This window comes from Geodermatophilus obscurus, from assembly GCF_900143215.1.
In the GTDB taxonomy this organism is placed as follows: domain Bacteria; phylum Actinomycetota; class Actinomycetes; order Mycobacteriales; family Geodermatophilaceae; genus Geodermatophilus; species Geodermatophilus obscurus_A.
Map to the genome: position 1 here is coordinate 1 of NZ_FRDM01000012.1, position 113,633 is coordinate 113,633.

110 protein-coding genes and 3 pseudogenes (1 of these 113 running past the window's edge) are annotated in these 113,633 nt (G+C 74.2%); 55 read left to right on the forward strand and 58 right to left on the reverse strand.

What is annotated here, in order from left to right; all coding sequences use genetic code 11:
• The 3 genes from BUB17_RS26120 to BUB17_RS12910 form a co-directional block, all read left to right on the forward strand.
• Nucleotides 1-376, forward strand: a 376-nt coding sequence (locus BUB17_RS26120) for a lysylphosphatidylglycerol synthase domain-containing protein (RefSeq protein WP_175561357.1), incomplete at its 5' end; no start/stop codon positions are given.
• Nucleotides 377-450: 74 nt separating this feature from the next.
• A complete protein-coding gene (locus BUB17_RS12905; protein WP_175561358.1) occupies nt 451-1,455 on the forward strand; it encodes a lysylphosphatidylglycerol synthase transmembrane domain-containing protein in 1,005 nt (334 codons plus the stop codon).
• On the forward strand, nt 1,452-2,153 hold the full coding sequence (locus tag BUB17_RS12910) for a phosphatase PAP2 family protein (protein ID WP_072918549.1): 702 nt from the start codon (nt 1,452-1,454) through the stop codon (nt 2,151-2,153). The genes BUB17_RS12905 and BUB17_RS12910 overlap by 4 nt, the downstream gene beginning before the upstream one ends.
• 139 nt (nt 2,154-2,292) lie before the next feature.
• Here the strand turns inward: BUB17_RS12910 and BUB17_RS12915 are convergent, their stop codons facing one another.
• Entirely contained in the window at nt 2,293-2,796 is a 504-nt protein-coding gene (locus BUB17_RS12915) for a hypothetical protein (protein WP_072918551.1), read from the reverse strand.
• 253 nt (nt 2,797-3,049) lie between these two features.
• Nucleotides 3,050-3,343: a hypothetical protein gene (locus BUB17_RS12920; RefSeq protein ID WP_141243012.1), complete on the reverse strand. Its 294-nt coding sequence runs from the start codon at nt 3,341-3,343 to the stop codon at nt 3,050-3,052.
• A gap of 85 nt (nt 3,344-3,428) precedes the next feature.
• Here BUB17_RS12920 and BUB17_RS26865 point away from each other — a divergent pair, with 85 nt between their 5' ends.
• The 3 genes from BUB17_RS26865 to BUB17_RS12935 all read left to right on the forward strand — a co-directional run bounded on the left by BUB17_RS26865 (nt 3,429) and on the right by BUB17_RS12935 (nt 5,569).
• Complete coding sequence (locus BUB17_RS26865) at nt 3,429-3,566, forward strand: hypothetical protein (RefSeq protein ID WP_175561359.1); 138 nt, start codon at nt 3,429-3,431, stop codon at nt 3,564-3,566.
• Nucleotides 3,567-3,681: 115 nt separating this feature from the next.
• Complete coding sequence (locus BUB17_RS12925) at nt 3,682-4,818, forward strand: Acg family FMN-binding oxidoreductase (RefSeq protein ID WP_072918554.1); 1,137 nt, start codon at nt 3,682-3,684, stop codon at nt 4,816-4,818.
• Nucleotides 4,819-5,026: 208 nt separating this feature from the next.
• Nucleotides 5,027-5,569 (forward strand): flavodoxin domain-containing protein, encoded by a 543-nt coding sequence (locus BUB17_RS12935; protein ID WP_072918557.1) that lies wholly within the window; start codon nt 5,027-5,029, stop codon nt 5,567-5,569.
• Between the two features lie 214 nt (nt 5,570-5,783).
• Here BUB17_RS12935 and BUB17_RS12940 read toward each other — a convergent pair whose 3' ends face one another.
• The 3 genes from BUB17_RS12940 to BUB17_RS12950 form a co-directional block, all read right to left on the reverse strand.
• Nucleotides 5,784-6,536, reverse strand: a complete 753-nt coding sequence (locus BUB17_RS12940; protein WP_141243013.1) for a DUF6544 family protein — start codon at nt 6,534-6,536, stop codon at nt 5,784-5,786.
• Between the two features lie 49 nt (nt 6,537-6,585).
• Nucleotides 6,586-7,491 (reverse strand): hypothetical protein, encoded by a 906-nt coding sequence (locus tag BUB17_RS12945; protein ID WP_072918560.1) that lies wholly within the window; start codon nt 7,489-7,491, stop codon nt 6,586-6,588.
• Between the two features lie 163 nt (nt 7,492-7,654).
• Complete coding sequence (locus tag BUB17_RS12950) at nt 7,655-7,888, reverse strand: hypothetical protein (protein WP_072918562.1); 234 nt, start codon at nt 7,886-7,888, stop codon at nt 7,655-7,657.
• Nucleotides 7,889-8,148: 260 nt separating this feature from the next.
• Here BUB17_RS12950 and BUB17_RS12955 point away from each other — a divergent pair, with 260 nt between their 5' ends.
• From BUB17_RS12955 to BUB17_RS12965, 3 genes are all read left to right on the forward strand, one after another.
• Entirely contained in the window at nt 8,149-10,584 is a 2,436-nt protein-coding gene (locus BUB17_RS12955; protein WP_072918563.1) for a heavy metal translocating P-type ATPase, read from the forward strand.
• Between the two features lie 67 nt (nt 10,585-10,651).
• The gene (locus BUB17_RS12960; protein WP_072918565.1) at nt 10,652-11,113 is read left to right on the forward strand and encodes a hypothetical protein; all 462 of its coding nucleotides are present in this window, start codon (nt 10,652-10,654) and stop codon (nt 11,111-11,113) included.
• An 82-nt stretch (nt 11,114-11,195) separates the two neighbouring features.
• Nucleotides 11,196-11,825 (forward strand): DUF305 domain-containing protein, encoded by a 630-nt coding sequence (locus BUB17_RS12965; RefSeq protein WP_072918567.1) that lies wholly within the window; start codon nt 11,196-11,198, stop codon nt 11,823-11,825.
• Nucleotides 11,826-12,014: 189 nt separating this feature from the next.
• Here BUB17_RS12965 and BUB17_RS12970 read toward each other — a convergent pair whose 3' ends face one another.
• A complete protein-coding gene (locus BUB17_RS12970) occupies nt 12,015-12,320 on the reverse strand; it encodes an SHOCT domain-containing protein (RefSeq protein ID WP_208983393.1) in 306 nt (101 codons plus the stop codon).
• Between the two features lie 192 nt (nt 12,321-12,512).
• Here BUB17_RS12970 and BUB17_RS28560 point away from each other — a divergent pair.
• Nucleotides 12,513-12,689 (forward strand): annotated as a pseudogene (locus tag BUB17_RS28560) (nitroreductase/quinone reductase family protein); the annotation flags it as partial.
• A gap of 715 nt (nt 12,690-13,404) precedes the next feature.
• Here the strand turns inward: BUB17_RS28560 and BUB17_RS12980 are convergent.
• On the reverse strand, nt 13,405-14,166 hold the full coding sequence (locus tag BUB17_RS12980; protein WP_141243014.1) for a hypothetical protein: 762 nt from the start codon (nt 14,164-14,166) through the stop codon (nt 13,405-13,407).
• An 810-nt stretch (nt 14,167-14,976) separates the two neighbouring features.
• On the opposite strand from BUB17_RS12980, the gene BUB17_RS12985 reads away from it, so the two are divergent.
• A complete protein-coding gene (locus tag BUB17_RS12985; RefSeq protein ID WP_072918572.1) occupies nt 14,977-16,380 on the forward strand; it encodes a threonine/serine exporter family protein in 1,404 nt (467 codons plus the stop codon).
• A 57-nt stretch (nt 16,381-16,437) separates the two neighbouring features.
• Here BUB17_RS12985 and BUB17_RS12990 read toward each other — a convergent pair whose 3' ends face one another.
• From BUB17_RS12990 to BUB17_RS13025, 8 genes are all read right to left on the reverse strand, one after another.
• Nucleotides 16,438-17,961: an amino acid permease gene (locus BUB17_RS12990; protein ID WP_083606314.1), complete on the reverse strand. Its 1,524-nt coding sequence runs from the start codon at nt 17,959-17,961 to the stop codon at nt 16,438-16,440.
• A gap of 190 nt (nt 17,962-18,151) precedes the next feature.
• Entirely contained in the window at nt 18,152-18,424 is a 273-nt protein-coding gene (locus BUB17_RS12995) for a hypothetical protein (protein WP_072918574.1), read from the reverse strand.
• 147 nt (nt 18,425-18,571) lie between these two features.
• On the reverse strand, nt 18,572-20,101 hold the full coding sequence (locus BUB17_RS13000) for an aldehyde dehydrogenase family protein (RefSeq protein WP_072918576.1): 1,530 nt from the start codon (nt 20,099-20,101) through the stop codon (nt 18,572-18,574).
• Nucleotides 20,102-20,472: 371 nt separating this feature from the next.
• Nucleotides 20,473-21,879: an NAD(P)/FAD-dependent oxidoreductase gene (locus BUB17_RS13005; protein ID WP_072918578.1), complete on the reverse strand. Its 1,407-nt coding sequence runs from the start codon at nt 21,877-21,879 to the stop codon at nt 20,473-20,475.
• A gap of 464 nt (nt 21,880-22,343) precedes the next feature.
• Nucleotides 22,344-23,474: an alanine dehydrogenase gene (ald, locus tag BUB17_RS13010; RefSeq protein ID WP_072918579.1), complete on the reverse strand. Its 1,131-nt coding sequence runs from the start codon at nt 23,472-23,474 to the stop codon at nt 22,344-22,346.
• Nucleotides 23,475-23,587: 113 nt separating this feature from the next.
• Nucleotides 23,588-24,982 (reverse strand): aspartate aminotransferase family protein, encoded by a 1,395-nt coding sequence (locus BUB17_RS13015; protein ID WP_072918581.1) that lies wholly within the window; start codon nt 24,980-24,982, stop codon nt 23,588-23,590.
• Nucleotides 24,983-25,440: 458 nt separating this feature from the next.
• Nucleotides 25,441-26,109 carry an anti-sigma factor family protein gene (locus BUB17_RS13020; RefSeq protein WP_072918582.1) on the reverse strand — a complete coding sequence of 223 codons (669 nt, stop codon included), beginning with the start codon at nt 26,107-26,109 and terminating at the stop codon, nt 25,441-25,443.
• 61 nt (nt 26,110-26,170) lie between these two features.
• Nucleotides 26,171-26,731 (reverse strand): sigma-70 family RNA polymerase sigma factor, encoded by a 561-nt coding sequence (locus tag BUB17_RS13025; protein WP_083606315.1) that lies wholly within the window; start codon nt 26,729-26,731, stop codon nt 26,171-26,173.
• 271 nt (nt 26,732-27,002) lie between these two features.
• Here BUB17_RS13025 and BUB17_RS26870 point away from each other — a divergent pair, with 271 nt between their 5' ends.
• The 8 genes from BUB17_RS26870 (at nt 27,003) to BUB17_RS13065 (ending at nt 36,297) form a co-directional block, all read left to right on the forward strand.
• Entirely contained in the window at nt 27,003-27,683 is a 681-nt protein-coding gene (locus BUB17_RS26870) for a hypothetical protein (protein ID WP_072918584.1), read from the forward strand.
• Between the two features lie 474 nt (nt 27,684-28,157).
• Nucleotides 28,158-28,505, forward strand: coding sequence for a hypothetical protein (locus tag BUB17_RS13035; RefSeq protein WP_072918585.1), 348 nt, complete (start codon nt 28,158-28,160; stop codon nt 28,503-28,505).
• A gap of 961 nt (nt 28,506-29,466) precedes the next feature.
• Nucleotides 29,467-30,429 (forward strand): MBL fold metallo-hydrolase, encoded by a 963-nt coding sequence (locus BUB17_RS13040; RefSeq protein ID WP_072918587.1) that lies wholly within the window; start codon nt 29,467-29,469, stop codon nt 30,427-30,429.
• A 19-nt stretch (nt 30,430-30,448) separates the two neighbouring features.
• Entirely contained in the window at nt 30,449-32,233 is a 1,785-nt protein-coding gene (locus BUB17_RS13045; RefSeq protein ID WP_083606316.1) for an FAD-dependent monooxygenase, read from the forward strand.
• A 16-nt stretch (nt 32,234-32,249) separates the two neighbouring features.
• Entirely contained in the window at nt 32,250-33,455 is a 1,206-nt protein-coding gene (locus BUB17_RS13050; RefSeq protein WP_072918589.1) for a homogentisate 1,2-dioxygenase, read from the forward strand.
• Nucleotides 33,452-34,330, forward strand: a complete 879-nt coding sequence (locus BUB17_RS13055; RefSeq protein WP_072918590.1) for a hypothetical protein — start codon at nt 33,452-33,454, stop codon at nt 34,328-34,330. Before BUB17_RS13050 ends, BUB17_RS13055 begins: the two co-directional genes overlap by 4 nt.
• Complete coding sequence (fahA, locus tag BUB17_RS13060) at nt 34,327-35,529, forward strand: fumarylacetoacetase (protein WP_072918592.1); 1,203 nt, start codon at nt 34,327-34,329, stop codon at nt 35,527-35,529. The genes BUB17_RS13055 and fahA overlap by 4 nt, the downstream gene beginning before the upstream one ends.
• Before the next feature lie 75 nt (nt 35,530-35,604).
• Complete coding sequence (locus tag BUB17_RS13065; protein ID WP_072918739.1) at nt 35,605-36,297, forward strand: IclR family transcriptional regulator; 693 nt, start codon at nt 35,605-35,607, stop codon at nt 36,295-36,297.
• Between the two features lie 106 nt (nt 36,298-36,403).
• Here the strand turns inward: BUB17_RS13065 and BUB17_RS13070 are convergent, their stop codons facing one another.
• Entirely contained in the window at nt 36,404-38,116 is a 1,713-nt protein-coding gene (locus BUB17_RS13070) for a thiamine pyrophosphate-binding protein (RefSeq protein WP_072918594.1), read from the reverse strand.
• A 135-nt stretch (nt 38,117-38,251) separates the two neighbouring features.
• Nucleotides 38,252-38,542, reverse strand: a complete 291-nt coding sequence (locus BUB17_RS13075) for an LbetaH domain-containing protein (RefSeq protein ID WP_072918595.1) — start codon at nt 38,540-38,542, stop codon at nt 38,252-38,254.
• 461 nt (nt 38,543-39,003) lie between these two features.
• Between BUB17_RS13075 and BUB17_RS13080 the strand changes: the two genes are divergently transcribed.
• The gene (locus tag BUB17_RS13080; RefSeq protein WP_244277192.1) at nt 39,004-40,350 is read left to right on the forward strand and encodes an MFS transporter; all 1,347 of its coding nucleotides are present in this window, start codon (nt 39,004-39,006) and stop codon (nt 40,348-40,350) included.
• Nucleotides 40,351-40,553: 203 nt separating this feature from the next.
• Nucleotides 40,554-41,411, forward strand: a complete 858-nt coding sequence (locus BUB17_RS13085) for a 3-hydroxyacyl-CoA dehydrogenase family protein (protein ID WP_072918598.1) — start codon at nt 40,554-40,556, stop codon at nt 41,409-41,411.
• A gap of 307 nt (nt 41,412-41,718) precedes the next feature.
• Here BUB17_RS13085 and paaZ read toward each other — a convergent pair whose 3' ends face one another.
• The 3 genes from paaZ to paaK all read right to left on the reverse strand — a co-directional run bounded on the left by paaZ (nt 41,719) and on the right by paaK (nt 46,008).
• Nucleotides 41,719-43,770, reverse strand: coding sequence for a phenylacetic acid degradation bifunctional protein PaaZ (paaZ, locus tag BUB17_RS13095; protein WP_072918601.1), 2,052 nt, complete (start codon nt 43,768-43,770; stop codon nt 41,719-41,721).
• Nucleotides 43,771-43,813: 43 nt separating this feature from the next.
• Complete coding sequence (locus tag BUB17_RS13100) at nt 43,814-44,443, reverse strand: TetR/AcrR family transcriptional regulator (RefSeq protein WP_072918603.1); 630 nt, start codon at nt 44,441-44,443, stop codon at nt 43,814-43,816.
• Between the two features lie 218 nt (nt 44,444-44,661).
• Nucleotides 44,662-46,008 carry a phenylacetate--CoA ligase PaaK gene (gene paaK, locus BUB17_RS13105; protein WP_072918604.1) on the reverse strand — a complete coding sequence of 449 codons (1,347 nt, stop codon included), beginning with the start codon at nt 46,006-46,008 and terminating at the stop codon, nt 44,662-44,664.
• A gap of 222 nt (nt 46,009-46,230) precedes the next feature.
• Here paaK and paaA point away from each other — a divergent pair, with 222 nt between their 5' ends.
• The 7 genes from paaA (at nt 46,231) to BUB17_RS13140 (ending at nt 51,522) form a co-directional block, all read left to right on the forward strand.
• Entirely contained in the window at nt 46,231-47,205 is a 975-nt protein-coding gene (paaA, locus tag BUB17_RS13110) for a 1,2-phenylacetyl-CoA epoxidase subunit PaaA (RefSeq protein ID WP_072918606.1), read from the forward strand.
• Complete coding sequence (gene paaB / locus BUB17_RS28420) at nt 47,202-47,657, forward strand: 1,2-phenylacetyl-CoA epoxidase subunit PaaB (RefSeq protein WP_348537043.1); 456 nt, start codon at nt 47,202-47,204, stop codon at nt 47,655-47,657. The genes paaA and paaB overlap by 4 nt, the downstream gene beginning before the upstream one ends.
• 122 nt (nt 47,658-47,779) lie before the next feature.
• Nucleotides 47,780-48,691 carry a 1,2-phenylacetyl-CoA epoxidase subunit PaaC gene (gene paaC, locus BUB17_RS13120; protein WP_072918607.1) on the forward strand — a complete coding sequence of 304 codons (912 nt, stop codon included), beginning with the start codon at nt 47,780-47,782 and terminating at the stop codon, nt 48,689-48,691.
• A gap of 5 nt (nt 48,692-48,696) precedes the next feature.
• Nucleotides 48,697-49,212 (forward strand): 1,2-phenylacetyl-CoA epoxidase subunit PaaD, encoded by a 516-nt coding sequence (gene paaD, locus BUB17_RS13125; protein WP_244277193.1) that lies wholly within the window; start codon nt 48,697-48,699, stop codon nt 49,210-49,212.
• Nucleotides 49,212-50,306: a 1,2-phenylacetyl-CoA epoxidase subunit PaaE gene (gene paaE, locus BUB17_RS13130; RefSeq protein ID WP_072918609.1), complete on the forward strand. Its 1,095-nt coding sequence runs from the start codon at nt 49,212-49,214 to the stop codon at nt 50,304-50,306. Before paaD ends, paaE begins: the two co-directional genes overlap by 1 nt.
• A 5-nt stretch (nt 50,307-50,311) precedes the next feature.
• Nucleotides 50,312-51,082 carry an enoyl-CoA hydratase-related protein gene (locus tag BUB17_RS13135; protein WP_072918610.1) on the forward strand — a complete coding sequence of 257 codons (771 nt, stop codon included), beginning with the start codon at nt 50,312-50,314 and terminating at the stop codon, nt 51,080-51,082.
• The gene (locus BUB17_RS13140; RefSeq protein ID WP_072918612.1) at nt 51,079-51,522 is read left to right on the forward strand and encodes a thioesterase family protein; all 444 of its coding nucleotides are present in this window, start codon (nt 51,079-51,081) and stop codon (nt 51,520-51,522) included. Before BUB17_RS13135 ends, BUB17_RS13140 begins: the two co-directional genes overlap by 4 nt.
• A 241-nt stretch (nt 51,523-51,763) precedes the next feature.
• Here the strand turns inward: BUB17_RS13140 and BUB17_RS27810 are convergent, their stop codons facing one another.
• The 4 genes and pseudogenes from BUB17_RS27810 to BUB17_RS13160 form a co-directional block, all read right to left on the reverse strand.
• Nucleotides 51,764-51,949 (reverse strand): SDR family oxidoreductase, encoded by a 186-nt coding sequence (locus tag BUB17_RS27810; RefSeq protein WP_244277194.1) that lies wholly within the window; start codon nt 51,947-51,949, stop codon nt 51,764-51,766.
• A gap of 91 nt (nt 51,950-52,040) precedes the next feature.
• Nucleotides 52,041-52,553 (reverse strand): annotated as a pseudogene (locus BUB17_RS28565) (SDR family NAD(P)-dependent oxidoreductase); the annotation flags it as partial.
• Nucleotides 52,550-53,590: an NAD(P)-dependent alcohol dehydrogenase gene (locus BUB17_RS13150; RefSeq protein WP_072918614.1), complete on the reverse strand. Its 1,041-nt coding sequence runs from the start codon at nt 53,588-53,590 to the stop codon at nt 52,550-52,552. The gene BUB17_RS13150 and the pseudogene BUB17_RS28565, both read right to left, overlap by 4 nt.
• 254 nt (nt 53,591-53,844) lie before the next feature.
• On the reverse strand, nt 53,845-54,867 hold the full coding sequence (locus BUB17_RS13160) for a zinc-dependent alcohol dehydrogenase family protein (RefSeq protein ID WP_072918616.1): 1,023 nt from the start codon (nt 54,865-54,867) through the stop codon (nt 53,845-53,847).
• A 143-nt stretch (nt 54,868-55,010) separates the two neighbouring features.
• Here BUB17_RS13160 and BUB17_RS13165 point away from each other — a divergent pair, with 143 nt between their 5' ends.
• The gene (locus BUB17_RS13165) at nt 55,011-55,895 is read left to right on the forward strand and encodes a helix-turn-helix transcriptional regulator (RefSeq protein ID WP_083606326.1); all 885 of its coding nucleotides are present in this window, start codon (nt 55,011-55,013) and stop codon (nt 55,893-55,895) included.
• A 456-nt stretch (nt 55,896-56,351) separates the two neighbouring features.
• A complete protein-coding gene (locus tag BUB17_RS13170; RefSeq protein WP_072918619.1) occupies nt 56,352-57,074 on the forward strand; it encodes a hypothetical protein in 723 nt (240 codons plus the stop codon).
• A gap of 440 nt (nt 57,075-57,514) precedes the next feature.
• Here the strand turns inward: BUB17_RS13170 and BUB17_RS13175 are convergent, their stop codons facing one another.
• Nucleotides 57,515-57,694, reverse strand: coding sequence for a hypothetical protein (locus tag BUB17_RS13175; RefSeq protein ID WP_141243015.1), 180 nt, complete (start codon nt 57,692-57,694; stop codon nt 57,515-57,517).
• A gap of 529 nt (nt 57,695-58,223) precedes the next feature.
• Between BUB17_RS13175 and BUB17_RS13180 the strand changes: the two genes are divergently transcribed.
• From BUB17_RS13180 to BUB17_RS13220, 9 genes are all read left to right on the forward strand, one after another.
• Nucleotides 58,224-58,823, forward strand: coding sequence for a hypothetical protein (locus tag BUB17_RS13180; protein ID WP_083606317.1), 600 nt, complete (start codon nt 58,224-58,226; stop codon nt 58,821-58,823).
• A gap of 62 nt (nt 58,824-58,885) precedes the next feature.
• On the forward strand, nt 58,886-59,542 hold the full coding sequence (locus tag BUB17_RS13185; RefSeq protein WP_072918640.1) for a hypothetical protein: 657 nt from the start codon (nt 58,886-58,888) through the stop codon (nt 59,540-59,542).
• 201 nt (nt 59,543-59,743) lie between these two features.
• Nucleotides 59,744-62,599, forward strand: a complete 2,856-nt coding sequence (gene mbhE, locus BUB17_RS13190; RefSeq protein WP_072918647.1) for a hydrogen gas-evolving membrane-bound hydrogenase subunit E — start codon at nt 59,744-59,746, stop codon at nt 62,597-62,599.
• Nucleotides 62,596-62,937 carry a sodium:proton antiporter gene (locus BUB17_RS13195; protein ID WP_072918648.1) on the forward strand — a complete coding sequence of 114 codons (342 nt, stop codon included), beginning with the start codon at nt 62,596-62,598 and terminating at the stop codon, nt 62,935-62,937. The genes mbhE and BUB17_RS13195 overlap by 4 nt, the downstream gene beginning before the upstream one ends.
• Nucleotides 62,934-64,493 carry a monovalent cation/H+ antiporter subunit D family protein gene (locus BUB17_RS13200; RefSeq protein ID WP_072918649.1) on the forward strand — a complete coding sequence of 520 codons (1,560 nt, stop codon included), beginning with the start codon at nt 62,934-62,936 and terminating at the stop codon, nt 64,491-64,493. Before BUB17_RS13195 ends, BUB17_RS13200 begins: the two co-directional genes overlap by 4 nt.
• A 35-nt stretch (nt 64,494-64,528) precedes the next feature.
• On the forward strand, nt 64,529-64,909 hold the full coding sequence (locus tag BUB17_RS13205; protein WP_208983394.1) for a Na+/H+ antiporter subunit E: 381 nt from the start codon (nt 64,529-64,531) through the stop codon (nt 64,907-64,909).
• Nucleotides 64,906-65,166: an MrpF/PhaF family protein gene (locus BUB17_RS13210; RefSeq protein ID WP_072918651.1), complete on the forward strand. Its 261-nt coding sequence runs from the start codon at nt 64,906-64,908 to the stop codon at nt 65,164-65,166. The genes BUB17_RS13205 and BUB17_RS13210 overlap by 4 nt, the downstream gene beginning before the upstream one ends.
• Nucleotides 65,163-65,522: a monovalent cation/H(+) antiporter subunit G gene (gene mnhG, locus BUB17_RS13215; RefSeq protein ID WP_072918653.1), complete on the forward strand. Its 360-nt coding sequence runs from the start codon at nt 65,163-65,165 to the stop codon at nt 65,520-65,522. Before BUB17_RS13210 ends, mnhG begins: the two co-directional genes overlap by 4 nt.
• A gap of 219 nt (nt 65,523-65,741) precedes the next feature.
• Nucleotides 65,742-66,995: an AI-2E family transporter gene (locus BUB17_RS13220; RefSeq protein WP_072918654.1), complete on the forward strand. Its 1,254-nt coding sequence runs from the start codon at nt 65,742-65,744 to the stop codon at nt 66,993-66,995.
• Between the two features lie 31 nt (nt 66,996-67,026).
• On the opposite strand, the gene BUB17_RS13225 is transcribed toward BUB17_RS13220, so the two are convergent.
• The 9 genes from BUB17_RS13225 to BUB17_RS13265 all read right to left on the reverse strand — a co-directional run bounded on the left by BUB17_RS13225 (nt 67,027) and on the right by BUB17_RS13265 (nt 75,759).
• Complete coding sequence (locus tag BUB17_RS13225; RefSeq protein WP_072918655.1) at nt 67,027-68,382, reverse strand: glucose-6-phosphate dehydrogenase; 1,356 nt, start codon at nt 68,380-68,382, stop codon at nt 67,027-67,029.
• Nucleotides 68,379-70,235, reverse strand: coding sequence for a glycoside hydrolase family 15 protein (locus BUB17_RS13230; protein WP_208983395.1), 1,857 nt, complete (start codon nt 70,233-70,235; stop codon nt 68,379-68,381). Before BUB17_RS13230 ends, BUB17_RS13225 begins: the two co-directional genes overlap by 4 nt.
• A gap of 454 nt (nt 70,236-70,689) precedes the next feature.
• Nucleotides 70,690-70,962: a GlsB/YeaQ/YmgE family stress response membrane protein gene (locus tag BUB17_RS13235; protein ID WP_072918746.1), complete on the reverse strand. Its 273-nt coding sequence runs from the start codon at nt 70,960-70,962 to the stop codon at nt 70,690-70,692.
• 333 nt (nt 70,963-71,295) lie between these two features.
• A complete protein-coding gene (locus tag BUB17_RS13240) occupies nt 71,296-71,934 on the reverse strand; it encodes a universal stress protein (RefSeq protein WP_072918656.1) in 639 nt (212 codons plus the stop codon).
• Between the two features lie 63 nt (nt 71,935-71,997).
• Nucleotides 71,998-72,285 carry a GlsB/YeaQ/YmgE family stress response membrane protein gene (locus BUB17_RS13245; protein WP_072918657.1) on the reverse strand — a complete coding sequence of 96 codons (288 nt, stop codon included), beginning with the start codon at nt 72,283-72,285 and terminating at the stop codon, nt 71,998-72,000.
• Nucleotides 72,286-72,357: 72 nt separating this feature from the next.
• Nucleotides 72,358-72,795, reverse strand: coding sequence for an STAS domain-containing protein (locus tag BUB17_RS13250; protein ID WP_141243016.1), 438 nt, complete (start codon nt 72,793-72,795; stop codon nt 72,358-72,360).
• A gap of 98 nt (nt 72,796-72,893) precedes the next feature.
• On the reverse strand, nt 72,894-74,135 hold the full coding sequence (locus tag BUB17_RS13255; protein WP_141243017.1) for a PucR family transcriptional regulator: 1,242 nt from the start codon (nt 74,133-74,135) through the stop codon (nt 72,894-72,896).
• A complete protein-coding gene (locus BUB17_RS13260; protein WP_072918659.1) occupies nt 74,132-74,791 on the reverse strand; it encodes a response regulator in 660 nt (219 codons plus the stop codon). Before BUB17_RS13260 ends, BUB17_RS13255 begins: the two co-directional genes overlap by 4 nt.
• Nucleotides 74,788-75,759, reverse strand: coding sequence for a HAMP domain-containing sensor histidine kinase (locus BUB17_RS13265; RefSeq protein ID WP_244277196.1), 972 nt, complete (start codon nt 75,757-75,759; stop codon nt 74,788-74,790). Before BUB17_RS13265 ends, BUB17_RS13260 begins: the two co-directional genes overlap by 4 nt.
• 616 nt (nt 75,760-76,375) lie before the next feature.
• Between BUB17_RS13265 and BUB17_RS13270 the strand changes: the two genes are divergently transcribed.
• The 3 genes from BUB17_RS13270 (at nt 76,376) to BUB17_RS26135 (ending at nt 78,359) form a co-directional block, all read left to right on the forward strand.
• Nucleotides 76,376-77,431, forward strand: a complete 1,056-nt coding sequence (locus BUB17_RS13270) for a baeRF2 domain-containing protein (RefSeq protein ID WP_141243018.1) — start codon at nt 76,376-76,378, stop codon at nt 77,429-77,431.
• A gap of 160 nt (nt 77,432-77,591) precedes the next feature.
• Nucleotides 77,592-77,864, forward strand: a complete 273-nt coding sequence (locus tag BUB17_RS13275; RefSeq protein ID WP_072918663.1) for a YciI family protein — start codon at nt 77,592-77,594, stop codon at nt 77,862-77,864.
• Nucleotides 77,865-77,963: 99 nt separating this feature from the next.
• Entirely contained in the window at nt 77,964-78,359 is a 396-nt protein-coding gene (locus BUB17_RS26135; RefSeq protein ID WP_072918665.1) for a hypothetical protein, read from the forward strand.
• Nucleotides 78,360-78,426: 67 nt separating this feature from the next.
• Here the strand turns inward: BUB17_RS26135 and BUB17_RS13285 are convergent, their stop codons facing one another.
• Complete coding sequence (locus BUB17_RS13285; protein ID WP_072918667.1) at nt 78,427-78,720, reverse strand: hypothetical protein; 294 nt, start codon at nt 78,718-78,720, stop codon at nt 78,427-78,429.
• 218 nt (nt 78,721-78,938) lie between these two features.
• Here BUB17_RS13285 and BUB17_RS13290 point away from each other — a divergent pair, with 218 nt between their 5' ends.
• Entirely contained in the window at nt 78,939-79,142 is a 204-nt protein-coding gene (locus tag BUB17_RS13290; RefSeq protein WP_012948038.1) for a cold-shock protein, read from the forward strand.
• 81 nt (nt 79,143-79,223) lie between these two features.
• Here the strand turns inward: BUB17_RS13290 and BUB17_RS13295 are convergent, their stop codons facing one another.
• On the reverse strand, nt 79,224-79,676 hold the full coding sequence (locus BUB17_RS13295) for a hypothetical protein (protein WP_072918669.1): 453 nt from the start codon (nt 79,674-79,676) through the stop codon (nt 79,224-79,226).
• A gap of 112 nt (nt 79,677-79,788) precedes the next feature.
• Between BUB17_RS13295 and msrB the strand changes: the two genes are divergently transcribed.
• Nucleotides 79,789-80,211: a peptide-methionine (R)-S-oxide reductase MsrB gene (gene msrB / locus BUB17_RS13300; protein ID WP_072918671.1), complete on the forward strand. Its 423-nt coding sequence runs from the start codon at nt 79,789-79,791 to the stop codon at nt 80,209-80,211.
• 69 nt (nt 80,212-80,280) lie between these two features.
• Here msrB and BUB17_RS13305 read toward each other — a convergent pair whose 3' ends face one another.
• From BUB17_RS13305 to hemE, 4 genes are all read right to left on the reverse strand, one after another.
• Nucleotides 80,281-80,769 (reverse strand): SRPBCC family protein, encoded by a 489-nt coding sequence (locus BUB17_RS13305; RefSeq protein ID WP_083606320.1) that lies wholly within the window; start codon nt 80,767-80,769, stop codon nt 80,281-80,283.
• Nucleotides 80,766-81,482 carry a hydrogen peroxide-dependent heme synthase gene (gene hemQ / locus BUB17_RS13310; protein WP_072918672.1) on the reverse strand — a complete coding sequence of 239 codons (717 nt, stop codon included), beginning with the start codon at nt 81,480-81,482 and terminating at the stop codon, nt 80,766-80,768. The genes BUB17_RS13305 and hemQ overlap by 4 nt, the downstream gene beginning before the upstream one ends.
• Nucleotides 81,483-81,774: 292 nt before the next feature.
• Nucleotides 81,775-83,160: a protoporphyrinogen oxidase gene (gene hemG / locus BUB17_RS13315; protein ID WP_072918674.1), complete on the reverse strand. Its 1,386-nt coding sequence runs from the start codon at nt 83,158-83,160 to the stop codon at nt 81,775-81,777.
• Nucleotides 83,157-84,239 (reverse strand): uroporphyrinogen decarboxylase, encoded by a 1,083-nt coding sequence (gene hemE / locus BUB17_RS13320; protein WP_072918676.1) that lies wholly within the window; start codon nt 84,237-84,239, stop codon nt 83,157-83,159. The genes hemG and hemE overlap by 4 nt, the downstream gene beginning before the upstream one ends.
• 71 nt (nt 84,240-84,310) lie before the next feature.
• Between hemE and BUB17_RS13325 the strand changes: the two genes are divergently transcribed.
• The 4 genes from BUB17_RS13325 (at nt 84,311) to BUB17_RS13340 (ending at nt 89,822) form a co-directional block, all read left to right on the forward strand.
• Nucleotides 84,311-84,940, forward strand: a complete 630-nt coding sequence (locus tag BUB17_RS13325; RefSeq protein WP_083606321.1) for a DUF3000 domain-containing protein — start codon at nt 84,311-84,313, stop codon at nt 84,938-84,940.
• Between the two features lie 141 nt (nt 84,941-85,081).
• A complete protein-coding gene (locus BUB17_RS13330; protein WP_072918678.1) occupies nt 85,082-86,323 on the forward strand; it encodes an HRDC domain-containing protein in 1,242 nt (413 codons plus the stop codon).
• A 224-nt stretch (nt 86,324-86,547) separates the two neighbouring features.
• Nucleotides 86,548-87,741, forward strand: a complete 1,194-nt coding sequence (locus BUB17_RS13335; protein ID WP_072918754.1) for a thiolase family protein — start codon at nt 86,548-86,550, stop codon at nt 87,739-87,741.
• Nucleotides 87,738-89,822 (forward strand): 3-hydroxyacyl-CoA dehydrogenase NAD-binding domain-containing protein, encoded by a 2,085-nt coding sequence (locus tag BUB17_RS13340; protein WP_072918679.1) that lies wholly within the window; start codon nt 87,738-87,740, stop codon nt 89,820-89,822. Before BUB17_RS13335 ends, BUB17_RS13340 begins: the two co-directional genes overlap by 4 nt.
• A 147-nt stretch (nt 89,823-89,969) precedes the next feature.
• Here BUB17_RS13340 and BUB17_RS13345 read toward each other — a convergent pair whose 3' ends face one another.
• The 4 genes from BUB17_RS13345 to BUB17_RS13360 all read right to left on the reverse strand — a co-directional run bounded on the left by BUB17_RS13345 (nt 89,970) and on the right by BUB17_RS13360 (nt 92,972).
• On the reverse strand, nt 89,970-90,254 hold the full coding sequence (locus tag BUB17_RS13345; protein ID WP_072918684.1) for a thiamine-binding protein: 285 nt from the start codon (nt 90,252-90,254) through the stop codon (nt 89,970-89,972).
• Nucleotides 90,251-92,167, reverse strand: a complete 1,917-nt coding sequence (dxs, locus tag BUB17_RS13350; RefSeq protein WP_072918689.1) for a 1-deoxy-D-xylulose-5-phosphate synthase — start codon at nt 92,165-92,167, stop codon at nt 90,251-90,253. Before dxs ends, BUB17_RS13345 begins: the two co-directional genes overlap by 4 nt.
• 114 nt (nt 92,168-92,281) lie before the next feature.
• Entirely contained in the window at nt 92,282-92,650 is a 369-nt protein-coding gene (locus BUB17_RS13355) for a hypothetical protein (RefSeq protein WP_072918691.1), read from the reverse strand.
• Between the two features lie 94 nt (nt 92,651-92,744).
• Nucleotides 92,745-92,972: a DUF4177 domain-containing protein gene (locus BUB17_RS13360; protein WP_072918693.1), complete on the reverse strand. Its 228-nt coding sequence runs from the start codon at nt 92,970-92,972 to the stop codon at nt 92,745-92,747.
• 208 nt (nt 92,973-93,180) lie between these two features.
• Here BUB17_RS13360 and BUB17_RS26875 point away from each other — a divergent pair, with 208 nt between their 5' ends.
• Nucleotides 93,181-93,900 (forward strand): hypothetical protein, encoded by a 720-nt coding sequence (locus BUB17_RS26875; protein ID WP_072918694.1) that lies wholly within the window; start codon nt 93,181-93,183, stop codon nt 93,898-93,900.
• A gap of 9 nt (nt 93,901-93,909) precedes the next feature.
• On the opposite strand, the gene BUB17_RS13370 is transcribed toward BUB17_RS26875, so the two are convergent.
• Both BUB17_RS13370 and BUB17_RS13375 read right to left on the reverse strand, forming a co-directional pair.
• Nucleotides 93,910-95,232 carry a class I SAM-dependent RNA methyltransferase gene (locus BUB17_RS13370; protein ID WP_072918756.1) on the reverse strand — a complete coding sequence of 441 codons (1,323 nt, stop codon included), beginning with the start codon at nt 95,230-95,232 and terminating at the stop codon, nt 93,910-93,912.
• Nucleotides 95,233-95,302: 70 nt separating this feature from the next.
• Nucleotides 95,303-97,336: an APC family permease gene (locus tag BUB17_RS13375; RefSeq protein WP_072918696.1), complete on the reverse strand. Its 2,034-nt coding sequence runs from the start codon at nt 97,334-97,336 to the stop codon at nt 95,303-95,305.
• Nucleotides 97,337-97,500: 164 nt separating this feature from the next.
• On the opposite strand from BUB17_RS13375, the gene BUB17_RS13380 reads away from it, so the two are divergent.
• Together BUB17_RS13380 and BUB17_RS13385 are read left to right on the forward strand one after the other, a co-directional pair.
• Nucleotides 97,501-98,169, forward strand: a complete 669-nt coding sequence (locus tag BUB17_RS13380; protein ID WP_072918697.1) for a potassium channel family protein — start codon at nt 97,501-97,503, stop codon at nt 98,167-98,169.
• Nucleotides 98,169-98,831: a potassium channel family protein gene (locus BUB17_RS13385; RefSeq protein WP_072918699.1), complete on the forward strand. Its 663-nt coding sequence runs from the start codon at nt 98,169-98,171 to the stop codon at nt 98,829-98,831. The genes BUB17_RS13380 and BUB17_RS13385 overlap by 1 nt, the downstream gene beginning before the upstream one ends.
• Nucleotides 98,832-98,858: 27 nt before the next feature.
• On the opposite strand, the gene BUB17_RS13390 is transcribed toward BUB17_RS13385, so the two are convergent.
• The 7 genes from BUB17_RS13390 to BUB17_RS13420 all read right to left on the reverse strand — a co-directional run bounded on the left by BUB17_RS13390 (nt 98,859) and on the right by BUB17_RS13420 (nt 103,481).
• Nucleotides 98,859-99,683: a DUF3159 domain-containing protein gene (locus BUB17_RS13390; RefSeq protein ID WP_072918700.1), complete on the reverse strand. Its 825-nt coding sequence runs from the start codon at nt 99,681-99,683 to the stop codon at nt 98,859-98,861.
• Complete coding sequence (locus BUB17_RS13395) at nt 99,680-100,057, reverse strand: OB-fold nucleic acid binding domain-containing protein (RefSeq protein ID WP_072918702.1); 378 nt, start codon at nt 100,055-100,057, stop codon at nt 99,680-99,682. Before BUB17_RS13395 ends, BUB17_RS13390 begins: the two co-directional genes overlap by 4 nt.
• Nucleotides 100,054-100,848, reverse strand: a complete 795-nt coding sequence (locus tag BUB17_RS13400) for an alpha/beta hydrolase family protein (protein ID WP_072918704.1) — start codon at nt 100,846-100,848, stop codon at nt 100,054-100,056. The genes BUB17_RS13395 and BUB17_RS13400 overlap by 4 nt, the downstream gene beginning before the upstream one ends.
• Entirely contained in the window at nt 100,845-101,558 is a 714-nt protein-coding gene (locus BUB17_RS13405; protein ID WP_072918706.1) for a DUF3710 domain-containing protein, read from the reverse strand. Before BUB17_RS13405 ends, BUB17_RS13400 begins: the two co-directional genes overlap by 4 nt.
• 1 nt (nt 101,559) lies before the next feature.
• On the reverse strand, nt 101,560-102,054 hold the full coding sequence (dut, locus tag BUB17_RS13410; protein WP_244277200.1) for a dUTP diphosphatase: 495 nt from the start codon (nt 102,052-102,054) through the stop codon (nt 101,560-101,562).
• A gap of 82 nt (nt 102,055-102,136) precedes the next feature.
• Complete coding sequence (locus BUB17_RS13415; protein ID WP_072918708.1) at nt 102,137-103,036, reverse strand: hypothetical protein; 900 nt, start codon at nt 103,034-103,036, stop codon at nt 102,137-102,139.
• A 142-nt stretch (nt 103,037-103,178) separates the two neighbouring features.
• Complete coding sequence (locus tag BUB17_RS13420) at nt 103,179-103,481, reverse strand: DUF4193 domain-containing protein (protein WP_012948011.1); 303 nt, start codon at nt 103,479-103,481, stop codon at nt 103,179-103,181.
• Between the two features lie 320 nt (nt 103,482-103,801).
• Between BUB17_RS13420 and BUB17_RS13425 the strand changes: the two genes are divergently transcribed.
• Both BUB17_RS13425 and BUB17_RS13430 read left to right on the forward strand, forming a co-directional pair.
• On the forward strand, nt 103,802-104,848 hold the full coding sequence (locus tag BUB17_RS13425) for a phosphotransferase family protein (protein ID WP_072918709.1): 1,047 nt from the start codon (nt 103,802-103,804) through the stop codon (nt 104,846-104,848).
• Between the two features lie 59 nt (nt 104,849-104,907).
• Entirely contained in the window at nt 104,908-105,447 is a 540-nt protein-coding gene (locus BUB17_RS13430) for a LytR C-terminal domain-containing protein (RefSeq protein WP_072918711.1), read from the forward strand.
• Between the two features lie 109 nt (nt 105,448-105,556).
• On the opposite strand, the gene BUB17_RS13435 is transcribed toward BUB17_RS13430, so the two are convergent.
• Nucleotides 105,557-106,372 (reverse strand): inositol monophosphatase family protein, encoded by an 816-nt coding sequence (locus tag BUB17_RS13435; RefSeq protein WP_072918713.1) that lies wholly within the window; start codon nt 106,370-106,372, stop codon nt 105,557-105,559.
• Nucleotides 106,373-106,430: 58 nt separating this feature from the next.
• Between BUB17_RS13435 and ppgK the strand changes: the two genes are divergently transcribed.
• Together ppgK and BUB17_RS13445 are read left to right on the forward strand one after the other, a co-directional pair.
• Complete coding sequence (gene ppgK, locus BUB17_RS13440; protein WP_072918714.1) at nt 106,431-107,174, forward strand: polyphosphate--glucose phosphotransferase; 744 nt, start codon at nt 106,431-106,433, stop codon at nt 107,172-107,174.
• 299 nt (nt 107,175-107,473) lie between these two features.
• Complete coding sequence (locus BUB17_RS13445; RefSeq protein WP_072918715.1) at nt 107,474-108,763, forward strand: RNA polymerase sigma factor; 1,290 nt, start codon at nt 107,474-107,476, stop codon at nt 108,761-108,763.
• A gap of 317 nt (nt 108,764-109,080) precedes the next feature.
• Here the strand turns inward: BUB17_RS13445 and BUB17_RS13450 are convergent, their stop codons facing one another.
• The 4 genes and pseudogenes from BUB17_RS13450 to BUB17_RS13465 all read right to left on the reverse strand — a co-directional run.
• A complete protein-coding gene (locus BUB17_RS13450) occupies nt 109,081-110,451 on the reverse strand; it encodes an FAD-binding oxidoreductase (protein ID WP_072918717.1) in 1,371 nt (456 codons plus the stop codon).
• Nucleotides 110,452-111,028: 577 nt separating this feature from the next.
• The gene (locus tag BUB17_RS13455) at nt 111,029-112,309 is read right to left on the reverse strand and encodes a glycosyltransferase family 4 protein (protein WP_072918719.1); all 1,281 of its coding nucleotides are present in this window, start codon (nt 112,307-112,309) and stop codon (nt 111,029-111,031) included.
• Nucleotides 112,310-112,521: 212 nt separating this feature from the next.
• Entirely contained in the window at nt 112,522-112,860 is a 339-nt protein-coding gene (locus BUB17_RS13460) for a DUF6221 family protein (protein ID WP_072918720.1), read from the reverse strand.
• Between the two features lie 206 nt (nt 112,861-113,066).
• Nucleotides 113,067-113,633 (reverse strand): annotated as a pseudogene (locus BUB17_RS13465) (IS256 family transposase); its annotated part runs 413 nt beyond the window's last position; the annotation flags it as partial.

Here is a 113,633-nt window from a genome sequence, read left to right on the forward strand (position 1 = left end):
CCGGGTGCTGCGCAGCGGGCTCACCGCCCCGCGCCGGGCCCGGTGGCTGCCGGGCGCGCAGCTGGGCTGGACGGCGATGGGGGTGGCGCTGGAGGGGGCGGCCCTCGCCGCCGCGGTGCACGCCGTGGGCGGCTCGGTGCCGCTGCTGGCGACCGCGGCCGTGTACGGCGGGTTGCACCTGCTGTGGTCGGTGCTCCCGGCGACCGGCGCACCCGGCGCCGCTGAGGTCGCCCTCGTCCTGGCACTGACCACGCTGGGGGCGCCGCTGGCCGGCGCCTGCGCCGCCGCGCTCGTGTTCCGGTCGCTGGTGTTCTGGGTGCCGGCGCTGGTCGGCACGCTGCTGTCCGCCCGGTTCGAGCACCGCTTCGGCGCATGAACGCCGCCGCGCCCCCGGACGACCGGTGGCGCTCCTGCCGCCGGGCCCTCACCGGGCCCGCCGCGCGTACCACCGTGACGGTCGCTGTGGTGGCCGCGGTCTTCGCCGGGGTGTTGCCGCGGATCGCCGACTACTCCGCGGCCTGGGACCTGGTGCGCGGCCTCACCGCGTTGGAGGTCACCGGTGTCGCCGCGATCGCGCTGGTCAACCTGTTCTCCTACGCCCCGCTGTGGATGGCGGCGATGCCGGGGCTGACCCTCGGCCGCGCGGTGCTGTCCGACCAGGCGTCGACGGCAGTGTCCAACACCGTCCCGGCCGGATTCGCGTTCGGCGTCGGCACCAACGTGGCGATGTACCACTCCTTCGGTTTCTCCGCGGCCGAGATCACCCGTGCCGTGGCGCTCACCGGCGTCTGGAACACGCTGGTCAAGCTCGCCACCCCCGCCGTCGCGCTGGCCGGGGTGGCGCTGGTCGGGGACGTCGACCCCTGGCTGGGCACCGCCGCCCTCGTCGGCAGCGGCGTCCTCCTGCTCGGCGTCGGCACGCTGCTGACCGTCGTCACCCACGGCCGGGCGGCCGCGGTGCTGGCCGCGGCCGCGGAGCAGGCGGCGGACCGGGTCGCCCGGGTGGCGCGCCGGCGTCCGCCGTCCGGCTGGGGAGCGCGCACCGACCGGTTCCGCACCGACTCCCTGGACCTCCTGCGGCACCGGTGGGGGCACCTCACCGCCGCGGTGGTCGGCAGCCACGCGGCGCTGTTCCTCGTGCTGCTGACCTGCCTGCGCGCCGTCGGCGGGCAGGGCGCGGACGTCCCGTGGGTCGTGGTCCTGGCCGTCTTCCCCCTCACCCGCCTGGTGATCCTCGTACCGATCACCCCGGGCGCCCTGGGGGTCGCCGAGCTCAGCTACGTGGCCGGGCTGACCGCCGTCGGCGTGGACCCGTCCGCGGCCGCCGGGACGGTGCTGCTGTTCCGCTTCCTCACCTGGTTCCTCCCCATCCCGACCGGCGTCGTCACGTGGCTGCTCTGGCGGTCCGGCGTCGGGCAGGTCCGCAGCGCCGACCCTGCCGCGGTGCGGTCGTGACCCGCGCACGCCGACCCATCGCCCGGTACCGGCGGCGCCGGGCAGACGTCTGGACCCTGCTGGCCGCCACGGCCGTGACGGCGCTGTGCTCCCGGGCGGTGTCCTCCGGGGACGTCGGGCCGGTCGAGGAGGCGGTGTTCGACTGGGTGAACCGGTGGCCGGACCGGCTGGAGGAGCCGCTGTGGCTGCTCCAGCTGCTCGGGGTCCTGGGGGTGCCGCTGCTGGTCGCGATCCCGGCGCTGGCGCTGCGCCGCTGGCGGCTGGTCCTCGCGCTGGTCCTGCTGGTGCCGCTCAAGCTGCTGGTGCACGGCGAGGTGGTCAAGGGCCTGGTCCAGCGTCAGCGGCCCGGGAGCACCCTGTCCGAGGTGGTGCTGCGGGACGTGCCGTCGGCCGGCGTGGCCTACCCCTCGGGGCACGCGGTCATCACCGCGGGCATCGTCGTCCTGCTCGCCCCCTACGTGCGGCGGCGCTGGCTGGCCGTCCTGGTGGTCCTGGCGCTGCTGAACGCGGTGGCCCGGGTCTACCTGGGGGCACACGCGCCGCTGGACGTGGTCGGCGGCGCGGCGCTCGGCGTGGCCATCGGCGCCGCGCTGAACCTGCTGGTCGGCGTCCCGGCGTTCCGCCGGCGTGCCGGTCCCTCCTCCGGCGAGATCGGCGGTCCCGCACCCCCGCGACGGAGATCCGTGCGACACCGGTGACCTCGCCGGGGATGAGCGGTCAGGTCCGGCGGCGGGCCGCTGCAGCGGGATCAGCGGCTGGGCGCGGACGACCGGGGTGGCCAGATGGGTGCGCAGCCGCACGGAGCGGTCCGCGGTGAGGTGGTGCCGACCGGCTGGATCAGCCGAGCACCGACTCCAGCGTGGTGGCCGCGAGCAGCCGAGCCCACCAGGGCCGGCGCGGGAGGGATCCCGTGGCGGCCGGCCGGGTGCGACGCCAGGCACGCCGGGCGGGGCGGACCGCCATGGCACCGCCCTTCATGCTGACCCAGCCACCGGGACCCATGGTCACGGCAGCCTTGGCCGCGCTGGGGCGGGCGGCCAGCCGGCGGGCGATCATCACGCCGCCCACCACGAGTTCCGCCGTGGTGATGACCTTGGTGACGTCGACGACGGGGTGCCACCGCACCCGGCCGTTCCGGAGCACGAAGGCGCCCATCGGACGGCTGCCGGACATCTCCGCGTCGAAGCCGCTCTCCTCCCTGCCGGCCCCGGCGCCGCGGGTCGCGGTGTGGCTCCTGGCCGCCGTCGCGGTGATCACACTCGTCCCGTCCCGCTCGTACGGCGGGGCGAAGGCGAGGACCTGCCGCTCGTGGCGGTCGGGGGTGGGTCGGGGCACGGCCATCGGATCTCCAGGTGTCAGGCGGTCGGGGCCACGCTGGCACGGGAGCGGCAGGTCCGGTATGGGCCGGAGGTCCCGGCTGCGGACGTCCTTCGACCGGCGCGGCGGTCCGCGCCGGAGCCCACGATCGGCCGCGGGCCGGAACCGGCCGGCCGTCGGAGGGGGGACGCTCGGTATGCGGACCCGCACGGCCGCGCTGACGGTGGACGTGGTGAGAGCAGACGTCGTGGATGCCGGCCGGATGGAGGTCGTCGGGTCACTGACGGCCCGGCGGGACCTCCTCGTCGACGGCGGCGAGGCCGAGCTGGTCCGCACGCTCGCCCTCACCCGCCGGGAACGGAACTGGAACGGTGCCGGCTCCGCCGTCAGCCGGCCGACGGAATCCGTGCTCGGCCGGGTCGACCTCGACGCGGCGGGCGCCATGGCAGCCGGGCAGACCCTGCACCTGCACGCCGTCGTGCCCGCGCCGGGGAGCGGCGAGGCCTCGATCGCCGGCCGGTTGGTCCAGCAGGACTACGCCGTGCGACTGCGGTGCCGGACCGAGGGACACGTCGCCGAGGCGACGAGGCAGGTCCACGTGCCCCTGGCACCCGAGCCGTCCTCGCTCGGCGAGTCGCCCGCCGAGGTCCCTGCACGTGCCCGACCGCCTCCCGGCGCCGACCTCCCGGACCCCGGACTTCGCGGTGCGCTGGGTCCTGCGGGCCGTCCTCGACCGGGCTCTGCGGCGCGACCCGCACGTCACCCTCGAGCTCCTGGCGACGACCGCGGGCTGACCCGCCGCCCGGAGCGATCGACGGACCTCCGTCCCTCCCGATCGGGACCCACTGCCTCTGTGCCGGGCCGCACCGCAGGCCGAGGCTCCTCGCGTACCCACTCCCAGGAGCTCCCATGGACCACCCCGCCGACGCCCCGCGTCCGCATGCTCGCCGTGCGGACGCCCGGGCCGTCGCCCTCGAAGCAGCCGTCGACCAGGCGGTGCTCGCCCCCTCGGTGCACAACACCCAGCCGTGGACCTTCGTCCTGGGCCCGGAACGCGTGGAGGTGCGTGCCGACCGCCGTCGGCAGCTCACCGCCCTCGACCCGCTCGGCCGCGAGCTGACGCTGAGCGTGGGGGCGGCGCTGTTCAACCTGCGCGTCGCCCTGTCGGCACGCGGGTCGGCCGCGGCGGTGGAGCGCTGCCCGCGGCCCGACGACCCGGACCTGCTGGCGGTGGTGCACGCCGGCGGGACCGGACCCGACGTCTCCCTCGCCGAGTACGACGCGGTCATCCCCCTCCGGCGGACCAACCGGCGCCCGCTGACCGGCGAACCCGTCCCCGACGACCTGCTCGGCGAACTGGTGGCCCTCGCCGCCGCCGAGGACACCGTGCTGGTCCCCGTGCTGCGCGAGGACCACCGCCACCTGGTCGCCCGGGTGACCCGGCAGGCCGACGAGCTGCAGAACGCCGACCGCGCCTACCGGGCCGAGATCCGCCACTGGACCACCCGGCCGGCGGAGGAGGGCGACGGCGTGCCGGTGTCCGCGGTCCCACGCATGGACGGCCTGTCCCCTGTCGGGGTGCCTCAGCGGGACTTCGACACGAGGGGCGAGGGGAGGCTGCCCGCGGATCCCGGCGACAGCGCCGAGCGCACGCTGGTGCTGCTGGCCACCCGGGCCGACCACCCGCTCGCGTGGCTGCGCTGCGGCGAGGCGCTGCAGCGGGTGCTGCTCGAGCTGACCCGGCGCGGGTGGGTGGCGAGCCCCGTCACGCAGGCCATCGAGGTCCCGCTCACCCGCACCCAGCTGCGAGCCGCCCTGACCTGGGACGCGCACCCCCAGGTGCTGCTGAGGATCGGGCACGCCGACGACCTCGTGGCGGCTCCGCGCCGGCCCCGCGGCGACGTCGTCCGCAACAGCAGCCGACCGCCCGAGCTCCGGCGCACCCGGGCGGTCCCGACCCCGGGGGGCTGGCCGCCGGGACGGCGGGAACCCCGGCCCGCGCAGCGCCCGGTGTCCGACGGCCGCGGAGGGACGACGTGGGTGTGACGTCCCGCTCCCGGCCCGTGGTGGCGGGCGTCGACGGGTGCCCGGCGTCGACGGCCGTCCTGGACCGTCCGGTCCTCGTCGTCCCGAACGCCGGGAGCCGTGCCGCCGACCCGAGCGCCGCGCGCCGCTCCGCCGTGGCGCTGAGCTGGTCCACCGACCACGACGCCCCGGGACACCGCGCCGCCCCGCGCCGTCAGGGGCGCGGGCGATGACCCGGGCGCGGCCGCGGGTGCTCGTGACGGCGGCGAGCAGGCACGGGTCCACCCACGGGATCGCCGAGGCGCTGGCCCGCCGGCTGCGGGAGACCGCCGGGGACCGGGGGCTCACCGCGGCGGCCCTGCACGCGGAGAACCGTCCGGACCCGGCCGCGTTCGACGCCGTCGTCCTCGGCAGTGCCGTCTACCACGGCAGCTGGCTGGAGCCGGCCCGGGACCTCGCCCACCGGCACGCCGCCGTGCTGAGGGCCCGGCCGCTGTGGCTGTTCTCCAGCGGTCCCATCGGCGAGCCGCCCTATCCTCCGGACGAGCCGTACGACGCCGCCACCCTGACCAGGCTGCTCGTCCCGCGTGGGCACCAGGTGTTCCCGGGGCGGCTCGAGCCGACGCTGCTGACCGCCCCCGAACGGGCCGTGGTGACCGCGATGCGCGCACCGGTGGGGGACTTCCGCGACTGGGACGCCGTCCGGAGCTGGGCGGCGGAGATCGCGACGGCGCTGACCAGTGCGGTCCTCCCGACGGAGGGGACGACGTGATGACGCCACACCTCCCCCGCCGACGGAACCCCTCGGCCGGTGCGTGCACGGTCACGCCCGGGGTGGTGTCCTCCGCGGGTCCGGGCACCAGCTCGTCACCCGGCAGGGTGGCCGCCACCTCGTCGGCAGTGGCCCCAGTTCCGCCCAACCTGGTGGATCGCCCGCAGGCCCACCGCCCCGGCACCCGCAGCCAGCAGCGCGCGCAGCACCGGGCTCACCGGCCCGGAGGGACGTCGAGGACGAGGTCGACCAGGTCCATCTCCGCGTAGGTGTACTCGCCGTCGGGCAGGTGCCAGACAGCCGCCCCACCGGTCATCCGGGGGCGTCCGTCGACGACCGTCCAGCCCCGCACCGGGGTGCTCCAGGGTGCCCGCACCGGCCCACCCGGGAGATCGGCCCAGCGGTCGTCGGTGCGGAAGTCCCGGGGCCGGCCCTCGCCGTCGAGCAGGACCTCCGCGCTCACGGTGCGCCCGGCGTCGGTGACCGACACCCGGAAGCCGTCGCCGCCGGCCGGCTCCCACCGGGTCCGGGCGTCGAGCAGCATGGCCGGGGCCAGCAGCACCGCGTCGTTGAGCCAGGTCACCAGCTCGCCGGCGTCGAACTCCGGGCCGGAGCCGTCGGCGACGGTGACCAGACCCACGACCTTGCCGAGCATGCGTCCGGAGCCGGCGCGGTAGGTGTCCCAGCCCCACATCGGCACGACCCGGGCGACCAGCAGCCGCATCCGGAACAGGCGGGCGACCTCGACGGCGGAGTTGTACTGCCAGGCGTCGCAGGGCATCCACGGCTGGTCGGGGCGGCGGCGGAAGCGGCCGGTGACGTGCGCCCGCAGCGACCACGTCCGCGGCCGGCCGAGGACCCCCATCGCCCGCAGATAGCGCGCGACCACGGGCGGCAGACCGGCGAGGTCGGCCTCGGTCACCGGTGCCGTGGACACCGGCCGGGTGGGCAGCCCCGCCGCGGACACGCCCCGCAGGAACGCTCGGGGCGGTCGGGCACCACCGGCGGCGGTCTGTTCAGGCGTGGACGTGCGCATCGGGGACCTCCGGGGCGGTCGTGGGGACGGCGCGCAGCAGGCGGACGAGCAGCCGGGTGCCGATGGCTCCCAGGACGCCGAAGCCCGCGATCGGACCGATCACCTGGGCGGGCGTGAAGGTGATGCCGGCGGCCACCTGCAGCGCGGTACCCAGGCAGATCGTCGGCAGCATCAGCACGACGGTGACCAGCAGCGGGGCGGCCAGCAGGTAGCCGAGCGGCTCCCGACGGCGGACCAGCAGGCCGGCCAGCGCCGCGGCCGGGGTGATGACCCCGAGGTCCAGGGAGTAGGTGACCGTCGTCGTGTAGACGTCGAGCAGCTCCGGGGCCCGGCCCTGCAGCAGGGCGGTGACCAGGGGCTGCAGCCACACGACCGCGGTTCCGGCGGCCGAGGCGAGCAGGAACCGCGACAGGGCAGAATGGGGCAGCCGGGCGTCGGCGGCAGCCGCGGCCAGCGCCGCCCGGTCGGTGGCGGTGAACGCGGCGACGAACCCGAACAGGCAGGCCGACAGCAGGGTGACGTAGGCCAGGTAGAGCGGGTTGTACGCGACGCCCAGGGCGTAGTCGGCGTAGACGTACAGCAGGTAGCCCAGCGAGCCGGTCAGCAGCAGCGCCCCGCGCGGCGAACCCTGGCGGTGCTGCAGCCAGGCCCGCACCACCAGCGGGATGCCGAAAGCGAGCACGACCGCGTCGACGGCGGTGTTGTTGGCGGCGGTGAACACCGTGTCGAAGCGGTACAGCCCGTCCCCGGCGAGCTGCGCCACCTGTCCGCGAGGGGTGAGCACCGGAACCGGGTCACCCGACGCCCGCCACAGCAGGCCGACCGCCGCGACGCCCGCCCCGACCGCGGCCACCAGGCCGGGCAGGCGGCGCAGTGCTCTCCCCACGTCGTCCTCCTCGCTGTCGCGCCCGCGGTGGGCGGCACCGGATCGGTGCAGGCCACCGGCAACCCGTCGGCGCGCAGCGGCAGGCCGACGCTAGGTCGTCTGGACGACCGCGGGGACCGCCGGAGGACCAGGACTGTCGGGACGAAGGACCCCGCCGGCTCGCTCAGCGGGGCAGCACCGGAACGCCGGGTCGGGGCAGCACGACGACCTGGCGCAGCTTGCCGCTGCGCGCCTCGACGGCCGGTTCGTCGGGGGTCCGTTCGACCATGACGTCCCGTGCGCCGTGCAGGGCGAGGTGCTCGTGCAGGTCGCGCAGCACCTGCGCCCGCACCGCGTCGGGGTCCGCCGCCGGCGCGACGTCGAGGCGGACGCGCAGCGTGGCCGCGTCGGTCTGCACCAGCTGGCAGCGCCGGACCCCGGGGACCTCCTCGACGACCGTGACCAGCGCCAGGGCGGCACCCGCACCGTCGCGCCCCCCGGGGTCAGCGTCAGGACGTCGTCGGTGCGGCCCTCGACGCGCAGCGCGGGCAGCGGTGGACCGTGGGTCGGCTCGGCGCTCGTCCAGGACGAGCCTCCGACCGCAGCTGGTGAAGATACCCCCAGGGGGTATATGCTCCAGGTCGACCGTGATGACCGGACACCCGTGAGGAGCAGGTCATGCCGATGCAGCAGAGAACGGTCGTGCTCGAGGTCGCCGGCGTGCACTGGGCCACGGAGAAGGCGGTCGCCGAGAAGGTGCTGGGGCGGCTCCCGGGCGTACTGGACGTCGAGGCCAACCCCGTGAGCCAGACCGCCACGGTCATCTACGACCCGACACGGACCTCGGTGTCCGACCTGTCCACGTGGGTCCGCGAGTGCGGCTACCACTGCGCCGGGCAGTCGGTGCCCCAGCACGTGTGCGACCCCGCCACGGAGCCGCACGGCCACGGCGGCCACCGGCCGGCCATGGACGCGGGGGAGGCTCGCCACGGGCGAGCCGGACATGGCGGCCACGAGGCGGGACACGGCAGTCACACCGGGATGACCCCCCAGGACGCGATGGGCCACGGCGGTCACCACGCCGGCATGTCGATGGACGACATGGCCAGGGACATGCGCAACCGGTTCCTGGTCGCCGCGGTCCTGTCGGTGCCGATCCTGCTGTGGTCGCCGATCGGCCGGGAGGTGCTCGGCTTCACCACTCAGGCGCCGTTCGGCCTGCGGGACGACGTCTTCTCGCTGGTGCTGTCGCTGCCGGTGATCTTCTGGTCGGCCTGGATCTTCTTCGACGGCGCCTGGCGGGCGCTGCGCGCGAGGACGCTGGACATGATGGTGCTGGTCGCCGTCGCGGTCGGCGCGGGCTGGAGCTACAGCCTGGTGATCACGCTGAGCGGCGGTGGCGAGGTGTTCTACGAGGCCGCCACGGTGCTGACCGCGTTCGTGCTGCTCGGGCACTGGTTCGAGATGCGTGCCCGCGGTGGTGCCAACGACGCCATCCGCACGCTGCTGGAGCTGGCGCCGCCGCGCGCGGTGGTGCTGCGCGACGGCCGGCCGGTCGAGGTGCCCACCGCCGAGGTGGTCGTCGGGGACCTGCTGCTGGTCCGGCCGGGCGCGAAGGTCCCCGTCGACGGTGTCGTCGGGGACGGCGACTCCGAGGTCGACGAGTCGATGGTGACCGGGGAGAGCCTGCCGGTGCACAAGGCGCCCGGCGACGAGGTCATCGGCGCCTCGGTGAACACCACCGGCGCGCTGCGGGTGCGAGCGACGAAGGTCGGCTCCGACACCGCTCTGGCGCAGATCGTGCAGATGGTGCAGCAGGCGCAGAACTCGAAGGCGCCCGGCCAGCGGCTGGCCGACCGGGCCGCGTTCTGGCTCGTCCTCGTCGCGCTGATCGGCGGCGGTCTGACCCTGGCGGTGTGGTTGCTGGCCGGGGCGACGTTCGCGATGGCCATGCTGTTCGCGATCACCGTCGTGGTCATCACCTGCCCGGACGCGCTGGGCCTGGCCACCCCGACGGCGATCATGGTCGGCACCGGGCTGGGCGCGCGGCGCGGCGTGTTGTTCAAGAACGCCACCGCGCTGGAGACCGCCGCGCGGATCGACACCGTGGTGATGGACAAGACCGGAACCCTGACCAAGGGCGAGCCGGAGGTCACCGACGTCGTCGTCGACGGGATGGCCGCCGACGACGTCCTGGCGCTGGCCGCGGCCGTGGAGCGGGAGTCCGAGCACCCGCTGGCCGCCGCCGTCACCCGGCACGCCGACGACCTCGGTGTGCCGGCGCTGACCGCCACCGGTTTCCGCAACGTCCCCGGCCACGGGGCGGCCGCCCAGGTCGCCGGGCGCCGGGTGCTCGTCGGCAACGCCACGCTGATGGCCGACGAGAAAGTCGACCTCGACACGCTCGGCGCCCGCCGGGACGAGCTGGCCGGCAGCGGTCGCACCGCCGTCCTGGTCGCCGTCGACGGCCGCGCCGCCGGGGTGATCGCGCTGGCCGACGCCCCGCGGGAGACCTCGGCCGCCGCCGTGCGGGCGCTGCACGAGGCCGGTGTGGAGGTGGTCATGCTCAGCGGCGACAACGAGGCCACCGCCCGCCGGATCGCCGGTCAGCTCGGTATCGACACCGTGATCGCCGAGGTCCCGCCCGGCGACAAGGCCGCGAAGATCACCGAACTGCAGCGGGCGGGCAAGCGGGTGGCGATGGTCGGCGACGGGGTCAACGACGCCCCCGCGCTGGCCCGAGCCGACCTGGGCATCGCGATCGGCGCCGGCACCGACGTCGCGATCGAGACCGCCGACGTCGTCCTGATGCGCTCGGACCCGTTGGACGTGCCGACCGCGTTGGCCATCGGCCGCGGCACGCTGCGCAAGATGCGGCAGAACCTGGGCTGGGCGATCGGGTACAACGCCATCGCGCTGCCGATCGCGGCCGGCGTGTTCGAGCCGGCGTTCGGCCTGGTGCTGCGGCCGGAGATCGCCGCCCTGTCGATGTCGGGTTCGAGCTTCCTGGTCGCGGTCAACGCGCTGCTGCTCAAGCGGCTGCGGCTGCCCGCCCCGGAGGCGCCCGCGGCGACCACCGCCCCGACGACCGCGCCGGAGCCGGTGACCCGCTGAACCCGGCACCGAGCCTCCTCGGCAGCCCGCCGGAAAGGGCTCGTAGCCTCGCAGAAAGGGGTGTGGCATGGCAGGGCGAGGCTGGACGGCGGGGCTGCTCCTGTTCGCGGTCCTCTTCATGCACGGGCTGCAGTGCGGCTCGGCCGCCGATGGCGCCGCCCACTCGGGGGCCGCTCCCGTGGTGTCGGTCGCGGTAGCCGCTCCGGTCGTCGGCGACGCTCACCGCGCGGACGCCGCGGCCGACCACGCCGGTCCCGAGGCCGCCGTTCCGCATGCCGCCGACCACGCCACGGCCGGTGCCGTGCTGGGCGGTGACCACGGCGACGCGCCGCGCCATGGGGCCGGCCATCTGTGGGCGGTCTGCCTGGCGGTGCTCGCCGCCGGCCTCGCCCTCCTGCTCGGGCTCCTCGGTTCCCGGCTGGTGCCGAGGGCGTCGGCCGCGCTGAACCGCGCTCTCACCCACGCCGCCGGGTCGCTGCCGATGCCACGACCACCAGACCTGCACGCGCTCTGTCTCCTGCGGACGTAGGCCGAGCCGCCCGACCGCCCCGACTTCGGCCGGCGGTCGCCCGCACGCCCTCGTAACGACCTTCGATCAGGAGAGACCCACCATGAAGTGCACCACCGCACGCCTCGCCGGCGCCCTCGTCGTCAGCAGCCTGGTGCTCGCCGGCTGCGCCGACGACAGCTCCGACGCCGTCGGCCACGGCTCGATGATGAGCGGCAGCACGTCGGCCAGCCCCTCCGTCGGCCTCGAAGCCGACCACAACGCTGCCGACGTCGAGTTCGCCAGCGGCGTGATCCCCCACCACATGCAGGCCATCGCCATGTCCCGGCTGGCCACCGACCGGGCCGTCGACCTGCGGGTGGAGGACCTGGCCGCCCGCATCGAGGCCGCGCAGACGCCGGAGATCGAGACACTGTCCAGCTGGCTGGAGCAGTGGGGCGCCGAGCCCGACATGGGCGGCATGGACCACGGCGGCATGGGCGCCTCCGCCGGCATGGGCGGGATGATGTCCGAGCAGGACATGCACGACCTCATGGCCGCCTCCGGTGTCGCGTTCGACCGGCTGTTCCTGCAGCAGATGACCGTCCACCACCAGGGGGCGGTGACGATGGCCGAGACCGAGATCGCCGACGGGCAGAACGCCGATGCCATCGCGTTGGCCGAGTCGATCCGCGACAGCCAGACCGCCGAGATCGCGGAGATGCAGCAACTGCTGACCGAGCTCGGCGGCTGACCGGACGCTGCGGCGGGGCGGGTCTGCCGGCCGCGCCTCGCCGCAGCGCGGCGGGCAACCGGACGACGCGGGTCCGACATTCTGGGCTCGACCTCTGCACGGCCCGGGCCCGCGCCCCGGTCCCGCGGACCGCCCTCGGTGTCCGGTGCGCCGGTCGTGCGGGTCAGGCGTGAGCACCCAGCCCCGCGGTCACCAGCCGCCGGGACCCGTGCCGGCACTCCTCAGCGTGCCCAGCCGCCTGCGGTACTCGTCCTCGTCGATCTCGCCACGTGCGAACCGGTCGGCGAGCAGTTGCTCGGCCGAGTCCTGCCCGGCTGAGCGCGCGGGCCGCGGAGGGCCACCCCCGGGCCGCCGGACGGCGCGGACCACTGACCAGGCGATGAGCGCGATGAGCGCGAGGAAGAGCAGGGAGGTCAGCGTGGTGGCTGCCCAGCCCCAACCGCCCATGTGGTCCCAGTCGTACCAGCCCATCATGCGGACCCACTCCTCGGTCACCCGCGCTCCGGGCCGTTCCCGGAGTCCCGGCGCGACCTATGCTCGGCCATCGGTCTGCCACGGCACATCGACCAGAGGTCCTCACCAACGGCGACCTACGTCCTCGGCGTCCCACCCACGGAGGGGTTCTTCCCTGAGGTGCGCTACAGCGCTCCCAGGAGCTACCGGCGCCCTCCGGCGGTCTACCTGCACATGCAGTGGCTCGCCCACGCGCTCGCTCGGCTGGGCTGGAGTCCCCGTGACGTCGTCGTCCTGGAGGTACCCGGCCGCCGAGCCGGCTTCATCCGCCGGACGAGCCTGCTGACCACCCACCACGACGGTGAGCGCTACCTGGTCGCCCTGGCCGGGGAGTCGGAGTGGGTGCGCAACGCCCGGGCCGCGGGCGGGCACGTCGTCCTCGGCCGCCGCGACCGGCGCGCCGCCACGCTCGTCGAGCTCCCACCGCCTTGCGCCCGCCCGTCCTGCGCGCATAACTGCTGCACGCGCACGCCCGGCGCGTCCAGGTGGCGCGTCACTACTTCGGGGTCGGCGCCGAGCCGAGCGACGAGGAGCTGCTGGCGGTTGCCGACCGGTACCCGGTCCTCCGGATCGTCATGCAGGCACCTGCCGGCGACAGCGGACACGAAGGGCCGGAGGTCCTGCGGAGCTGCGACCCTCGGACCGGCATGCGTCGGCCGGGTTCCGACTCGAGTGACGGCTGACCGACAGGTGCAGGGGGGCTCCGTGACACCCGACCTGCCGTTCATGCTCCGCGAGGTGGCACGCCTACCCCGGGGAGCCGGCGGTGCTCTCCACTGTCGGGGTGCTGTCCTCGGCCGCGTCCGACCCGGTCGCCGTCGGCCTCCCGGCTGGACGTCGGTGCGGATCCGCGAGGACAGCGAGCGGGTGCCTGGAGTTCGAGCTGACGACCGCCGCACTCCCGGTCGACGCGGGCGCGAGCCGACCGCGCTGCTCTCGAGCACGCCGCGCCCTCACGAGGTCCTCGAGGAGGTCCGCCGGCACCTGCCCCGGCCCACGCCCGTGTCGCTTGGTCGACCTGCATGCTGCAGGGCCGGCCGCGCTGCCGTCCTGGACCGGCCCGTCGTCAGACCGCCGGGGCCGGGAACGCCTGAGGGCGCATCCCGGCCAGGAGCGCGGCCGCCGCCCCGACGATCGCGGCGGCGATCGGCGGCTCCTGCGGGTCGAAGGCGGTGGCCCCCGGGATCCCGGCCGCCGCCTGGGAGCGCAACGCGATCAGGTAGTTCGCCTGGATCACCGCGCTCGACGTCAGCAGCACGGTGCCCAGCACGTGTCCCCACGGGTGGCGGCGCCACAGCAGCACCGCCGCGGTGGCCCAGGCGGGTACGAGCGTCGTCAGGTCCATGGCGTAACCGAGATGGCCGACGGGGGGCGGCTGCAGCAGGAGCCCCTCCTCGGGCGGAGCGCCGGTGACCGCGTACCGCAGGGACTGGTACGTCCACATCGCCCCGAGCGACCCGGCGAGGAGCGCCAGGACCGCGGCGACCGCGCGGACCGGCGTCCGCTCCCGGAACCGTTGGGCCACCGACCGGGCGTCCAGGCCGGTCAGCAACACGCCCAGTGCCACCGCCGCCAGGACGAACACCGCCACGTGCGCGAGGAACAGTGCGTCCATCGCCGCGCCGAAGACGTGGTAGGCGTAGGTGTAGACGGCGTAGGCCAGCATCCCGGCCCAGACGAGCTCGGCACGGGGCGAACCGCGCCTCGCGCGGGCGAGGGCTCCGACGAACACCGGGGTGGCCAGCGTCAGCGTCCCCAGGTCGTAGGCACGGAACGTGGCTGCGTTGGCCGGCGCGTCCTGGTACAGCCCACGCCACACCAGGCCCACCGCCGAGGCTCCTGCGAGCAGGCCTGCGACGACGGTCGACAGCCGCCAGGCGACGCGCCGTGCACCGGTCAGGGGTGCTTCGCCCAGGATCTCTCCGGACCGTCCCGCCGCAGAGGCGGACAGCGGCTCCTCCGGACGGACCGCCGTCCGACCACGGAGCCGCCGGACGGCCCCCGTCACCCGCGCCGCCGCCACGTGCAGCGCTCGCCTCACCCGCGGCGGCCCGTCGCCGGCCGCCGCCCGAAGCCGCCGGACCAGACCTCGGCGCGGACACGCCGCCGCGGCGGTCACCCAGGCATCCCGGTTGTCATCGCCACGACGCCCTCCATCCGTCCGCTGGGACCCGCGGGACACCCGGTCGCGCTCCGGTCCGCTCGATCCCGGTACGTCCGCGTCGGCGTCGCGGACCGCGTCCAGCGAAGCGACCCGCTGACTCCTCGCAGTAGGGGCGGACGTCCTCCCAGCCCGGGACGTCGGCTCCCGACACGGTCCGCAGCCGGGAGAGCCGGGCGACGTCCGGGCCGCCGGGGTCGTGGACGCACCGGCGGCGGCGGAGACGGCCACCACGGTCGCGCCCGACTCGACGAACCGCCGCGCGGCAGCCTGACGTCCTCCGTTCTGGCCTCCTGGCCTCCGTTCCGCTCCCTCGTGACCGCGATCGGAGTCTGCGGCGGACGGGTGATCGGCGAGGAGCCCGGGCGGGCGGACGGTCGTCGCCCCGGCGCCGGGACTCCTTCCTGGTGCTCGCGTGCGAGGCCCCTGGGCGCAGGAGGCCGACGGGTCGAGCAGGTGCCGACCTAGCCTGAGGGCGTGTCCGCCCGTCTCAGGTCCCGTCGCTCGACGTACGCGCGCCTCCCGGAGCGGGCCTGGCGGGCCATCGCGGGGAACGCCCCGCCGACCGCGCCGATCGGCCTGCGCGCCCAGCCCAGCCGGATGGACGACCTCACCGCGCACGCCGCGCTGGGCCTGGCCCTGCGGATCGGGGCGTCGATGCTGGCCGTCGGCGCCTCCGCGGCCGACGTGACCGCGACGATGCTGCGGGTGGCCGCCGGCTACGGGCTGGCCAACTGCCAGGTCGACGTCACCTTCACGTCGATCACGGTCAGCTGGGACCGGGAGGACGCGGTGCCCCTCACCGCCATGCGCACCGTGCGCACGAGCAGGCTGGACTACACCCGTCTGCAGGGGATCACCGACCTGGCACACGCGGTCGGTACCGGGAGCCTCGGCGTCGAGGAGGCACACCACCGACTCGACCGCATCGTGTCGGCACCGCCCACCTACCGCCGGACCGTGCAGGCGCTGGGCTGGGCCGGCGTGGCCGGTTCCGTCGGGTTCCTCCTCGGCGGCGGGTGGCTGGAGGCCCTCATCGCGGCGCTGACCACCGCCCTGATCGAGCAGGTGATGCGCGTGCTCAACCGGCGCAGCCTGCCGCTGTTCTTCCAGCAGGCCGCCGGGGCCGCGCTCGCCACGGGGGTCGCCGTCCTGCTGCTCGCCTGGGACGTCGACGTCCGCAGCTCCCTGGTCGTCGCGGCCGGCATCGTCGTGCTCCTCGCCGGGCTGTCCCTGGTCGGCGCCGCCGAGGACGCGATCAGCGGCTTCCCGGTGACCGCCGCGGCCCGGGCCTTCGAGGTGGTGACGCTGACCGCCGGCATCGTCGTGGGCATCGCCGCCGTCCTGGACGTCGCGCAGCGGGCCGGGATCCCGCTGGACGTCGTCGACACCTCACCGAGCGCCGTGCCGTTCGCCGTCGGGCTGGTCTCGTCGGCCGGGATCGCCGGGTCCTGGTCCCTGGCCTGCCACGCCCGGCCGCGCGCCGTCGTCCTCGCCGCGGGGGCCGGGGGGCTGGCGTGGACGACGTCCTGGGCGGCCGGGGACCTGGGGACCGGTCCCGCGGTGGCCAGCGGGGTCGCGGCCGTCGTCCTCGGGTTCGGCGGGGAGGTGCTGACCGACCGGCTCCGGATCCCCCCGCTGCTCGTCGCCGTCTGCGGCATCGTCCCGCTGCTGCCCGGCCTGGCGATCTACCAGGGCCTGTTCGCGATCGTCGTGGACGCCGACATCCAGGGCGGGCTCGCCGCGCTCGTCGGGGCCGCGGCGGTCGGGCTCGGCCTCGCCGCCGGCGTCACGCTGGGCGAGTACCTCGGCCGACCGGTCGCTGCGCGGCGGGACCGCTACGACGAGCGCGTCCGCCGCCGCGCCATGACCGCCGAGTGAGCCGCCCGCGAGCGCGGTCGCCCCGGACGCCGCCACCGGCGGCCGGGGCGGCTCCGGTCACGGCGCCTCGTTGGGGTAGCCCTCCTCGTCCATCCGCCGGATGACGCGGGGGTCGAGCCGCCCCTCCCCCACAGCGGCGTCGACCTCGACGTCGACGACGGCGCCGTGCTCGTGCATCCACCGGTCGGCGCGGTTCTCCGCCGCGACCCCCTGCTCGGTCAGGTGGGCCTCCCCGATGGCCTTGCGCCGGACGGCGTAGACGACGAGCACCAGTGCCCAGGCCAGCAGGCTGAGCAGCAGCTGCGATCGGGTGCTGTCCCGGACGAACATCAGCACCAGGATCGCCACGATCGCGGCCGCCGTGAGCAGGGTCAGGACCGGGTAGAACCACATCTTCACCCGCAGCCGCTCGGGCGGGATGGTCGGCCGCATCCGCAGCTGGGAGAGGCTGATCAGCAGGTAGACGAACAGGATGATCGCGCCGGAGGAGTTGAGCAGGAACAGGAACACCGTCTCCGGCGAGATGTAGGCGGCGATCACGCAGAGGAACCCGACCACGCTGGACGACAGGATCGCCCACGCGGGCACGCCGCGCTTGCTGATCGTCAGCATCCGGCCGGGTGCCTCGTGCCGGGCGGCGAGCACGAACAGCATGCGGGAGGCCGTGTAGAGGCCGGAGTTCAGGCAGGACAGGACGGCGGTGAGCACGACCGCGTTCATGATCTCGGCCGCCGCCGGGATGCCCATCTCCTCCATCGCGGCCACGTAGGGCGAGTCACCGAGCTCCGTGGAGTTCCACGGCAGGATGGTGGCCAGCAGGAAGATGGAGCCGACGTAGAAGATCAGGATCCGGAAGACGACGGAGTTGGTCGCCCGTGCGATGCCGCGCTCCGGCTCGTCGGACTCCGCGGCGGCGATCGTGGCGATCTCCGCGCCGACCATCGAGAAGACCACGATGACGATGCCCGAGAAGAGCGTGCCGACGCCGTTGGGGAACAGGCCGCCGTGCTCGGTGAGGTTCGAGAAGTCGAGGTCACGGCCCGGCCACAGGCCCAGGACGAACAGCGCGCCGAGGGCGATGAACGCCATGATCGCGAGGACCTTGACGCCGGCGAACCAGTACTCGAACTCCCCGTAGGAGGCCACCGAGAACAGGTTGGTCGCCGTCATGAGCACCATCAGGACGAGCGCCATGAGCCACAGCGGGACGTCGGGCAGCCAGCGCTGCAGGATCGCCGCCCCGGCCACGGCCTCGAAGCCGACCACGATGACCCAGAAGTACCAGTACAGCCAGCCCACGCTGAAGCCGGCCCAGCCGCCGAGCGACTGCCGCGCGTAGTCCGCGAACGACCCGGTCGAGGGGTTGGCGACCGCCATCTCCCCGAGCATCCGCATGACCATGACGATCAGCACGCCGGTGATGGCGTAGGTCAGGAACGCCGCGGGGCCGACCTCACCGATGATCGCGCCGGAGCCGACGAACAGGCCCGCGCCGATCACCCCGCCGATCGCGATCATCGTGAGGTGGCGCTGCTTGAGTCCCTTGTGGAGGTCGCCGCTCTCGGCGGGGCCGTGGGCCATGTCCGCTCCCTCGTGGGAGTACGAGTGGGTGGGGATCAGGCGTGAGTGCGCAAGAAGCATGGGGGCCCCCTGGGGGCCGCGCCACTACAACGACTCCGCTCGGTGACGCCGCGTGCGCGGGAACCGCCCGGCGCGCGGGCGGCCGCCGGAGACCGCCGGCGCCCCTGCCCCGATCAGCCGTCGGCGGGCCTCAGGCCGTCCAGGACGTCGTCTCGTCGAGCGCCACGAGGGCAGCGGCCTGGGCCTCGGTGAGGTCGCCGGAGCGGGTCCACTCGGAGCGCAGGTGCCTCCGTGCGGCCTGCGGGGAGCCCAGGTGGGAGCTGTCCGGGGACCAGGAGTCCAGGAGCACCAGGCTGCGCACCAGGCGCCGGGTCCAGGTCCACGCCGATGCCGGCCCACCTCGGCCGTGCTGCGTGCCGAGGCTGCGGATGCCGGGCTCGAGGTGGTCGGGTTCGCGGGACATCGGTGCTCTTCTGCGTTCCTGTTCGGTGGGGCGGGGCGGCGGAGACGAACCAGCGTCTCGACACCTGACACCACCATACGACCGTGCCGGGGGTCCGGGTCGCCCGTCGCGGCGTGACCGTCCGCACGCCGCCGTCCTCGCGCCCGGTCAGGGTCCCGTGCGGGGCGCGGGGGTGGCTCCGGAGCCGAGGCGCACGTTGATCTGCTTGGTCTGGGTGAAGCCGGCGATCATGCCCTCGAGGGAGACCTCGCGGCCGATGCCGCTCTGCTTGTAGCCGCCGTAGGACTGACCGACGACCTGTCCCCCGCCCTGGTTGACCTGCACCCAGCCGGCTTCGAGCCGGTGCGCGGTGGTGATCGCCTGGTCGATGTCCTGGCTCCAGACGTACGCCGCCAGTCCGTAGGCGGTGTCGTTGGCCATGCGGACGACGTCGTCGACGTCGGTCCAGGCGATGGCGACGACCACGGGCCCGAAGATCTCCTCGCGGGCGAGGCGGAAGCTGTTGTCTCCGCCGGAGAACAGCGTGGGCACGTGGAAGTACCCCTCGGTGAGCGGCCCGCTGGTCGGTGGCAACCCGCCCACCTCCGCGTGCAGCGCGGGGTTGGCCAGCCCGTCCTGCAGGTACTCGGTGATGGAGTCGAACTGGGTCTCGTTGATGACCGAACCGATGTCGCTGCTCTCGTCCAGCGGATCACCGACCTTCATCGCGCCCAGACGCTCCGCCAACCGGGCGAGGACTTCGTCGTGGACGTCGCGGTGCAGGTACAGCCGCGAACCGGCGGTGCAGCTCTGGCCCTGCCGGCTGATCCGCGAGGACAGCACCAGCCCCTCGATGAGCTCGTCGGTCACCGCACCGGGGAACACGATGGAGGGGTTCTTGCCGCCCAGCTCCAGGGACAGGTGGGCCAGCCGCTCCCCCGCCTTGCCGGCGATGCCCCGGCCGACCTCGGTGGAGCCGGTGAAGGAGATCTTGTCGACTCCGGGGTGCTCGACCAGGGCGTTGCCCGCTGCCCGGCCGGTACCGGTGACCACGTTGAGGACGCCGGGCGGCAGGAACTCCTCGCAGATCTCGGCCAGCAGCAGGATGGTCAGCGGAGCGTCCTCCGCGGCCTTGAGCACGATGGTGTTCCCCGCGGCCAGCGCGGCCGGGACCTTGAAGCCGGCGATCATCAGCGGGGAGTTCCAGGGCAGGATCGCGCCGACGACCCCGAGCGGCTCCTGCCGGGTGTACTGCAGCTGCGAGGCCCCGGCCGGCAGCGTCGTCCCCTTCACCTCTCCCGCCACGCCGCCGAAGTAGCGGAACAGATCGGCCAGCAACGCCGCCTCGGGCCGTGCCTGGGTCCGCAGCGCGTTCCCGGTGTCGGCGGCGGTGAGCCGGGCGAGCTCCTCGGCGCGACCCTCGAGCGCGTCCGCGATCCGCAGCAGCACTCGCTGGCGTTCCTTGAAGTGCTGGTCGCGCCAGGCGGGGAACGCCTTCCGGGCGGCGCTCACGGCCCGGTCGACGTCCGGAGCGTTGCCGCGCGGGACGCGGGCCAGGACCTGGCCACGGCGGCCCGGGCTGGTGATCTCCCGCCACTCGCCGTCGGCGGCCTCGACCCAGTCCCCGCCGATGAGCATCAACCGGGTCGGCGGGGACGACTCGCCGGCGGGCGGGCTCAGGACGCTCTGCTCGGACATCGCCTTCTCCTGTGCCTAGGTGGGTGAGGGACCGGCCGAGCCGGGCCGCTCGATGTGCGGTGCGTCGAGTCGTCCGCACGTACCCCGGTCAACGACCGTAGGATGTCTCCGGCGTCGGTGTCCCTCATCCGCCGCGGTGCTCCGGGCCCGAGCAGCGAGACCTGCGAGCGAGTGCCGGAGGCGGCCCCGCACGGCTGGGCCACCGTCCGACCCCGCACGGCGAGCATGCTCTCCCCGACGGCCCAGTCGCCTCTTCGGAGTGGTCCTGGTCATGGCGTCGAGCGGCCCGGCGGCGGCCACACCGGACGACGCGAGTTCGTGGCCGCCCCGTGGCCCGTGGCCCGAGCGCCCTCGGCTGGGCAGCCCCTGGTTCACCTGGCGTCGCCGGCCTCCCGAGGGGCTCCAGGGATGGCCTCTTCAGCATCGGGGGCGGCCGTGGGCGCGATCCGCCGGGGCAGGATCGTCGGCGGGCGGGCCTCGGCCACCTCCTGGCGCGCCGTCTCGAACGCGATGATCCGGTTCCCTCGGTTCTTGGACAGCCACAGTGCGCGGGCCCAGGTGTAGAGGGTGCCGAGCCGGTTGCCCCAGTCCGCCAGGTACAGCACGTGGATGAAGATCCACATGACGTAGGCCAGGAAGCCGGTCACCTTCACCCCGAAGGCGTCGGCGACGGCGGACCGGTAGCCGATCGTCGCCATGGTGCCCTTGTCGAAGTACTTGAAGGGCGGCGTCTGCCGGCCGGCGAGCCGGTCCTTGATGACCTTGCCGACGTACTTCCCCTCCTGGATGGCCGGCTGGGCCACCCCGGGCAGCTTGTCGAGCGAGGCCATGTCGCCGAGGGCGAAGACCTCGGGATGGCCCGGCACCGTGCAGTCGGGACCCACCGGGATCCGGCCGGCGCGGTCGGCCTCGACGCCGGCTTTCTCGGCCAGCATCCGGGCCAGCGGGGATGCCTGGACGCCTGCGGCCCAGATGCGGGTGCCCGCCCGGATCGTCTCCAGCCCGTCCGGTCCCTTGACCGTGATCGACTGGTGGTCCATCTCGACGGCCAGGGTGTTCAGCCGTACCTCGATCCCCATTTGTTCCAGGCGCTTCTTGGTGTACGCCTGCAGCTTGGGCGCGAAGGGCGGCAGGACGGCGCCGGCTCCCTCGAGCAGGATGATCCGGGCCTGGCGCGTGTCCGCGGAGCGGTAGTCCCGGGGCAGCACCGTGTGCGCCAGTTCGGCGATCTGCCCGGCGAGCTCGACGCCCGTCGGGCCGGCCCCGACCACCACGAACGTCAGCCACTCCGCCCGCTCGGCGGGATCGGTGGCGATCTCCGCCATCTCGAACTTGGCCAGGATCCCGTCGCGCAGGTACCGGGCGTCCTCGACGGTCTTCATGCCGGGGGCGAACTCGGCCAGCTGGTCCTTGCCGAAGTAGGAGTGGGTCGCTCCGGCGGCGACCACGAGGGTGTCGTAGGGCAGCTCGAGCAGCCGCCCGTCTGGTGCGCGGGCACCGACCACCCGCCGGTCCAGGTCGAGGTCCTGCACGTCCGCGAGCAGCACGCGGGCGTTCCGCTGGCGCTTGGTGATGCTGCGCAGCGCCGGAGCGATCAGCCCGGGGGGCAGGATGCCGGTCGCCACCTGGTACAGCAACGGCTGGAAGAGGTGGTGGTTGGCTCGGTCCACCAGCGTCACGTCGACGTCGGCACGGTCGAGGGCCCGGGTGACGTTGAGCCCCCCGAACCCGCCCCCCACGACGATGACCCGGTGCCTCCCGGTCTCGCTCACACCCATGCTTCGCCCCCTCGTGCCAGGCCACGGGGCTGTCGGAATCCGCCTCGCCCAGCAGCTCTCGTGTGCACGGTGGTGTCTCTCGCGACGGATCGTCTCCCGCCAGCGGCAGGCCTACCGGAATTCCAGGGCCGCCGCCAGTGGACCGGTACGCACCCGGTGAGCGCAGTCGGGTGTCGTCCGTACGCCCTCCCCGCGCCTCACCCACCTCGGGACGGCACAGCCGCGCCCCGCGGCACCCCTGGGCAGTGGGACGGGACTGCGGTCGGACGAGGCCACCGTACGAGCGGGGTCCCGGCTCAGGAGGACGGCCGACCTGTGCCGCGCGGCCCGCGGCTGCGTGCCTTCGGGACGAGGGTGGTCCCGGTCGCCCGGACGACGACGGGCTCCTCCAGCACCAGCCAGATCTTCATGGGGTCCGCCTCTGCCCTCGTCCACGCCCGTGCTCACTCTGCCCGATCGACGTCTCACCGAGCCGCGAGGAGCTCGCCGGCGTCGGTGAAGGGGAGCTCGTGGGCCTCGGCCACCGGCTGGTTGACGAGGCTCCCGTCGAGAGTGCTCAGGCCGAGGCGCAGGGCCGGGTCGGCCCGCGCCGCGCCGGTCACCCCGTGCCGTGCGACCCGGACGAGGTACGGCAGCGTGGCCGACGTCAGGGCCAGGGTCGAGGTCCGAGCGACCGCCCCGGGGATGTTGGCCACGCAGTAGTGGACGACCCCCTCCTCGACGTAGGTCGGCTCGGAGTGGGTGGTCGGCCGGCTGGTCTCGAAGCAGCCGCCCTGGTCGATCGCGATGTCGACCACCACGCTGCCCGGCCGCATCGCAGCGACCATCTCCCGGCTGACCAGCTTGGGTGCCTGGGCGCCGGGCACGAGGACAGCGCCGATCACCACGTCGGCCTCGGCGACGTAGGTCGCCGTCCGGGCCCGGTTGGGCGTCACCAGGTCCAGCCGTCCGCCGAAGATGTCGGACAGGTAGGCCAGCCGGCTCGGGTTGGTGTCGAGGACCCGGACGATGGCCCGCATCCCCAGCGCGATCTTCGCCGACTCGGTGCCCGCCACCCCGCCGCCGATGACGAGGACCTTCGCCGCGGGGGTGCCGGGGACGCCGCCGAGCAGGATCCCGGCTCCACCGGCCGGGTTCTCCAGGTGGTGTGCGGCGGCCTGCACGGCCATCCGGCCGGCGACCTCGCTCATGGGGGTGAGCAGGGGGAGCTTGCCGTCGGCGGTCTGCACCGTCTCGTAGGCGATGGAGTCGATCCGCCGCTCCAGGAGGAACTCGGTCAGGCCGCGGTCGGCGGCCAGGTGCAGGAAGGTGAACAGCTGCTGGCCCTCGCGGAAGCGGTGGTACTCCGCGGGCACGGGCTCCTTGACCTTGACGATCAGGTCGGCTGCGTCGAACACCTCGTCGGCGGTCGGTACCACCTCGGCACCGGCGGCGGCGTACTCGTCGTCGGCGAACCGGGACCCGACGCCGGCGCCGGCCTGCACGACGACCTGGTGACCGCCGTGCACCAGCTCCACGACGCCGTCGGGGGTGAGCGCCACCCGCTTCTCGTTGTCCTTGATCTCGCTGGGTACTCCGACGACGAGCGTGCTCACGGCGGATCTCCTCCGGTCGGGACCCGGTGCGGTCGCACCGGCGCGGTTGTCGTGGGTCGTTCGGGGACGGGTGGCCCCGAGCCTGCGAGGCGTGGGGAGGACGGGGTCCTTGCTCAGACGAGGCTCTGGGCCTCGGTCAGCGTGTGCCGCAGGATCTGCTCGATCTCGTCGAACTCCGGCTGACCGCAGATCAACGGCGGAGCGACCTGGACGACGACGTCGCCACGGTCGTCCGGGCGGCAGTACAGGCCGTTGTCGAACAGCGCGCCGGGCAGGAAGCCGCGGACCAGCCGCTCCCGCTCGGCGGCGTCGAAGGTCTCCCGGGTGACCTTGTCCTTGACCAGCTCGACGGCCCAGAAGTAGCCGTCGCCACGGACGTCGCCGACGATGGGCAGGTCCAGCAGCTTGCGCAGGGTGGCACCCAGCGCGGCCTCGTTGTCCAGCACGCGCTGGTTGAGCCCCTCGCTCTCCATGAGGTCCAGGTTGGCCAGCGAGACGGCTGCCGCCACCGGGTGGCCGCCGAAGGTGTAGCCGTGCGGGAACGCGACCCCCGGGCGCAGGAACGGCTCGACGACCTTCTCCGACGCGATCATCGCGCCGATCGGGCCGTAGCCGGAGCTCATGCCCTTGGCGCAGGTGATCAGGTCGGGGGTGTAGCCGAACTTCTCGCAGGCGAAGGTCGCGCCGTGCCGGCCGAAGGCGCAGATGACCTCGTCGGACACGAGCAGCACGTCGTGCCGGTCGCAGATCTCGCGCACCCGGTCGAAGTAGCCCGGGGGCGGCACGAGGCAGCCGCCGGAGTTCTGCACCGGCTCGAGGAACACCGCGGCCACGGTGTCGGCGCCCTCGAAGAGGATCGCCTCCTCGATCCGGTCGGCGGCCCAGCGGCCGAAGGCCTTCGGGTCGTCCGTGAACTCCGGGTGGCGGTAGAGGTTCGTGTTGGGCACCCGGAAGCCGCCCGGGGCGAGCGGCTCGAAGTCCTTCTTCATGGCGGGCAGCCCGGTGATGGCCAGGGCGCCGTGCGGGGTGCCGTGGTAGGCCACCGCACGGCTGATCACCTTGTGCTTCTGCGGCTTGCCGATCAGCTTGAAGTACTGCTTCGCGGCCTTCCACGCCGACTCCACCGCCTCTCCCCCGCCGGTGGTGAAGAAGACGCGGTTCAGGTCGCCGGGCGCGAGGTCGGCCACCCGCTCGGCCAGCTCGGCCTGCACCGGGGTGGTGTAGCCCCACACCGGGAAGTAGGCCAGCTCGGCAGCCTGCTTCCCGGCCGCCTCGGCCAGCTCTCGGCGGCCGTGCCCGACCTGGACGACGAAGAGCCCCGACAGGCCGTCGAGGATCTTCCGGCCTCGGTTGTCCCAGATGTAGGCACCCTCCCCGCGGGTGACGACCGGGATCGGCGTCTCCGGATGGCGGCCCTGGCGGGCGAAGTGCATCCAGAGGTGGTCCGCGGCGCGGGCCGCCGTCGCGTCCGGCACGCCGGCCGGAGGCTGCTCGATCGAGGTGGTCATCCCAGGCTCCTCGTGACGTCGGGTGGGAGGCGTCGGACGGCTCTCGGAGAGCTCGCGCGGTCACGCCGGGTGTGACCGCGTCGTCCCTCTCCGCGAAGGACGGTCGTCCTGAGCCCACGTGATCGGTGCTCGCCCCGAGGTGGTGCAGGGTGCGCGCCGGACCTGCCCCCTGCGGTCGCTCCGATGGCCGTCGGCATGACTGGAGTCTGCGGGCAACGGGGCCCACAGTCACCGGACAATTCGCGTCGCCCTGCCCCGACGGCCGCACGACCAGTTGCGCGGGCGGGAGCGCGGCCCGCCCTGTGCTGGCCGGGATGGACCTCTCCAGGCCTGTCTGCCGCTGCGCGCGGGTACCGGCCGGCCGTCACTCCGTGCGGACCGCGACCCCGAACAACCACGCCGGCTGCTGTGCCAGGTGCTCACTGCCTGCGGCCGGCCACGGGGCGACAGCGGTCCGATCACGTCGGGAACTCCGCGCGCAGCACCTCCTCACCCTCCTGGTCGATGACGACGAAGGCAGCGGCGCGGTCGCGCAGGACCGCGGCATTGAGGTTGCACCGCACCTCGCCGTCGGTGCCCACGAAAGCTCCCGCATCGAAGGCCGTTCCGTCCTGACCCAGCACCGTGACGTCGTAGCGTTCCCCCGGCTGCAGGCCGCTGGCGGTGAGTTTCACCTCGACTCCCCAGGTGTGGGCGACGAGGCCGGCGCTGGCCCGTACCGCGCCGGCCTCCACGACGTCGACCGTCTCGAGCGGAACGGCGGGCTCGGGCTCCGAACGGGTCAGCTCGACGCCGGCGACGACGATGACCGCAGCCGCCGCCGCGGACAGCGCCGAGAGGGCCATCGTCCGCACGGTGCTCCGGGACCGCTGCCGGTGTTCCTCGGATCGGATGCGGGCCTCGATCCGGTCGGCGAGGTCGACGGGAGGTGTCGCGGGCGCCCGCAGCGGCCGGGGCGCACCGGACAGCGCGGCGGCGGCCGGGAGGATCTCGGCCAGCTCGGCCCGGCAGCCAGGACAGCCGGTGAGGTGGGCGCGGACCTCGTCGGCCTCCTGGTCGGAGAGGTGGCCCAGCACGTAGGACCCCAGCGACTCGCGCAGCACCCGGTGTGCGGACGGGTCGGTCACGACCGCTCCTCGATGCCGCTCGTCCGCGACGCTCGCGGTGGCGTCGCACCGACCTGTGCACTCACGACGTCACCTCCATCTCGTCCATGACCACCCGTAAGGCCTTGAGTCCGTAGAACACCCGGCTGCGCAGCGTGCTGACCGGGATGCCGACCTCGGCGTAGGGCCGGTCGACCAGATAGGTCTCGACCAGCGCCTGCCGGTGGTCCTCGCCCAGACGGCGCAGCGCTTCTTCCACGATCCATCCCCTGAGCAGTCGTTCACTGGCATCCGGAGTGACCTCGGCGAGGTGGTCGGAGTCGGTCACGTCCACGACCTGCCGGTGCCAGGGCCGCACCGCGGCGGCCCGGAAGTGGTCGATGACGACGTTGCGGGCGATGGAGAACAACCACGTCCGCAACGTCGACAAGGACGGGTCGTAGCGCTCGCTGCCTCGCCAGGCCCGCAGGAAGGTCTCCTGGACGACGTCCTCGGCCGCTCCCCGGTCGTCCAGGGAGCGCAACGCGAAACGGTAGAGCTCCGCGCCGTGCGCGGTGTAGGCCTCCCGCAGGCCCTCGCCCCGCGACAGCACGGGCCCCGCGGCCTCGCGGCGATGCGGCAGGAACCGCAGCGGACCGGCCATGGGAGGTCAGCCGCCGACCGGCAGATCGGCCGTGCCAGTGCGACGTGCGCACACGGTGGCCTCCTCTGCTCGATTCCCCTCCGGGGCGGCTGGGGGGTGGTGAGCCGCCGATCCGGTGTCGACGGTGGATACGGGTGCCTGTCGCCCGGCGTTGAACCGGCGCCGGAGAAAACCTCTCGCGGTCGTCAACGGACCGCACCTCGGCTCCGTACACACCGGTGACTCGCACAGCCGGGTCCGGCCGATCGGCCGACACCAGAAGGAGCGCGCCATGCGACTGGCCATTCGGACCGGAGCAATCGCCACCCTGAGCATCGCCGCCATGGGCCTGGGCACCCCGCTCGCCTTCGCCCACGGTGACGAGGGTGGCAGCGCCGGCGGCGGGGGCGGCTACGGCGCCTCCGACGACCGGAGCGACGGCCGCGGCGATGTCCGCGCCGCCTCCTACATCAACCCCGACACCGGGGCGGCCACCGAGAACCCCGACGTCAAGCGCAACTCCTCCTGCGCCGACCCCGATCAGCGCGACAAGCAGCGGCTCAGCGATGCCGGCACCGTCAACCGCAACGTGCACAACGACGCGTGCTTCCTCGACGACGAGGGCAAGAAGGTGAACGGGCCCGCCTCCTTCCAGAGCTCCGGCGTCGGCTCCATCAGCGCCTGCCCCGACCCCGACGGTGCAGGACCCGAGTACGCCAGGCTCAGCGACACCGACCGTGACGGCCGCAACGACCTGTGCTTCCAGTCCAGCTACCAGACGACCGGCGCGGCCGGCGACTTCGAGTTCCACGCCCGGCTGAACAACACCGCCACGCCCGGCACGCAGTACGTCGTCTGGTGCGCCGACGCCGACGCCGACGGCTGCCGGGACGAGCGGGTGAAGGACGACATCACGATCACGTGGACCGACGACCCGGGCGACAGCATGCGCGGGAACAGTCACGCCCGCTGACACACCTCGGGGCGGACGGTCCGACCGCCGCCCCGACAACGAGGGGAGCCCCGGGGCCACGGGGCCCGGGGCTCCCCTCGCGGGTCCGCGCACGGCTACCAGCCGTGAACCCAGGCGGCATCCCCTCGCCCGCCCGACCAGCTGAGCCCTCACTCCTCGGAGCAGGATCGCCCAGCGGCGAGCGCGACGCTCCGCTCACCAGGACGGTCCCGGCTGAGCACCGACCAGCGGTCCTGTCGTCTGCGTGCACGGGGGCACGGGCATCGATCCGGCGCCGGCGCTGCGGGCCCGGTCCGTGGAGGACGAGCCGTGAACGTGCAGGTCGACAGTTCTCCGTCGCCGGACGTCATCGGTCGTCGTCGGTCGTCGTCGGCTGTCGAGGGCGGCTCGTTGGTCGTAGGTTGGTCGCGTCGTCGCGGACGGGCCATCGCCAGGTCCGCGCCACGGGCTCGACACGAGTCGAGGAGGGAACGGATGGCGACCGACCGGCCTGACCCGGGCGAGTTCCTCGAGCTGGCGCAGCGGATGCTGCGCGAGCTGTTCGGCGATCCCCGGCGCGCGGACGAGCCGTGGGCGGAGGCGACACGTCGCCCGGGCGAGCACACCGAGGTCTTGCGGGGCACCCGCGAGCCCAGCGCCGAGGAACAGCGGGAGAACCTCACGTTCGCGCTCGCCACGCGTGCCGTCGAGGCGCTCGAGGATCTGGCGCTCAACGTCGCGGCGATCCGTCAGCGCCTGGAACGCACGGAGCCGCAGGCTCCAGGAGCGCGGCCCGAGGGAGAGGGACGAGGCCCGGACGGAGCTGACGCCGCCGGGCAGTGACCCGACCTCGATCCCGTCCCGCCTGCAGCAGGCGGCTGGTCAGCCGATACCCGGCCGCTCCACGCCGATCGTGCTGCCGCGCCGTCCGGTCCTCACCGCGGTGTCCTCCGGACCGCCCTGGACCGCAGCGTCGCCGGTGACGGCGGTGTCGGGGTCCGGTGCGTGGAGGGACGCGACACGTCGGGCCATCACGCCGGCACCCCAGCTCCGGGCGAGGAGCGCCGTCCACCTGCCGGTGGAGCGCGGCGCTCTCCCGGCGGAGCGGCTCGCGGGACCGCCGATGGCGCTCCTCCCTCAGACATCGGCCGATGGGCTCACGGTGGTTCGCACACGTCCGTCCGCCAGGCCGGATGCGATGCGGAACGGTGATGGACCCGCCGGAGGCCCCCGGTGCTCACGATGGGAGTCACCGGACGTCGTCGCGACCACGGGGCTCGACGCTCTCGCGGCTGTGACCGGACGGTGGGGCGCGACCCGAGGATGGCACCGGGCACCGGCAGACCAGTGACGCGAGCGAACACCTCACCGGCCGGTTGACAGGCCAACAGCAGGGTGAGGACCGGCAACACGGTGCGACCTCCCGAGGCCGCGCACGCGAGGGCTGCGCAGACCACGAGACGGAAACGGCGGCGCCCCGCTCGCTGGTGTGGATGCCGCGCCGTGCGTGGACCTCCCGTCGACGGTCCGTGGAGCTGTCGAGGCCGGCCGTGTGTGGACCGGAGGTGCCCCTCCGGGGCGCGGTCGCCCCAACGGCCACCGCAGCGGGTTGCCGGCGGCGTCGTCCTCCGCCGACCCGACGAGCTGCCCGGGCCGGCCGAGCAGGTCGAGGTCCGGCTGCGCCATGCGCGCCCGCGTCCGGTGCCGTCACCCCCTTGTGCCGCCCCCCACGGCGCCGTACCGTTTAACCGTTAAGCGAATAGTTCGTCCGTTTATCGGACGACAGTCGTCGGGAGACCCGTCCATGGCAGCCAAGCCCTTCGCCTCCTCCGCCGATCTCGGCGTCAAGGAGCAGACCCTCGAGGTGCTCGCCGACGGCGTGTACGCCCTGACCGCGGAGGGCGACCCGAACCTGGGCGCCGTCGAGGGCGAGGACTTCCTCGTCTGCTTCGAGGCGCTGGCCACCCCGGTCGCCGCCCGCCGCTGGCTGGCCAAGCTGCGCGAGCACACCGACAAGCCGGTCCGCTACCTCGTGCTCAGCCACTACCACGCCGTCCGGGTGCTGGGCGCCAGCGCCTTCGACGCCGAGATCATCGTCAGCTCCGAGCAGACCAGGCACCTGATCGCCGAGCGCGGCCAGCAGGACTGGGAGAGCGAGTACGGCCGGATGCCGCGGCTGTTCGAGGAACCCGAGTCCATCCCCGGCCTGACCTGGCCCACGATGACCTTCCGCGACAAGCTGACCATCGAGCTCGGCGGCGACCGCGGCGAACTGGTCCTGGAGTTCCTCGGCCGCGGCCACACCGAGGGCGACATCGTCGCCTGGCTCCCCAAGCACGAGATCCTCTTCGCCGGCGACCTGGTGGAGTCCCAGGCCGCGCTCTACACCGGCGACGCGTTCCACTTCGACTGGGCCGCCGGCACCCTCGACCGGGTCAAGGCCCTCGGCGCGCAGCAGCTCATCGGCGGCCGCGGGAGGATCGCCCGCGGCCGCGACGAGGTCGACGCCGCCATCGAGCAGACCCGCGACTTCCTGCTCACCATGCAGCGCACCGTCGGCGACGTGCACCGCGCCGGCGGCACGCTGAAGCAGGCCTTCGAGGCCACCCACGCCGCGCTGGCCCCGAAGTACGGGCGCTGGCCGATCTTCGAGCACTGCCTGCCCTTCGACGTCTCCCGGCTGTGGGACGAGTTCTCCGGCACCGAGCGCCCCACCATCTGGACCGCCGAGCGCGACCGCGCCGTGTGGGACCAGCTGCAGGGCTGACCCGACAGGAGCCCCTCCGATGACCACTCCCCTGCCCGGGCCGCCGGTGCTCGTCCTGGGCGCCGGCCCGGTCGGCCAGACCGCCGCCCTGCTGCTGGCCCGCTGGGGCTTGCCGGTCGTCGTCCTCGACGCGCGGCCCGCGCGCGACCCCATCGGCAGCAAGGCCATCTGCCAGCAGCGCGACGTCCTCGACGTCTGGGACTCCGTCGGCGTCGGTGCCGAGGTCGCCCGCCGCGGCGTCACCTGGACCACCGCGCGCACCTTCCACCGCGACGCCGAGCTGTTCAGCTTCACCTTCGCCGACCGCGGCCGCTCCCCCTTCCCGCCGTTCGTCAACGTCTCGCAGTGCGAGACCGAGGCGCTGCTCGACGCGCGGATCGCCGCCTCGCCGCTGGTCGACGTGCGCTGGGGGCACCGGGTCACCGGGATCGACCAGGACGACTCCGCGGCCGGGGACGGTGGCGTCACCGTCACCTGCGAGACCCCGGGCGGCGAGGTGCGGGTGCGCGGCTCGCACGCCGTGGCCTGCCCCGGCCCCCGCAGCGACGCGCTCCGGTCGATGCTCGGGCTCGCCTTCCCCGGCGAGTCGTTCGAGGACTCCTTCCTCATCTGCGACATCCGCACGGACCTGCCCGGCTGGGAGACCGAGCGGCGCTTCTACTTCGACCCGGAGTGGAACCCCGGCCGGCAGGTGCTCATCCACCCCTGCCCGGACTCGACCTTCCGCATCGACTGGCAGGTGCCGCCGGACTTCGACCTCGCCACCGAGGAGGCCGCAGGCTCGCTGGACCGGCGGATCCGCCAGGTGATCGGCGACCGCCCCTACGAGATCGTGTGGAAGTCGGTCTACCGCTTCCACTCCCGGCTGGTGGACCGGATGCGGGTCGGGAAGGTCCTGGTCGCCGGCGACGCGGCGCACCTGGTCAGCCCGTTCGGCGCCCGCGGCCTGAACTCCGGCGTCCTGGACGCCGAGAACGCCGCCTGGAAGATCGCCTTCGTCCGCCGTGGCTGGGCACCCGAGGAGCTGCTGGAGAGCTACCACGCCGAACGGCACGCCGCGGCGCAGGAGAACATCGACGTCACCACCGCGACCATGCGCTTCCTCGTGCCGCGCAGCGAGGAGGAGGCGCGCCACCGGCTCGACGTCCTCGAGCGGGCGGCCGGCGACCCCGCCGCCCGGGCCCAGGTCGACTCCGGCCGGCTGGCCGAGCCGTTCTGGTACGTCGACTCACCGCTGACCACTCCTGACCCGGCGCGCCCGTTCCCGGGCCGCCCGGCGCGCGGCGACGTCCCGGTGCCCGCCCCCGGCGTGCTGGTGCCGGACTGCCCGGTGACCGTGCCTGGTCGGCCCGACGTCGTCCGGCTGCGCCAGCTCGCCCGCGAGGGCGTCACCGTCCTCGTCGGCGACGATGCCGTCCTGCCGGCCCTCCCGGACCTCCCCGACGGCCTCCCTGCAGCGGCCCGCCACGAGCTCGCGAGTGGCGGGGGGCAGGGAGGTCCTTCTCGGCCGGTGAACGTGCACCGGATGGGCGACCTGGACCCCAGCGGCCTGCTCCACGAGGCCCTGGGCGCCCGTTCCGACGAGGTCTGGGTGCTGCGTCCCGACGCGCACATCGCCGCCGTGCTCACCGATCCCGCCGGGGTCGCCCCCGCGGTGGCCCGGCTGCTCGCCCTCGAAGGACCCCCGTGCCCCCCACCGCTCGTAGGAGGACCCCGTCCTCCTCACCGCTCGCAAGCTCGCGGCGAGCCTCTGGACGGGGCCGGAGCCCCTGCACGGGGGCCGGTCTCGGTGTCCACGATCTGAAGGAGAGGGATCCCTGATGGCGTTCTACCGACAGGTGGGCGAGGTCCCACCCAAGCGGCACACCCAGTTCCGCCGGCCCGACGGCGGCCTGTACTACGAGGAGCTGGTCGGCGAGGAGGGGTTCTCGTCGGACTCCGCGCTGCTGTACCACCGCGGCGTCCCGTCGGCGATCGTCGATGCCCGCCCGTGGGAGCTGCCCGACCAGACCCTCACGCCGAACGCACCGCTGGTCCCCCGGCACCTGAAGCTGCACGACCTCTTCCCCGGTGAGGAGCACAAGGCCACTGACGCGGTGACCGGCCGGCGCCTGGTGCTGGGCAACGGCGACGTGCGCATCTCCTACGCCGTCTCGTCACTGCCGAGCCCCTACTACCGCAACGCCACCGGCGACGAGTGCGTCTACGTCGAGCGGGGCTCGGCCGCGGTGGAGACCGTCTTCGGCGCGCTCGAGGTCGGGCAGGGCGACTACGTGATCATCCCGCGCACCACCACCCACCGGTGGGTGCCGACCGGCAGTGAGCCGCTGCGCACGTACGCGATCGAGGCCAACAGCCACATCGCCCCGCCCAAGCGCTACCTGTCGAGGTACGGGCAGTTCCTCGAGCACGCCCCGTACTGCGAGCGCGACCTGCGCGGGCCGGCCGAGCCGCTGCTCGCCGAGGGCACCGACGTCGAGGTCTACGTCAAGCACCGCGGCAGCGGCCCGGGCGGGCTGGCCGGCACCGTGCACGTGCTCCCCGAGCACCCGTTCGACGTCGTCGGCTGGGACGGGCACCTCTACCCGTACGCGTTCAACATCGCCGACTACGAGCCGATCACCGGACGGGTGCACCAGCCCCCGCCGGTGCACCAGGTGTTCGAGGGCGCCAACTTCGTGATCTGCAACTTCGTGCCGCGGAAGGTCGACTACCACCCGCTCGCGGTGCCGGTCCCCTACTACCACTCCAACGTCGACAGCGACGAGATCATGTTCTACGTCGACGGCGACTACGAGGCCCGCAAGGGCTCCGGCATCGGCAAGGGCTCGATCTCCGTGCACCCCGGCGGGCACAGCCACGGCCCGCAGCCCGGCGCGGTGGAGCGCTCGCTGGGCGCGGAGTACTTCGACGAGCTCGCCGTCATGGTCGACACGTTCCGCCCGCTGGACCTCGGCGAGGCCGGCACCGCCGTCGACGACGGGAAGTACGCCTGGACCTGGTCCGGCCGGGGTCCCTCGGCATGACGACCTCGTCCGCTCCCAGCACCGGCGCGCACGCCGCGCCGGTGCTGGTCACCGGCCTGTTCGACGACGCCGCCCTGTTCCCGCCCGGGAACGCGCCGATGGCCGCCGCCGTCCCCGCGCACCGCCGGCTGCGGGCACGGCTCGGCGATCTCGTCGGGCCGTTCGTCGTGCCGGCGGCCCGGCTCGGCGAGCTCGCCGAGCACCTGGGGGACGGCGAGCCGCTCGGTGTCTCGCTCATCGCGGCAGCCGGCGACCTGCCGGCCGCCGCGGCCCGGGTCACCGCCTGCCCGGGGCTGACCCTGGCCGCCGTCGAGGTCCCGGTCGCCACCGACGCCGCGGCGGCCCGCGAGGCGGTCCGGGTCCTCGACGACGTCCTGCCCGCCGACGTGCCGGCGGCGGTCGAGGTGCCGCGCACGGCCGCCCGGGACGGGGTCCTCGACGTCCTGGCCGGCACCCGGTACCGCGCCAAGCTGCGCACCGGCGGGGTGCGCGCCGCACTGTTCCCGAGCCCGGTCGAGCTGGCCGACACCCTGCACGCCTGCCTCACGCGCGGCATCGCGGTCAAGTGCACCGCCGGCCTGCACTCCGCGGTCCGGCACACCGATCCGGGAACCGGCTTCGAGCACCACGGTTTCCTCAACGTGCTGCTCGCGGCCTCGGCGCTGGTTTCCGGTGCCCCGCCGGCGGTCGCCGCGCAGTGGCTGGCCGGGACCGACCCGGGCACCGTGGCTTCCGCCGTGCGCGCCTGGCCGGTCGACCGCGCCGCCCGGGCCCGCGCCGCCTTCACCTCCTTCGGTACCTGCAGCGTGCTCGAGCCGGTCGACGACCTCGTCACCCTCGGCCTGCTGCCCTCCCCGGAACGGAGCCCCGCGTGACCTCCACCTGGCTGGACCTCCCCGCCGGCACCGGCTTCGGGCCGGACAACCTGCCCTACGGCGTCTTCTCGACCGAGCTCGACGGCCCCCGGCGGGTCGGCGTCGCCATCGGTGGGCACGTCCTCGACGTCTCGCGGCTGGACGTCCCGGCGGCCGACGCGCTGGCCACCGGCTCGCTCAACGCGCTGATGTCGCGTGGGCGGAGGACGTGGGACGCCCTGCGCGCCCGGCTGCAGGAGCTGCTCGCCGACCCGGCGCACCGCGGTGCCGTCGAGCCGCACCTGCTGCCGAGCGAGGCCGTGACGCTGCACCTGCCGGTCGAGGTCGCCGACTACGTCGACTTCTACAGCTCCCAGCACCACGCCGAGAACCTCGGCCGCATGTTCCGCCCCGACTCCGAGCCGCTGACCCCGAACTGGAAGCACCTGCCGATCGGCTACCACGGTCGTGCCGGCACGGTGGCCGTCTCCGGCACCCCGGTCGTGCGGCCGAACGGGCAGCGGAAGGCGCCGACGGACGACGCGCCCACGTTCGGTCCGTCGCAGCGGCTGGACATCGAGGCCGAGGTCGGCTTCGTCGTCGGCACGCCGTCCCGGCTCGGCACCCCGGTCCCCGTGACCGACTTCGCCGACCACGTCTTCGGCGTGTGCCTGGTCAACGACTGGTCCGCCCGGGACATCCAGTCCTGGGAGTACGTGCCGCTGGGCCCCTTCCTCGGCAAGTCCTTCCTCACCTCGATCTCGCCGTGGGTGGTCCCCCTGGCCGCGCTGGAGGCCGCCCGGGTCGCACCGGAGCGCGACGTGCCGCTGCTGCCCTACCTCGACGACACCGGCCAGCCGTGGGGACTCGACCTCGCCCTCGAGGTGCGACTCAACGGTGACCTGGTCAGCTGCCCGCCGTTCGGCCTCATGTACTGGACGCCGGCCCAGCAGCTGGCGCACATGACCGTCAACGGCGCCAGCCTGCGCACCGGCGACCTGTTCGCCTCCGGCACCGTCTCCGGCCCGGGCGAGGAGCAGCGCGGCTCGTTCATCGAGCTCTCCTGGGGCGGCAGGGAGCCGCTGACGCTGTCCGACGGGTCGACGCGCACGTTCCTCGAGGACGGCGACGAGGTCACCCTCACCGCGACCGCGCCCGGCCCGGACGGCGGCCGGATCGCCCTCGGCGAGGTGACCGGGCGGGTGCAGCCGGCGCCGTGAGGCGCCGGTGGCGGACGGGTCCGGGGACCGGCCGACCATAGTGTGGACGCGGACCGGCACGGGGAGGGGACGGCGATGGCGGCGGACGACGGCACGAGCGCACCGCAGTCCCAGACGCTGGATCGCGGCATCCGGATCCTCGAGCACCTGGCCGCCGTCGGCACGCCGCAGCCGATCGCCGAGATCGGCCAGGCCGTGGGCCTTCACCGCTCGATCACCTACCGTCTGCTGCGCACGCTCGAGGACCACCAGCTCGTCGAGCGGGACCCGGCCGGGCACTTCCGCCTGGGTCTGGGCATGGTCGGCCTGGCCCGCGGGGTCCGGACCGACCTGCAGTCAGCGGCACTGCCCCGGCTCAACGCGCTGGTCGCGCAGCTGGGGGTGACGGCCTTCCTGGTGGTCCGGGCCGGCGACGAGGCGGTGACGGTGAGCAGCGTCGAGCCGCACGACTCCCCGGCGCACGTCGTCTACCGGCCGGGCATCCGCCACCCGGTGGGCCAGGGAGCACCCGGCCTCGCGCTCCTCATGCCCGAGGCCGCCACGCCGGAGGACCGGGAGGCCCTCCGGGAGGCCCGTCGGCTGGGGTGGGTGACCTCGCACGGCGAGGTCATCCCCGGCATGCGATCGGTCGCCGCGCCGGTGCTGGGTCCCGACGGGGGTGCGCGCGCGGCGCTGGCCGTGGTCTTCGTCGACGACGCCGCGGACCTGACCCGGATCGGCCGCGCAGTGGCCACCGCCGCGCGAGAGGTCGCCACCGCCCTCCGGTGACGGAGGGCGTCGCGCACTCCACCGCAGCGTCGGCGATCCGCCGGACCGGGGCACCGACTCGGCTGCGGAGCTCGGAGCCGGCCGCACACGGCTCCCCGGCGTCCCGCTACGGCTTCCTGCCCGCCGCCAGGGAGGCGGTCATGAAGTCGGCGACGACCTTCTGGGAGATGGCCACGTCCAGGACGAACACGCCCGTCTCGTGGGTGGCGAGCCAGCCGGCGAGGACCTCGAGGTCGGCCAGGGTGCGGGCCTTGGCCCCGGCGGCGCCCATGGCGCGGCCCAGAGCAGCGAAGTCGACCTCGTCGATGAGCATCGCCGCGGGGTCGAGCCCCTGGGAGGCGTACTGGTGCAGCTCGGCGCCGTAGGCGGAGTCGTTCAGCACCACCACCACCCCGCGGGTCGTGACGCGCAGGAAGGTCTCGAGATCGGCCAGGCCCATGAGTCCCCCGCCGTCGCCGGTGACGAACACGGTGGTGCGCTCGGGCCGGGCGGCCGAGACGCCGGCGGCGGAGCCGAAGCCCAGCCCGATGGCCTGGAAGGCGGTGCCGACCAGCACCATGGCCTGTGGATCGGGCACCGACAGGTACATCGGGGCCCAGCCGATGAAGTGCCCCCCGTCCATGACCACCGACCGCTGCGCCGGGAGGATGTGCTCCAGGGCGGCGACCACCGCCCGGGGGTTGAGTCGCCCGTCGGCACCGAACTCGGCGGGGTCCTCCACCGGAGCCCCCGACCGGAACGCGTCGGTGGCGACCTCGGGCACGGCCGCCCGCCAGCCGTGCCGCTCGTCGGCTTCCGGGATGCGGCTGGCGAGGGCCTGCAGCGCCGGGGCGAGGTCGGCCCGCAGGTAGTCGGTGACCTGCGAGTGCTCGGCCTCCGGTTCGTTGTCCAGGCGGATGACCCGGGTGCCCGGCCCGAAGAGGGTGCCGTAGCGGGACTGGAACGCGTTCAGCGACGCCCCGGCCACCAGCACCAGATCGGCGGTGCGGGCCAGCTCGAGGCGCTGGGTGCGGGTGAAGCCCCCGGCGATGCCGAGATCCCACGGGGAGTCCACGGCGTTGACGGCCATCACCGAGGTCATGAACAGCGCTCCGAGCCGGTCGCCGAGCTCGCGCAGGGGGGCGGCGGCGTCGGCCAGGACCACTCCGCGGCCGGCCAGCAGCAGCGGCCGCTCCGCGGCGCGCAGCAGGCCGGCGATCCGGTCGAGCTCCTCGGCGGGGGCCGTCCACGTGGGCTTGGCCGGCAGGGGATCCAGCTCCACCGGATCGGTCAGGGGGGCGGTGGCGTGGTCGTACGGGATCGCCAGGACCACCGGCTGCACGGTCTGCACGGCCAGGTCGAAGGCCCGGTGGGCGATCGCCGCCGCGGTCGCCGGGGTCGCCACCAGGGTGGTGACCCCCACCGCCCGGGCGGCGGCGACCTGGTCGATGTCGAAGGCCCGCCGTCCCGTGCTGGGCGCATCCCCCGTGACCAGCACGAGCGGGATCCGGGCCAGGCGGGCCTCGGCCAGGGCCGTGCAGGTGTTGGTGAACCCGGCCCCATAGGTCGTGGTGGCCGCCGCGGTGCGCCCGGTCGCCCGGTGCCAGGCATCGGCCATCGCCACGGTGGCGGCCTCGTGCCGGGCGCTGGTGAACGGGAAGCCACGGGAGGTGAGGTGGCTGATCAGATGGGCGTTGCCGTTCCCCATCAAGCCGAACAGGTGCTCCGTGCGCATCGCGATCACCTCGGCCACCGCGGTGGAGACCGTGGCGGGTGCGGGTGCGGGAGCGCGACCCGGAGCCGAGGGCTCGGCGGTTCCGTTGCTGGCTCTCGTCGTCACGGACGGCGGTCCTCTCGGTGTGGGAAGGGTGGGAGGCGGGGACGGCCCAGCGACCTCGTCGTCCCGAGCGATCGTCCGGCACCGCTCCCGGGAGGACGTTCCCGGAGGCGCCCGCCGAACCGGATGACGACCGGCTCAGGCACTCCCCACCTGCTCCGAGGAGCCCTCCTGGCCGGGGCCGGAGCGGGGACCGACCACCGTGGCGTGTCGCCGGGCCAGCGCGACGTAGGTCTCGGCGTCGGTGCGGACGTGGTCGAGCTCGGCGGCGGCGAGCCCGCGCCGGACCTTCCCGGGCACCCCGGCGACCAGGCTCCCCGGGGGGATCACCGCGTTCTCCGGGACGACGTCGCCGATGACGAAGGCGCCCGGTGCGACCCAGGCGTCCGCGGCGGTCTTCGGGGTGAGGTCACCCAGGTCGATCTGCATCGCTCCTCCTCAGTGCCTCGACGGGGGTGCTGCACGGGCATCGCGGTGTGCGCACTGCGTCCGCGGTGCGCCTGGCGGCGATCCTCGTCGCGTCGGCCACGGCCCCTCTGGTCATCATGCGCGTCGGGGCGGCACACCTGGTCCACCTGGGCGTCGTCGTCCACGACCACCGCCGTCCGGGCTCACGCAGGACGGATGGGCTTCTCGGCCGCCCCCGGCCGCCCCCGGTCGCCCGCGGCGGCAGCGTGCCGGAGGCCCCGTGGCGTGCACCACTCGCCGGTCGACGACGAGGCGCCGAGCTCCCACAGCGCGATCGACGGACCGTTGTGTCCCCGGGCACACCCGAGTACGGTCTCACCACCGACTGACCCTTCGGTCAGTAATTAGACGCCCCCACACCCATCGACGGCGGAACTCCCATGTCTATCCCCACGCACGCCCCTTCCCGCGCGCGCCATCAGATGACCTCCGAGAAGCGCAAGGTCCTCGCGGGCACCCTGGCCGGCACCACCATCGAGTGGTACGACTTCTTCATCTACGCCCAGGCCGCGAGCCTGGTCCTGGCCCCGCTCTTCCTCGCCCCGATGAGCGAGGAGTCCCCCGGGCTGGCCACGGTGCTCTCGCTGGCCACCATCGGCATCAGCTTCCTGTTCCGCCCCCTGGGGGCCATCGTGGCCGGGCGCTTCGGCGACCGGCTCGGCCGCAAGCGGATGCTGGTCTTCACGCTGCTGCTGATGGGCACGGCCACCGCACTCATCGGCCTGCTGCCGACGTACGAGCAGATCGGCCTGGCCGCACCGGCCATGCTGATCCTGTTGCGGGTCGTGCAGGGCTTCTCCGCAGGCGGTGAGTGGGGCGGCGCGGCGCTGATGTCGGTGGAGCACGCCCCGGTGGAGCGGCGCGGCCTGTTCGGCGCCTACCCGCAGATCGGTGTGCCGATCGGCATGATCCTGGCGACGGGCGTGCTGTGGTTCCTGTCCACGGTGACCACACCCGAGCAGTTCCAGTCCTGGGGCTGGCGCATCCCCTTCCTGCTCTCCGTGGTGCTGATCGTCATCGGCTACCTGATCCGCCGCGCCGTGGAGGAGAGCCCGGTCTTCAAGGAGATGCGGCTGCGGAAGAAGGAGTCCTCCGCGCCGCTGCGCGACCTGTTCCGGCGCAACACCAAGCAGGTCGTGCTGAGCGCACTGATCTTCATCGCCAACAACGCGGCCGGGTACCTGCTGATCGCCTTCTTCATCGCCTACGCCAGCACCACCCTCGGTCTGCCGCGGCCCTCCGTCCTGCTGGCGACGACCCTGGCCTCCTTCGGCTGGCTCATCTTCACGATGTACGGCGGCGCCCTGTCGGACCGGATCGGCCGGGTGCGCACGTTCCAGATCGGCTACGCCCTGGTCTTCGTCTGGATGATCCCGATGTTCCTGCTCATCGACACGGGGAACATCTGGCTCTACGGGGTGGCACTGTTCCTGCTGACCGTGGGGCTCGGGCTCTCGTACGGCCCGATGTCGGCGATGTACGCGGAGATGTTCCCCGTGGCGGTCCGCTACTCCGGCGTCTCGATCGGCTACGCCCTGGGCGCGATCCTCGGTGGCGCCTTCGCACCGATGATCGCCGAGCTGCTCCTGCAGTCCACCGGGTGGTCGGGATCGGTCGGCGTCTACATCATGGTGCTCTGCGTCATCTCCTTCGCCGCGGTGACCGCCGCCGGGGAGACCCGTGGGAGGAACCTGCGGGTGGCCGAGGCCCACGAGGAGTACCTGCGCGAGCACCCCGACGCGGCCGGAGCGCTCGACGTCCGACCCTGACGCGTCACCCGCCACACCCGGGCCACGGGTCGCGGTCGCCTCGCGCCACGGCGGCGTGGCCCACGGCGGTCGGCCGCCACGGCGGTCGGATGCGATCGGCCAGGGTGTTGTGATGCTCGTGGAGGAGGAGTGAGCGACGCGAGCTCACCGGTGGACGAAGCAGCGCCGCCAGTGCGGCCGACGAGCGCCAGCGAGGAGAGCACATGAACACCGACGTACCGGCCCGGGTGGGCGTCATCGGAGGCGGCCGCATGGGCGCCGGCATCGCCCAGGCCTTCCTGGCGGCAGGAGCCCGGGTCGCGGTCGTGGAGGCCGGCGGAGAGGCCGCCGCGGCCGCCCGCGGGCGCGTCGCCGATGGCCTGGAGGAAGCCGCCCGGCGCGGGAAGCTCGACGGCGACGTCGCCACCGTCCTGGACCGGCTGACCGTGGTCGACTCCCCGGCCGCCCTGGACCGGGAGACCGGCCTGGTCATCGAAGCCGTCCCCGAGCGGGCCGACCTGAAGGCAGAGGTGCTGCGGGCCGCCGAGGCAGCCGTCGCTCCCGACGCCGTGCTGGCCACCAACACCAGCTCCCTGTCCGTCACCGAGCTGGCCGCGGCGCTGGCGCACCCGGCGAAGTTCCTCGGCCTGCACTTCTTCAACCCGGTGCCGGCGTCGAAGCTCGTGGAGGTGGTGGTCGCGCCGGAGACGGCCGCCGAGCTGGTCGGGATCGCCGGCGGCTGGGTGCGCGCCCTGGGCAAGACCGACGTCGTGGTGCAGGACTCCCCCGGCTTCGCCTCCTCACGGCTCGGCGTGCTGCTGGGGCTGGAGGCGATCCGCATGCTCGAGGAGGGGGTCGCGGACGCCGAGGCCATCGACACGGCCATGGAGCTGGGCTACCGCCACCCGATGGGCCCGCTGCGCTCCACCGACCTCGTCGGCCTCGACGTCCGGCTGGCGATCGCCGAGTACCTGCACCGGACCCTCGGCGAGCGGTTCGCCCCGCCCCAACTGCTCCGCGACAAGGTCGCCGCGGGTGAGCTGGGCCGCAAGACCGGTCGCGGGTTCCACACCTACCCCTGATCGCGCGCCGGCCGCGCTGCGCACCGACCCGTCCCTGCTGCCGAGAGCGGTCGACGGCATGCTGCGCGGGTGGACCCCGGTCATGGTCGTCCGCCGCACCACGACCCGCGAGTCGAGCTCGGGTCGCCGGCGCTGCCGCGGCCGACCGTCGAGCGGGGGGTCGAGCGGCCGCCGGTCCGCTGGACGGCGTCCTGAGCCGAGACCTGCAGGGCGGCCCCGATGGTGTCCTCGTCCGGCTCCTCCGGCGGTGAGTGCAGCTGCACGCACCGCCGGAGGATCGGCGACGGTGGCCCAGGCGGCCGGCGGGTCAGCCCGCCGCCGGCGGCCAGGTCTTGGCCACCATCGTCAGGACGTCGTAGGTCGCCACCGGCTTGCCCTCGCCGTTGACGACCACGGCGTCCCAGCGGACCTCGCCGTGGTCGGCGCCGCCGCGCGGGCTGATCTGCTTGGCGGTGAGCGTGACGGTCAACTCCTCCCCCGGCTTGACCGGGGTGAGGAAGCGCAGGTTGTCCACGCCGTAGTTGGCCAGCACCGGCCCCGGAGCCGGGTCGACGAACAGGCCGGCCGCCCAGGAGACGATCAGGTAGCCGTGCGCCACCCGGCCGCCGAAGAGCGGGTTCGCCGCGGCGGCCTCCTCGTCCATGTGGGCGTAGAAGGTGTCGCCGGTGAACGAGGCGAAGTGCTCGATGTCCTCCAGCGTGATCGCCCGCGGGCCGGCGGTGATCGAGTCGCCGATGCGCAGCTCGGCCAGCGACTTGCGGAACGGGTGCACGCCGTCGTCCGTGCGCTCCGCCCCGGCGATCCAGCGGCCGCCGATCGCGGTGAGCTGGTCGGGCGAGGCCTGGACGGCGGTGCGCTGCATGTGGTGCAGCACGCCGCGGATGCCGCCGAGCTCCTCGCCACCGCCCGCGCGACCCGGCCCGCCGTGCACGAGCACCGGCAGCGGCGAGCCGTGCCCGGTGTTCTCCTTCGCGTCGTCCCGGTCGAGCACCAGGATCCGGCCGTGCGCGTGCGCCGCGCCGAGCACGAACTCCCGGGCGAACTCCCGGTCGTGGGTCACCACCGAGCCGACCAGGCTGCCCTGACCGCGGGCGGCGAGTTCCACGGCCTGCGCCACGCCGTCGTAGGGCATGACCGTGCTGACCGGGCCGAACGCCTCGACGTCGTGCGGCTCGGCGGCGGCCAGGTCGTCGCAGCGCAGCAGCATCGGCGGGAGGAACGCGCCGCGGTCGCGGTCGGCACCCACCACCTCGAAGTGCTCGGGGTCCCCGGCCACCAGCTCGGCGACGCCGCGCAGCGCCTTGAGCGAGCGCAGCACCTCCTCGCGCTGGCCCCGGCTGGCCAGGGCACCCATCCGGACGCCCTCGGCACCCGGCGCCCCGACGACGACGTTCGCCAGCCGGTCCCGGGTCGCCTCGATGACGTCGTCCATCAGGCTGCGCGGGACGAACGCGCGGCGGATGGCGGTGCACTTCTGGCCGGCCTTGACCGTCATCTCGGTGACCAGCTGCTTGACGAAGAGGTCGAACTCGGGGGTGTCCGGGGTGGCGTCCGGGCCGAGCACCGAGCAGTTGAGCGAGTCCGCCTCGGCGTTGAACCGGACGGAGTTGGCGACCACCGCGGGGGAGCTGCGCAGCTTGCGCGCCGTGGTGGCCGAGCCGGTGAAGAACACCAGGTCCTGACCGGCCAGGCCGTCGAGGAGACCGGTGGCACTGCCGGCCAGCAGCTGGAGCGAGCCCTCGGGCAGCAGGCCGGACTCGATGACCTCCCGGACGACGGCCTCGGTGAGGTAGGCGGTCTGGCTGGCCGGCTTCACGATCGTCGGGACGCCGGCGAGGAAAGCCGGTGCGAGCTTCTCCAGGAAGCCCCACACGGGGAAGTTGAAGGCGTTGATCTGCACGGCCACCCCACGCAGGGGCGTGTAGAGGTGCTGGCCGACGAAGGTGCCGCCCCTGCCGAGCGGCTCGACGGCGCCGTCGAGGACGACGGTGTCGTCGGGCAGCTCGCGGCGGCCCTTGCTGGCGTAGGAGAGCAGCGTGCCGAAGCCGCCGTCGATGTCCACCGCGCTGTCGCGGTCGGTGGCGCCGGTGCGGCGGGAGAGCGCGTAGAACGCGTCCTTGCCGGCCATCAGCTTCAGGCCCAGCTGCTTGAGCAGGCCGGCGCGCTGGTGGAAGGTCAGCTCCCGCAGCGCCGGTCCGCCGACGGTGCGGGCGTGGTCGAGCATCGCGGGGACGTCGAGGCCGGTGCTGCTGATCCGGGTGACGGGCTCCCCGGTCACGGCGTCGGCGATCGGCGTGCCGTCGTCCGGCGCGGTGTACCAGCGGCCGGCGACGTAGCTCTGGAGCAGGGGTGCGGTCATCGGGGTACTCCTCGGGTGCTCCTCCACGGAGGAACGGATCGGGTCAGGGCGGTGAGGACGAGGCGGACCCGGCGTGCAGGCCCTGGAAGGTCGTGGCGACGAGCGCGTCGGCGAGGTCGTCGGCGGACAGGCCGCCGTCGGGGCGGTACCACTCGGTCAGCGAGTTGACGGTGCCGAACAGCAGGCGGCTGATGACGGCAGGGTCGACATCGGGGCGGACGTCTCCCTCCTCCTCCGCGGCGCGGACCAGATCGGTGACGACGCGGTCGAATCGACGACGTCGCTGGAGGGCCGCCTGCTCGACCGGGGAGTTGCCGCGCACCCGCAGCAGCAGGGTCACGAACGGCAGCTCGGCAGCGAGCACGCGCACCGAGCCGCGGACGACGTGCTCGAGGCGGTCGATGGCCGGCCCGCTGGTGGCGCCGGGCTCTTCGGTGACGGCGAACAGCGCGTCCAGCGCCCGGTCGAGGGCCAGCCGGAGGAGCTCGACCTTGCTGGGCACGTGGTGGTAGATCGCCGATTTGGTGACGCCGAGCCGCGCGGCCAGCTCCTCCATGCTCGTCGCGTCGTAACCGCGCTCGTTGAAGACCGCGACCGCGACGTCGAGCAGCGAGTCCAGCGAGTGACCCGGACGCCCCCGCCGGGTCCGGGCCGGGTCGGCCGTGGACGTCACGCGCGGTGCCCCGTCTCGCGGGGCGCTCTGCTGCTCGGCTCGTTCCTCACTGCGATGCTCACGCCCCTGTCCGCTCGCGGTCACACCGGCTCGTTCCCACGGGGCGCTCCGCTCCTCGTTCGTTCCTCACTGCGATGCTCACGCCCCTGTCCGCTCGCGATCACACCGGCTCGCTCCCGCCGGGCGCTCCGCTCCTCGTTCGTTCCTCACTGCGATGCTCACGCCCCTGTCCGCTCGCGGAGGTCGTAGAGCCGCTTGAGCTTGCCCATCGACCTGGCCAGGGTCTCCGGGTCCACGACGAGCACCTCGATGCTGGTGCCGACGGTGTCCTTCACCGCCTTGGTGACCTCGGCGGCGGCGATGGACCGGCGCTCGGCCGGGCAGTCGGGACGGGCCTCGATCCGTGCGGTGAGGTGGTCCATCCGGCCGCGGGTGGTCAGCTCCAGGGCGAAGTGCGGTGAGAGACCCGGGGTCCGGAGCACGATCTCCTCGATCTGGGTCGGGAACAGGTTGACCCCGCGCAGGATGATCATGTCGTCGGTGCGGCCGGTGATCTTCTCCATGCGCCGCATGCCGGGCCGGGCGGTCCCGGGCAGCAGACGGGTCAGATCCCGGGTGCGGTACCGGATGACCGGCATGGCCTCCTTGGTGAGCGAGGTGAACACCAGCTCGCCCTGCTCCCCGTCCGGCAGGACCTCGCCGGTCAGCGGGTCGATGACCTCCGGGTAGAAGTGGTCCTCCCAGACGTGCAGGCCGTCCTTGGTCTCGACGCACTCCTGCGCGACGCCGGGGCCCATGACCTCGGACAGGCCGTAGATGTCGACCGCGTGGATGCCCGCGCGTTCCTCCGTCTCCCGGCGCATCTGCTCGGTCCACGGCTCGGCGCCGAAGATGCCGATCTCCAGTGAGCTGTCCCTGGGGTCGAGCCCCTGCTTCTCGAACTCGTCGATGACGGTGAGCATGTAGGAGGGCGTCACCATGATCACCCTCGGCTCGAAGTCGGTGATCAGCTGGACCTGGCGAGGAGTCATGCCGCCGGAGACCGGGATGACGGTGCAGCCGAGCTTCTCGGCGCCGTAGTGGGCACCCAGGCCGCCGGTGAACAGGCCGTAGCCGTAGGCGTTGTGCAGCTTGTCGCCGGGCCGCCCGCCGGCCGCGCGGATGGAGCGGGCCATGACGGTGGCCCAGGTGTCGAGGTCGCGCTCGGTGTAGCCGACGACGGTGGGCCGGCCGGTGGTGCCGGAGGAGGCGTGCACCCGGCGCACCTGGTCCTGCGGGACGGCGAACATGCCGAACGGGTAGTTGTCCCGCAGATCGGCCTTGCTGGTGGTGGGGAACCTCGCCAGGTCGGCGAGCTCCCGGCAGTCCTCGGGGTGCACACCGGCCGCGTCGAAGGCCGCCCGGTAGTGCGGCACGTTCTCGTAGGCGTGCCGCAGCGTCCACCGCAGCCGCTCCAGCTGCAGCGCGCGCAACTCCTCCGCGGACAGCCGTTCCGCCGGGTCGAGGAGAGCCGGGTCGGGAGGAGCTCCCAAGCGCCGGGTGGGCTCGCTGGTCACAGCCGTCATGGCGGAGGCCTCCGTGGTCCTGAGCGTCGTCGCCGGACGGTCGGCGGATGCGCGCTCCAGTTACCGACCGGATGGTCAGGTAATCATCTCCCTCAGGACACGGCTGTCAAGCCCCCGCAGGAACTCCTTGCGGCGGGCTTGTGCGGTGGCACGGCGTCGTGCACACTGATTACCGACCGTCCGGTCAGTAAATGGCTCCAGTCGCACCCCGAGGGGAACGAGATGTCGGCACCCACCCTGGAACGGCCCGCTCCGGACGAGGCAGCGCTGCAGGAGCAGTTCGACGCCACGATCGCCGCCGACCACCGCATCGAGCCGCGGGACTGGATGCCGGAGGGCTACCGCAAGACGCTGATCCGGCAGGTCGCCCAGCACGCGCACTCGGAGATCATCGGGATGCAGCCGGAGGGCGACTGGCTGCTGGCCGCACCGAGCCTGCGCCGCAAGTCGGTCCTGCTGGCCAAGGTCCAGGACGAGGCCGGCCACGGCCTGTACCTCTACTCCGCGGCCGAGACGCTCGGCGCCGACCGGGCGGACCTGACCGACAAGCTCATCGAGGGCAAGCAGAAGTACAGCTCGATCTTCAACTACCCCACGCTCAGCTACGCCGACGTCGGCGTCATCGGCTGGCTGGTCGACGGTGCGGCGATCTGCAACCAGGTGCCGCTGTGCCGGTCCTCCTACGGGCCCTACGCGCGGGCGATGATCCGCGTCTGCAAGGAGGAGTCGTTCCACCAGCGGCAGGGCTACGAGTTGCTGATGACGATGATGCGCGGCACCCCCGAGCAGCGGGCGATGGTGCAGGACGCCGTCGAACGCTGGTGGTGGCCGACGCTGATGATGTTCGGCCCCCCCGACGAGCACAGCCCCAACACCGCGCAGTCGATGGCCTGGGGCATCAAACGGCACACCAACGACGAGCTGCGTCAGAAGTTCGTCGACATGTCCGTCCCGCAGGCCGAGGTCCTCGGCGTCACGCTCCCCGACCCGGAGCTCGAGTTCGACCCCGAGACCGGCCACTACCGGTTCGGTCAGCTCGACTGGGAGGAGTTCAAGCGGGTCGTCGGCGGCCAGGGCCCGATGAACGAGATCCGCCTCGCTCGCCGCCGCGCGGCCCGCGACGACAACGCCTGGGTCACCGAGGCCGCCACCGCCTACGCGGAGAAGCACGCCGAGCACGAGGGAGCCGTCGCGTGAGCACCTCCGACGCGAGGACGACGCCCGAGCGAGCATCGCAGGGAGCAGCAGCGACCGAGGAGCGGAACGAGGGCGGAGTCGAGCCGTTGGGCACCGTCACCGCCGAGGGCGGGCACGGCGCCATCCCGACCGGCCCCGAGGTGCCGGTGGAGCCCCGCCGCCCGGCCGTGAAGCGCGACTGGCCGCTGTACGAGGTGTTCGTCCGCGGCAAGCGCGGGCTCAACCACGTGCACGTCGGCTCGCTGCACGCCCCCGACGACGAGATGGCCATCGACGCCGCCCGGGATCTGTACACCCGGCGCAACGAGGGCGTGAGCATCTGGGTGGTCAGGGCCGCCGACATCACCGCCTCCAGCCCCGACGAGAAGGACCCGCTGTTCGCTCCCAGCGGCGACAAGGTCTACCGGCACCCCACGTTCTACGAGATCCCCGAGGACGTCCCCCACATGTAGCGGACCTGCCTCCTCCCCGCCGCTCGGTCCTCGCGGCGAGCCCCTGGAGGCAGGCCATCTCCAGTGGGGCCCTGAGAGGAGGGCCGCCGCTGGGCAAGCATCCAACGAGAGGTTCCGCTGGCATGGCACACGAGGAAACGGTCTACGAGGCGCTGTCCAACGCCCACGACGACGAGGGGCACTGGGCTTTCGGCACCGGCTTCGACGAACCCCTGGCCGGCGTCGACACCACCGTCCCCGACGGCATCGACCCCGCCGACCTCGGCGCCTACTGCCTGATGCTCGGCGACGACGCCCTCGTGCTCGCGCAGCGGCTGACGCAGTGGATCACCAACGCGCCGGAGCTCGAGGAGGAGGTCGCGATCGGCAACATCGGCCTCGACCTGCTCGGTCAGGCCCGGCTGCTGCTCGCCCGCGCCGGCTCCGTCGGCGTGCTCGGCCGCTCCCGCGAACTGGCCACCGACTCGATCCCCGACGAGGACGCGCTCGCCTACTTCCGCGACGCCGACGAGTTCCGCAACACCGCGCTCGTCGAGGCGCCGAACGGTGACTTCGCCCGGACGATGATCCGGCTGCTCGTGGCTGCCTCCGTCCGCCTCGCGGTCTTCGTCCGCCTGCGCGACTCCCGCGATCCGGTGCTCGCCGCCATCGCCGCCAAGGGCGTCAAGGAGCTCACGTACCACCGCGACCACGCCGCCCGCTGGGTGCTGCGCCTCGGCGACGGCACCGAGGAGTCGCACCGCCGCGCCCAGGACGGCGTCGACGCGGTCTGGCCGCTGCTGGGCGACCTCTTCACGGCGACCGACGTCGAGACCCGGCTGACCGCGGCCGGCGTGGCCGTCGACCCGGCCGACGTCCGCGCCGAGGTGCGCGAGGTGCTCAGCCAGGTGCTCGAGCGGGCGACCCTGCGGATGCCCGACTGGCCCGCCGACGCGCCGCCCCGGGGTCGTCTCGGGGAGCACGGGCCGGAGTTGGCCGAGCTGCTCGACACCCTGCAGGGGCTGGCCCGGCAGCACCCGGCGGCGACCTGGTGACCGCCGTGACGCTGCAGCCTGCCGCTGCGACCGATCCCCGGGCCGTCGCCGAGACGGTCACCGACCCCGAACTGCCGATGCTGACCCTCGCCGACCTCGGTGTCCTGCGCGACGTCCGCACGGAGGACGACGGCACCGTCGTCGTCGACATCACGCCCACCTACTCCGGCTGCCCGGCGATGGGCGTGATGCGCGCCGACCTGCTGCACGCGCTGCACACGGCCGGCTTCCACGACGTCGACGTGCGCACGGTGCTCTCCCCTGCCTGGACCAGCGACTGGATCAGCGAGGAGGGCCGCCGCAAGCTCGCCGCCGGCGGCATCGCCCCGCCGGGGACGGCACCGGTCCACTCCCCTGGCCCCGTTCCGCTGCAGCTCGGGCCCACCCGCCGCACCGCCGTCTGCCCGCAGTGCGGTTCGCCGGACACCGCGGAGCAGAGCGAGTTCAGTGCGACCGCCTGCAAGGCCCTGCGCCGCTGCCGCAGCTGTGGCGAGCCGTTCGAGCACTTCAAGGAGATCTGATGACCGCCCCTGCCGAGGCCCCCGCCCGCCCCCGGAGGCGGCCGCAGTTCCACCCGCTGACGGTGGCCCGGGTCGAGCGGCTGACCGACGACGCGGTCGCGGTCACCTTCGACGTCCCCGAGGAGCTGGCCGAGGACTACCGCTTCAAGCCCGGCCAGGCGCTCACGTTGCGCCGGGTCGACGGGGACCGGGACGAGCGCCGCTCGTACTCCATCTGCGCGCCGGTGGGAGCCGCGCCACGGGTCGGCGTCCGCGAGGTCCCGGGCGGCTTCTTCTCCTCCTACCTCGTGCACGAGGTGGAGCCCGGCGATTCGATCGAGGTGCTGCCGCCGTCGGGCACGTTCACCGCCGACCTGTCGACGCCGGCCGACCACGTCTTCGTCGTCGCGGGATCGGGCATCACCCCGGCGCTGTCGCTGGCCGCCAGCGTGCTCCGGGACGGGCAGTCGACCGTGACCGTCTTCTACGGCAACCGCCGCACCAACACGGTGATGTTCGCCGACGAGCTCGCCGACCTGAAGGACGCCTACGGCACCCGGCTACAGCTGGTGCACGTGCTCTCCCGCGAGCCGCGCGACGCCGAGCTGACCAGCGGCCGGCTCGACGGCGCCCGCCTGCGCGCCCTGGTGGAGAACCTGGTCGAGGCCGAGCGCGTCGACCACTGGTGGCTGTGCGGTCCGCACGGCATGGTCGGCGACGCGCGGGACCTCCTGACCGAGCTGGGTGTGCCGTCCGAGAAGGTGCACCAGGAGCTGTTCTACGTCGACGACGTCCCGCCGCAGCCGGTCCGCGGCGACGACCAGACCGTCACCGGCCCCAGCAGCCAGGTCACCGTGGTCCTCGACGGCCGCTCGACCACGCTGGCCCTCCCCAAGGACGAGACCGTGCTGGACTCCGCCCAGCGGGTGCGCTCGGATCTGCCGTTCGCCTGCAAGGGCGGGGTGTGCGGCACCTGCCGCGCGCGGGTCACCGACGGGGAGGTGGAGATGCGGCGCAACTACGCCCTCGAGGCCAAGGAGGTCGAGGCCGGCTACGTGCTCACCTGCCAGACGGTGCCCCTCTCCGACGCCGTCACCGTCGACTTCGACGCCTGACCCCGATGAGCGCCCGGGTCCTGCAGGTCGAGCGTCGGCGCGGCGTCGCCACGCTGACGCTCGACTCCCCCGCCAACCGCAACGCGCTCTCGCGGGCGATGCGCGGCCAGCTGCGCTCGGCCCTGACCGAGGCGATCGCCGACGACGACGTGCGGGTCGTCGTCCTCGACCACACCGGCCGGGTGTTCTGCTCGGGGATGGACCTGGCCGAGGCCGCCGGCGGTGCGGCCGAGGACCAGGGCGTCAACGAGTTCCCGGCACTGCTGGAGATGGTCTGGGACTCGCCCAAACCGGTGGTGGGCGTCGTCCGCGGCCCCGCGCGTGCCGGCGGCGTCGGGCTGCTGGCCGCCTGCGACGTGGTGGTCGCCGCCGAGGCGGCCACCTTCGCCTTCACCGAGGTCCGGATCGGGATCGCCCCGGCGGTCATCTCCGCCGTCGTCCTCCCGCGCATGGTGCCGAACGTGGCCCACCGGCTGATGCTCACCGGTGAGGTGTTCGAGGCCCCGCTGGCCCTGGCCGGCGGGCTGGTGGACCTCGTCGTCCCCGCCGAGGACGTCGACGCCGGCGTCGCCGCGCAGGTCGAGGCCCTCGGCAGGGGTGCACCGCTGGCCCTGGCCGAGACCAAGCGGCTGCTCCGCGCAGCGCGGACCGGGTCGCTGGCCGAGCAGTTCCCGGCCCTCCTGGCCCTGTCCGCGCGCTTGTTCGCCAGTGAGGAGGGCCAGGAGGGCATCGCCGCCTTCCGCGAGAAGCGGCCCGCCCGCTGGGTGCCCGCATGAGGCCCGTCCCCGTCGGCGAGTCGGCCGACCTCGACGTGGTGGTGACGCCGGAGATGACCGTCCGCTTCGACGAGCTCGGCCCCGTCCACCCGGTGTACGCGACCTACTCGATGGCCAAGCACTTCGAGGAGGCCGGGCGGAAGCTGCTGCTCCGGTACCTCGAACCGGGCGAGGCCGGCATCGGGCGCTCGGTCTCGGTCGAGCACCTGGCGCCGGCCTGGGTCGGGGACGGCATCCGGGTGACGGCCCGGTGCGCTGAGATGGGCGGCAACCGGCTGGCCTGCGAGTGCGCCGCCGTCGACGCCGAGGGTCGGGTGCTCGGCCGGGGGACGACGGTCCAGGTGGTCATGAGCGAGGAGGCTCTCCAGGCGCGCCTAGACGAGCAGACGCAGAACCGGCAGCGGACCGGTTCCGGGCACGTGCTGCCGGACGCGTGCTGACGCCAGGCGCCCGCCCTGGCGCAGGGGCGAGCGCTTCGCGATCCGGTCAGTCGGCTCCTTCCGGGCCGTCGGCTGGTGGGCTCGGCTGAGCACGTGGTGACCCGACCGGTCCTTGATCGCGCGGCTCGCCGCGCACGAGTCGTGGCCAGTACTGCCGACCCCAGTGCGCGGACGACGCCGGTCGGCGACGTGGGGGGCCCGGGTGTCGTGGTCGCCGGGGCGCGGCCGGTGCCCGCCGGAGTCAGAGCCCGACGGTCTGGCCACCGTCGACGACGAGGGCGTGTCCGACGGCGAAGCCGCCGAGCTCCGAGCACAGCCACAGCACCGCGGAGGCGATCTCCTCGGGTCGGCCCATCCGGCCGATCGGCTCCTGGCTGATCATCGCGTCGCGGCCGGCGTCGGTGCCGCCGGAGACCCGGCTGATCATGTCGGTGTCGACGATGCCGGGACAGATGGCGTTGAATGGCGTTGATCCGGATGCCGGCGTCGACGTACTCCACGGCCGCGGACTTGGTCATGCCGATCACGCCCCACTTGGCGGCGGCATACCCCGCCTGTCCGGCGATTCCGATGACCCCGGCGCCGGAGGAGGTGTTGACGATGGCGCCGCCGGCGGCCTGCATCAGCGGGATCTCGTGCTTCATGCACAGGAACACCCCGGTGAGGTCCACGTCGACGATCCGGTGCCACTCCTCGGTGGCCAGCTCGGCGAGCGGGGTGCGGGACTGCTCGACGCCGGCGTTGTTGAACGCCAGGTCCAGCCGCCCGAAGGTCTCGACCGTCCGGTCCAGCGCGGCTCGGACGTCGTCCTCGCGGGTGACGTCGCAGGTCAGCGCCAGCGCGCGGCCGCCGTCGGTCTCGATCAGCCGGGCGGTCTCGCGGACGCCGTCCTCGGGGACGCCGGCGACGGCGACGGCGGCGCCCTCCGCGGCGAAGGCCAGGGCGGTCGCCCGGCCGATGCCGATGCCGCTGCCGGCGCCGGTGACGAAGGCGACCTGCCCGGCGAAGCGGGCGCTCTCCGGGGCCGTCACCGAAGGGTGGCGGTTTCGATGACGAACCGGTAGCGGACGTCGGAGGCCAGCACGCGCTCGTAGGCCTCGTTGACCGCGTCGGCGGCGATGACCTCGACCTCGGCGCCGATGCCGTGCTCGGCGCAGAAGTCGAGCATCTCCTGGGTCTCGGCGATGCCGCCGATCATCGACCCGGCGTAGCTGCGGCGGCCGCCGATGAGGGAGAAGACGTTGAGGCTCAGCGGCTCGGCGGGGGCGCCGACGTTGACCAGCGCGCCGCCCACGGCCAGCAGCGACAGGTACGCGTCGACGTCGATCGGTGCGCTGACGGTGTTGACGACCAGGTCGAACCGGCCGGCCAGCTCGGTGAACGTGTCCGGGTCGCTGGTGGCGAAGTAGGAGTCGGCGCCCAGCCGCAGGCCGTCCTCCTGCTTCTTCAGCGACTGCGACAGCACCGTCACCTCGGCGCCCATCGCGTGCGCGAGCTTGACGCCCATGTGGCCCAGACCGCCGAGGCCGACGACGGCGACCTTCGTGCCGGGACCAGCGCCCCAGTGGCGCAGCGGGCTGTAGGTCGTGATGCCGGCGCACAGCAGCGGGGCCGCGGCCGCCGAGTCGATGCCGTCGGGCACCCGGAGCACGAAGCCGGCATCGACCACCACGTGGGTGGAGTACCCGCCCTGGGTGGTGGTGCCGTCGCGGTCCGTGGCGGCGTAGGTGCCGACCATGCCGTTCAGGCAGTACTGCTCGTCGCCGTTGCGGCAGTTGGCGCAGCGGCCGCAGGAGTTGACCATGCAGCCGACGCCGACCCGGTCGCCGACCCGGTGGGTGGTGACCTCGTCGCCCACCTCCGCGACCGTGCCGACGATCTCGTGGCCGGGCACGACCGGGAACGGCTGCGGGCCCCAGTCGCCGTTGACGGTGTGGATGTCGGAGTGGCAGATGCCGGCGTGCGTGATCTCGATGAGGACGTCGTCCGGGCCGACGTCCCGGCGCTCGATGGTGGTGGGGGCCAGGGGCCGGCCGGCGGCCGGGGCGGCGTAGGCGTTGACGCGCATGGGTGCTCCTCGTTCGGTGGGTGGGTGGCTGGGTGAGAGGGGAAGGGTGTCAGCCGACGGCCGGGGCGGCCGCGTACTCCTCGTCGGTGACCGGGGTCAGCCAGTGCACGACGGCGTGGTCGGCGTCGGCCTCGTCGATGGCCACGTGGACCATGAGCCGGTTCGGCGCCGCGCCGTGCCAGTGCTCCTTGCCGGCCTCGACAGCCTGCGGTCGCCGGGCCGGATGACCTCGACCGGTCCGTCCCGCCGGTGGGTCAGGGGCGCAGCAGCGCCTTGATGGCACGGCGCTCGTCCATGGCCCGGTAGCCCTCGGCGGCCTGCTCCAGCGGCAGCTCGAGGTCGAAGACCCTCCCGGGGTCGATGGCCCGGGTGCAGACCAGGTCGATCAGCTCGGGCAGGAACCGGCGCACCGGGGCGGGGCCGCCGTGCAGGTGCACGCCGGAGAAGAAGAGCTCCTCGCCGGGCAGGGACACGTCGTGGCTGACGCCGACGTAGCCGACGTGCCCGCCGGCGCGGGTGGCGCGGATGGCCTGCAGCATCGACTCCTGGGTGCCAACGGCCTCGATCACCGAGTGCGCGCCCAGGCCGTTCGTCAGTGCCTCCACCTCCGCGACGCCTTCGTCGCCGCGGCTGGGAACGATGTCGGTGGCGCCGAACTCCCGCGCCAGCCGCTGGCGGTCCTCGTGCCGGCTGAAGGCGATGACCCGGTCGGCACCCAGCTGGCTGGCGGCCAGGACGCCGAGCAGGCCGACGGCGCCGTCGCCGACGACGGCGACGGTCTTGCCCGGCCCGGCCTCGGCCGCGACGGCGGCGAACCAGCCGGTGCCCAGTACGTCGGAGGCGGCCAGCAGGCCGGGGACCAGGTCGTCGTCCGGCATGCCGGGGGTGGCGACGAGCGTGCCGTCGGCCAGCGGGATGCGGGCGTACTCCGCCTGCGCGCCGGTGGGGGCGCCGGGCTGCCGGTTGACGCAGTGCGTCTGGTAGCCGGCCCGGCAGATGGCGCAGGTGTTGTCGGAGGCGAAGAACGAGCCGACGACGAACTGGCCGGGCTGCACCGTCCGGACGTCGCTGCCGACCTCCTCGACGACGCCGACGTACTCGTGCCCCATCGGGGACGGCCCGTTCACGGCCTCGATGCCGCGGTAGGGCCACAGGTCCGAGCCGCACACGCAGGCGGCGGCCAGCTGGATGACCGCGTCGGTGGGCTGCTCGATCCGCGGGTCGGGGCGGTCCTCGACGCGGACGTCCCCGGGGGCGTGCAGGACGGCTCCTCGCACGGCGGTGCTCCTTCTCTCTGCTGCTGCAGCGGGTGGGTGTGGACTCCACGGAACCTCGTCCTGCGCCCGCGCGGGGGGTCGGGTTTGTGGGGGGTAGAACCTCGCCCCCCCCTCGACCAGCGGTGCGCCGTACCGTCGATCCGGTGGACAACCGAGCCGAGATCCGGGACTTCCTCGCCGGCCGGCGCGCCCGGATCACCCCCGAGCAGGCCGGCCTGCTGCCCGGCGGTGGCCGGCGTCGGGTGCCCGGGCTGCGCCGCGAGGAGGTCGCCGTCCTGGCCGGGGTGAGCACCGACTGGTACACCCGGTTGGAGAAGGGCCACATCGCCGGCGTCTCCGCGGACGTCCTGGAGGCGGTCGCCCGGGCGCTGGAGCTGGACGAGGCCGAGCGGGCGCACCTGTTCGACCTCGCCCGGGCCGCCAAGCCGACCCGTTCACCCCAGCGGCGCAGCAGGGCCGGGGTGCAACCACGGGTGCAGTGGATGCTGGACTCGATGACCTCGTCGGCGGCGTTCGTGGCCAACGGCCGCATGGACATCCTCGCCGCCAACCCGCTGGCCCGGGCCCTGTACTCACCGGTGTTCGACGACCCGCGCCGGCCGGCCAACATCGCCCGCTTCCAGTTCCTCGACCCGCGGGCCCGGGAGTACCACACGGACTGGGGCGCCGCGGCCAACGTCACCGTCGCGCTGCTGCGCACCGAGGCCGGCCGCGACCCGCACGACAGGGGTCTGCGCGAGCTCATCGGCGAGCTGTCCACCGTCAGCGAGGAGTTCCGCACCCGCTGGGCCGCGCACGACGTGCGCATCCACCACGCCGGGGCCAAGCAGTTCCGCCACCCCGCGGTCGGCACCCTCGAGCTGGTCTACCACACCCTCGACCTGCCCACGCAGGACCACGGGAAGCTCGCCCTGACCATCTACACCGCCGAACCCGAGTCCCCCTCCGAGGACACGCTCAAGCTCCTCGCCAGCTGGGGGGCGACCTCCGGACGGCGCCAGCCCGGAGCCACGGCCGACCGCGTCTGACCACCGAACCGCCGTCGCGGGGGATCTCGGCCTCGGACACCCGGGCGGCAGCCGCCGGCATCGAGTCCGGTCAGCTGCCGGCGACGCTCGCCGTGGGTGCGGCAGGCGGGCCCGGGCGGCCCGCGAGCCGACGGACGGCCGAGTCGGAGCGCGCCTGCGCCTCGGGTGGGTCCTGGACCCACGCTGCCCAGGTCCGGCAGGAGCCGGTCCCCCACGGTGCCGGGACCGGACCTGGCCGCCGCCACCTCACGGCGTGCACAGTTCCCGTGGAGTTCCTGCCTGACCGAGGGCTCGCTGTGGGAGGTGCCGTGCCGTCGTCGTCCTCGCCCCGACCTCCCGGGCCCGCGCCGATCGGCGGCTTCCGTCCGGGCACCGGGACCGTCCTGCCCGCCGGTCGCCCGCGCAGCGGCGCGCCCCGGGAGGTGGGGCCGACGAGGTGGCCACCCGGGAACCGCCGTGCGTGACGATCCCCTGCGAGAGGACCCCTGGCCGACCTCCGGTCCGGACGGCGGCACACCTGGGCCGTCCGGCTGGCTGTGGCGAGCACACCGTCTGACGGTCGGCGTGCTCGACACCCTCTACGTGGCGGTGGCGCTGCTCGGTGCCCTGGGCGCCGGCTTCCTCGTCACGCTCGTCATGGTCCCCATCGGCGGACTGCTGGGCGCGGTGGTCGCCCGAGGAGTCCACCGGGCGCTGCACCCCGGCCAGGACGCGCCGTTCTCGCTCCACCTGCCCGTCGCCGTCAGGACCGCGCTGTTCAGCCCCTTCGTCGTCGGCATGGACTCCCTGGGTGAGGACAGCGTGCCCGTCCTCATCGTGCTGACCCTCCTGTGCACGGTGGCGAGTGCCGGGTGGACCCACGCGCTGGGAAACGAGGTCGCCGGTTCACGGCCTCAGGCGCCGTCGCAGCTGTCGGATATCGAGCTCGCCTCCGTACGGAACCTGCTGGAGGCGCTGTCCGTCGAAGACCTGCTGCACGAGTGGCGCTGGAGCAGACGACGGCTGTGCACCGATCCCCACCGGGCCGTCCAGCTCCGCGACCTGCTCCTCGAGGAACTCGAGCAGCGGGACCCGGCGGGTTTCCGGGCGTGGTTGCGCGACGGACTCGAGCAGGACCCCGGACAGCACATCCGTGGCGACGATGCCGCCGGCGGGGCGGCGGCGGGCCGGCCCCGCTGACCAGGCCGCTGGACTTCCGCACCGCGAGCACGCGCGGGCCAGGCCGGCCTGCTCGGGCGGATCAGGTGAGCCCCCCGGCCCGGTCCACCCCGACGACGAGGCGCTCGGCCTGCTCTGCGGCGGCGACACCGATGGGACCGGCGAGGCGTGCACCGGGAACCGGCACCGAGGACGACGTCACCGAGCGGAGGGCGGTGGGCGCGCTCCTCCGGACCGGGGACCAGCACGCCCTCGGGCTGGGAGTCCGCGTGCGCCGCGGGCTCTCCCCGAGTGGCCGCGCCGGACGGCCGCGGCGTCCAGGGGCAGCACGCGGTCCGACGTGCTCGGGCGGCAGGACGAGGGTGAGCTCGCGGCCGGGATCCGCGCGGGTGTCTGCGTCGGTCCGCTCGGGGCGGGCCACCGCCCGGCGACGAGCGGTGAGCCCGACCGCACGCCGGGCGTCATGAGCGGCCGACGTGCCCGGCGGAGCCGGTACGGGAGGACACCGCCCGCCAGACGACGAGGCCCAGCAGGGCCGAGCCGAGCACCATCAGGACGACGACCCAGAGCGCGAGCTCCAGCAGCGTTCCGAGGAACCCGCCGGCGAGGGCGAGCAGCAGGACGAGCACGATCCACAACACGGGGACCTCCACGGGAGAGACGGACACCGAGCGTCTGCCTCGTGCCGGTGGTCCCACACGGGGCGTCCCCGGCACGGACGGCGCGTCGGGAGTTGCCGGACCCGGGCACCGGCACCCCCCGCGTCGACGTCGCCGACCGCCCCGACCACGCGGGCACCCGGCGCGGCAGCCCGCTCGCCTGTCGCCACGCGTCACCGACCACGGTGCCCGTGTCCGGGCCCCGCGGACGGCCGGGCCACAAGGCTGCTCGCGGTCGGCAACCTCACGGAGCACTTCTTCGCCGACCGGGGGCCTGACCTGTTCCCGCGGGCCGCCGCAGCCTCGGGGTCGGCGAGTGCGGACGGGCACCGAGGAGGGAGGCCGAGACCTGATGGTCGCCAAATCCACCGACCCAGGGTCGACCTCCGACGGCAGGAAGCACGGCTCCGTCCGGGGGCACCGCGCCCGCCCCAGGGTGCGGCGTGCGCGTCCTACTCCACCGCCGACCTGGCACGGCTCCTGACGCCTCCGACCGGAAGACGGGCATGACATGACCAGTCACCGACACGACGCACCCCCCATCGACGAGCGTCCGTCCGTCGGCGGGCGCCGCCGGGCCGGGTCGACACCGGGGGCACGCCGCTCGCGCCAGTGGGCGACCCTGGACGGGAGCACGGTCACCGGGTCCCCGGCCCGCCGGCCGGACGACGTCCCCGGTGAGGGCGGCACGGCCACGGTCGCGGCCTGCCTCCGGCTGGCTGCGGGGCTCGGCCGGGAGGAGCACCCGCTGCTGGTGAGACGGCTGGCGCGACTGGACGCCCAGCTGGCCCGGTACCGAGCCGACCAGGTCGACATGGAACTGTCGGTCAAGGACCGCGGGACGCGGAGCCAACGGCTGACCCTCGAGTGCTGGGTCGCCGGTCGTCCGCGTCTGGTCGCCAGCTCGGCGGGCCACGACCTGGACACGGCCGTGAGCCGCGTGCAGGAGGGCATGCGGCGCCAGCTCGACGACGCCGCCACCCGACGCGAACCCCGGAACAACCGCCTGCTGCGGCGTTCCGCCCGGACCACCCCCGGGGCACCGATGCCACACCCGGACGGGCTCACCTTCGACGTCCCGCCGGCGACCCCGTCTCCGGGGGTCCGCTGATGCCCGATCGGACGAGGCCGGCGGACCACGGGCCGAGCACGCTGGAGGAATCCCTGGTCCGAGTGGGCAGGCGGGCCCTCGGCATCCTCTACGGGGGCGTGGCCCTGCTCGGCCTTCTGCACCTGGACCTGAGGACCACGCTGCTGGTCGTGCCGTTCTTCGGCATCCTCGCCGCGGGTCTGCGTTGGTCGATCCACGAGGCGCTGCACGCCGAGTCCACCCCGTCGATCCAGCTCCTCTCCCCGGCCGCGACCGCGGGTGCGCTCTTCGCGCCGTTCGCGATGGGCATCCAAGAGCTCGGCGACCGTGGCGCGTACCTGTTGATCGTGCTGATCGGCCTGCTCACGATCCTCGGCTTCCACTGGCTCTACCGGCTCGAGGTGCCGGTTCGACCGGCCGCCGTCGGCGACCGGTCCTCCGCACCACCTCCCCGACCGACGGAGGCGGCCCATCCCCCACCCCACGAGCTGCTGCCGGCGCTGACCCTCGACGACCTGGTCGACGAGTGGCGCCGCAGCGACGAGCTGCTCCACGGGACGTCTCCCACCGACCGGCGTGCGGCCGTCGAGTGGCGAGGTGTCCTCCTCGACGAGCTCGAACGCCGTGACCCGCGCGGTTTCGGCGACTGGGTGCTGGGCGGCATGGCGCGGGGACCTGAGCACCACATCCGTGCCCGCTCGGACGGCGCCGCCACCGGACCCGACGACCCGGCTCGGTGACGTCCGGCGACGAGCGGCCGACGGCACGCGCGCGACACGCGTCAGCGCGCCCGTCCGCGGGTACCCGCCGCGGGATTGCAGGTGGAGTGCCCAACGGCGGCAGCCAGTCGCCGCCGATGCCGGCGGGGGGAGGACGGCGACGGTGATGGTGGCGTGCCGAGCGGTGGCCCTCGCCGCTCCTCCCGGCGCGCCGGGACAGCCGTGATCCCGCTCGTGGCCCTGGTGGCCATGGCGGTGCTGGCTCTGGCTGCCCCGCTCCTGCACCGCCGGCTGGGGCGCGACACCGGCTACCTGCTGGCCGCCGGGTTCGCGGGGGTAGGCGGGCTGCTGGCGACCGGAGCGCCGGCCGTGCTCGACGGCGGAGCGGTGACCGCCTCGTGGACCTGGCTGCCGTCCCTGCAGGTGTCGTTCGCCCTCCGGCTCGACGGACTGGCGGGGCTGTTCTGCCTCATCGTGTTGGGCGTCGGCGTGCTGGTCATGGCCTACTCCGCGCGCTACATGGGCGACAGCAACCGGAACGGCGTCGTCTACGGGCTCCTGACCCTGTTCGCCGGCGCGATGCTGGGCCTGGTGCTCGCCGCCGACGTCGTGCTGCTCTACGTGTTCTGGGAGATGACCACGGTCTGCTCCTTCGCCCTCATCGGAACGGCCGGGCAGGTAGCCGTGAAGCCCGGTCGCCGGGCGCTGCTGATCACCGCCGCCGGGGGCCTCGCCCTGCTGCTCGCGGTCATCATGCTGTCGGTGGTCGTCGGCACCACCGACCTGGCCATCATCCTCGCCGAGCGGGAGCAGGTGCTCGCCTCGCCGCTGGCCTGGCCCATCGGCGCGCTGATCGCCACCGCGGCGTTCAGCAAGTCCGCGCAGTTGCCACTGCACTTCTGGCTGCCCGGCGCCATGGTCGCCATGACCCCGGTGAGCGCCTATCTGCACGCGGCGACGATGGTCAAGGCCGGCATCTACCTGCTCATGCGCACGACCCCGCTGTTCGCCGACCAACCGGCCTGGTCGGCGCTGCTGATCACCGTCGGACTGATCACGGCCGTGGCGGGCGCGTTCATGGCCCTGCGGGAGCACGACCTCAAGGCGATCCTGGCCCAGTCGACGGTCAGCCAGCTGGGCCTGCTGATCGCCGTGATCGGCGTCGGCACGCCGGTGGCGCTGGCCGCGGCCATGCTGCACACCTTCGCTCACGCCCTGTTCAAGGCGACGCTGTTCATGCTGGTCGGGATCATCGACAAGGAGACCGGCAGCCGCGACATCCGCGAGCTCTCCGGGCTGCGCCGGGTCATGCCGATCACGGCCACGGTCACCGGCCTCGCCGCGCTGTCCATGGCCGGCGTGCCGCCGATGCTGGGCTTCGTCAGCAAGGAGTACCTGTTCCAGGGGCTGCTGCAGGCGGACTTCGCGCCGTGGGCCGGGCCGGTCGCAGGCGCCCTGGGTGTCACGGCCTCGGCGCTGACCTTCGCCTACGGCATGCGGATCTTCTACGGCGCCTTCGGCGGGCCGACCCGGCAACCGGACCTCTACGAGCCGTCGCCGGCCTTCCTCGCGCCCGCAGCGCTGCCGGCTCTCGTCGGCCTGGCGCTGGGCCCCGGCATCGACCTGCTCAACCCGATGGTGACCCGTGCTGCCGCCGACGTGGTCTACGTCGGAGCGGTGCCCGAGTTCTCGTTCTGGCACGGCCTGAGTCCCGAGGTGGTCATGTCGGCGATCACCATCGCCGTCGGCAGCCTCCTGTTCCTGCGGCGGGACCCGGTCGACCGGGCCCTGCAGCGCCTGCGGCTGCCCGACGGCGCGGCCCTCTTCGACCGGACGCACGACGCGACGCTCGCGCTCGGTTCCGCCGTCGGGCGGCCGGACCGGACGGGCATCCTGGCCGCCCACCTCGCTCGTCCGGTGGCCGCGCTCGTCGTGCTCGGCGTGGTGGGGCTCGCCACCGTCGGCGAACTGCCGCCTCGGTCCTCGACGGACCAGCCGCTGGACTGGCCGGTGCTTGCGCTGCTCGGGCTGACCGTCGCCGCCACCGTCCGCACCCGCTCCGCGCTGGCCGCGCTGGGGCTGGTGGGCAGCGTCGGCCTCGTGGTGGCGGCCTGGTTCCTGCTGGCCGGCGCGGTGGACGTCGCTCTGACGTTGCTGCTGGTGGAGGTGCTGACCGCAGTGGTCGCCGTCCTGGTCCTGCGGCGCCTGCCGCTGGGCCTGGGTGGTGCCGGCCGGCCCCGAGTCACCCTGGCCGCAGGGCTGGGCGTCGCGGCCGGGTTCGCAGCCGCGCTCGCCACCTTCGCTCTCACCGGACGCCGCGGGCTGTCGGAGGCCGGTGCCTGGTTCCTGGAGTCCGCCGAGGCGGAGACCGGAGGCACCAACGTGGTCAACACGATCCTGGTCGACTTCCGCGGCATGGACACCCTCGGCGAGGCGATCGTCCTCGGAGCGGCGGCCGTCGGGCTGCTGGTCCTGCTCCGTCGGGACGACGACCCCCGAGCGGAGGACGAGCGGGCGGCCGCGCGGCTGCGGCGCGGACAGACCGATGGCGGGCTCGTGCTGCAGGTGAGCAGCCGGGTGCTGATCCCCGGCATGGCCCTGCTGTCGGCCTACCTGCTGTGGCGCGGCCACGACGAGCCCGGGGGCGGTTTCATCGCCGCGTTGGTCGGTGGGATCGCCGTGGGGCTGTACCAGGTCGCCCACGGGTTCCCCGGGCTGCCCCGCCTGCTGCGCCCCGAGCTGCTGGTCGGCGCCGGGCTGGTCGTGGCGCTCGGCACCGGCCTGGGCGCCGCCGCGGTCGGGGACCCCTTCCTCACCCCGTTCGACATCCCGGTACTGGGGGCAGCGGGCATCGGTTCGGCCCTGGTGTTCGACCTCGGCGTCTACCTGCTGGTGCTGGGTCTGCTCGCGGCGGCCTTCGACCGGCTGAGCACCGGGACGCCCGGAGCCGGCCCGGCCCGGCCCGTATCGGCCCCGGAGGAACCGACGGCCGGCGAGCCGACCCCGGAACCGGCCGGCTCCCGGCCCCGGGGTGCCGGCTCCGTCGTGGGGACGCCGGGCGGAGGGGATGCGCGGTGACCGCCGCGGTCGCCGTCGGCGTCCTCGTGGCCGGAGGCGTCTACCTCGTGCTGCAGCGCAACCTGGTCCGGGTGGTCCTCGGCTTCGTCCTGCTCGGTCACGCGGTGAACGTCCTGGTGCTGGCGGCCGGGGGGATGGACCGGCGCGGCCTGCCGCTGATCGGTCAGGGCGACCCGGCCACGGCTGCGGACCCGCTGCCGCAGGCGTTCGTCCTCACCGCCATCGTGATCACCTTCGGCATCACGGTCTACCTGCTCGCGCTCGCCCGCGCCGGGGGCGCCGACACCGAGCGGGACGCCGTCGAGCCGGGGGACGACGGCGTCGGAGGTGGCCGGTGAGCGACATCCTGCTCGTCCTGCCCGTCGTCGCCCCGCTGACGGCGGCCGGCCTGCTGATCCTGCTCCGGCGCGGCAGGCCGGAGAGCTCCCCGACGCCGGCCCGCGGGGTCGGCTGGGGCGTCAGTGCCGGCGTCCTCGTCGTGGCGTGCGTCCTGCTGACCGGCGCGCTCGACGGCTCCCGCCCGGTCCTGCGGCTCGGGGGCTGGCCGGCGGGGATCGCCATCACGCTGGTCGCCGACGTCTTCAGCGCGCTGATGCTGGTGGTCACCGCGCTGCTGGTCCTGGCGAGCCTGGCCTTCGCCGCGGCCACCGGCGAGGACGACGACCGGTTCTTCGTGCCGCTGGCGCTGATCCTGTCCTCGGGCGTCTACGGCGCGCTGCTGACGGCCGACCTGTTCAACCTCTTCGTGTTCGTCGAGGTGATGCTGCTCCCCAGCTACGTGCTGCTGACCGCGGCCGGCGGCGGGCGGCGGCTGGCCGCCGGTCGCCTGTACGTCACGGTCAACCTGCTGGCCTCCACCGTCTTCCTCGCCGGGGTGGGGCTGCTCTACGGGACCGCCGGGACGGTGAACCTCGGCGAGCTCGCCGCAGTCGCCACCGCGTCGGCTCCGGCGGCTGTCGCGAGTGCGGTGATCATGCTGGCCATGGCCGTCAAGGCCGCCGTCGTGCCACTGCACAGCTGGCTGCCCACCACGTACTCCGCCACCGGCCCGGCGGTGACCGTGCTCTTCTCCGGCCTGCTCACCAAGGTCGGCGTCTACGCCCTGATCCGGATCTACGCCGTCCTCTTCGACGGCGACCGGCGGTACCTGTGGCTGCTCATGACCGCCGCGCTGCTCACCATGGTCGTCGGTGTGCTCGGTGCCGTCGGGGAGCGGGCGATGCGCCCGGTGCTGACGTTCCACATGGTCAGTCAGATCGGCTACATGCTGCTCGGGCTGGCCCTGTTCACCGGCGCCGGGCTGGCCGCGGCCGTCTTCTTCCTCGTCCAGTACGTGCTGGTCAAGGCGGCGCTGCTGATGGTCGCCGGGGCGGTGGAGGTGGGCTACGGCACCGGGGATCTGGCCCGGCTGGGCGGGCTGATGCGCCGGGAGCCGGCGCTGGCGCTGGCGTTCGCCGTCTCGGCGCTGGCGCTGGTGGGCATCCCGCCGCTGTCGGGGTTCGTGGCCAAGCTGGGGTTGGCCACGGCGGCCGTGGCGGAGCAGCGATACCTGGCCGCCGCCGTCGTGGTCGGGGTCAGCCTGCTGACACTGACGTCGATGCTCAAGGTCTGGAATGCGGTGTTCTGGCAGGCCGCGCCCGAAGGCAACCGGGCCGACGAGGGCCCGCACGACGCCGCGCCCCGGGCACCGAGCCCCCACGACGACACGGGGCGCACCACGGTGACCGGCGTACGCACCCGGCTGCGGCCGGCGCTGACGGCACCGGCCCTGCTGCTCGCCGGCCTCGCCGTGGTCCTCGGCCTGTGGGCCGAGCCGCTGTTGACTGCCGCGGCCGCGGCCGCCGACGGGCTGCTCGACACCGAGGCGTACGCGGCGGCGGTGACCGCACCGTGAACGGGTCGGATTCTCCGTCGGTACCGCACCGGGCCGTGGTCCGGGGCCGCCGGATCGCCTCCTTCGCCGCGGCGTACCTGGTGCGCTTCCTGCGGGCCAACTACCGGGTGGCGCGGGAGATCGTCACGCCCGGCGACGGGCTGGCGCCGGCGATCGTCGAGGTGCCGTTGCGCAGCCGCACCCCGTTCGAGATCGCCTCCTACATGAGCCTGGTCAGCCTCGCGCCGGGCAGCGTGGCGCTGGCGCTGAGCGAGGACCGCTCCCGGCTGGCCGTCCACGGCATGCACGCCGGGGACCCGGAGCACTTCCGCGCGGACCTGCGCGAGCTCGAGGACCAGATGCTGGCGGCCTGGCGTCCGGTGGGGCCCGGCCGCGACGCCACCGGCGACGACTCCACCAGGAGGAGAACGACGTGATCCTGATCGACGCCGCCCTGGTCGTCCTGGCGCTGGCCCTCGTCGTGGCGACGGTGCGCCTCGTCGTCGGCCCCACGGACGCCGACCGGGCACTGAGCGTGGACTTCGGCTTCGCGGTGGTGATCGCCGCCGTCGCCCTGCTGGCCGTGCGCCTGGACGCGCCGGCCCTGCTCGACCTGGTCCTCGTCGCCACGCTGGTCGGGTTCCTGTCCACGGTGGCCTTCGCCCGGCTGGTAGCTGCGAGGTCGTCGTCGTGACCGCCCAGACGGTGGTCGGTGACGCCTTCGTCCTGGTCGGGGTCTTCCTCATCGGGGTCGCGGCGATCGGCCTGCTGCGCCTGCCGGACGTGTACAACCGGGCGAACGCGGTCGCCAAAGCGGCGAGTCTGGGCCTGGTGTCGGTGCTGCTCGGGGTCGTGGTGCTCACGCCGGGTGTCACGGCGGTGGTGGTGCTGCTGGTCGCCATCGCGCTGCAGTTGTTCACCGTGCCCATCGCCGGCTACAAAATCGGTGAGGCCGCCTTCCTCTCCGGCGCGCCGGTGGCACCCGGCACCCACTGCGACGACCTCGGCGCCGGCTACGGCCGGGACGGGGCACCGCCGACCGGGCGCTGAGCGGAACCCGTCAGGGCTGCAGAAAGCTGGCGACCTCTGCCAGGTCCCGGCCCGAGCCCACACGCCGGGAATGGCAGGCACGGCGCAGCGCGCCTCCTCCGGAGGACCGGTGCACCGTCGTTTCTGGGCCCGGGCAAGCACAGTGATCCAGCGCTTCCGGCCTTCGGACGACAAAGGACACCCTGGGTCGGTCGTCACTCCTCTGGGCACTGTGCCGCCATGAGCGCACCACAGGCGGCCGACACGAACGACGCCCTGCTGCTGCGCGCCGGACGGCGGGCCTGGGCGGCGGCGGGGATCGCCGGTGTCCTGGTCCTGGTGTTCCTCCTCCTGCGGGAGGTGAGCATCCTCGTCACACCACTGGTCGTGGCGATGTTCCCGGCCGCGGTGCTGACGCCCGTGGCCTCCTGGCTCAAACGCAAGGGCGTGCCCGGGTCGGTGGCCGCGCTCCTGCTGCTCCTGGCTCTGCTCGCCGTGCTCGGCCTGGGCCTCTGGTTCGTGGTCCCCCGGTTCGTCGGCCAGGTGCCCGAGCTGGTCGACAGCGTGCGGGAGGCGTTCGCCGACCTGGAGGCACTCCTGGCCGACACCCCGGTCACGCTGCCCTTCGACATCGGCGACGGTGGGCTGGCTGCCGCCGCCCAGCAGGCGTTCGACTCCTTCGACGCCGGCGCGGGCGAGGTGGTGGGCCAGGGGCTCGACCTCGTGTCGCGGGTGGTGGACCTCGGCACCGCACTGCTGATCTTCCTCGTCGCGCTGTTCTTCTACCTCCGTGACGGCGACCGCATCTGGGCCGGGGTCACCAGCCTGCTGCCCCGCACCACCCGGCGGCACGTCCGGCGCGCCTCCGGGCAGCTGTGGTGGACCCTGGGTGCCTACTTCCGCGCGCAGGCGCTCGTCGCGCTGGTCGACGCGGTCGCCATCGGCATCGGCCTGCTCGTGCTCGGCGTCCCGCTCGCCCTGCCGCTGGCCCTGCTGGTGTTCTTCGGTGGGTTCTTCCCCATCGTGGGTGCCGTCGCCTCCGGCATCGTGGCCGTGCTGGTCGCGCTGGCCGACCAGGGGCTGGGCACCGCGCTGCTCGTGCTCGGCCTCGTGCTGCTCGTGCAGCAGGTGGAGGGGAACCTGCTGGAACCGCTGATCATCAGCCCGATCCTCCGGCTGCACCCGTTCGCGGTCATCCTGGCCGTCTCCGCCGGTGCGGTCACCTACGGCGTGCTCGGCGCGTTCCTGGGCGTGCCGCTGGCAGCCTGCCTCGGGCGGGTCGTCGACTACGCGCGAGGGCGCCGCCCCGCTGCCGGCCCCGGCTCCGACCCGGACGACGACGAACCGGCCTGGGACGGCGCGGGCGAGGAGCCCGACCCCGATGGCGAGGACCCCGATGCAGCGTCCGCAGGCAGTGAGCCGGGCGACAGCGACGGCACCCGCCGCACCGCGACCGGGGCCATCCGGGTGGGAGACCGGGACACCGACCAGTGACAGACCGGGCACATACCCGTGGCGGGTCGGCTCAGCCCGCCGGTCCCGCCGATCCGGCCGGGTACTCGCCCAGTGGCACCTCGCCGGCGGCCCAGGCGGCCAGCACGGGTTCGACGATCCGCCAGCTCTCCTCCGCCTCGACGTCGCTGATCGACAGCGTGGTGTCGCCCTCGAGCAGCTCGCGCAGCAGCAATCCGTAGGCGGGCAGGTCGTGCGGGGCCATCCGCGCCGCGAGCACCTGCCTCTCCAGGTCGAACGGGTCCCCCGCGCCGTTGAGGTTGACCTCCAGCGCGATCGCGTCGGGGGACAGCGAGAGCCGCAGGACGTCGGGCTCCGGCTCGGCGTCCAGGAACGGCAGGTGCGGCACCGGGCGGAACCGGACCACGATCTCCTGCCGGTCGGCGCCCAGGGCCTTGCCGCTGCGGAGCCGGAACGGCACCCCTGCCCACCGCCAGTTCTCCACGGTCACGGTGAGCTCGGCGTAGGTCTCGGTCTCCCGCGCCGGGTCGACGCCGTCCTCGTCGGCGTAGTCCGGCAGTGCCCGCCCGGCCACGGTTCCCGCGGTGTACCGGCCGCGCACGCTGCCGGCCCGCACGTCGTCCGGGGGCCGGACGGCGCGCAGCACGTCGGCCTTCCGTGCCGGCAGGTAGTGCGCGTCCACGGCCAGCGGGGGCTCCATCGCCACCAGCGCGAGCAACTGCAGCAGGTGGTTCTGCACCATGTCCCGCAGGGCGCCGGACCGGTCGTAGTAGCCGGCCCGCCCCTCCAGGCCGAGGGTCTCGTCGGCGACGATGTCCACCCGCTCGATGTGCGCGGCGTTCCAGATCGGCTCGAACACCCGGTTGGCGAACCGCAGGCCGAGGACGTTGAGCACCGTCTGCTTGGCGAGGAAGTGGTCGACCCGGAAGACCGCCTCCTCGGGCAGCAGCCGGTGCAGGAGGTCGTTGAGGGCGCGGGCGTCGGCCCGGTCGGTGCCGAAGGGCTTCTCGACGACGATGCGTGCACCCTCCGGCAACCCGACCTCGGTCAGGGCCGTCAGCGTGGGGCGGAACAGGGTGTGCGGCAGGGCCAGGTAGACGACTGGCTCGCCGTCCACCCGGGCGAGCGCGGCCCGCAGGTCGTCGGGGTCGGTGACGTCTCCGCGGGCGAAGTCCAGCCGGTCGACGAGCCGTTCGCGGGCGGCCTCGGGCAGCTCTCCGGCGGAGGTGGCCAGCCGACCTCGTGCCCAGTCCCGGTACGCCTGGTCGTCCCACTCGTCCCGGGCCACGGCGAGCAGGCCGGTCTCCCCGCTGAGGACGCCGGTCTCGTACAGCCGGGCCAGCGAGGGCAGCAGCAGCCGGCCGGTCAGGTCACCGGTGCCGCCCAGCACGACGAACGAGCGGGTCACCGTGCGCTCCGCTCGACCGCCTCCGCGCGCGCCAGCTTGGCACCGCTGGCGATCAGCCCCAGGTGGCTGAAGGCCTGCGGGAAGTTGCCCAGGAACGCGCCGGTGCCCGGGTCGATCTCCTCCGACAGCAGGCCCAGGTGGTTGGCCCGGTCGCACAACGAGTCGAACAGCACGTGCGCCTCGTCCAGGCGCCCCTGCCCGGTCAGGTTGTCGACCAGCCAGAAGCTGCAGAGCAGGAACGCGCCCTCCCCGCCGGGCAGCCCGTCGTCCGACTCCTCGTGCCGATAGCGGTAGAGCAGCCCGTTCCCGGCGTCCAGGTGCCGGTGCACCGCCGCGGTCGTCGCCACCATGCGCGGGTCGTCGAAGGCCACCACGCCACGCAGCGGGAGGGCCAGCAGCGACGCGTCCAGGCCGCCGCGCCGGCGGCCGTCGTCGTCGTCGGCGAGCTGCTCGATGAAGGTCTCCCGATCGGGATCCCAGGCCCGGTCCAGCACTGCCGACCGGATCCGGTCGAGCTCGGCGCGCCACCGGTCGCCCGGGTGGTGCAGACCGCGCGTCTCGGCGATCCGCAGCGCCCGGTCGACGGCGACCGCGCACAGCGCGACCGAGTAGGTGAACGGCCGCCCGGCGCTGCGGACCTCCCAGATGCCGTGGTCGGGAGTCGTCCAGTTCTCGATGGCTGCCTCGGTGAGGTCGCACAGCGCCGCCCACAGGTGGTCGTCGACCCGGCCGCCGGAGCTCACCCACCCCCAGGCGACGTCGAGCAGCTCGCCGTAGACGTCGTGCTGGGTCTGCCCGGCCGCGCCGTTGCCCCAGCGCACCGGTGCCGAGCCGCGGTAGCCCGCGAGCGCGGCGTCCTCCTGCTCCGGCGGCGGCTGACCGCCGTCGAGGGCGTACATCAGGTGCGGTTGCCCGTCCCGCTCGACGTTGGTCAGCGTCCAGGCCAGGAGCGCCTGGGACTCACCGGGCATCCCGACCTGGCGCAGCGCGTAGGTGGAGAAGGCGGCGTCGCGCACCCACGTGTAGCGGTAGTCCCAGTTGCGCACGCCGCCGATCTCCTCCGGGAGGGAGGACGTCGCCGCGGCCATGATGGCCCCGCTGGGCACGTGGTCGAGCATCTTCAGCGCGAGTGCCGAGCGCAGCACCAGACCCCGCTGGGGACCCTCGTACTGCAGGTTCCCGGCCCAGGCCCGCCAGGCCTGGGCGGTCTGGTGCACCAGCCGGGCGGGGTCGGCGCGGTCGAGCAGCCGGGTGGTGCCCGACCAGTGCAGGGAGGCGGTCAGCCGCTCCCCGGCACGCAGCCGCACCGTTCCCCCGATCGACCCGTCGGGAGCGACGTCGAGGTCGTGCGAACACCACAGCACCAGGGTCAGGTCGGGGCGCGCGGGCCAGTGGAGGCGCCACGCGCCGCTCTCGCGGGTGACCCGGACGTCGTCGCGGGGGGCGAGTCGAACATCCAGCTCCGCGGCGCCCGTGACGACCCTCGCGACCCGCAGCAGCTCGCTCCGCCCGGCCGGCACCAGCTCCCCCAGATCGGCCCCGGAGCGCAGCGCCATGCAGTCGGTGAGCTCGACGATGCCGTCCGGACCGGCCAGCTCGGTGATCAGCACGTTGCTCTCGTCGAGGTAGCGCTGGCCACCGGCCCGCAGTCCGCGCGGGGCCATGGTGAAGGCGCCGCCGCGTTCGACGTCCAGCAGCCCCGCGAGCAACGGCGGGCTGTCGAAGTCGGGCAGGCACAGCCACGGGATCGACCCGTCTCGGGCGACCAACGCGCAGGTGGCGCCGTCCCCGATCAGCCCGTGGTCCTCGATGGGCAGGAAGCCGTCGATGCGGGTCAGTGGGCGGATGGACACGGGCAGCACGCTCCTCGGGTCAGCGGCCGACCGGTGATGGCTCGCACGACGCAGCGCTACCCGGGACTGCCGGCATCATCCGCTGAGCCGCCGTCGCTGCCGGGTCCGGGCAAGCACGGTCGTCGGCCTCTGCCGGGTCCGGGACGACGTGCGACTCGGCGGCTCGCTCACCTACGCCCGGGGCACCGTGCCCCAGCACCGTGCCCCAGCACAGCGCCGGCAGCAGCGGGCGAGGACGCCTGCTGCTGCCGGCGGGCAGGGGGACGGCAGGTCGGCCCGCTCGTCGAGCGGCGCCGCCCGTGCCGGTGGACAGCCCGACCGACCACCGGCCGGTCGTGGGGACGGTCGTCCCCGCGCGCTGTGCCCGGGAGCGGCCGAGCGTTCCACTCGGCCGCTCCCGGGCACCTCCGGACCGAGCGGGACCGCCGGCCCGGCGAGCAGGTGCGTCAACGCGTCAGTGCGATCGGGCACCCCGTCGACCGGTCACGGCGACGTAGACGCCGAGCACGACGATCGCCCCGATGATGGAGCCGATCCACCCGGCGGTCCCCAGCTCGAAGCCCCGGCCACTGATCAGTCCGCCGAGGAGGTTGCCGACGAACGAGCCGATGACCCCCAGCACGATGGTGGCCAGGATGCTGAGGTTCTGCTTGCCGGGGATGACGGCACGGGCGATCAGCCCGGCCACCAGCCCGATGACCAGCAGGACGATGATGTTCCAGATCACGATGTCTCCTCGGTTGACACGGTCGGTCCCGGGTCCGCGGTTGCGGCCCAGGTACAGCGGGTGCGGCCCGGTGGGGCCGCGCGGGGTCCGACGGTCGGACGCCGACATCTGGTGGTGACGTCGTCGTGGTGACCGAGCGAGCCGCCCGGCACGAGCGGACGACGCCGACGTCATGCCCTGCGAGACTCCGCTTCTCACACTCGAACGGGTGGTCTTCCGACGGACGGCCACCCCGCGCCCGCTGCGGGGGCCAGGCACGCAGCCCCGGCGCGTGGATGGCTGACCGGCCGGTGAGCGTCCTCGCAGGCGCGCGCCCGGCGTACGGCCCCGCGGTCACGTGCGGGCGTCGGGCGGAGGTGCCAGCAGTACCGGGCACCGGGCACTCGTGGTCACTCTCGACGCCGCGCTGCCCAGCACCGCCCGGGACAGCCCCTTCCCCCGCCGTCCCACCACGATGAGGTCGACGTCCTCCGTGTCGGCCAGCCCCAGGAGCGCCGGAGCGGGCTGACCGTTCATGATCTGCGTCTCGACCGCCACCGTCCCCTCGGGCAAGCCGTCCCGGTGCCGGGACAGCAGGTCCCTGGCCGAGGCGAGCTCGTCGTCCCGTCCACCGTCCACGGCGTCCGAGCTCACCACGGTCGCCAGCAGGACGCGACCAGCGACGGGGACCACCAGCCGGAGAGCGGCCCGGACGGCCTCCTCCGACCCTGGCGACCCATCGACCCCGATCAGCACACACAGCTGTCCTCCGGGCGTCGCCTCGTCGGCACCCGGTTCTCCGTACCGCTCCAGCCGCTGCGGCCTCCTCCGAGCGCGCTCCACGGCGATCGGCAGGATGAGCGGACCGAGGACGGCGCCGAGCAGGAGCCAACTGCCGTCGCGGTGACCACGCCGGTACAGGACCAGCACCACGGCGACCATCCCGGCGGCCACCCAGCCGACGAGCGGCAGCGCCCAGTACGCGGCGCTCACCTGCGGCCTCCCCATCCCACGGGACCCGAGGCACCGGCGAGGGGTGCGCGGTCGGGGACCCGGTCAGGCACGGTCGTCGTACGGCAGCGGGCTCCGGCGCGCCGTCCACCGGTTGTAGACCAGCAACACGATCACCGCGCCGATGACCGAGCCGAGCAGACCGGCGGGGCCGAACCCACGGTCCCGGAGGCCGCCGGTCACCAGCCCCAGCAGCAGTCCACCGACGAGAGAGCCGGCCACTCCGAGCCCCAGCGTGGCGATCAGGCTCAGCGAGTCCTTGCCGGGCACGATGAGACGCGCCAGCAGGCCCGCGAGCAGGCCGATGATGAGCAACCAGAGCAGGGACAGCACAGATCCTCCAGGTGTCGTCGTGGTGCAACGGCGTCGACTCCATCCCGGTCGACGCGGACGGCAGGTCCCAGGTCAGTGGGCTCGCGGACCCGAGAGCGCCGGGACGCCGAGCAGGCCCGCGCCCCGTGCCGTCACCGGCAGGGGCCTGCCCAGCAGCTCGAGCAACCGTGTGACCGACGGGGAGGCCCCGCAGACCGTCACGTCGACATCGAGGACCGGAGCCAGTCCGTGGCTGTCGACGTAGTCGACCCGGGTGAGGTCCACGACAACGGTCCGCCCCTCGGTCCGCCGGACGTGGTCGAGCATGGCCGAGAGCAGGGCCGCGCCGGACGTGTCCAGGGCACCGATCACGCTGACCACCGGCCGCGGTCGGCTGCGGTCGACGCACACGGTGGACTCGACCGGCGCGCCGGGGACCGCGTCGATGCCGCGCTCCTGCACCTGGTGTCGAGCCGAGGTCGTGCCGGCCGGAGCACCGCCAGGACGGAGCCGGTTCCGCTGTACTCGCATGGGCCGGACGCTAGGTGCCGGCCCGACGAGCGACGACGGCATGGCCCGGACGACATCGACGTCCGCCATTGCCGACGGCGGGCAGGCACGGGAGACGGTCACTCCCTGACCAGCGGGCGCTGCGGCCAGCCCAGCAACCGCGCGCCCGTCACGGCCACGAGCAGGGGCAGGTGGTGGGCCGGCTCCCCGGCGTCGTAGCCGGTGAGTTCCCGCACGCGCTGCAGCCGGTAGGTGACGGCCCGGACGCTCAGGTGGAGCCGGCGGGCCGTCTCGGCGGCGTTCCGCCCGACGGAGAAGTAGGCCTCCAGCGTCTCGACCAGCGGCACCGCACCGCCACGCGCTCCGGTCAGCGGCTCGAGGACCGTGTGGACGAGGTCCGACAGAGCCGTCTCGTCGCGCGCCAGGACGCGGTACACCAGCAGGTCGGCAGCCTGGATCACCTGCTGTTCCAGACGCAGCTGGCCGGCCGTCTCGAGCGCTTCCACCGCCTCCTGGTAGGACCGCTGCACGCCTCGCGGCCCGGCGTGCGGCCGTCCGGCCCCGGCCCGCCACCGACCTCCGCGCGCGGTGCGGGACACGAGGGGCCCGACGATCTCGGCGACCTGCCGGCCGAGGTCGGCACAGCCAGCCTCGTCCGGTGGACAGCCGAGGACGCAGACGAGCCGACCGTTCCTCGCCGCCGCGAGCAGCCCCCTGTCCCCGAACCGGGCCCGCAGGGCGTCCTCTGCCGCTCCGCGGGCTCCACTGCCCGAGTCGACGGGCCGCTGCGCCTCGGCGACCACCACGACGTGGGCACCGTTCAACTGCAGCCCGAAGGACTCGGCGCGCTCGATCAGGAGGCCGATCGGGGCTCGACCGGTCAACAGGTCGTCGACGAACTCGAGCCGGAACTCCTCCTCGCGCCGGACGACGAGGCGCTGTGCCCCGACGTAGCCCGCGGTCAGCGCGGCCAGCGCCGCGTCGGCGGCTCGCCACACCGCCTCCCCGATGCCCATGAGCTCCGCCGACCGGACCGGCCGGCCCCGGGATGCGCCGAGGAGCTCGGGCAGGCGGGACCACAGCCGGCGGGACGCGTTCATGTGGACGTCGACGAGTGCCGGTAGGCCGACTCCCATCGCGACCGCCGCACCGCCCAGTCGGCGACAGGTCGCCTGCTCCTCGACGCTGAGCGTCCGGCCGGTCCGGGCCACCGTCAGCAGGGCCCGGGGATAACCGTCCAACAGCGCGGGAGGGACACCGTGCCGAGCGCTCGCCGCCGCCACCACCTCGGACAGCACCTCGTCCACGCGACTGCCGTTCACCGTGGCGTTGCGCATGACCACCTCACTGTCCGTCCTCACGGTTCGAGGAGTCCGGTCCTGATGGCGTACCGGGTGAGCTGCGTGCGGTCCCGCATGTCGAGCTTCTGCAGGATGTTCGCCCGATGCCGCTCCACCGTCTTGGTGCTGATGACCAGGAGCGTGGCGATCTCCTTCGAGGAACAGCCCTCCGCGATGAGCTTGACGACCTCGGCCTCGCGGGCGGTGAGGACCCGCTCGGGCACGTGGTCACCGCGGGCGGCCCGGTCGAGGTGCTCGCGCATGAGGGTCGTCAGCGCGTCCGGGTAGATGAACGGCTCGCCTCGCACCGCACTCCGGCAGGCCGACACGAGGTCCTGGTCGGCGACGGACTTGAGCACGTATCCGGAGGCCCCGGCCTTGAGCGCCTCGAAGAAGTACTGCTCGTTGTCGTACATGGACAACATGAGGAGGGGCAGTCCCGGAAACCTCCTGGAGATCTCGCTCGCCGCGTGCAGGCCCGTCAGCCGTGGCATGGCGACGTCCAGCACCGCCAGGTCGATGTCGACCTCACGTGCGAGCGTGACGGCCTGCGCGCCGTCCCCTGCCTCGGCCACGACGGTGAAGTCGGGCTCGCTCTCGAGGATCAGGCGCACGCCGCGGCGGACCAGGGCGTGGTCGTCGGCCAGCAGGACCCGTGTCGGCTGACCGCCTGTCATGACCGCGCCTCACGCGCATGTGTGGGGACCAGTAGTCGGACGTCGGTACCCCCTGCGTCGGACGTCGAGATGTCGAGGGTGGCGCCGACGAGCAGCGCCCGCTCCCGCATGCCCCGGACGCCGGCCCCCTCCCCGCTCCCGTCCATGCCCCGGCCGTCGTCCGCGATCCGGAGCAGCACCGCCTCCCCGTCCGCGGTCGGGATGAGCTCGGCGAGGAGCCGGCCAGCACCTGCGTGTCGAGCGATGTTGGTGAGGGCCTCCTGGGCCACGCGGTAGATCACCAGTTCGGTCTCCGGATCGAGAGGAGGGAGGGACGGGCTGAAGGTGCGGCGCACCGCTGCACCGGTGAGGCGGGCGTGTGCGCTCAGGAGGGATGTGAGCGCACTGCACAGCCCCAGGTCGTCCAGGACACCCGGGCGCAGCCGGCGCACCACCTGACGCACCTCGTCGAGGCTGGCCCGCGCCGTCTCCTGGGCGATGCTGATCTCCGACGCCAGGTCAGCAGGCGCCCGGTCGGCCACCCGTCGCAGCCCGAGCAGGACGGCCGTCAGGCTCTGTCCCACCTCGTCGTGCAGTTCCTGGGCCACCCGACGTCGCTCGTCCTCCTGGGCTGCCAGCGCGCGGCCGGTACTCGTGGCACGTTCGGCCTCCAGCCGGGCCAGCATCGCGTTGAAGGTCCGGATGACGTCCCCGACGGGGCCGTTGCCCTTCTCGGGGAGACGCTGACCCGGCCGCAGCAGGTCGACGTCCTCCATCAGGTGCTGGAGCCGGTACAGCGGCGCCAGGGTCGCGCGCACCAGCGCCGCGTTGGCGAGCACCAGCAGGCCCAGGCCCCCGAGCAGCACGAGGACCTCACTGGGCAGGATCGGAGTGGACACCGTTGCCGGTGACATCGCCAGCACCGCCAGCCCGACCGCGAACACCGCCGCGTTGACCAAGCAGACCCGCCAGAACAGGGATATCTCCATCTGGTCGGACCTGCGTCGTCGGCCGTCCATCTCCCTCGTCCTCGCTCCGGGACCACGTGCAGCGGCCAACTCGATCGTGGCCGTCGGACAGGCCTGCGCCAAGGGCGCGCAGGAAAGATGGGGTCGGGACCCCATGTGCCCGCTGTAGGTCGCGCGCCGAGGCAGCGTCCCCTGCCACAGGCAGCGGTCGATCGACCAGGGCACGTGCTCCTGCTCCGGGTCGGTCGAGCGCTCCGGTCGGCCCGCCGGCTGGTCACCGATGCTCCAGGCCACCAATGCTCGAGGCCGAACGGACACCGCCCGGTGAGCACCACGGCGCTGCGCGCAGTCGGCAACCTCGTCGGGCGGTTGTTCGCCGACCGTCGTCCTCCCCAGTGCTCGCGACCGCACCTAGCGTCCGCGCAAGCAGGCCGGAGACCGGGTGGCGGGCCCGCCGAGCACTCCTCGCCCGTGCGAAGGGGGCAGACCGCCGCGACCCGGTCGCGTACGACGACATCCGCCCCGTCAGGAGGCCGAGTTGACCACCTTCACGTCGAGACTTCCCGACCGCACGACGCGACCGCCCGCTCCGTGGCAGCCTCCGACCCAGGTCCTCGAGCTGGCGGACGCCGCTCCGGTGGCTTCGGTCTACCTCGGGACGCACCACGGCGTCCGCGACGGCGCCGACCGGGTGCTGACGAGATGGCAGGAGATGCGTCGCGGGCTGCGGGACGAGGGCGCGCCGGAGTCGATGCTGGGAACGCTGGACGAGTGCACGCGTCAGGCGCCGGTACGCGGCGAGACGATGGCTGTCTTCGCCTGCGCCGACGGCCGCAGCCACGTCGAGCACCTGTCCCGTGCGGTGCAGGATCGCGCATTCCTCGGCCCGCTGCCGCACGTGTCCCCACTGCTGACCGCACGGCACCGGGCGGTGCCGGTGGTCGTCGTGGTCACCGACCGGAGAGGCGCCGACCTCCTCCTCGTGGAGCCGGGAGCCCAGGACCTGGCCTGCCAGGTGGTCGGCGAGGACCTCCTGATCACCGGCTCGACACCCGACGCTCTGCACCGTCGGCTCGAGCGGGCCGAGGAACGGTGGACGACCAACGCACGGGCGATCAGCGAGTCCGTGACCTGGCTGGTGGACTGCAGCAGGGCCCGGCTCGTCGTCGCGGGCGGCGAGGCAGGAACGCTGCAGCTCCTGCGCGGACGACTGGAGCCCCGCATCCGGGCCGTGCTCGTCACCGTCGGGACCTCCTCCGACCTCAGGTCGCTGGCCGCCCGAGCGAGGATCATGGCCGCAGATGCAGCCGCCCTCGAGGAGGCCGCCGCCGTCGAGGAGGTGTCCGCCGGCCTCGCGGACGGCCGCGCCTGCGTCGGGGCCGCACCGACGCTCCGAGCCGTCGTGCACGGACAGGCCGAGGAGGTCCTCATCGCGCCGAACGAGGCCGACCGCCACTGGGTGCGACGGCTGTCGCCCGACGTCGCGGATGCCCCCGATCGGCGCCGGCACGCCGGATCGCCGACCGGGCGTCACGCCCCGCTGTCCGACGTCCTCGTGCGCGCCGCGAGCAGCACGTCCACCGTCGTCCGGACCATCCGCGACGGGCGGCGGCTCGACGGAGGTGCGGGCGCCCTGCTGCGCGGTCCCGCCGACGCCCCTCCCCTTCCTCCCGGAGGACCGGCACCGCCGTGAGCCACCACGACACCGGCCGGCCGGTCCACGAGGACCGGACCTCACCGGTGCCAGGACGGGCACGGTCGCCGGTGCGCTACGACTGGCCCTTCGTCCGCCAGATCCCAACCGCGCGGCGGACGTCCCAGTCGGGCACCAGGTCGGGTCAGGATGCCCGGCCATGAAGTACGTGATGACCTACCGCGCGGTCGAGGATTTCCTGCCGCTCGCCCAGGAGAACTACCCCGCTCACTCGGCACGGGTCGACGAGTTCGCGCGGCGCGGCGACCTGCTGATGGTCGGCACCTTCGACGAACCGATGAACGGCGAGGCCATGGGCGTCTTCACCACCCGCGAGGCGGCCGAGGAGTTCATCGCCGGCGACCCGTTCGTGGTGAACGGGGTGGTCGCCAGCTGGGCGGTGCGCCCGTGGAACGAGGTGCTGCAGCCCTGACCGGTCACCCGGACGGGTGACGGCCCCCCGCGCGGACGCCGCCGCCGCCTCCGACCTGCCGTTGAGGACGTGTCCGGTCCACGACGGAGGAGGTGCACGGTGCGGGTCTCGTTCCTCGTCTACGGCGTGCTCTACGTCGTCGTCGAGATCGTCGGCGCCCAGATCGAGGCGATCGGCTGGCCGCAGCTGACCGCGCTGGACGTCGCCACCGCGGTGGCCAACGCCTGCCTGACGGTGGCCGTCGGCATCGCCGTCCTGGTCGGCGTGGACGTCGGCGGCCGCCGCTGGCACCGCTCGATGCTGGTGTGGCGCGAGGAGCGCGCGCGGCTCACCGCGGAGTCGGAGGACGAGTCCGGCACGATCACCGTGCCCTCCTGGCGACCTGAGCCGCTGGCGCTGCCGGCCGGCCGGCCGTTCGACCCGGCGCCCGGTGGCGACTACGCCGTCCCCTCGCGGGGACGCCCCTTCCCCGAGCAGCCCGGCCGGCTGCTTTGATCCGCGGTTCGGGCACGCATCGCGAACCCCCGGCGGCTGTGGCAGCGGTGTGTGCACACAGCGCGCCTCAGCCCGCCAGCGTCGTGGCCGCGGGCCCGAGGTGGTGGGCCGAGGCCGCGGCGGCACCGCCGCGGCGGATGGCCCGCGCCAGCGAGACGGCGTCCGCCGGGGTGGGCCGCGGGCCCGCGCCCGAGGCGAGCCGCCCGACCTCGCCGGCCGGAGCGTCGTCGGTGTCCGGGCGCGGGAACACCGAGCCGTCCAGCTCCAGCCGCTCGGCCAGGTCCGCGTCGAGGTCTGCCTCGGCGAGGTCCTCGACGTCGAGCAGGACGATCGGGTCGGTGGAGCGCGGGGCGGCGGTCATGGCGGAGTCCGTTCCGTTCGGAGCCGGGTCCGTCCCGGCGGGAACGACCGTCCGGTCCGCGCCGCAGGGCGCTGCCGAGGGAGCCGCAGGATCACCGCAAGATCGGACGCGCCCGCCCGGCGTTCCCCCGGACGCCCTCCGGCCGCTATGGTCGTCCCGTCGGGAAGGCCCTGCGCTATGGCAGGACCCCGATGCACCACCTCAGCTAGGAGCGAGCAATGCCCGAAGGAACTGTCAAGTGGTTCAACGCGGAGAAGGGGTTCGGCTTCGCCACCCCTGACGGTGGCGGACCGGATGTGTTCGTCCACTACTCGGCCATCCAGACCAGCGGGTACCGCTCGCTCGATGAAGGCCAGCGGATCTCGTTCGACATCGAGCAGGGCCAGAAGGGCCCGCAGGCGGCGAACGTCAACCCGCTCTGATCCGACGACCAGCACAGCGCCCCCGTCCGGTTCACCGGGCGGGGGCGCTGTCGTTGCCGGGGCGCTGTCGTTGCCGGGGCGTCACCGCGCCCGCGGCACGTACCCCCCGATGAGCGCCGACATCAGCAGCGCGCCGTCGTCCGGCCCCACCGCCACGGCGGCGTCCGCGAAGGCCTGCCACCGCGCCCGCTCGACGTCGGTCCGCGCGTGCTCCGCCCGCGCGGTGAGCTGCTCCACCAGCCGGTCCCACTCCCCCTGCGGCGTCGGCCAGAGCCCGGCCAGCCGCCGGGCCTCCGCGGAGATGCCGGTGAACCGCACGATCTCCCCGGCGTAGTTGGTCAGGGCATCCACGTAGCCCGCGGACACCAGCGCCCGCGCCGCCGCGGTCACCTCCGGCTTGGGCAGCCCGCTCGCCGGCACCACCTGGCCGAGGTAGGGGTTGCCGCCGTACTCCGGCCCGTCGACCAGTCGGGCGATCGCCTGCAGCACCGGCAGGTCGCGGGTGAACCAGACGTCGTCGAGGAGCTCGGGCACCGGTCCAGTCTCCGCCGCACGCGACGGCGCCCGGCCACCCGGGTCGGGGAGTGGCGACCGAGCAGCGGGACTCCGCTGGGGAACCGGGCGCGCGGCTCGTACCGTTGAGCGCATGACGACGTCCGCGCAGAACCAGCCGAAGGTCACCAGGAGCGACGAGGAGTGGCGGGCGCAGTTGTCGCCGGAGGAGTACGCCGTCCTCCGCCAGGCCGGCACGGAGCGGCCGTGGACCGGTGAGTACGTCGACACCAGGACGCAGGGCGTCTACACCTGCCGCGCCTGCGGAGCCGAGCTCTTCCGCTCGGAGACGAAGTTCGACTCGCACTGCGGGTGGCCGTCGTTCTACGAGCCGGCGTCCGGCGACAACATCGTCCTCCGCGAGGACCGCAGCCACGGGATGGTGCGCACCGAGGTGCTGTGCGGCACCTGCCACGGCCACCTCGGCCACGTCTTCGACGACGCCCCGCAGACGCCGACCGGCGACCGCTACTGCATCAACTCGGTGTCGATCCGGCTCGAGCCCGCGGCGGGCTGACCGCCCTCGCCGGGTGGCGCGCCGGAGTCGTCCCGCGGGTCCGCAGCCGACTCCGGCTCGCCACCCGGCTCAGGGCCGGGTCGCTGCGGCGAGCACCCGGGCCAGCCGCTGCCAGCGGTGCTGCCGCCAGCGGAGGAAGCCGCCCGCGAGGGCGCGCACGAGACCGGTGAGCCGTCCGGCGCCGATCTCGACCTCGTCGGTGTACCGGCAGCGCCCGGGTCCGGCCGGCTCGACGGTGATGCGGTGGCGCCACACCGACACCGGCCCGCCGTGCTCCTGCGTCCGTGCGGTCATCGTCGCGTCGTCGAGGGTCTCGACCACCACGGTGTGCCGCGACACGGGCAGGAACCCGAACAGCAGCAACCACGTGGTCACCGGCTCCCCCGGCTGCCAGGCCCGGTCCCGGCGCTCGAGCGCCGGCATCCGGAGCACCGGGGCGGCGACATCGACCAGGGTGGCCGGCGCCCGCAGCGCCCGCCAGACGACGTCCGCCGGCGCGTCCAGCAGGCAGGCGCGCCGGACGGTGCGCAGCCGCTCCCCCGGCGCGCGCCGGCTCACGGCAGGTCGGCGACGAGCTCCGCGACCGGCTTGCGGACGCCGGTGTAGAACGGCACCTCCTCGCGGACGTGCCGCCGGGCGCGGCTGGCCCGCAGGTCGCGCATCAGGTCCACGATGCGGTGCAGCTCGTCGGCCTCGAAGGCGAGCATCCACTCGTAGTCGCCGAGCGCGAAGGCCGCGACGGTGTTCGCGCGCACGTCGGGGTACGGCCGGGCCTGCATGCCGTGCTCCTTGAGCATGTCCCGCCGCTCCTCGTCGGGCAGCAGGTACCACTCGTAGGACCGCACGAACGGGTAGACGCTGACGTAGCGGCGCGGCTCCTCGTCGGCCAGGAACGCCGGGATGTGGCTGCGGTTGAACTCCGCCGGCCGGTGCAGCGCCATCTGGGACCACACGGGATCCAGGTGCCGGCCCAGCGAGGTGCGCCGCAGCCGGGTGTAGGCCTCCTGCAGCGCCTCGGGCGTCTCGGCGTGCCACCAGACCATCAGGTCGGCGTCGGCGCGGAACCCGGCGATGTCGTACGTCCCGCGGACGACGACGTCCTTGCCGGCGAGCTCGTCGAGCAGACCCTGCACCTCGTCGGCGACCGCTGTGCGCTGCTCCTCGCCCAGCGGGCGGGCCAGCCGGAACACCGACCACATCGTGTAGCGGATGCTGGCGTTCAACTCGTTCGCCCGCTTGCCGATGCTGCGCTGGTCGGTCTGCTCGCTCATGCCCCCATCATCCCCTGCCGGCGGGAACGCTCCGCCGCCGCCCGCCCGTCGCGGGACGGGCGGCGGCGGGTCGGCGTCATCGGCCGGCCGGGCTGGTCTCTCGCCTCTCGCGGGGGGGCGCGGTGTGCGCGTCGCGGCAGTCACTGCAGGCGGCCATCCACACGTGGTGGCGGAGGCAGCGGGCGGGTCGGAGGACGGGTCGGACGGGGTGGTGCACGGTGCTCACTGCGGAGTCAACGGCCCCGGCCCCCGCTCCATGCCCGGGCCGGCCGTGGCGCCGGCCACGGCCTCCTCACTGCAGCGCGTCGACCGCGTGGTACGCGTCGCGGATGCAGGCCGGCACGCCGACCCCGCGGAACGCCGCCCCGGCGATCGCCAGCCCCGGCACCGCGCTGACGGCCGCGCGGACGGCGTCCACCCGGTCCTGGTGGCCGACCAGGTACTGCGGCAGCCCGCCACCCCAGCGGACGACGTGGGTGGCGACCGGCTCGGGTCGGGACAGCTGCAGCAGGTCGGCGACGTCGGCGACCACGGCCGCGGCGAGGTCGTCGTCGTCCCGCTGCAACTGGTGCTCGTCGCGGAACCGGCCCACCGACGAGCGCACCAGCAGGTGCCCGCCGTCCAGGTGCGGCCACTTCTGCGAGGAGACGGTGACGCCCTTGACCAGCCGACCGGTCACCGGCGGCACCAGCAGCCCGGACCCGGCGGCCACCTCCTGCGCCGGGAACGCCATCGCCACGACGGCCATCGACGCGTACGGGATGCCCTGCAGCGGCTCGACCGCGCCGGGTGCGATCCCGGCCAGCAGCCGGGCCGCCTTGGGCGCCGGGGCGGTCACGAGGACGGCGTCCGCGGTCAGCCGCTCCGGCGCGTTCGCCCGGCCGACCGAGAGCTCGAAGCCGGTCGCCGTCCGGATCAGGGCGTGTGCCGGGGTGCGCAGCCGGACGTCGGCCCCCGAGACGGCCACCAGCGCGGCGGGCAGCGACCCGATGCCGTCGGCGACGGTGACGAAGACCGGCGCGCCGGCGTCGAACCGGCTGCGCGCCCCTGCGTCGCGGGCAGCGGCTGCCGCACCCAGCACCGACCCGGCGGCGGGCAGCTGCGCGGCCAGCTGCGGCATCGTCGCGACCAGCGACAGCTCGTCGGCCCGCCCGGCGTAGACGCCGCCGAGCAGCGGCTCGACCAGCCGGTCGACGACCTCGTCGCCCAGCCGCGCGCGCAGCAGGGCGCCCACCGCGACGTCGTTGCGGGAGAGGTCGCCCCCCAACGCCAGCGGCGGCAGGTCCGCCTCCGCGGCCACCCGCGCCACGCCGTCCGGGGTCAGCACGCCGCCGAGCCCCTCGGCCGACGCCGGGACGCCGAGCACCGTGCCGGCAGGCAGCGGGAAGCGGCCGTCGGGCAGCACCACCGACGCCTGCGTGGTCGCCGGCGCGACCAGCCGGTCGGCCAGACCGAGCCCCTCGACCAGCTGCACCGCCTCGGGCACCCGCGCCAGCATCGCCTCGGGGCCGGTGTCGTACCAGTGCCCGGCCAGCTCGACGCGGTCGAGCTTGCCGCCGATGCGGTCGCCGGCCTCCAGGACGACGACCTCGTCGTCCGGGCGCCGCCGGTGCCACTCGAACGCCGCGGCCAGGCCGGTGATCCCGGCGCCGACGACGACCAGCCGGCGCCGCGTCACGTCGCCGTCAGCTCGTGCACCAGGTCGACGACGGAGGTCAGCACGCCGGGGTCGGTGTCGGGCAGCACGCCGTGGCCGAGGTTGAACACGTGCCCGCGCGCGGCCCGGCCCTGCGCCACCACGCGGCGCACCTCGCGGTCGACGGTGGCGCGGTCGGCCAGCAGGACGGCGGGGTCGAGGTTGCCCTGCAGCGAGCGCTGCGGGCCCACCCGGCGGGCCGCCTCGTCGAGGGGCACCCGCCAGTCGACGCCCACGACGTCGGCCCCGGCGTCCCCGATCAGCGTCAGCAGCTCGCCGGTGCCGACGCCGAAGTGGATCCTCGGTACATCGCGGTCGCCCTGTCCATGCCCGCCCAGCCCGTCGAAGACGGCGCGGGAGTGCGGCAGCACCCGCTCGGCGTAGTCGGCCGCCGAGAGGACCCCGGCCCAGGAGTCGAACAGCTGCACCGCCGAGGCTCCGGCATCCACCTGGGTGGTGAGGAACGTGGCCGCGGAGACCGCGAGCCGGTCCAGCAGCCGGCCCCACGCCGCCGGCTCGGCGTACATGAAGGCCTTGGTGCGGGCGTGCTCCTTGGAGGGTCCGCCCTCGATCAGGTAGGTGGCGAGGGTGAACGGCGCGCCGGCGAAGCCGATCAGCGGCGTGGCCCCCAGCTCGGTGACCAGCCGGCGCACGGCGGTGGCGAGGAAGGCCAGCCGGTCGGGCTCCAGCGGCGGCAGCGCGTCGACGTCGGCGACGCTGCGCACCGGTGCGGCGATGACCGGTCCGACGCCGGGCTTGATGTCGATGTCGACGCCGGCCACCACCAGCGGCAGCACGATGTCGGAGAAGAGGATCGCGGCGTCCACCCCGTGCCGGCGCACCGGCTGCAGGGTGATCTCGGTGACCAGGTCGGGGTCCTGGCAGGCCTCGAGCATCCGGGTGCCCGCGCGCAGCGCCCGGTACTCCGGCAGCGAGCGGCCGGCCTGGCGCATGAACCACACCGGGGTGCGCCGCACCGGCAGGCCGCGGGCGGCCCGGACCAGGTCCGAGTCGGCGGGGGAGGGCGCGGGCGTCGGCGCGGCATCGGCAACAGCGGTCACGACGTCCCATCCTCCCAGACCCGTGCGGCGCGTCGGCGGCACGGGGCGGTCCGGCGACCTACCCTGCGAACGTGGAGCCTTCCAGCCTGGCCGGGACCGGCCACGGCGCGGACCGACCCGGCGGCGAGCCGCCGGAGGAGTTCCGCGCTGCCCTGGAGGCGCTGGCCGGGGTGACCGTCCGGCCCGAGATCGTCCTGGAGGCCATCCCCGCCCCGCAGCGGCTGGCGCCCTACGCGTACGCGGTGGGCGCGCTGGTCACCGAGCCGGACGGCGACGAGGACGTCGAGGTCGCCAGCGGGCGGTTCATCGTGCTGCACGACCCGGCCGGCCACGAGTCCTGGGCCGGCACCACCCGCTGCGTCGGCTACCTATCGGCCACCACCGACGAGCACATGGTCGACGACGCGATGTTCTCCGAGGTCGCCTGGAGCTGGCTGACCGACGCCCTCGAGCAGTGCGGCGCCACGTCGCACGCCCTGGGCGGCACCGTCACCCGCACCGCCTCGACCCGGTTCGGCGAGCTCGCCGGCCCCGAGCACTCGGTCGACGTCGAGATCCGCGCCTCCTGGACGGCCGAGGACAGCCGCCTCGACCGGCACCTCACCGCGTGGCTGGACGTGCTGAGCAGCGCGGCCGGGCTGCCACCGCCCGGCGTCCGGCTGCTGGGTCCCTCCGGGCAACAGGGCGACGCCACTCCGTAACATCGGTGACCTGGGGGAGCCTCGGCACCCTCGCGCCGGCGTCCCCTCCCCGGGGCCCGCTGCGGCCCCTGCCGCGCAACCGCGCGCTGACCACGCTGTCGAGACGGGCGAGAAGGTGGACCAGCCCTGAGCACCCAGCCCATCCCCGCACCGTCCCTCCCCGCGCCGGACGGCGAGCCGACCGCTCCCCCGGCGGTCCCGCTGCTCGCCCCGGGCGACGGGCTGCCCCCGGTCATCGAGACCTCGACCGCCCTGGTGGAGTACGCCGAGGCGCTGGCCGCCGGCACCGGCCCGGTCGCCGTCGACGCCGAACGCGCCTCCGGCTACCGCTACGGCCAGCGGGCCTACCTGGTGCAGCTGCGCCGCGCCGGGGCGGGCACCGGGCTGATCGACCCGATCCCGCTGCCGGACCTGTCGGTGGTGCAGTCGGCGATCGTCGACGCCGAGTGGGTGCTGCACGCGGCCAGCCAGGACCTGCCGTCGCTCGCCGAGGTCGGGCTGGTGCCGGCGGAGCTGTTCGACACCGAGCTCGCCGCCCGGCTGGCGGGGCTGCCGCGGGTGGGCCTGGGCGCCGTCGTCGAGTCGCTGCTGGGCTACCGCCTGGAGAAGGGGCACTCCGCCGCCGACTGGAGCACCCGGCCGCTGCCCGAGGAGTGGCTGGTCTACGCCGCGCTGGACGTCGAGGTGCTCGTCGACCTGCGCGACGCGCTGGCCGCCGTCCTCGAGGAGCAGGGCAAGACCGAGTGGGCGCGGCAGGAGTTCGCCGCGATCCTCGCCGCCGGGCCGCCCGCCCCCAAGGCCGACCCCTGGCGGCGGACGTCGGGGGTGCACGGGCTGCGCAACCGCCGGCAGCTCGGCATGCTCCGCTCGCTGTGGCAGGCCCGCGACGAGCTGGCCCGCCGCCGCGACATCGCCCCCGGGCGGGTGCTGCCCGACGCGGCGATGGTCTCCGCGGTGCAGGCCGATCCGCGCACCGAGGCCGCGCTGCTGGAGCTGCCGGTCTTCCGCGGCCGGGCCAACCGCAAGCTGGTCGGCACCTGGTTCGGGGCGCTGACCCGCGGCCGGGAGCTGCCGGAGACCGAGCTGCCCCTGCACAGCCGGCCCGGTGACGGCCCGCCGCCGGCGAACCGCTGGGCCGACCGCGACCCGGCCGCCGCCACCCGGCTGCAGGCCGCTCGCGCCGGGCTGGCCGAGCTGGCCGCGACGCACTCCCTGCCGGTCGAGAACCTGCTCTCCCCCGACCTGGTGCGCCGGCTGATGTGGACCCCGCCCGAGCCCCGGGACGCCGAGACGGTGGCCGCGACGCTGCGGGCCTGCGGAGCCCGCGAGTGGCAGGTCGAGCTCACCCGCGACCTGCTCACCGACGCCCTCGGCCGCGCTTAGAGAAAGGACCCCGTCCTCCCCACCCCTCGCAAGCTCAGGGCGGGGCCCGGGACGGGGCCGCGTGCGAGATCGCCGATCTCGCCGGCCGGGAACCGCCCCCGCAGGGTGACGCGCCGTGCTTGGTCCGCGGGTTACCGGCGAGTGACTTCGTCTCCGCCGCGCCGTACCGGCCGGCACCGATCTGCTGCGGAGGTCCCTCATCAGAGAAGCGGCGGCCACGCCCGCTGCGTGAGGTCGTCTTCGTCGACGGCGTGCGCACCCCCTTCGGCAAGGCCGGCCCGAAGGGCCTCTACGCCGAGACGCGCGCCGACGACCTGGTCGTGCGCGTCATCCGCGAGCTGCTGCGCCGCAACCCGGCGCTGCCGGCCGACCGCGTCGACGAGGTCGCCATCGCTGCCACGACCCAGGTCGGTGACCAGGGCCTGACCATCGGCCGCACCGCCGCGCTGCTGGCCGGGTTGCCGAAGTCGGTGCCCGGCTACGCGATCGACCGGATGTGCGCCGGCGCGATGACCGCGGTGACCACCACCGCGTCGGGTATCGCCTTCGGCGCCTACGACGTCGCCATCGCCGGTGGCGTCGAGCACATGGGTCGCCACCCGATGGGCGAGGGCGCCGACCCGAACCCGCGGTTCTCCAGCGAGAAGATGGTGGACGGCTCGGCCCTGGTCATGGGCTCCACCGCCGAGAACCTGCACGACCGCTTCCCCCAGCTGACCAGGGAGCGGGCCGACGCGTTCGCACTGGCCAGCCAGCAGAGGTACGCCAAGGCCGTCGCCAACGGGAAGATCGGCCCGGAGCTGGTGACCGTGTCCACGCGCAGCGCCGCGCAGGGCTGGGGGCTGGCCACCGTCGACGAGCCGCCGCGCCCGAACACCACCCGCGACGGCCTGGCGACGCTCAGGACCCCGTTCCGCCCGCACGGCAACGTGACCGCGGGCAACGCGGCGGGCCTCAACGACGGCGCCACCGGCTGCATCCTCGCCGCCGAGGAGGTCGCGCTCGAGCTGGGACTGGACGTCGGCATGCGGCTGGTCGGCTACGGGTTCGTCGGCGTCGAGCCCGAGGCCATGGGTGTGGGCCCGGTGCCCTCCACCGAGCGCGCGCTGGCCCGCACCGGCCTGACCATCGACGACATCGGCCTGTTCGAGCTCAACGAGGCCTTCGCCGTCCAGGTGCTGGCCTTCCTCGACCACTTCGGCATCGCCGACGACGACGAGCGGGTCAACCCGTGGGGCGGCGCGATCGCGGTCGGCCACCCGCTGGCCTCCTCCGGCGTCCGGCTGATGACCCAGCTGTCCCGCCAGTTCGCCGAGCGGCCCGACGTCCGCTACGGCCTGACCGCCATGTGCATCGGCCTGGGCATGGGCGGCACCGTGATCTGGGAGAACCCGAACTGGGAGGGGTTCGCCACGTGACCGCAGTCTTCGAGAACGAGGTCGTCACCGCCGCGAAGGTCCGGTACCTGCGGGTGCCCGGGCCGGCCGGTGAGATCGCGTTGATCACCCTGGACAACGGGCACGACCACACCCGGCCGTCCACCTTCGGCCCCGGCGGACTCGCGGCCCTGGACGCCGCGCTCGACGAGATCGCGGCGCACGCCCCGGCCCCGGCGGCGATCGCGGTCACCGGCAAGCCGTTCGTCTTCGCCGTCGGCGCGGACCTCTCCGGCGTCCCGGCGATCACCTCCGCGGCCGACGCGCGCGAGATCGCCGAGACCGGCCACCGGGTGTTCCGCCGGCTGAAGGACTCGACGATCCCGACCTTCGCCTTCGTCAACGGCGCGGCGCTGGGCGGCGGTCTGGAGCTGGCGCTGCACTGCCACCACCGGACCGTCGCCACGACCGCCGTCGTCGCCTTTCCCGAGGCGTTCCTCGGCCTGGTGCCCGGCTGGGGTGGCACGCAGCTGCTGCCGAACCTGATCGGCATCGACCCGGCGGTCACCGTGATCGTCGAGAACGCCCTCGCGCAGAACAAGGTGACGTCCGGGCCGCGCGCCGCGACGCTCGGCATCGCCGACGCGCTGTTCGAGCCCGCGGACTTCCTCGAGCGCTCGCTGGAGTGGGCCGTGGGCGTCCTCACCGGCGAGGGGACCGTCTCCCGGCCCGAGATCGACCGCTCGGCGTCGGACGACGGCATCGCCCGCGCCCGGGCGATCGTCGCCGGCCGCACCCGCAACGCCTCCCCCGGCGCGGTGCGCACCGTGGAGCTGCTCGACCTGGCGCGCAACGGCGTCGGCGACGAGGCCTTCACCAGGGGCACCGCGGCCGAGGACCAGGCGCTGGCCGACCTGCTCATGAGCGACGAGCTGCGGGCGAGCCTGTACTCGTTCGATCTGGTCAACAAGCGGGCCAAGCGGCCGGCCGGTGCGCCGGACCGGTCGCTGGCCCGCACGGTCAGCAAGGTCGGCGTCGTCGGTGCGGGCCTGATGGCCTCGCAGCTGGCGCTGCTGTTCGTCCGCCGGCTCGAGGTGCCCGTCGTCCTCACCGACATCGACCAGGCGCGGGTCGACAAGGGGGTCGGCTACGTCCACACGCAGCTGCAGGAGCTGGCCGCCCGCGGCCGGCTGTCGAGCGACAGGCTGAACCGGCTCACGGGGCTGGTCACCGGGGCCCTGGACAAGGCGGCCTTCGCCGACGCCGACCTCGTCATCGAAGCGGTCTTCGAGGAGATGTCGGTCAAGCAGCAGGTGTTCGCCGAGGTGGAGGCGGTCGTCTCGCCCGAGTGCGTGCTGGCGACCAACACCTCGGCGCTGTCGGTGTCGGAGATGGCCTCGAAACTCGAGCACCCGGAGCGCGTCGTCGGGCTGCACTTCTTCAACCCGGTGGCGGTCCTGCCGCTGCTCGAGGTGGTGCGCGCCGAGCGGACCGACGACGCCACGCCGGCCACCGCGTTCGCCGTCGGCAAGGCGCTGAGGAAGAGCTGCGTGCTGGTCGCCGACGCCCCGGCGTTCGTGGTGAACCGGCTGCTCACCCGCTTCCTCGGCGAGGTCACCGCGGCCGTCGAGCAGGGGACGTCGGTGGCCGTGGCCGACCGCGCGCTGGACCCGCTGGGCCTGCCGATGACGCCGTTCGAGCTGCTGACGCTCGTCGGCCCGCCGGTGGCGCTGCACGTGGGCGAGCGGATGCACGAGGCCTTCCCCGACCGGTTCGCCGTCGGCGAGGGGCTGCGGAGGATGGTCGAGCTCGGCAGGTCGTCGGTGTACAGCGAGCCCGGCGTCGTCGACCCGGACCTTGCCGGCATCGACGCCGGCGACTCCCCGCTCACCGAGGAGCAGGTGCGCGAGCGGGCCGTCGAGGCGCTGGCGCAGGAGATCCGGCTGATGCTCGACGAGGGCGTCGTCCAGGCCGTGCAGGAGATCGACCTGTGCATGATCCTGGGCGCCGGCTGGCCGTTCTGGCTGGGCGGGATCTCCGCCTACCTGGACCGCGCCGGGGTCTCCGAGCGGGTCACCGGCTCGCGGTTCCTGCCGCGCGGGGTGGCCTCCCTCCCCGCCTGAGCGAGGGCCGACGACGGCCCGGGACCAACGTGGGGTCCCGGGCCGTCATCGGCCCGAGACGTCCTCCCGCACCGCGGCGCGTCCTCCCCGACCGCCCACCGTCAGGGAGGACGCGCCATGATCAGGTCCCCTGATCGTGGCCCGGGCTCAGCGGAACTTGTGGGTGAGGCTGTCCATCGTGCGGCCGACCGAGGCGATCTTCACGTGCGAGAGCCCGCTGGTGGCGCCGGCTGCCAGCATCGCCTCGTGCGCCGCCCGCAGCGTCGCCCAGACCTCGTCGGCCTCGCCCTCGAGGGTCGTCCCCAGCGCGCCGACCTCGTAGCGCAGACCGGAGTCCCGGATCACCGCGATCGCGGCCTCGACGTGGGCGTGCGGGTCGTCGGGCGTCCCGGCCGGCGAGGGCGCGACCTGGATCTCCGCGATGACCGTCACGGCCGCTCCTCGACCGCCTCGGCCATGCTCCCCTCGGCGCGCTCGGCGAGCACCGCCGTCCACTCGGCGATGCGCCGGGCGACGTCCTGCTCGGTGAGGCCGGCGTCGGCCAGCACCTGGCCGACGCTGCCGTGCTGGAGGAACTGCTGCGGCAGGCCGAGGGCCCGCACCGGGACGTCGGTGCCGCGGTCCTGCAGCGCCTGGGTCAGCGTGGTGCCCACGCCACCGGCCCGCCCGCCGTCCTCGACGGTGACGACCAGCCGGAAGCCGTCGGCCAGCGCCACGAGCTCGTCGGAGACCGGCAGCACCCAGCGCGGGTCGGCGACGGTCACCTCGATGCCGTGGTCGGCGGCGCGCTCGGCGGCGGCCAGGCACATCGGCACCATCGAGCCGACGGCGACCAGCAGCACCTCCGGCCGCTGCCCGCGGCGCAGCACGTCGACCGGCCCGCGCCGCTCCAGCGCCGGGAGGTCGACCGGCGGGGTGCCCTTGGGGAAGCGCACGACGCTCGGGCCGTCGGTCACCTCGACGGCCTCGCGCAGCGCCTCTCGCAGCGTCGGCTCGTCCCGCGGTGCGGCCAGCCGCAGCCCGGGGACGACGGAGAGGATCGACATGTCCCACATGCCGTTGTGCGAGGCGCCGTCACTGCCGGTGACCCCGGCCCGGTCCAGGACGACGGTCACCGGCTGGCGGTGCAGCGCGACGTCCATGAGCAGCTGGTCGAAGGCCCGGTTCAGGAAGGTCGAGTAGACCGCGACCACGGGGTGCAGCCCGCCCATCGCCAGGCCCGCGGCCGAGGTGAGCGCGTGCTGCTCGGCGATGCCCACGTCGTAGGTGCGCTCCGGGAAGCGCTCGGCGAAGGCGGCCAGACCGGTCGGGTGCAGCATCGCCGCGGTGATCGCGACGACGTCGGAGCGCTCGGCGCCGATGCGCACCAGCTCGTCGGAGAACGCCGTCGTCCAGTCGCGGCCGGCGCTCACGGTGCTCGCCCCGCTGTCGGGGTCGAAGACCCCGGTGGCGTGCCAGGCGTCGATCTGGTCGGTCTCGGCCGGCGGGTAGCCGAAGCCCTTGGTGGTGACGGCGTGCACGATGACCGGCCCGCCGAAGGAACGGGCGCGGCGCAGCGCGGACTCCATCGCCCGGATGTCGTGGCCGTCGACCGGGCCGAGGTACTTCAGGCCGAGGTCCTCGAACATGCCCTGCGGGGAGAGGACGTCCTTGAGGCCCTTCTTGATGGCGTGCAGCGCGTCGTAGAGCGCCGACCCCAGCACCGGGGCGCGGTGCAGCGCCTGGCGGACCTGCAGCAGCGCCTGCTCGTAGCCCGGGCGCAGCCGCAGCGTGGCCAGCGCGTCGGCGACCCCGCCGATCGTCGGCGAGTACGAGCGGCCGTTGTCGTTGACGACGATGACCACCGGCCGGTCCTGGGCGCCGGCGATGTTGTTCAGCGCCTCCCAGGCCATGCCGCCGGTGAGCGCGCCGTCGCCGATCACGGCGACCACCGGGCGCCGGTCACCGCGGACGGCGAAGGCCTTGGCCAGCCCGTCGGCGTAGGACAGCGAGGTCGAGGCGTGGCTGTTCTCCACCCAGTCGTGCTCGCTCTCGGCCCGGCTCGGGTAGCCGGAGAGACCGTCGCGCTGGCGCAGCCGCGTGAAGTCCGCCACCCGGCCGGTGAGCATCTTGTGCACGTAGCTCTGGTGGCCGGTGTCGAAGACGACCGGCTCGCGCGGGGAGTCGAACACCCGGTGCACGGCGATGGTCAGCTCGACCGCACCGAGGTTGGGCCCGAGGTGCCCGCCGGTCTTGGCGACGCTGGTGACCAGCGCGTCGCGGATCTCGGCGGCCAGTGCCGGCAGCTGTTCGGCCGGGAGCGCCTTCAGGTCGTCAGGGGTGCGGAGCGATCGCAGGAGCGACACGAGGGGGGTGCGTCCTCTCCATCGGCGGCAGGTGCGGCGTTGCGACGGCCGCCGATCAACTGTAGACGCGTGCGGCCGACCTCTTCCGGGCGAGCGCGTGCCCGGGGCCCGCGCTCAGAGCCGCGGTACCCAGCGTTCCCCGCGCAACGCACCGGCCACCGCCTCGACGCCGCGGGCGGCCGACGCCAGCCGCGCACCCTCCCGCTCGTAGGCCGCGATCGCCGCCTCCATCGCGTCGGCCGGCAGGTCGTCGGCGAGCTCCACCCGCACGGTGCGCCAGCCCGCCCGGGCGGCCTCCAGGCCCGCGGTGACGTGGTCGCGGGCGAAGCGGGCGAGCAGCACCGGGTAGCGGCGCAGCACCTCGTGTGCCCGGTAGTCCGGCGGCACCAGGTCGAACAGCCAGGCCACCGCGGTGTGCTCCCAGTCGGGGGCACCAGGTGGCCGCACGGCGGCGGGCCATCCCGGGGGCAGCGTCGGGTCCACCGCACCAGTCTGCCGCACCGCTCGAACAGGCGTTCGACGCGGCGCGCGGCCACGAGGACGGCGGCCCTCCTGCGGGGGGCAGGAGGCTCCGTCCTCAGGAGGTGGGGCGCTTGAGCCAGAACTGCTCGAATCCCCAGGTGCCCGCGCCGCTGGAGTGGTAGCTGACCAGCTCCCAGCCCTCGCTGCCGAGCCGGTTGAGCACCGAGCTGGTGTCACCGGCCTGGCGCTCGAGCTGCCCGCCGGGGAGCTTGACGCTCACCCCAGCCCGCTGCGACTCGGCGTCGTTGGCCGTGATGACCGAGGCGTACTCCCAGGTGGTCACGGAGGGCCACGGTAGTCGGTCGCGCGATTCACACCGGGACCGGTCGATCCGTTCCGTCCGGACCCTTCCGTCACGGCGCCACCCCGGTTACCGTCACCAAGAGCTCCCGGCCGAATGCACTGCGTGTGCACACCGCGTCGGGGCTCTCCGGGCCGCCGGGTCCGACATCTGCCACCAGCCGCACCCACCCGCCGAGGGGACCGCCCGCATGCTCCGCCCGTCGAGAACCCGCACCGAGGGCTCGCGCCCGCCCCGGGTCGCGACCACCGCCCTGGGGATGCTGTCCTTCATCGGCATGGCCGCCGGGCTGGGCGCCGTCGCGGCCGATGAGGGCGGGGTCCCCGGGCCCGGCACCACGGCCGTGCACAGCGCGGTCGACGCGTCGGCCACCGGCGTCGGGGACGCCGTCCGTGCCGGGCAGATCGGGGACGCCGCGCGCGCCGGCGAGATCGGCGCGGCCGCCCGTGCCGAGGGGACCGGGGCCCCGGTCCCCTCGCCGGCTGCCTCCCCCGCCGCACCGCCCGCCGGCGCCGCGACGCCGGAGGCCGGGACCCCGGCGCCCGCGGATCCGCCGGCCCCCGCGCTCGCCCCGTCGCCGGTGACCGGCACGGGGACCGCCCGGTCGTCCTCGGCCGCTGCGTCGGCCCCTGCTGCATCGCCGTCCGCCGCCGCGCCGGCTCCGGCGGCTCCGAAGGCCCCGGCCCCGGCCCCGGCACCCGCCCCGGCCCCCGCCGCGTCGTCCTCCGCCGTGGCGCGGCAGGCCCCCGTGCCCCCCGCGCCGGCGCCGGTCGTGCCCGTCGTCCCCCAGGCCGTGCCGGCGACCCCCTCGGCGGAGCCGACGCCGACCACCGCGGTGGAGGAGACCGACGAGCCCGCTCCGGCCCCGGACGCCGAGAAGAGCAGGAAGAAGAAGCGCGGCGGGGACTGACCCCGGCGGTCAGGCGGGTTCGAGCAGCGCGACGCACTCCACGTGCCCGGTCATCGGGAAGGCGTCGAAGCCGCGCAGGGCGGACAGCCGGTAGCCACCCTCGGCGAAGGCCGCGACGTCGCGCGCCAGTGACGCCGGGTCGCAGGCGACGTAGACGACCGCGCGCGGCCCGGCCGCGGCGAGCACCCGGCTCACCGCGGCCCCGGCACCGGCCCGGGGCGGGTCGAGGACGACGACGTCCGGTGCCCCGGCCAGCTCGGCGAGCAGTTCGGTGAGCCCCTCGGCGTCCACCTCGCCCTGCCAGACCTCCGCCTGCGGCAGCGCGGCGAGGTTGGCCTCGGCGGCGGCGCAGGCGGCCTCGTCGGCCTCCACGCAGACCACCCGGCCCGCCGGACCGGCCGCGGGCGCGACCGCGCCGCCGAAGAGCCCGGCCCCGGCGTAGAGGTCGAGCACCGTCTCCCCCGACCGGACGCCGGCGAACGCGGCGACCGCCCCGGTGAGCGCGTCCGCCGCGGCGGGGTGGACCTGCCAGAAGCCGGTGCCCTCGACCTCCCAGTCGCGTCCGGCGGCCCAGCGCGCGGCCCGGCCGGCCGGCGCCGTGCCGTCGTCCCGCCCCGCCCCGTCCTCGCCGGCGCGCAGCACCCGCGTCGACTGCGGCCGGCCCCGGCGGTCCAGCCGGGTGGTGGTCACGGTGCCGGCGGAATCGACCGCGACGTCCACCGCGCCGGCGCCCGGCCAGCGGCGGCCGAGGACGGCGGCCGCGGCCGGCTCCACGGTGATCGGGCAGTCGTCGAGCAGCACCAGGTCGTGCGAGCGGTGCCGGCGCAGCCCCGCGGCCCCGGCGCGGTCGACGGCGAACCGGGCGCGGGTGCGCCAGCGCAGCGGACCGCCGGGCAGCGCCTCGACGACCAGGCCGCGCACGACGGCGTCGTCCTCCGGCAGCCCGCCGAGCCGGGTCAGCTGCTCGCGGACCACCTCGGCCTTGAGTCGCAGCTGCCCCTCGTGCGCGACGTGCTGCCAGTCGCAGCCGCCGCAGCGCCCCGGACCGCTGTAGGGGCAGGGCCGCGGCACCCGGTCGGGGGCGGCCTCGAGCACCTCGACGGCGTCGGCGCGGCAGAAACCGGGCTGGCGGTCCTCGGTGACCCGGACGACGACCCGCTCGCCGGGCAACGCGTGCCGCACGAAGACGACCCGGCCCTCGTGCCGGGCCACGCAGTGCCCGCCGTGCGCCACCGGTCCCACGGTGACCTCGAACTCCCGGCCGGTCCAGCCCCCGCCGCGGTCGGGCCGAGCCCTTCGGCCCCGCTGCCGGGGCCTGCGGCGAGCCTCGATCGGGTCCCGCCCTGAGCTCGCGAAGGGTGGGGAGGACGGGGTCCTTCCACGGTGGGGGGCAGCGGGGTCTTCATCCATAGGGGGTCGCCTCGGAGGGGTCGGTGATCCCGCGCCGCAGGTCCCCCGGCGCCGGTCCGGCGCCGCGGCCGTCGTCGTCGCGGCCGATGGAGCTCTCCAGCTGCCAGGGCACCGTGGTGATCATGACGCCGGGCTGGAACTGCAGGCGGGCGCGCAGCCGCAGCGCGCTCTGGTTGTGCAGCACGTTCTCCCACCAGTGGCCCACCACGTACTGGGGCACGAAGACCACGACCAGCTCCCGGGGGCTGACCCGGCGGATGCCCTTGACGAAGTCGACCACCGGCCGGGTGATCTCGCGGTACGGGGACTCCAGCACGGTCAGCGGCACGGGGATGTCGTAGCGCTCCCACTGCTGCTGCAGGGCCCGCGTCTCGGCGTCGTCGACGTTGACCGTGAGCGCGGTGAGGTGGTCGGGCCGCGTGGCCCGGGCGAAGGCCAGCGCCCGCAGCGTCGGCTTGTGGACCTTGGACACCAGCACGACGGCGTGCACCTTGCTGGGCAGCAGCCGCGAGTCGGTGTCGGGCACCAGCTGCTCGGCGACGTGCGAGTAGTGCCGGTTGATCGCCTTCATCAGCAGGAAGAGCACCGGCATCACCAGCAGGACCAGCCACGCCCCGCGGGTGAACTTCGTGACGACGATGATCAGCAGCACGACCGTGGTGAGGCTGCCGCCGACGGCGTTGATCGCCTGCGACCGGCGGATGCGGGCGCGGGCCTGCGGGTCGGTCCCCGAGCGCAGCTCGCGGTTCCAGTGCCGGACCATGCCCCACTGGCCGATCGAGAAGCTGGTGAAGACCCCGACGATGTACATCTGGATCAGCCGGTTGACGTCGGCGCCGAAGGCGGCGATGAGCAGCGCGGCGAACCCGGCGAGCAGCAGGATGCCGTTGCTGTAGACCAGCTTGTCGCCGCGGGTGTGCAGCTGCCGGGGCAGGAAGCGGTCCTGGGCCAGCACCGAGCCGAGCAGCGGGAAGCCGTTGAACGCGGTGTTGGCGGCCAGGATGAGGACCAGCGCGGTGGCGGCCTGGATGTAGAAGAAGCCCGGCGAGGTCGGCCCGCCGAACACGGCCGCGGCGATCTGGGCGATGACGGTCCGCTGCGGCTCGGTCTCGCAGGCGGTGAAACCCACCAGGTCGCAGGGGTGCTCGGCGTACCGGACGTCGGCGAAGAGGGCCACCGCGGTGACGCCGGAGAACATCACCGCGGCGATGCCGCCCATGAGCGCGAGCGTCGTGGCGGCGTTGCGGCCCTTCGGCGGCTTGAACGCCGGCACGCCGTTGGCGATCGCCTCCACCCCGGTGAGCGCGGTGCACCCGGAGGCGAAGGCGCGGAACACGAAGAACAGCAGCGCCACCCCGGTCAGCTGCTCGAAGCCCGGCTCGGGGGTGATCGAGTAGCCGGCGCTCTCGGCGGTGATGTCGTCGCCGAGGAACTGGCGCAGCAGCCCGGTGCCGACCATCACCAGGATGCCGGAGACGAACAGGTAGGTCGGGACGGCGAAGGTGCGGCCGGACTCGCGGAGCCCGCGCAGGTTGGCCGCGGCGAGCAGCGCCACCAGGCCCACGGCGATCGCCACGCGGTGCTGGTCCAGGTCCGGGAAGGCCGAGATGATGTTGTCGGTGCCGGCCGCGACGGACACCGCGACGGTGAGCACGTAGTCCACGAGCAGCGCACTGGCCACGGTCAGCCCGGCGAACTGCCCGTGGTTCTTCATCGCGACCTCGTAGTCGCCGCCGCCGGAGGGGTAGGCCCGCACCACCTGCCGGTAGGAGAGGACGACCGTCACGAGCAGCAGGACGACGGCGAGCGCCAGCCAGGGTGCCAGGTAGAGGAACGCCGTCCCGGCCAGCGTCAGGACGATGAGGATCTCCTGCGTGGCGTAGGCCACCGAGGACAGCGGGTCGCTCGCGAAGATGGGCAGCGCCAGGCGCTTGGGCAGCAGGGACTCCCCCAGCCGGTCGCTGCGCACGGGGCGGCCCAGGACCAGGCGCTTGGGGAGTTGTCCGAGATCGGACAGGGTCGGCACGGCGGCGATGGTACGGACGCGCGGCTCCTCCGCGCCCCCGTCCAGGGGGTGAGTTCCGGCGCTGCGGATCGCGGTCCGGTCAGCGCCCAGGTGTAGCTTCGCGGCCGGACACGCGCGGGCGGGACGGCGCCGGCGCACCGTACCTGTGAGCTTGGGAGAAGCCCGTGCACGTGGTCGTGATGGGCTGCGGCCGCGTCGGGTCGGCGATCGCCCGCCGGCTCGAGGACGTCGGCCACAGCGTGGCCGTGATCGACCAGGACCCCGAGGCCTTCCGCCGGCTGGGCCCGGACTTCGCCGGCCGTCAGGTCACCGGCCTGGGCTTCGACCGTCAGACCCTGCTCGACGCCGGCATCGACTCCGCCGGCGCGTTCGCCGCGGTGAGCAGCGGCGACAACTCCAACATCATCAGCGCGCGGGTGGCGCGGGAGACCTTCGGCGTCCAGCACGTCGTGGCCCGCATCTACGACTCCAAGCGCGCCGAGATCTACGAGCGGATGGGCATCCCCAGCGTCGCGACCGTCCCGTGGACGGTGAACCGGCTGCTGCGCGAGCTGCTCTCGGTCAAGGTCAGCGAGCTCTGGCGGGAGCCGACCGGGCAGGTGCTGCTGATGCGGGTCACGGTCACCGAGCCGTGGGTCGGCCGGCGGCTGGCCGACCTGGAGGCGGCGTCCGGGGCGCGGGCCGCCTGGCTGGTCCGCTTCGGCGAGGCCCAGCTGCCCACCGCCGCCACCGTGCTGCAGGACGGCGACCAGCTCGTGGTCGCCTCGACCGACGCGATCACCCAGCGGGTGCACGAGGTGGTCGAGCAGGGCCCCGCAGGAGGGGGACACTGATGCGGGTCGCCATCGTGGGCGCGGGCGCCGTCGGGCGCTCGATCGCCGGGGAGCTGCTCTCCAACGGCCACGCCGTGATGCTCATCGAGAAGGACGGCCGCAAGGTCCGCACCCGGGCGGTGCCCGGCGCCGAGTGGGTGCAGGCCGACGCGTGCGAGGTCTCCTCCCTGGAGGAGGCGCAGCTGGCCACCTGCGACGTGGTCGTGGCCGCCACCGGTGACGACAAGGCCAACCTCGTCGTCTCGCTGCTGGCCAAGACCGAGTTCGCGGTCAACCGGGTCGTCGCCCGGGTCAAGGACCCGCGCAACGAGTGGCTCTACACCGAGGCCTGGGGCGTCGACGTCGCCGTCTCGACGCCGCGGGTGCTGGCCGCGCTGGTCGAGGAGGCGGTGACCGTCGGCGACGTCGTCCGGCTGATGAGCTTCCGCAAGGGCGCGGCCAACCTGGTCGAGATCACCCTCGCCGAGGACACCCCCTGGGCGGGCAAGCCGCTGCGCGAGGTGCCGCTGCCGCGGGAGACGGTGCTGAGCGCCGTCCTGCGCGGCGACCGGGTGATCACCCCGACCCCCGACGAGCCGCTCGAGGTCGGCGACGAGCTGCTGTTCATCACCCACGCCGACGTCGAGGAGCAGTTGCAGGAGGTGCTCTCCCCCGCCCCGTGAGACCCCCTCCCGGACCGGGGCCCTCGCTCAGGCGCCCGGCTGCGGATCCGCGCGGTGCCGGTGCAGCCGGGACACCACCCACAGGGTCACCACGACCTCGACGGCGGTGACCGGCAGGCCGAGCAGCAGCGAGGCGGTGCCCAGCAGCTCGACCTCGTCGGCGCGGTAGAGCACCCACTGGACGGCGACGCGCACCAGGAAGACGACGCCCCACATCAGCGTCAGCCAGGAGTAAGCGCGCACCATGCGGGAGTCGTCGCGCCAGTGCCGCTCGGGCGCGGGGTCGGCCGGGCGCTCGCCGGTCGCGGGGTCCGGCGGCGGCCGGTGGTGCAGCGTGGCGTTGACCCGGTGCATCCGGCGGCGCAGCCCCGGCATCGACTGCGACGCCATCGTGCCCAGGTGGCTGGGCGCGAGGAACTCGGCGACCACGCCGACCAGCGGCCAGCGGAAGGCGATCGAGCCGATCAGCACCACGCCGAGGGCGGCGTTGCGGATCAGCCCGGGGACGAAGAAGTCGCGGGCCTGCCCCGAGGCGGCGGCGATCGCCACCGCGATCGCGACGCCGAAGAGCCCGCTGAACGCCTGCTGCACGCTCTCCCGGCGCACCAGGCGCAGCCCGAAGAGCAGCACGGCGACGCCGAGGGCGGACCAGATGCCGGCGCGCAGCCCGGCCAGGGAGTTGGCCACGATGAAGGCGACCGTGGGCAGCGTGGCGTCGAGCATGCCGCGCCAGCCGCCGAGCTGGTCCAGCACCAGGTGCCGGTCGAAGGCCACGCCGGGCGGCCCGGCCGCAGCGTCGTCCCCGGGGCGTGCCGGACCAGGACGTCCGTCCCCCTCGGGTGCAGCCGTCACCCGGCGCTCAGCTCGTACCGGGGGTTGTAGATGACCTGGCGCCCGTCGAAGGAGGCGAAGCGGCCGTGCGCGCTGAGCGTGCGGCCGGGCTCGATGCCGGGGATCCGCCGCCGGCCGAGCCACACGAGGGTGACCGAGCCGGAGCCGTCGAAGAGCTCCGCCTCCAGGGTCGGCACCGTCTCCCGCGGGGTGTAGACCACCGACTTGAGCCGGCCGGTGACTTTGACGACGGCGCCCTTGCGGCAGGCGCTGACCGGCTCGCAGCCGGCGTTCGCGGAGTCCGCGCGCAGCTCCTCCGCATCGATGGTCTGGTCGTCGGCGGTCAGCCGCTGCAGCGTCCGCGTGAACCAGCCGGCCTGGCGTGTCTGCGTCACGGTTCCAGCGTAGATCGGCCGCGGGGCACCTCGGCGCGGGCTCGCAGCCAGTCGCGCACCAGCGCCCACGGCTCCCCCGCCGGGTCGATCGGCACCATGTGGTCACCGGGCACCAGCCGGACGTCGACGGCGACGCCCTGGGCCGCGGCGGCCTCCGCGTAGCGGGCGCTCTGCTCGGCCGGGACGGTCGTGTCGCCGGTGCCGTGCACGCACAGCAGGTCGGCACCGGCCGGGACCAGCCGCACCGGGTCGGCCGCCGCGTAGCGATCCGGCGCCTGCTGCGGCTCGGCGCCGAGCAGCTCCTGCACCGCCCCGCCGCCCAGCCGCTGCGCCGCGGCGCGCTCCAGGTCGAGCACCCCCGCCTGCAGCACGGCCGCGGCCACCCGCACCCGCGGCCGCGCGCCCGGCACACCCTTGGGAAGTCGGTCGCGGCCGGCGGCCCACGCGGCGAGGTGCCCGCCGGCGGAGTGCCCGACGACCGCGACGCCGGCGAGGTCCAGCCGGCCGCTGTCCGGCAGCTCCGGCAGGAGGTCCACCGCCGCCGCGACGTCCTCGAGGGTGGCCGGCCAGCCGCCGCCGGACCTGACCCGGCGGTACTCGACCGCGACGGCGGCGAAGCCGGCGTCGGCCAGGTCGGCCGCGAGCGGCCGGGCCAGCTCGACGCCGAACGCGGCCCGCCAGAAGCCGCCGTGCAGCACGACCACCACCGGTGCAGGACCGGCGCCCGCGGGCAGGGTCAGCTCGACGAACTGGTCGGGGTGCGGCCCGTAGGCGGCGCGCACGACCCTCACGGGCCGGGCGGGGTCGGGGGCGGGCTCCCCGGCGGACGGACGGCCTGCTGCGCGGCCAGCTGTGCGGCGGCCTGCGGCGGCAGGGTCAGCGGGAGCGGCTCGCGGACCGGCATCGGCGCGGTCCCGCGGACGACGACGATCTGCCGGAACGCCTGCTCCAGCGCGGCGGCGGCCTCCGGGCGCTCCGCCGCGGAGCCGCTGATCATGCCGCGCAGGAACCAGCGGGGCCCGTCGACGCCGATGAAGCGCGCCGGGCGGCGCACCGGCGCCGGGGCCGGCTGGCCGGGCTGCGCCGGCGGGTTCGCCCGCACGAAGCCGGCCAGCTCCGGGCCGAAGGGCCCGTCGACCTCCTGCAGTGACCCGCCCTGGCCGGAGGCGCTGCGGGCGAGGTCGGCGCGGATCTCGTCCCAGATGCCGCCGGCCCGGGGCGCGGCGAACACCGCCACCTGCAGCAGCGAGTCGCCGTAGCGCAACGTGGCGCCGATGACCTTCTGCTGCGCGTTGACGTCGACGCGCAGCTCCGTGCCCGCCACCGCGGGCAGCCGCAGCGAGCCCAGGTCGATGCGCGCGGTGCCGTCGTCGGGGGCGTCCGCGGAGTCCCACGGGCCGGTCGTCTCCGCGACCTCGCGGACCTTGTGCTGCGGCTCCGGCGGCACCCCGCGCTCGCGCAGGCTGCGGTCGATCCGGTTGCGTCGCCGTCCGAACGGCATGTCAGTCGGTTCCCTTCGCCGAGACGGGAGCGTGCCCGCCGGTCGACCCGTGGCCCCCCACCCCGCGCACGCTCTCCGGCAGCTGCTCGACGGGCACGAAGCGGGCGCGCACCACCGGTTGCACCACCAGCTGGGCGACGCGGTCGCCGCGGCGCAGCGTCAGCGGCGTGGCCGGGTCGAGGTTCACCAGGTTGACCTTGATCTCCCCGCGGTAGCCGGCGTCGATGGTGCCCGGGGCGTTGACCAGCGACAGCCCCACCCGGTGGGCCAGGCCCGAGCGCGGGTGGACGAACCCGGCGTAGCCCTCGGGGATGGCGACCGCGACCCCGGTGCCGACCAGTGCCCGCTGCAACGGCGCCAGCTCGAGGTCCTCGGCGATGGCCAGGTCGGCCCCGGCGTCCCCGGGCAGGGCGTAGGCGGGGACGGCGTCCTCCGGGGAGGTGAGCCGCACCGGGACCTCCACCTCGGGAACGGCGGGGAGGGAGGGGTCGGGCACGTCCGCGACCCTATAAGGACCCCCTTGCCCCAGCCCCTCACCAGCTCGGGCCGGGACGCTGCACAGCGGCCGGGTCCTCGCCTCAGGAGCGGGACCGGCGCAGGTCGGCGAGCACCCGGCGGGCCAGCGTCTCGGTGGCCCTCCGGTTGGCCCGGCCGCCGAGCGCCGCACCGACGAGGAAGGGGGCCGCGCCCGGGACGCTGCGGGCCATCCGCCGGGTCATCCGGCGGCTGAGCGTGCGCAGGCCGGCCGAGCCGAGGACGACGCCCAGGCCCGGGACGACGGCGTCCTCGACGGCTCGCTGCCGGGTCCAGCTGGACAGGTAGGCCAGTGCCCGGTCGCGGGCGTCGCCCGGCGCGGGCCGGCCGTACAGCTCGTGCAGCTCGCCGAGCAGGACGACCTCGACGGCGGCGGTGAGGACCGTCTCGGCGCCGAGCTCCAGCGGCAGCGCCAGCAGCGAGGGCGGGGCGATCCAGTGAGCCGCCGACAGCCCGCCGGTGGCCGCGCCGATGCCCGCCGTGAGCTTCGCGGCCCGCGCCACGAGCGCGTCGGCGATCTCGTCGTCGGAGGCGCCGGGGTGGACCGCGCGGAGGCGCCCCGCGTCGCGGATCGGCAGCCGCGGAGCGGCAGTGGTCAGCAGGTCGCCGAGCAGGGCACCGGGGGTGCGGGTCCCACCGCCGCCGTCCGGACCGGACCGCGGCCCGCCCGGTTCCGCGGTGCCGCGGCCGGCGCGGGCCCCGGCGGCCGCGACCGCGGCGACGACGTCGCGCAGAGTCGCCGCGGTCGAGCGGCGGCCGTCCGGCGCGGCCTCGGTCGTCCCGCCCACCAGACCGGACGCCGCCTCGGCCAGCAGTCGGCCGGCCCGTGCGAGCGGGCCCTCCTCCGCGGGCGGGGCCGTGGGTCCACCGGCCGCGCTGGCCGCGACCGGTCGCGGCGGCGGGACGTCCCGCGCCGGACCGGTGCGCTCCCGGTGATCGGTCACTGGCCCTCATCCCTCCGGTCGACGTGTCGTGGTGCGGCCCCGTTGCAGGGTCCCGCCGCGAGCCTGGTGAGGTACTGGAACGGCCCCGCGTCAGGGTCCCGTCCCGAGCCTGCGAGGGGACGGGGGGACGCGGGGTCCTTCATCAGGCGGCGCAGTCGCGGCAGAACAGCTGGTCGCCCTTGGTGGCGGCCAGCCGGCTGCGGTGCTGCACCAGGAAGCAGCGCGAGCAGGTGAACTCGTCCTCCTGCTTGGGCAGCACGCGGACGGTCAGCTCCTCGTTGGACAGGTCGGCGCCGGGGAGCTCGAGGTTCTCGTTGAAGTCGGTCTCGTCGACGTCGACCGACGAGGACTGAGCCTCGGCGCGGCGGGCCTTGAGCTCCTCGAGCGAGTCCTCGCCGAGCTCGTCGGCCTCGTTGCGGCGCGGGGCGTCGTAGTCGGTGGCCATGGGAAGTGCCCCTCCTCCGGGGTTCTCGCGGGCGCGGCGCCCGCAGTTGTGCAGCGGCGCGCTGCGGCGCCGTTGTGGTGTCCGGTCGCCGGGGCGACCGGGGGTCCGGGGACCGGTGACCGCAGGGCGGGCACCGGCCGGTGCTCGTACGACCGCGCCGCCGACCTCACCGGCGGACGGCGGGGCACACCGGCACGGTCTGACCGGCGGACCCCCCAACGTCGCGCGGCCCCCGTTTGTGCCCGGCGCGCGAGGGGGGACCACCTCACGGCCGGACCGTGTCGGACGGGGCGCGAAGCGCCAGAGGTTACCCTGCGCCCGTGTCGACTCCCGTGGGTGCTGATCCGGCCGTCGTCGGGCCCTACCTGGCCTCCGTCCTCGGCGACGAGCGGTGGTCCAGCGTTCGCGTCGATCTCATCGCCGCGGGCATGTCCAACCTCACCTACGTGGTGACCCCGGAGGGCGGTTCGGACGACGACGCGGTCATCCTCCGGCGGCCGCCGACCGGCGCGGTCCTCGCCACCGCGCACGACATGGCGCGCGAGCACCGGGTGGTCTCCGCGCTGGGCCGGACCGCCGTCCCGGTGCCGCGCACGCTGCACCTGTGCACCGACACCGCCGTGCTCGGTGCGCCCTTCTACGTGATGGAGCGGGTCGTCGGCCTGCACGTCGTCGACCGGATCCCGGCCGGCTACGCCGACGAGCCGGCCCAGCGGCGGGCGATCGGCGAGGGCCTGGTCGACGTCCTGGCCGACCTGCACGCCGTCGACCACGAGGCGGTGGGGCTGGGCGACTTCGGCCGGCCCGAGGGCTTCATGGCCCGGCAGGTGCGCCGCTGGACCCAGCAGTGGGACGCCACCCGCGACCGCGAGCGACCCGGCCTGGACGCCCTCGCCGCCCGCCTGGCGCAGACCGTGCCCACCACCCAGCGCGACGGGATCGTCCACGGCGACTTCCGGCTGGACAACTGCCTGCTCGACCCGCAGACCCCCGGCCGCATCCGCGCGGTGCTGGACTGGGAGATGTCCACCCTCGGCGACCCGCTGGCCGACCTCGGGATGCTGCACGTCTACTGGCCGCAGGCCGGTGAGGAGAGCGTCGCCGGGCAGAGCACGGTGACCGCGCTGGAGGGCTTCCCGACCCGCGCGGAGGTCGCGGCGCGCTACGCCGAGCGCAGCGGCCTGGACCTCACCGACCTGCCCTGGTACGTCGCCTTCGCCTACTTCAAGTTCGCCGCGATCGTCGCCGGGATCGTCGCCCGCTCGGCCGCCGGCGCCATGGCCGGCAAGGACACCGCCGGGTACGCCGACCGCATCGACCCGTGCGTGCAGCGCGGACGCGCCGCGCTCGACGACGGTGCGATCTAGGTACCCCGCGCCGCCCTAGACTCCCGGCCAACGCCAGGAACCGAGGGGGACCAGAGCCCGTGAGCGCGCCGCCCACCGACCGATCCGCGGTCCGTCCCCGGAGCGGCCGCCGGCCGATCCCGCCGCTGGTCTTCCTGCTGGTGCTCGCCCTGGCCGCGCTGGTCGTCTGGTGGAACGTCTTCGACACCGAGGGCGAGCTCGAGGCGCAGGAGGCCGAGGCGTGCGCCAGCGCCTCGGCGGCACCGCCCTCGCTGGACCCGACCACGGTCACGCTGCGCGTCTTCAACGCCACCGACACCGGCGGCCTGGCCCAGGAGGTCGCGGCGTCGCTGCAGGAGCGGGGCTTCGTCGTCGAGGAGATCGCCAACGACCCCACCGAGCGTGAGGTCACCGGCGCCGGCGAGCTGCGGCACGGGCCGCGCGGCAACGAGGCCGCCGCCTACGTCGCGCTGTTCGTGCCGGGCGCCGGCGACTTCCCCGACACCCGGGCCACCGCCACGGTCGACTTCGTGATCGGCCCCGAGTTCACCGGTCTGGCGTCGCCGGAGGACGTCGAGGCAGCGCTCGGCGCCGCCGCCAGCGCGACCGCCGCCTGTTGATCGAAGGACTGCGCTGCCCCCCGCCACTCACCGGCCCCGTCCGGGGCACCGCCCCGAGCCTGCGAGGGCTGGGGAGGACGGGGCCCTCCTGCTGGACGGGGCCGTTCCCTCAGCTGCGGGCGTGCAGCCGGGCGAGCAGGGCGAGGAACTCGTCGGCCACCGACGGCGCCACGGCGATCCCCAGGGGCTCGGCGAACGGCTGCCCCGCCAGGCCGGTGACGACCACGCCGGCCTCGGCGGCCACCAGGGCGCCCGCGGCGAAGTCCCACCGGTTGAGGTGCATCTCGTAGTAGGCGTCGACCCGGCCGGCGGCCACGGTGCACAGGTCCAGGGCGGCCGAGCCGTGCCGCCGGATGTCGCGGACCTGCGGCAGCAGCCCGGCGACCACCGCGGCCTGGGCGCGGCGCTGCTCGGCACGGTAGCCGAAACCGGTCGCCACCAGGGCCCGGTCCAGCGAGGCCGGCCGGCTGCCGGTCAGCCGCACCGGGTCGGCACCGGGGAGCGTCAGGTGCGCGCCGCCGCCGGCGATGGCCGAGAACAGCTCGCCGGTGGCCGCGTTGAGCACCACGCCGGCCACCGCCTGCCCGTCGACCTCGGCGGCGATGGAGACCGCGTACGCGGGCAGGCCGTAGACGAAGTTGGTGGTGCCGTCGATGGGGTCGACGACCCAGCGCACCCCGCTGGTGCCGGTGCGCTCGCCGCCCTCCTCCCCCAGCAGCCCGTCGTCCGGGCGGGCACCGAGCAGCCGGCCGGTGACCAGCTCCTCGCAGGCGCGGTCCACCGCGGTGACCATGTCGACCGGGCTGGACTTCACGTCGACCTGCTCGCCGGCCGAGGCGCGGCCACGCGCGACCAGGTCGGCCGCCTCCCGCGCGGTCGCGACGGCGAGGTCGAGGAGGGCGGCGGGCTCCGGCGCGGTGGTCACGGGTCGATCCTGCACGAGCGGGGCTGCCGCCGACCGGAGCGATCACTACCCTGACCGCGTGCTCGGGTTCGGCGTGGACATCGGTGGCAGCGGCATCAAGGGGTGCCTGGTCGACCTGGACAAGGGTGAGCTGCACGGTGAACGGCTGCGCATCGAGACGCCGCAGCCCTCGCTGCCCGATCCGGTGTACGACGTCGTGGGGCGGATCGTCGACTCCTTCCGGTGGGAGGGCCGCATCGGCGTCACCTTCCCCGGAGTGCTCAAGGGCGGGGTCGCGCGCACCGCAGCGAACGTCGACAAGAGCTGGCTCGGCACCCACCTGGCCGAGGGGCTGGCCTCCCGGATCCCCGGCACCGTGCAGACGCTCAACGACGCCGACGCCGCCGGGATCGCCGAGATGCGCTACGGCGCCGGCCGGGACAAGCGGGGCGTCGTCCTCATGCTGACCTTCGGCACCGGCATCGGCAGTGCCCTGTTCACCGACGGCGTCCTCGTGCCGAACACCGAGTTCGGGCACATCGAGGTCGACGGCGAGGACGGGGAGAAGCGCGCGTCGGCGTCGGCCCGGGAGCGCGAGGACCTCAGCTACCCGCAGTGGGCCAAGCGGGTGGACCGCTACCTCGACGTCCTCGAGGCGGCCGTCTGGCCCGACCTGATCATCGTCGGCGGCGGGGTGAGCAAGAAGGCGCACAAGTGGGTGCCGCTGCTGTCGACCCGCACCCCCGTCGTCCCGGCGGAGCTGCTCAACGACGCCGGCATCGTCGGCGCGGCGCTGGCGGCCGAGGAGCGCATCGGACAGTGACCGTCTCGGCACCCCGCCGCCGGGTCGTCACGGAGGGTGAGAACGCCCCTGGACCTGGTGTGCTCCCCCCAGGTCGGGGGGCACCGCCTCCCGTGAACCGGTGGACCGACCGGAACCCGCCGTTACAATGGAAGAGCCTCGCCCCCGTCGCTCCCCAGCCGAGAGCCATCCCCCGCCTGCGCACCGGTGAAACCCGGGCCGCCCGTCGGGTCCTCTCCCGCTCCGGACGCCGGCCGAGGCCGCTGCCCGGGGACCAGACGGCCCCCCGGGGAACGCACCCAGCACGGGAAGGAACCTGAGTGCCCGCCGACCAGCCAGCACCGGCCAAGGCCCCCGCTCGCAAGCGGACGGCCAAGAGCGCGGCGAAGCCCACCGCTGCCAAGGGCGCCCGCAAGCCCGCCATCACGCCGTCACCGGGCGGCGGCGAGGGGGCCGTGCTCACCGCCGTGGCCTCCGAGACCTCCACGGTCGCGGTGGTCGACGCCGGCGGCGAGGGCCTGAAGCTCGATGAGACGGTCGTCGCCACCCCCGACGGCGTCGCCGAGGCCCCGACCGACTCCGAGGTCGCCGCCGCACCCGAGGAGACCGCCGAAGGCGGCGACTTCGAGTGGGACGACGAGGAGGAGTCCGAGGCCCTCCGTCAGGCCCGCAAGGACGCCGAGCTCACCGCCTCGGCCGACTCGGTCCGCGCCTACCTCAAGCAGATCGGCAAGGTCGCGCTGCTCAACGCCGAGGAGGAGGTCGACCTCGCCAAGCGCATCGAGGCCGGCCTCTACGGCGCCGAGCGGCTGCGCCAGGCCGAGGAGGAGGGCCAGAAGCTCTCCCCGCAGATGCGCCGGGACCTCAACTGGATCGTCCGCGACGGCGAGCGCGCCAAGAACCACCTGCTGGAGGCCAACCTCCGCCTCGTGGTCTCCCTCGCCAAGCGCTACACCGGCCGCGGCATGGCGTTCCTGGACCTCATCCAGGCGGGCAACCTCGGCCTGATCCGCGCCGTGGAGAAGTTCGACTACACCAAGGGCTACAAGTTCTCCACGTACGCCACCTGGTGGATCCGGCAGGCGATCACCCGCGCCATGGCCGACCAGGCCCGCACCATCCGCATCCCGGTGCACATGGTCGAGGTCATCAACAAGCTCGGCCGCATCCAGCGCGAGCTGCTCCAGGACCTCGGGCGCGAGCCCACCCCGGAGGAGCTGGCCAAGGAGATGGACATCACCCCGGACAAGGTGCTGGAGATCCAGCAGTACGCCCGGGAGCCGATCAGCCTCGACCAGACCATCGGCGACGAGGGCGACAGCCAGCTCGGTGACTTCATCGAGGACTCCGAGGCGGTCGTCGCCGTCGACGCGGTGAGCTTCACGCTGATGCAGGACCAGCTGACCAGCGTCCTGCAGACGCTGTCGGAGCGGGAGGCCGGCGTCGTCCGGCTGCGCTTCGGCCTCACCGACGGCCAGCCGCGCACGCTCGACGAGATCGGCCAGGTCTACGGCGTGACCCGCGAGCGGATCCGGCAGATCGAGAGCAAGACGATGTCGAAGCTGCGCCACCCGAGCCGCTCGCAGGTGCTGCGCGACTACCTCGATTAGGCGCCGGCCGCCTGCTGACCTGTTCTGGCAGGTCAGCAGGCGGGTCGCGGTGTGGGGCGGCGCTCAGCTCCGTGCATGTCGCTGGTGGTCCCATGTCGCTGGTGGTCCGTGGAACATGGGTGGCAGCCTCGTCTCGGGGTGGTGTCGTCGGCTGACAGTGAGGATGTAGACGAGGCCTGCCAGTTCTTCCGGTGGCCGATGGCGTGCTCTACGCGGTTCCCTGCGCGGAGGCGGCCCGGCGATCGGCCTCGTGCCCCGCGGCAATGGAGGGAAAGCCGGGATCTGGTTCTTCCGCCGGGTCATGGCGGGACCGACGGTCATTTCCCTCGGCCGGCAGGGATGGGGTGGTTGCCGCGGATCAGGTCCGTGGGGTCGTAAGCGCGCTTGACCCGGCGCAGCCGCGCCCACGTCGACTCGTCGAAGAACTGGCGGGCATCGGCGGGTTCCTCGACGAAGTTGGCGTAGTACCCGACGCGGTGGTCGGCCAGAGATGCGGTGACCCCCTCGAGGGCTGCATCGACGGCGCGGGACGACGCCTCGTCGGTGACCACGCCCACCCCGAGCACGCAGAGCTCGCCAGGCAACGTCGCCACAGCCCCTGCCCCCGACGGAGGGCGGCCCAAGGCTCCACCCATGTGTCGGAGCTGGGCGATGGCCAGCGGTGCTCCCGGCCGCATGTCGACGGCCGCGACGAACTCGTCGATCGCCTTCGGCGGCAGCGCTCCGACGAGCTGGTGCCCAGTGCGGTAGGGCAGCGGCAGCGGCGGATCCATCGCCAGCTCGCTGAGCCCGACCGGCGGCACGGTCGCGAAGGTGTCGATCTCCGGGCCGAGTGCCACCAGGTCGCGCAGCAGATCACGGCCGACGGCCGCCTTCCCGAGGAACGCGCCCGTCACGACGGTGAAGGCCCGACCGCGCAGTGGCGCGGGAATCGCCTCCTCGGGCGGAAAGTTCATCAGGGCGGTCCAGGTCATGAGCTCGTCCGGGAGGCACGGGAGGAGCCCGTGCCAGGTGTGCAGCACCTCCGAGGCACGCCCGGCCGGGAAGAACAGCGCTCCGGCGTACAGCTCCTCCACGGGCTGCACCGCGAATTCGACGGCGGTGACGACGCCGAAGCTCCCCCCGCCGCCGCGCAGCGCCCAGAACAACTCGGGCTCGCAGCTGGAGTCGGTGCGCACCAGCTCGCCGTCGGCCGTGACCACCTCGAGGGCCTGCACGGCGTTGCACTGCAGCCCGTGCCGGCGGGCCAACCAACTCACCCCGCCACCGAGCGTGTACCCGACGATCCCCACGTCGGGCGATGAGCCGTGCAGGGCGGCCAGGCCGAGTTCGGACAGACGTGGGACCACGTGCTCCCACTTCAGGCCCGCGCCGACCCGCACCCTGTGACCGGCCGGGTCGATCGACAGGTCGGTCAGCCGGGAGGTGTTGAGCAGCAGCGTGCCGTCGAGTGCGCCCAGGGGCCCAGCGTTGTGTCCGGTGGACTGGGCCGTGACCCGCAATCCGCGGCGGCGCGCGTACCCGATCGCCGCCGCGACTTCCCGCTCGTCACCGGGACAGGCGATGGCAGTCGGTTGCTGGTCGACCAGCAGGTTGAAGACCTGCCGTGATGCGTCCCAGCCGGCATCACCCGGATGCAGGATCGGGACCGCCGGGGACTCCGGTTGCCGGAGGTCGAGGGTGGACATGACTCCTCCTTGACTCGCGCTCTCGTCGGGACGACGTCGACTCAGAGCGCGTCGACTGCTGCACGGATACGGGCGGAGGAGTGGGCACTGCAGGATGACGGCGTGTCGCGCCGGGTGACGTCCCCGCTGGTCGTGTGACGACCTCGTGCATGGTCAGCGGGAGGGCCTGCTCGTGAGGAGCGGGGCAGGGCCGGAGGGTGTCGCGGAGCCTGTCCGGAGCCGCCGCGGTCGCCGATCGCCGGGCGACCGGACTGTCCCGGGAGGTCCCGGCTGAGCTGGCCGCCGAGCCGGGCCCGCGCTGGCAGGCACGCCAGGACGCGCGGCGGGCCGATCGGCCGCGCCGGTGGGCGATCGGCCCGGCGCTCGGCACCGTGGGGTGCCCGGCATGGGATGGCATCCGGCCGGCGGAGCCGCTCGGGCCCCGCCGCGCTGGTCGGTGCACGTCGACCGCCCATGACACCTCCAGCGAGCACGGGCCACCCGTGGGAGCGCGCACCTCAGCGCGCCGGCCCGCTTCCTGCCCGCTGGGTCCACCGGGCGGTCAGCGGATCGCCGGCGAACTCGCGGGTTCCGCTGGTCACCGTCCCGCTTCCGGCCCGTCGTCTCCGGCCCCAGCGGCGAGCTGGCGTATGCGGCCGGCCACGTGGTCCCAGCTCCACCGCCGTACGGCCGATGTGCGGGCTGCCTGGGAGAGCGCTCGCCAGGACCCGGCGTCCAGGTCCAGCAGCTCGCGCAGCCGAGTGCGGAGGTCCTCGGCGTTCCCGCTGGTGAAGGACGCCAGGTGCCGCAGGTGCGGCGGATACTCGACCTCCAGGCCGGCCGCGATCTCGGCCAAGCCGGAGTGCCGGGCGACCAGCGGAGGTGAACCACAGGCCGCGGCCTCCGCAGCCACCATGCCGAACGCCTCGGGAAAGACCGACGGGACGACACTGACGTCGGCCAGCGGCCACAGGTGTGCCAGGTGGCGATGCTGCAGCGGGCCGGTGAACAGGACGTCCGGGCCGGCCAGAGCCGCCAGCTCGGCACGGGCCGGGCCGAAGCCCACCACCACCGCCCGCGCGTCCACCCCTTGCAGCGCTTCCAGCAGCAGCCAGACCCCCTTCTCGGCGCTGAGGCTGCCGACGTACAGCACCGTCTTGCGGTTCCCGCTCAGAAACTCCGCCAAGCGCTCGGCGTTGCCCACGTCGGGCAACCGCTCGTCGTGCCCTCCCGCCGGATGAGCCGGATCCCGCCGGCTCTCCTCGACGAGCGCGGCCAGGGCAGCGGCCCGCTCGCGGGGGCGCAGCGCCTCGACGTCCACGCCCGGAGGGACGACGGCGACCCGCTCGGGGTCTACGCCCACGAGCTCGCCGAGGACACCGGACACGTGGCGAGACCCGGCCAGGACGACAGCCGCGCCGGGGAGTGTCTGCCCGGCCCAGGCGCACAACTCGGCGTTCCCCCGCATGGCGAACTCCAGTTCCGACCCGTGCGCCTTGACGACGTACGGCAGCCCGGACGCCGCCCCGACCGGAGCACCGAGCAGCACGTGGTTGACCAGCAGGAAGTCCGCGGGGCCCTGCGCTCGTACGGCCGCCGCGTTGGCCGCCACGAACGCCTCCCGCTCAGCGGGGCTCATCTCGGTCAACAGCCGCGGCTGCACGTCCTCGTACGGTCCCATGACGAAGACCGGGAGCGGCCCGGGCAGACTCGGCCGGACGACCGCGGCGCCGCCCAGGTCGTAGCGCTCGGGATGCGGCTCCTGGCAGAGGACCACGACCTCGTGGCCCATCCGACTCCACGCGCGAGCGAGTTCCCGGGTGTAGACGTTGGAGCCGCTGCCCTCCAGGAGATAGCCGTGCCAGATCAGGATGCGCATCGGATCAGAGTGCGTGACGGACGCCTCCGCCGGCCGGTGTTCCGCCGACTAAGTTCCGGCTGATGATCAACCCGTGACCATGCAGCGGCCGGTGCGTGGCCATGATGCCGACTGAGTAGTTGGCTCGAGCGCTGCTGGGGTGCTTCGACTTCTATCCGTGGCGACACTGTTTCCGCTTCCGATCCGGCGCAGCGGTCGCTGCAATCTGGACTTTATGGCCGCCATGACTCATCGAAATCCGGGTGATCGGCGTAGGGCAGGGCCAGTAGACGCACGATGGCGTCTGTGTGTATGCGGAGCAGGAGCGCGCCCGGTTCATGGGAATCGACGCCGCAGAGTCTGATGATCCGCCGCTTGCTCTCACACTCGGCGAGGACGCGTGCCGCCATCGACCGCACGTCACTCCAGCTGTGCCCACCGGGAACGAGCCCACCCAACCACTTCACATGACGCAGAGCCGGCTCCATCCCCTGGGCGTGCCTCAGCAGATCACGAGCTGCCGCCTCCTCCTCGGCAATGCGGGCCAGGATGAAGTCGGCGAGGTCGCTCATACGTTCATCCTGGCGTCACGACTAACGACTTAGCATGGTTAGCTCGACGGCTTGCTCGTGCCGGGGCCAAGACGGGGCACGATTGTGGTGCGTCGAGGAGTTTGGCCCGTGCCGCCGCTGTCGCCGATCGCCGGGTGACTGGCCTGTTGCGGCCGCGGGTCGAGTCCCTCGGCGTGGTATTTGGCGGCTGCCGCGTGATCCTCGGTCTTGGGAAAGGCGGTGAAGGCCAGCACGTCAGGCCGGGCGCCTCGAGGTGGGCGGCCACCTTCGGCAGCTTGTCGGCCAGGGCGGCCAGCACGTGGTCGAACTGGGCGTGCACGGAGGCGGCGTCGGGTTGTTCGTAGACCGAGTGCAACAGCGCCCGCGCCCAGGTCCAGGCGTTCTTCGGGCAGACCGCCATCAGGTTGCCCGCGTAGTGGGAGCGGCAGCGCTGCCACCCGGCGCCGGGCAGGGTGGCCCCGATCGCGCCAACCAGCCCGGCGTGCGCGTCGGAGGTGACCAGCGCCACGCCGGTCAGGCCGCGGGCGGTCAGGTCGCGGAAGGACCCGAGCCAGCCGGCGCCGTCCTCGGCGCTGGTGACCTGCAGGCCGAGGATCTCCCGGTGCCCGTCGGCGTTCACCCCGGTCGCCACCAGGGCGTGCACGTTCACCACCCGGCCGCCCTCGCGGACCTTGAGCACCAGGGCGTCGGCGGCCACGAACGTGTACGGGCCGGCGTCCAGCGGCCGGTGCCGGAAGTCGGCGACCTGCGCGTCGAGCTCCTTGGCCATCTCG

What these genes read in the sequence shown, in the direction of transcription:
- BUB17_RS12915 (WP_072918551.1), bottom strand. Translation starts at nt 2,796, where the DNA reads ATGGCCGTGCCCCGACCCACCCCCGACCGCCACGAGCGGCAGGTCCTC.
- BUB17_RS12925 (WP_072918554.1), top strand. Translation starts at nt 3,682, where the DNA reads ATGGACCACCCCGCCGACGCCCCGCGTCCGCATGCTCGCCGTGCGGAC.
- BUB17_RS12935 (WP_072918557.1), top strand. Translation starts at nt 5,027, where the DNA reads ATGACCCGGGCGCGGCCGCGGGTGCTCGTGACGGCGGCGAGCAGGCAC.
- BUB17_RS12955 (WP_072918563.1), top strand. Translation starts at nt 8,149, where the DNA reads ATGCCGATGCAGCAGAGAACGGTCGTGCTCGAGGTCGCCGGCGTGCAC.
- BUB17_RS12960 (WP_072918565.1), top strand. Translation starts at nt 10,652, where the DNA reads ATGGCAGGGCGAGGCTGGACGGCGGGGCTGCTCCTGTTCGCGGTCCTC.
- BUB17_RS12965 (WP_072918567.1), top strand. Translation starts at nt 11,196, where the DNA reads ATGAAGTGCACCACCGCACGCCTCGCCGGCGCCCTCGTCGTCAGCAGC.
- BUB17_RS12990 (WP_083606314.1), bottom strand. Translation starts at nt 17,961, where the DNA reads ATGGCCCACGGCCCCGCCGAGAGCGGCGACCTCCACAAGGGACTCAAG.
- BUB17_RS12995 (WP_072918574.1), bottom strand. Translation starts at nt 18,424, where the DNA reads ATGTCCCGCGAACCCGACCACCTCGAGCCCGGCATCCGCAGCCTCGGC.
- BUB17_RS13000 (WP_072918576.1), bottom strand. Translation starts at nt 20,101, where the DNA reads ATGTCCGAGCAGAGCGTCCTGAGCCCGCCCGCCGGCGAGTCGTCCCCG.
- BUB17_RS13005 (WP_072918578.1), bottom strand. Translation starts at nt 21,879, where the DNA reads ATGGGTGTGAGCGAGACCGGGAGGCACCGGGTCATCGTCGTGGGGGGC.
- BUB17_RS13015 (WP_072918581.1), bottom strand. Translation starts at nt 24,982, where the DNA reads ATGACCACCTCGATCGAGCAGCCTCCGGCCGGCGTGCCGGACGCGACG.
- BUB17_RS13025 (WP_083606315.1), bottom strand. Translation starts at nt 26,731, where the DNA reads ATGGCCGGTCCGCTGCGGTTCCTGCCGCATCGCCGCGAGGCCGCGGGG.
- BUB17_RS26870 (WP_072918584.1), top strand. Translation starts at nt 27,003, where the DNA reads ATGCGACTGGCCATTCGGACCGGAGCAATCGCCACCCTGAGCATCGCC.
- BUB17_RS13035 (WP_072918585.1), top strand. Translation starts at nt 28,158, where the DNA reads ATGGCGACCGACCGGCCTGACCCGGGCGAGTTCCTCGAGCTGGCGCAG.
- BUB17_RS13040 (WP_072918587.1), top strand. Translation starts at nt 29,467, where the DNA reads ATGGCAGCCAAGCCCTTCGCCTCCTCCGCCGATCTCGGCGTCAAGGAG.
- BUB17_RS13045 (WP_083606316.1), top strand. Translation starts at nt 30,449, where the DNA reads ATGACCACTCCCCTGCCCGGGCCGCCGGTGCTCGTCCTGGGCGCCGGC.
- BUB17_RS13050 (WP_072918589.1), top strand. Translation starts at nt 32,250, where the DNA reads ATGGCGTTCTACCGACAGGTGGGCGAGGTCCCACCCAAGCGGCACACC.
- BUB17_RS13055 (WP_072918590.1), top strand. Translation starts at nt 33,452, where the DNA reads ATGACGACCTCGTCCGCTCCCAGCACCGGCGCGCACGCCGCGCCGGTG.
- BUB17_RS13065 (WP_072918739.1), top strand. Translation starts at nt 35,605, where the DNA reads ATGGCGGCGGACGACGGCACGAGCGCACCGCAGTCCCAGACGCTGGAT.
- BUB17_RS13075 (WP_072918595.1), bottom strand. Translation starts at nt 38,542, where the DNA reads ATGCAGATCGACCTGGGTGACCTCACCCCGAAGACCGCCGCGGACGCC.
- BUB17_RS13080 (WP_244277192.1), top strand. Translation starts at nt 39,004, where the DNA reads ATGACCTCCGAGAAGCGCAAGGTCCTCGCGGGCACCCTGGCCGGCACC.
- BUB17_RS13085 (WP_072918598.1), top strand. Translation starts at nt 40,554, where the DNA reads ATGAACACCGACGTACCGGCCCGGGTGGGCGTCATCGGAGGCGGCCGC.
- paaZ (WP_072918601.1), bottom strand. Translation starts at nt 43,770, where the DNA reads ATGACCGCACCCCTGCTCCAGAGCTACGTCGCCGGCCGCTGGTACACC.
- paaK (WP_072918604.1), bottom strand. Translation starts at nt 46,008, where the DNA reads ATGACGGCTGTGACCAGCGAGCCCACCCGGCGCTTGGGAGCTCCTCCC.
- paaA (WP_072918606.1), top strand. Translation starts at nt 46,231, where the DNA reads ATGTCGGCACCCACCCTGGAACGGCCCGCTCCGGACGAGGCAGCGCTG.
- paaC (WP_072918607.1), top strand. Translation starts at nt 47,780, where the DNA reads ATGGCACACGAGGAAACGGTCTACGAGGCGCTGTCCAACGCCCACGAC.
- paaE (WP_072918609.1), top strand. Translation starts at nt 49,212, where the DNA reads ATGACCGCCCCTGCCGAGGCCCCCGCCCGCCCCCGGAGGCGGCCGCAG.
- BUB17_RS13135 (WP_072918610.1), top strand. Translation starts at nt 50,312, where the DNA reads ATGAGCGCCCGGGTCCTGCAGGTCGAGCGTCGGCGCGGCGTCGCCACG.
- BUB17_RS13140 (WP_072918612.1), top strand. Translation starts at nt 51,079, where the DNA reads ATGAGGCCCGTCCCCGTCGGCGAGTCGGCCGACCTCGACGTGGTGGTG.
- BUB17_RS27810 (WP_244277194.1), bottom strand. Translation starts at nt 51,949, where the DNA reads ATGATCAGCCGGGTCTCCGGCGGCACCGACGCCGGCCGCGACGCGATG.
- BUB17_RS13150 (WP_072918614.1), bottom strand. Translation starts at nt 53,590, where the DNA reads ATGCGCGTCAACGCCTACGCCGCCCCGGCCGCCGGCCGGCCCCTGGCC.
- BUB17_RS13180 (WP_083606317.1), top strand. Translation starts at nt 58,224, where the DNA reads ATGACCAGTCACCGACACGACGCACCCCCCATCGACGAGCGTCCGTCC.
- BUB17_RS13220 (WP_072918654.1), top strand. Translation starts at nt 65,742, where the DNA reads ATGAGCGCACCACAGGCGGCCGACACGAACGACGCCCTGCTGCTGCGC.
- BUB17_RS13250 (WP_141243016.1), bottom strand. Translation starts at nt 72,795, where the DNA reads ATGCGAGTACAGCGGAACCGGCTCCGTCCTGGCGGTGCTCCGGCCGGC.
- BUB17_RS13260 (WP_072918659.1), bottom strand. Translation starts at nt 74,791, where the DNA reads ATGACAGGCGGTCAGCCGACACGGGTCCTGCTGGCCGACGACCACGCC.
- BUB17_RS13265 (WP_244277196.1), bottom strand. Translation starts at nt 75,759, where the DNA reads ATGGAGATATCCCTGTTCTGGCGGGTCTGCTTGGTCAACGCGGCGGTG.
- BUB17_RS13275 (WP_072918663.1), top strand. Translation starts at nt 77,592, where the DNA reads ATGAAGTACGTGATGACCTACCGCGCGGTCGAGGATTTCCTGCCGCTC.
- BUB17_RS13285 (WP_072918667.1), bottom strand. Translation starts at nt 78,720, where the DNA reads ATGACCGCCGCCCCGCGCTCCACCGACCCGATCGTCCTGCTCGACGTC.
- BUB17_RS13290 (WP_012948038.1), top strand. Translation starts at nt 78,939, where the DNA reads ATGCCCGAAGGAACTGTCAAGTGGTTCAACGCGGAGAAGGGGTTCGGC.
- msrB (WP_072918671.1), top strand. Translation starts at nt 79,789, where the DNA reads ATGACGACGTCCGCGCAGAACCAGCCGAAGGTCACCAGGAGCGACGAG.
- hemQ (WP_072918672.1), bottom strand. Translation starts at nt 81,482, where the DNA reads ATGAGCGAGCAGACCGACCAGCGCAGCATCGGCAAGCGGGCGAACGAG.
- BUB17_RS26875 (WP_072918694.1), top strand. Translation starts at nt 93,181, where the DNA reads ATGCTCCGCCCGTCGAGAACCCGCACCGAGGGCTCGCGCCCGCCCCGG.
- BUB17_RS13385 (WP_072918699.1), top strand. Translation starts at nt 98,169, where the DNA reads ATGCGGGTCGCCATCGTGGGCGCGGGCGCCGTCGGGCGCTCGATCGCC.
- BUB17_RS13405 (WP_072918706.1), bottom strand. Translation starts at nt 101,558, where the DNA reads ATGCCGTTCGGACGGCGACGCAACCGGATCGACCGCAGCCTGCGCGAG.
- BUB17_RS13420 (WP_012948011.1), bottom strand. Translation starts at nt 103,481, where the DNA reads ATGGCCACCGACTACGACGCCCCGCGCCGCAACGAGGCCGACGAGCTC.
- BUB17_RS13450 (WP_072918717.1), bottom strand. Translation starts at nt 110,451, where the DNA reads ATGTCCACCCTCGACCTCCGGCAACCGGAGTCCCCGGCGGTCCCGATC.
- BUB17_RS13455 (WP_072918719.1), bottom strand. Translation starts at nt 112,309, where the DNA reads ATGCGCATCCTGATCTGGCACGGCTATCTCCTGGAGGGCAGCGGCTCC.
- BUB17_RS13460 (WP_072918720.1), bottom strand. Translation starts at nt 112,860, where the DNA reads ATGAGCGACCTCGCCGACTTCATCCTGGCCCGCATTGCCGAGGAGGAG.